The sequence below is a fragment of the Pseudoalteromonas sp. NFXS39 genome (genome assembly GCF_040148775.1).
In the GTDB taxonomy this organism is placed as follows: domain Bacteria; phylum Pseudomonadota; class Gammaproteobacteria; order Enterobacterales; family Alteromonadaceae; genus Pseudoalteromonas; species Pseudoalteromonas apostichopi.
Genome location: NZ_JAGDEC010000003.1, coordinates 344455 through 459797 on the forward strand (window position 1 = coordinate 344455; position 115343 = coordinate 459797).

Genomic DNA, 115343 nt, shown 5'->3' on the forward strand with positions numbered 1-115343 from the left:
AAAAAAGGAAACAGTAACGTCGCGAGCAGTGCACCAAAGTAGTCAATAGATAACACGTTGGCGAGGTTTGCTTTTAGCGCATAATGTTTTTCCATTAGGCGACTTAAAAGCGGAATTTCTAAGCCAATCAAAACCCCTATTAACGTGGTGAGTAAAATACTAATTGCTTGCAGTGGTAAGCCAAACGCATAACAGAAATACAGTAATGGCACACTCAAGCCGCCAAGTAGTGCAAGCAGTAGCTCAAAACCAATAAAATACACCAGCAATGGCTTATCAGGCACAAAACGCGAAAAATAAGAGCCAACTCCCATTGCCGCCATATATACGCCAATTGTCAGGGAAAATTGAGTGATGCTATCACCCAAAAAGTAGGCACCGGTAGTTGCAATCAGTAGCTCATAGATAATAGAGCAAAGGCCAGCAACAAAAATACTAAACAGTAAAATGTGGCTTTCGCGAATTGATTTATTTACCACCTGGGCCGCCTCGTGAACGGAAACCTGCACTACCAATACTTTGTTCACGTAATTGTTTATCAACGCTTATCGTGAGGTGGTGATAGGAGTAAACTTGCCAATCTTGCTCTTTGTCACCTTTGCCATATGCCAAGAAAGAAAAGAAGAGCACGGGTGCTAAAAACAGTAAGACAATAGGCCAAACTGAGATACGTGATTCCATTGCTTTTATAGCTTCAGGATTTAACTTATTGATTGGCTTATAAGTGATATCAGTTCCTTCACGCTTTGCCTCTAAACGATGCAGCATTACAAACAGCGCTACACCACCAATAAAACCAGAAATCCATAACAGCGGTAGCATGAAATTGCTGTTACCTTTGATTGGGATAATACGAAATGTATAACTGAAATGTTCGGCACGTTTATTTGGGCCGAAAGTACTGCTGACGTAGGCGCTATATTGTCCCTTTTTAGGGAAGTGAACATCGTGGTGAGTATAGTCACGGTACTCAGTCCATTTACCATCTGAATCGTGTCCGGTTTCAGCCCAAAGTTCATCAGAGTAACTAAATAAATAGTGACCATCAGGGTCAAAAATTTCGATATCAATGGCTTTCCATGAGTTTAAAGGCAGTCTGCCTTTTATTTCTAAGCGCATCATTTGGCCATCTTCTGGCACTGTAAATAGGTAGGCTTTGTCTTGTCCGTCGTAGTCTTTAAAGTTGCCATATTGGCCACTAATAAGTGGCGCTTGTAGATCTGCACGTATCACTAAGCAAACAACAAATGTGATAGCGGCAATTATAAAAAGCTTATAGATGTTCATCCATTACTCCATAAATAAGCTTAAATAGCGATAGTGATGATAACAGCTACACAGATTGCAATGCTGCTTTCAATAACCGCAACAGCGGTGTTTTTGTCGTGCATTGCTTGGTCGAGCGAAATTTTGCTAAAGATAATTTTATCAACGAGGTAACGCACAATTGGTAAAATTAAAAAGCCAAATAATGCGTCAATAAAGAATAAGCTTAAGCTCTGTTGCCAAGTATGAAAGCCACCAATGAGCGCATGACACAAGATAATAGCTAACGCCAACATGGTGCCAGAAAAGCTAAGTGCAACGGCTTTGTTGCCTTTTTCGAGCTGTTCATGAAGATTAAAAGCAGTGAGGTGATCATAGCCTTTGGCAAAAATGATCAGCATTAGTTGCCCTAAAAAGTAAAACACAATGGCCGATAACCAGGTGCCTTCTCCGGTTAATGCGCCACCAATAATCAGTGCCGCGGCCATATAGTTTGCCGCTTGTACTAGGCCTACAGCCTCGTTTTGTTGGTTAATTAATTGCTCTTGGTTACAGAACAAACGCAGCAGTAATTTGTCATTTAAAATACGTGAGCAAGTCAGCAGCACCATACCTAATACGCTGTACAGTGATACATTCATTAAATCACTTAGCAAACCTTGGCTAGGTCCAGCTAAAACAAAGCCATAAATAATGGTAATTGCCCCTAAGTAGCCGCCAATAGATAAACCTAAAGCACTGTTGGCATTATCGGTTAACTGGCTGGTGGTGTTATAAGGGGTCGCTAAATTATACGATAGCTTTGCAAGGGCGATGATTGCAATGAACAGACCTATGTAGGCGCTGTTATAGGCCATAGTTGATAGGTAGTGGGTTAAGTTAATATCCATATAATTTTGTTAGCTTGTTGTTATTTTCCGAAAATATTAACACAGAGTGTTTATTGCAAAGAATATCAAAGCGTCATTTTTGGTAGAATTAATCAATTTCTTAAAAGTTTCATAGCTTTTGCCTGTCTCATTGTTAGGTTATGGGTTAAAATAACAACATAACCAACTAACAAGATAGTGAATGTCAAAACAGGATCCCAATCTCAGTCGAGAACAAGAAAAGTACGAAAACCCCGTCCCTAGCCGTGAGTTTATACTTACTCACTTAGAATCTCGCGCCAAACCAGCAAACTTCACGCAACTTTGTGATGAATTACAAGTGAATGATACAGAGCGTCAAATTGCGTTTAAACGTCGTTTACGTGCTATGGAGCGCGATGGTCAACTGTATTTCAATAAGTTTAAATGCTACGCGTTGATAGATGAATCAGGCCTTGTTAAAGGCAAGGTCATTGGTCATCGTGACGGATTCGGCTTTTTAGAAGTTGAAGGTGAGAGTAAAGATTGGTTTATCGCAAAGCACCAAATGAATATGGTGTTGCACGGTGACATTGTGCTTGCTAAAGGCAATCGTAAAGGCTCAAGTGGTAAATGCGATGCACGTATCATTAAGGTACTGACTAATGAGCGTGCGCCGATTGTTGGTCGCTATTTTGTTGAGCATGGTATTGCAGTTGTTGTGGCTGAAGACCCACGTATAACGCAAGATATTATGATACTACCGGGTAGTGAAAATGGCGCGCGCCACAACCAAATGGTGCAGGTGCAAATTACCCAAAACCCAAGCCGACATATGAATGCAGTGGGCAAAGTCACTGAGGTACTGGGTGAGCACTTAGCACCGGGTATGGAAATTGAAGTTGCACTACGCAATCACGATATTCCCCACGTTTGGCCAGAAGCGGTTGAAAAGCAAGTTGCTCATTTAGGTGAGTTTGTTGATGAACAAGCAAAGCAAGGTCGCGTTGATTTACGTGACTTACCGCTAGTTACAATCGACGGTGAAGATGCCCGTGACTTTGATGATGCCGTTTACTGTGAGCGCAAACCATCAGGTGGTTGGCGTTTATGGGTAGCTATTGCCGATGTGTCGCACTACGTAGGTATGAATACGCCTCTGAATAAAGAAGCGATTGAACGTGGTAACTCAGTTTATTTCCCTGAGCAAGTTATTCCGATGCTGCCAAAAGTGCTATCGAATGGCTTGTGCTCATTGAACCCAGAAGTTGACCGTTTATGTATGGTTGCTGAGATGACGGTGTCAGAAGCGGGTAAGTTGTCTGGGTATAAATTTTACGAAGCGGTGATGAATTCACACGCTCGTTTTACCTACACTAAAGTGAATGCGATTTTACAAGGCGATGAAAAGCTGCGTGAAGAGTACGCCCAAATGGTGCCACATTTAACTGACTTACAGCAAATGTACATGGCACTTAAAGCTGCTCGCCAAGAGCGTGGTGCGATTGAGTTTGAAACCTTAGAAACGCGCTTTGTGTTTAATGCACATCGTAAGATCGAATCAATTGTGCCTGTGGTTCGTAATGATGCACACAAACTTATCGAAGAGTGCATGATTTTAGCGAACGTATCGGCAGCACGTTTATTAGAAAAGCACGAGGCGAGTGCGCTTTACCGTGTACATGATGAACCAGATGCTGAAAAGCTTGGCTTTTTCAGAAACTTTTTATCAGAGCTTGGCATCGAAAGTGCGATTTCTGATGAACCAACACCAAAAGAAATCACCCAAGTGTTGGCAAAACTAGGCGACCGCCCAGAAGCTGAGCTTATTCAAACCATGTTGCTACGCTCGATGAAGCAAGCGGTTTATCAGCCTGATAATATTGGCCACTTTGGTTTAGCTTTACCGGCCTATGCGCACTTTACATCACCTATTCGTCGTTACCCTGATTTGGTAGTACACCGTGCAATCAAAGCAGTGCTTAAAGCACAAGGTCAGCAAACATCCGGTGAATATGCATACACTGATGACGAAGTTGATATTTTAGGTGAGCAGTGTTCAACCACTGAACGCCGTGCAGATGATGCAACTCGCGAAGTAGCTGATTGGCTCAAATGTGAATATATGCAAGACCATGTTGGTGACGAATTTGGTGGGGTGATCTCATCGGTGACTAACTTTGGTTTATTTGTGCGCTTAGACGACTTACAAATTGACGGTATGATCCATGTAACCAATTTAGGTAATGAATACTTCCACTACGATGGTGCTAAGCATTGCTTAATTGGTGAACAAACACACAGCGTTTTTCGATTAGGCGATAAAGTAACGGTTCAGGTTTCATCTGTAAGTCTTGATGAGCGACGCATAAATTTAGTGTTAGCCGGTGAAGCGCAACAAGACCGTTATGCGCGTCGTCGTAGTGCATCGTCAAAACCAAGTGTTCGTGCACAGCTTAAAGCAGGTAAAATTCCTGGTAAAAAAGCACAATCTAGCCGCCCTGAGGCAAAATCAGGCGACAAAGAGAACGAAAAACGTGGCAAGTCTTCTCCTTCTTCTAAAGGGCGAAAAAAGCCCAATAGTAAACAAGCAGATGCTGTAAAAGCTGGCAAGAAGAAGAGTAAGAAAAAAGCCACCAAAAAGGCAAAAAGACCGGGTAAGAATGCCCGCAAACAAAGTAGCCGAGGAGCAAACAATACGTGAGTAATGAATTAATTTTTGGTTTTCACTCAGTTGAAGCAATATTAGCAAAAGAGCCTGAGCGCTTTTTAGAAATATACGCTTTAAAAGGGCGTGAAGATAAACGTTTAAACCCGGTTATTGACCAAGCACGTAAATTCGGTATTTCTGTACAATTTATGCAGCGTAAAGCGCTTGATAACAAAGCAAATGGTGAGCAGCACCAAGGCATTATCGCTAATGTAAAAGCGGCGCGTATGTATAACGAAAAAGATCTTGATGAGATCATAGCCCGTGAAGAAACGCCTTTCTTATTGGTGCTTGATGGCATTACTGATCCGCATAATTTAGGTGCATGTTTACGTAGTGCTGATGCTGCTGGCGTACACGCGATCATCGTTCCTAAAGATAAATCTGCAAAACTCAACGGCACAGCGCGTAAAGTAGCGTGCGGTGCAGCCGAAACAGTGCCATTGGTACAAGTCACTAATCTTGCGCGTACGTTACGTGAAATTAAAGACGCAGGTGTCTGGGTTGTTGGCACTGCTGGTGAAACTGATACTGAGTTATTCGATGCAAATCTAACTGGGCCAATGGCTGTTGTTATGGGGGCAGAAGGTGATGGTATGCGCCGCCTTACTCGTGAGCATTGTGATCTATTAGTTAAAATCCCAATGGCTGGTTCGGTATCTAGTTTAAATGTGTCAGTTGCGACCGGTATTTGTTTATTTGAAGTGTTACGTCAGCGTAATGCAACGCAAATCTAACTACCGCGAAAATTTTAGACACAAAAAAAGCCGATGATACATCGGCTTTTTTGTATCTAATAGTTTAGATTAGATTTTTGCGAAAGCGCCTTGTAGTGGTGGTACTACTTGCTTCTTACGGCTTAATACGCCATCTAACCAAACGCGACCATCTTCTGATTTAGCATCATAGGCAGCTTCGATTACTGATACGTCATCAGACGAAATTAGCATTTCTGAGCCTTCTTTCATGATATCAGTTAACAGTAGTAATACTGAGTGTCGACCGCCTTCTTCTTTAAGCTTTGCGATGTCAGCTTCAAGGTCTGTTTTGATTTCATCAAATACAGCAAGGTCGATAACTTCTAGCTGGCCAATACCTACTAGCTTACCGTTCATGTTGAAGTCTTTAAAGTCACGCATAACTAAATCACGTGCTGGAGTGCCTTCAACAGCTGATTTAACCTTGAACATTTCCATGCCAAGCTCTTTGAAATCTTCGATGCCAGCGATTTCAGCAAGTGCTTCAACACACTTGATGTCTGCCGTTGTACATGTTGGTGATTTAAAGATCACAGTGTCGCTTAAGATAGCGCATAACATGATGCCAGCGATATCTTTTGGAATTTCTACGTTGTAGAAGTCATACATCATTTTGATGATAGTGTTTGAACAACCAACTGGGCGGATCCAACACTCAAGTGGTGTTGACGATGTTAAGTCGCCTAGTTTGTGGTGATCAACAACACCCACAACACGTGCTTCATCGATGTCATCAGGTGCTTGTGTTTTTTCTGTGTGGTCAACAATATAAACGTCTTCGCCTGCATAGCTAAGTTTTAGCTCAGGTGCTTCGAAACCGAATTTATCTAGAATAAATTGTGTTTCAGGCGATACTTCACCTAAACGCGTCGGGATCGCAGGTTCATTGATCTGGTTTTTTAAGTAAGCAAGCGCAATTGCACCGCAAATTGAATCTGAATCAGGGATCTTATGACCCACTACATACATTGACATTGACGGAACTCCTTTAAATTTGGCGGATATTTTAGCAAAGTATCGACAGATTGATACATAACAGACATGAAATTTTGTTGATCAATTACAACTGCCAATTAATGCCCTTTTTGGTTACACTTTAAGATATTGAAAACTGAGGAAGATACTGATGCGCTTGAGCCGAAAAGCATGGAATAATGTGGTGATTATTTCGATGCTATTGATGATTTTTTTCTTCAATGGCCTCCATAAAAAGCTCAATACACAGCCCGTTGAAGAAGGAGTACAAGCATTACTCCCAGAGCAAAGCTTCATTTTGGCAATGGCCTTTCCTGAATTAAAAATTGAGCGTATCGGCACCTCTTGGCGTAGCCAGTCACTACAAGAAATCACTTGGCAAGGCGATGAACAGCAGCTCGAGCAACTTGTTGAGCTGTGGCAGCATCAGCAACTAACTATTGCCAGTCTTCCTGTTAGTAAAATTTCACAGACGTCGGCTGATTATGTTGCTTCAGTGTGGTTAGCCGGGGAGCAGTTGCCTGCAGTGTACCAATTGTACAATATAGATCAGCAATACTATTTATTAGATAAGCGATTACAACGGGTATTTGAGCTTGAACAAGCTGATGCAGCTAAGTTATTTCCGTTATATCCGTTTTAAGAGAGTCACAGATGCCTGAATTACCAGAAGTTGAAGTTAGCCGTTTGGGAATAACGCCGCATGTGCTTAACCAAACAGTGACCAAAGTAAATATTCATAACGCCAGTATGCGTTGGCCAGTGCCTGATGATGTATATCAATTACAAGGACTTAAAGTTACTTCAGTGGAGCGCAGAGCAAAATATTTATTACTTGGTTGTGAGCTAGGTAGTGTAATTTTGCACCTAGGTATGTCGGGTAATTTACGTGTTGTGGGTGCTGATGAACCATTAAAAAAACACGATCATATTGAATTTATTTTAGCCTCCGGTAAAGCATTAAGGCTGAACGACGCGCGTCGATTTGGCGCTTGCTTATGGCAAGCGCCAGGTGAATGCCATACTTTGCTGACCAAGCTCGGACCAGAGCCGCTAACAGATGAGTTTACTGCAAAGCGTGTTTACGAGCAGTCTAGAAATAAAAAAGTACCTATTAAACAGTTTGTTATGGATAACGCTGTGGTGGTTGGCGTGGGTAATATCTATGCCAATGAGTCGTTATTTAAGGCTGGAATTCATCCTAAACGAGAAGCTGGCAAGGTGTCTTTAAAGCGTTATCAGCAATTAGTGCCTATTATTAAAGAAACACTTGCTGCAGCTATAACGCAAGGCGGCACAACGTTAAAAGATTTTGCCCAAAGTGATGGTAAGCCTGGTTATTTTGCCCAGCAATTGCTGGTTTATGGTCGTAAGGGTGAGCCATGTGTAAATTGTAAAGAACCATTAAAAGAAATTAGATTAGGACAAAGAAGCACAGTGTATTGTTCTAATTGTCAAAAATAACAATGAACCCTTCATCTATGTAGTATTGCAACAGGTAGCAAGATAGAGACAGGCTTAAGGAATGAGAAGGTTGTATGCTATTAAACAAATACGTCATAGGATGTGTGTACTTGGCGGCACTGGTAGGTTGCTCTAAAGAACAACCTCAAGTTATCGTTGAAGAAGTGGTCACTGCTGAGGTTAAGCAGTTTGATGTGCCTCTGTATGGGAATTACGTGGCACGCACAGATGCTTCGCTTGATGTTGAAGTGCGAGCGAGGATTACTGGTTTTGTGCAAAGCGTTGAGTTTGTTGAAGGTAGCTGGGTAAACGAAGGAGACTTACTCTATACCATAGATGATAGGCCTTACCGGGCTAAGCTTAATCGCGTTAAAGCTGCACTACAAAAAGACCAAGCGGCACTTGCTAAAGCAAAGCGAGATGTTACCCGTCTAAAACCCCTTTACGAGCAAGACGCAGCAAGCCAACTCGACTATGACAATGCAATTTCTATTCAAGAGCAAGCGCAAGCGTCATTATCAGCAACCCAAGCTGAACTTGAAGAAACTAAGCTCGATTTAGAATATACCCGTATTACGGCACCAATTAGCGGCATGGTTGGCAGCTCTGAAGCCGATCTTGGTGCTTTGGTCGGTAGTAATGGTATTTCACTCCTTACCACCATTCAGCAAATAGACCCTATTTTCGTTAATTTTAATATGTCGGCACTTGATTACTTGAATGCCAAGCGGCGCATGACCAGCATGATGGAGCAGCTACAAGCCGAGCAAAAGGGCAAGGCGCTAGAAGGCTTTGTACGTATTTCTTTGCCTGATGGCAGCGAGTATCGATATTGGGGCGATGTGAGCTTTACTGATCCTAAAATCAGCCCTAAAACTGGTACTTTCAAAGTTCGGGCAAAACTGCCTAACCCAAACAGTGAATTGCTACCTGGGCAATATACAAAAGCACGCATTAAATTATCAGAGCTAACTGATGCTATTGTCGTTCCTGAGGAAGCTACACAAGTAGAACAGGGCGGTATTTATGTTATGGTCGTGCTTGATTCAGGTGAGATAGAGCGGCGCTTTATTGTCGTTGAACATTACGGTGAACAGGGAATTGTTGCCAGCGGTGGCTTGAGTGCGGGTGAGCAAGTAGTGGTTAAAGGTTTGCATCGCATTCGCCATGGCCAGCAAGTTAAAGCTATTTCTTTAGAAGAGTTTGAAAAACGCCAAATAACGCCTAACACTGACAATATTCCACTCGCTCCAGATAAATCGACCAAACAAAATGATGAAAATAATCAGCAGGGAGCTTAACTATGTTTTCGCATTTTTTTATCAAGCGACCAGTGTTTGCAATTGTCATCTCGTTAGTTATTTTACTGACAGGGTTGGTGTCGCTATTCACGCTTCCTATTGATCAATACCCTGATATTGCTCCGCCGTCGGTTAAAGTGTCTGCTTCATTTCCTGGAGCAACTGCAGAAACCTCGTCTGAGTCGGTCGCGATTCCACTTGAGCAAGAGCTTAATGGCACGCCGAATATGTTGTATATGGAGTCAAAAGCTACTAACTCTGGTAGTGTTGGAATTACACTCACCTTTGATGTTGGCACCGACCCAGATCTCGCCCTTGTTGATGTACAAAACACCGCAAGCCAAGCTGGCAGTAATTTACCGGTTGATGTGCAAACTGAAGGGGTGAATGTCTCTAATGAAAGTTCGGTTGAGCTATTGAAACTGGCACTGACCTCTGATGACCCTCGCTATGACGAAATCTATTTGAGTAACTACGCTAGCATCAATGTTGAGGCGGCTTTAAAGCGTGTTCCGGGGGTTGGTAAAGTGCGTAACACCGGCTCGCGTTCGTATGCTATGCGGGTCTGGTTAAAGCCTGATATTTTAGCGGGCTACGAGTTAACCGTGAATGATGTGACCGCAGCAATCAAAGCACAAAATAAAGAGGCCGCTGCAGGGGAGATTGGCGCTCAGCCAATGAGCGATGCAATTAAGCTTAACTTTCCGGTACGAGCGCAAGGAAGGCTTAATAAGGTTGATGAATTTAATAATATTATGCTGCGAGTTAACAGCGACGGCTCGATGATCCGCTTGCGTGATGTTGCACGGGTTGAGCTTGCTTCATCGGCTTACACTTTAAATTCAAAACTAAATGAACAGCCAGCAACTATTTTGCAGGTTTATATGTTGCCCGGCTCCAATGCATTAGCTGTAACAGAGCGTGTTAAAGCCGAAATGGATCGCTTGAGCGCGGCTTTTCCTAAGGGCGTGAAGTGGCAATTATTTTATGATGCCTCTGAGTTTATCAAACTGTCGATTAATGAGGTGATCAATACTCTTATTCAAGCTTTGATCTTAGTGATCTTGGTGGTTTATTTATTTTTGCAAAACTGGCGTACTACCTTGATACCAGCTTTAGCTGTGCCGGTGTCTATAATTGGTACTTTTATCGCCCTTGCTGCATTTGGTTTTACTATTAATAATGTCAGTTTATTGGCCATGGTCTTGGCGATAGGCATAGTCGTTGATGATGCTATTGTGGTGGTCGAAAGTGTTGAGCGGTTGATCAATGAGCAAAATATGGATGTTGTTGCTGCGACTAAGCAAGCGATGACAGAGCTTTCTGGGGCAATTGTTGCAACTTCCTTAGTACTTGCTGCGGTGTTTGTACCTGTATCGTTTTTAGCAGGTATTACAGGCATCATGTACCGAGAATTTGCGATTTCAATTACCGTTGCGGTACTCATTTCGACCCTAGTTGCGTTAACCTTGAGCCCTGCTTTATGTGCGATTTTCTTAAAACCTAGCCTCCCATCAAACAATAAGATTTTTGTTAAATTTAATAATTGGCTTGAAGGTGTTGGCAAAAAATACACCTGGCTTGTAAAGGCATGCTCTGAAAAAGCAAAACGTAGTTATATTGGCTTTTTTATAATGCTAGGTGGCTGTTACTTTGTGTTCAGCCAATTACCAAGTAGCTTTATGCCGCAAGAAGATCAAGGACGCTTTTTTGTTGATATTACCTTGCCAGATGCGGCAACGGTTTCACGTACCAATGAGGTGATAAGTAAAGCCAACCAATTTGTTATGAACCATGCTGGGGTAGCTTATTCATTCACGCTAGCGGGTGAAAACCGCCGTGCTGGGAGTGCGCAATCACATGGTCAAATGGAAGTTATTTTACAGCCATGGCAAGTGCGTGCAGAACAAGGTTTTAGTGTTACAAGTGTGATGAATGATATTCGCAAACAACTGTATGCTATCCCTGATGCGGAGTTTAATGTGTTTCAGCCATCGGCTGTGGCGGGGCTTGGTTCGGGCTCTGGTGTTGAGTTTGCGCTGCAAGAAAAAACAGGAGGCAACTTAACGAGTCTGGTTGAATCGCTCGAGGTACTGCTGGCAAATTTAAATAACCGCCCTGAAGTTGCTAAAGCAAGTAGCTCACTGCGTGGCTCAGTACCTCAGCTGTTTTTAGAGTTAGATAGAGAAAAAGCCATGGCGCTAGAGGTGCCGATTGCCGATGTTTACAGCACAATGAAAGTGCTTACTGGCTCATCAACAATTAATGACTTTAATTTATTTGGCCGCGTTTATCGGGTTAAAGTTCAGGCTGAAGATGAATTTAGGGCACGCCCTGAAAACCTCAACGAATTTTATGTGCGTTCAAAAAATGGCGCTATGGTGCCATCAAATGTGCTTGCTAAGTTAAATTTAACAACCGGTCCGTCTGCAATAAATCGCTTTAATATGTTTACCAGTGCCATGGTGAATGTATCGCCTGCTGAGGGTTATGCATCGGGTGATGTAATTAACGTGATCAAAGAAGAAATGGCAAAGCTACCACCTAATCTTGGTTATGAATGGACCGGTTTAACCTATCAAGAAATTCGCTCATCGGGTCAGCTTGGTATCGCGATAACTCTTGCTATCGTGTTTGTATTTTTATTTTTAGCAGCGCTCTATGAAAGTTGGAGCTTGCCGTTTGCTGTACTACTAATAAGCCCCATTGCCATGTTAGGGGCCTCTGTATTGACCTTAATGACGGGGCACGAAAATAACTTATTTTTTCAAGTTGCCTTTATTGCTTTGATAGGCCTTGCTGCTAAGAACTCTATATTGATTGTTGAAGTAGCAAACCAGCTTTATCAAGAAGGCATGAATGCCACTGATGCCGCGATAGAAGCGGCCCGTTCACGGTTTCGGCCTATTTTAATGACCGCAGCCTCTTTTGTACTTGGTGTTTTGCCTTTAGTACTAGCATCTGGCCCCGGAGCAGTTGGTCGGCAGTCGGTATCTATGCCTATTTTAGGAGGTATGTTATTAGCAAGCTCTATCGGCATCGTTTTAGTGCCATTGTTTTTTATTACCGCAGCACGCTTTGTAAAAAAACAGCAAACACCAGCGGCCTATAAAGCATTAGTAAAGGAGCAAGTTGATGCATAAACTGTTGCCATTGCTTTGTTTCGCTTGCATTCAAGGTTGTGCTGTAGGGCCTGATTTTGAAGTACCTGAACATAGTGAAGTTGTTAATTTTATGGGGATAACAGCTACGCCTCAGTCGGAGGCTTTAGCAGGCTGGAAGCAAATTTATAGCGACCCTCATTTGCAAAAGCTGATTAGCCAAGCGCTGATCAATAATCAAGATATGTTAATTGCACAATCGAAAATTATTGAAGCGCGTGCTCGGTATCGGATTGCTGATGCAGCCTTATGGCCTGATGTGAATGTAGGTCTCACCTCGGAGCGGGAAGAAGAGCTTAATAGCAGTCCAGAAAACACTTTTGATTTAAAAGGTTACTTAAGCTGGGAGCTAGATTTATTTGGCAGCAACCGACGCGCAAGCGAAGCCGCACTGGCAAATTATTATAGCCAAGAACAAGCTAGAACTGCATTGCAGTTAGCCTTGATTGCTGATGTAGCGCAGCAGTTTTTTGCCCTCAAAGAAGTTGAAGAGCAATTAAAGATCAGCCTGAGTACAATTAAACTTCGCGAGAAAGAGCTTGAAATTGCGCGTATTCGCAAAAAGGGCGGCATTATTTCTGGGCTAGAGCAGCGCCAAGCTGAAGTTGAACTTGAATCAGCGAAGGTTAAAATCCCACCTTTGCAGCATAATGAAAGGCGCATTACTAATCAGTTGAAGTTCCTAATTGGTGATGCCAATGCCGATGTGCAAGGTGGCAATGAGTTATCTGTGCAAACCCTTCCTAAGCAACTACCAACAGGGTTACCTAGCGAGCTTCTAAAACGCAGGCCAGATGTGCAGCAAGCAATGTATCAATGGCAAGCGGCAATGGCTGAGATTGGTGTCGCAAAAGCAGCGTTATTTCCAAAACTTAATTTGTATGCTGAACTTGGCAGTGAAAGTACTGATTTTAGTGATTTGCTCGCCAGTAATTCGCAGGTTTGGCTGTTAGGTTCAGAGTTGTTAATGCCAATATTCAATATGGGACGCAATCAGGCAAATTTAACGGTAGCGGAACAGCGGGCATACCAGGCCAGTATTAAATATCAAAAAACAGTGCTGGTGGCACTGCAAGAAGTGAGCAATCAGCTATCTAATTATCAGTCGGCAGAGCAAAGCTATGATGCGCAACGGAGTTTGGTGCTCAGTAGTCAAGATTACTATCGATTAGCACGTCTTAGGTATAGCAATGGTGTTGCCAGTTCCCTTGATTTAATGGATGCGCAGCGTCAGTTATTTTCGGCAGAAATCGCCTTATCACAAGCGAAAAATGATCGCTTACAAAGCTTAGCAACCCTCTATAAAGCTCTTGGTGGTGGATGGTATGAATTGAGCGATCAGGAATTAGAAAAAGAAAAGGTGGTTGATTAATTTAAAGAGCATGCTAAAGCATGCTCTTTAAAGTTTATAACTCAAATGGTGCTACACCCACCGCTTTCATCTTGTAGCCAACTTGAGCAATGTCACCAGACCAAGTTTCTGTGCTGATAACACCTGTCACTACAATCGCATCGTATAGGCTCTCGATTGGTACACCGCCTTTGATGGTGACATGCACAATTTGATTTGGCGGTGGCGGCGGTACATGAATACATGCGCCGAAATAAGGTACGAGTAAAAATTCAGTGATCACTTCGCTGTCACCTTCAAGTGGTACAACAAAGCCTGGTAAACTCACTGATTTACCATCAAGTTCTTTAACTACTGGCGCATCAAGGTCAGGTTGAACCCAGTTTTGCTCGCTACCTTCATGGTTTGCTTGTGCTTGAGTGTCGATTTGTACATGACCTTTTGGAATTAAATCTTCCCAGAAGATTTCTTTTGGAGCGCCAGCATTAGCAGCTACACACACGAATAATGCGACTAAAGCGACGAATTTTCGAAAAAACGGCATAACATTCCTTAAATTTTAATACTCATGCCATCAGCAAGAGAGTAGAAATACGCGCGGGTTGCAGGAATTAACCCAACAATAAAGCCTGCGACCATTATCGCAGCTAATAACATGAGTTCATAGGATGACAATAAAGCTATATTTAGGCTTATTCCGGCATGACTTTGCAAGTAATCTGCGCCGAGCAACATTAAGGCATAGAACAAAGCGGTGCCAACAACACAGCCGAGCCCTGTTATGAGTAAAGACTCGACACTGATCAAAGTGAAAATATGCCATGGTCTGGCCCCTACAGAGCGCAAAATAGCAAGCTCCCTGCGGCGTTGATTAAGGCTAGAAAGGAGACTCGTTAACATGCCAAGTAAACTGATCAGTACCACCACAATAGAAAATAACAGCAAGATTTTTTCCACGATAGAAAGCATTTCCCATAGTTCACGCAGGGTAACACCTGGCATGATGGCAAGCAGTGCTTCATCTTTGTATTGGTTGATATTACGACGCACTTGTAAGGTATAAAGCGGTGAATCAAAGCCAAGTAAAAAAGCGGTTATTTGTTTTGGTGTACCAACGAGATCAACATCATCATGATGGTCGTGGTCGTGGTCGTGGTCGTGGTCGTGGTCGTCTGTAGCAGTTAGGGCTGGTTCATGCTGATGCGAATGGCTGCCATGAATTACGTCAATTGCAGCTAGCGGAATATGCAATGTTTTATCAACAGGTGTACCTGTTGGCTTTAAAATACCGACCACTTTAAATGGATTATCGTCATGATTATGAAAGCTGGTATTGCCCATACCATGAGCAATCACCACTTCATCGCCTAGCTGATAACCTAAGGTATTGGCAACCTCTGCACCTAATACCACTTCAAACAAATGATTAAATGCATGACCTTGTGAAAAGCTTAGCTGCTGCTTTTTAGCAAAGCGATAGTGCTCAAAATAGTCTTTATTTGTTCCAAGTACAGCAAGACCTTTATGGCTGTCGCCTAGCGACATAGGAATAGCCCATTTAACACCACGTTGTTCAGTGATGTATTGGTAACTTTTCCAGCTCACGCCATTGTTAGCATGACCAATACGAAACACCGAAGATAGCAACAGTTGAATGTCACCGGTACGAGCACCGACAATTAAATCAGTGCCCGAAATTGTATTACTGAAGCTACTTTTAGCATCAACTCGAACGCGCTCAATCGACATTAGTAACATTACGCTAATGGCTATTGTAAATAATGTGAGTAGGGCGCTGGCCTTACGGTTTAATAAACTTTTTACGGCGAGTTTAACGAGTAGCATGTGTACCTCCTTGTAAATCGACAAGGCTGATACTACGGCTAAATAGTGTTTGTAGAGTTTCATCATGGCTAACAAACACCAGCGTGCTGTTAGCCGCACTTGCTTGCTCAAATAACAACTTTACAAAAGCTTGGCGATTTTGCATGTCGAGTGCTGAAGTTGGTTCATCTGCAATGATAATTTCAGGGCTGCCAATAAAGGCTCTTGCTGCGGCAACTCTTTGCTGCTGACCAATACTAAGCTGTGCAACTTCTTGATGTTGCAGGGTATCGTTTAGTCCTAGAGCGCTGAGTAAGCGGCTTGCCTCTGCTGTTATTGTTGTACTATTTTCTAATGCTTTTTTTTGCCTTTGCTTTGAAAACTGGCACCCCAAGGTCACATTTTCAATAGGCGATAAATAAGGGAGTAAATTAAAGTTTTGAAAAATGTAGCCTATATGATCGGCACGAAAACGGTCTCGTTTACTATTATTAAATTGGTTTATCGCTTTACCGAGGAGTTCAATACTCCCTTGTGTTGGCACTGTAACACCAGCGAGCAGTGATAATAAAGTTGATTTACCACAGCCACTCGGGCCGTGAAGAAAAACATGTTCGCCTTGATCAATATGTAATTCAGTAATATTGATCGTTGGCTCAGGTTGTTTTGTGTGCCACTTGAATAGCACGTTTGCAAGCGTGATCATAACGACCTATCAATTGTTACCATCGCCAGTAATTTAAATTTCTACGCATTTTAAAGTTACGAATAAAATTACGTGGTTTTGGCTTAAGTGCTGGATTGCTCAATAGTAATTCATTGCTTGCAGCAAGTACACGTTGACTCGATAAGCCGTCCTGATACGGGTGTAACTGTTGGCAAAAGTGTTCAATTTTAGCCATTAATTCAGGTGGTCGTGTGAAAGCATAATCAATTGCCTCAGTTAGCTTATCGGCATCAGTGATATCTATAAGGTGTTCTCCAGGTGCTTGGTTACAAAAAGTCACGACAGGTTTTCTTTGTAAGATAAACATAAGCAATATAGAGGAAGTATCACACAGCATGACATCCGCCGCTTGCAACAGCGGTAATACATTATCTGTCTCTACAAAGGTTAGATTTTCGTTTTGTAGAGCCTTGTATTTATCAACAAGCTCGCTTGGCATTTTTGGGTGGAATTGCATTAAAATTCGCCACTTACCTTGCTCACTGTATGCTTTAATTTGTTCGTATAATTTAGGTGCTAGAGAGAGATTTCGAGAAAAAGTTGAACAAATTAAAAGAGTTTGTCTTTTATCGCCTTCATCTACGTATGGATTGTTGTCTATTTTTGAAAATAATGGATCTAGAGTAGGCCAACCTGTTTCTTTAGTTAAAAAGAAACCATGCTTTTCAGCTAGTTCCTCAAACTTAGAAGTTGTATTAGGGCCTTGTGTACAATATAGGTCAAAGCAGCCTCTAATATTAAAATGATCTTCGTACCCTTTTCTATTTAGTTTTCCAGAGTTAAATCCATGAAAGACAGCTACTTTTTTTCCGGGTATAAAGTTAGGGATGACATTTCCTGGGATGTATGAAATATTCGGCTGCCACTGGATGACATCTTCTATAGTTTCTAAACTAGATTCATCTGGATGCAAGAAATGCTTATTTACTTCATCACCCTCTAAAAACCACTTAACCTCACCGCCACGCGCTAAAATCTCCCGTTGTAATGGGCGCAAAATCGCGTACGAATAGTTTTGCGAAATATACATTAAGTATTTTTTTTCTTTTGTAGCTGCTAAGTAATCCAAGAAAACCTCCTATTGCGAGGCAATATTATAACGAAATATTGTTTATGACAGCAAAATTGCAGAATAATTAAGTTTTTATTGTATTTGGTGCGGTCAATTGTAAGTAGATAATCGGGCAATGATTGAGCTTTCAAGGCGTCTAGATTATTATAGGCGGCCATAACCCCAATCCCATACATGTGCTCACAAGAGCATGCCAAATACTTTCGGAGATAGCATGACTAGCTATAAAGTTTTAGACGTAAACGATGATTTACCGATCCGTACTAAAGGTGCAGTACACAGCGGTAAAGTGCGTTCAGTTTATTGGTTAACTGATGAAGATAGCGCTCGTTTAATTAATGAAAAAGGTTATCAAGTTCCAAAAGGAACTGAGCTAGCTATTATGGTTATTTCTGACCGTATTTCTGCGTTTGATTGTATTTGGCAAGGTGAAAACGGTTTAAATGGTGTGCCAGGTAAAGGCATTGCATTAAACTCAGTGGCATCTCATTGGTTTAAGTTATTTGATAAAGCAGGTCTTGCTGGTAATCATATCGTTGATATTCCTCATCCTTATGTATGGATTGTACGTAAAGCAAGCACTGTAAAAGTAGAAGCTATTGCGCGCCAATATATTACTGGCAGCATGTGGCGTGATTATGCAAAAGGCACCCGTAATTTCTGCGGTATTGATTTACCAGAGGGCTTAGCTGCGAATCAAAAGCTAGATGAAGTGTTAATCACGCCATCAACGAAAGGCATTATCACAGGTGTTGCTGACATTCCTGAAGTAGATGATGTGAACATTACCCGTGAAAACATCACGAATAACTTAGCTGTTTTTAACTTTAAGTCTGAAGATGATGTTGCTAAATATGAGCAATTACTTGTTGAAGGCTTCAAGCTGATTAGTGATGAACTTGCACAGCTAGACCAAATCTTTGTCGATACTAAATTTGAATTTGGTTATGTTGAAGATATTGATGGTTCAGATAAGCTTATCTACATTGATGAAGTGGGCACGCCTGATTCATCACGTATTTGGGATGGCCCAGCTTACCGTGACGGTAAAATCATTGAAAACTCAAAAGAGGGTTTCCGCCAGTTATTAATTAATAACGTGCCAGACAGCGATGTGTTATTAAATAAAGACCGTATGGGCGAGCGTGAGCAGCTTGCTAAAGACTACACCTTGCCAGAATCAGTGATGCTTGAAGTGTCTGATACCTACGTTGGTATTGCGAGTAAAATTATTGGGCAAAAAATCACTATTCCAAGCGATCCACGAAGTGAAGTCATCGCTATATTAGATAACGATTACGGCTTAATTAAGCACGATTAATTGCTGTTTTTAACTTAGTTATGCTCTAAGTTAATATTATTAAAGCCAAGTTGGTTTTCTAGTAAAACTGCTTGGCTTTTTTCTTGCTTTTCATACCTTCTCTCATTAACTTAAGCTAAGATTAATCTATACTTATTAGCAAACTAAGCTAAGCAAGGTTCAATTATGACGTTTTTTGCGCACTGTGCTCGCACGGTATGTTCTTTTGTATTTATGTGCTGCGCTGCGAATGTATTTGCAGCGGATATTTCATTTACCGTTCGAGATCAATTTGGTGAGCCTTTAGCCGATGCTGTAATTGAATTACAAGGTAATAAAAATTTAGCGCACACGCAGTTGCCTGTCGCAGTTATGGATCAGGTTAATAAGCAGTTTTCACCTAATGTATTGGTAATACAGCAAGGTCAGTCTGTTGATTTTCCTAATAGTGATAATATTCGCCATCATGTTTATTCTTTTTCAAGCGCTAAACCTTTCAATATTAAGCTATATGCTGACCGTCCAGAAAAACCAGAGTTATTTGATAACGCCGGGGTGGTAGTCCTAGGCTGTAATATTCACGATTCTATGGTGGGTTATATCTATGTAGCAAATGGCGCTAATACACTAAAAACAGCACAAGATGGCAAAGTACAATTAAAAGATATTACAGTTCCAACGAATATAACGATTTGGCACCCAAACCAAGCAAGTGAAATTAATAAAAAATTATCAGTCACTGTAACTGAACAAGCAGCTGATATTACAATTGAAACAAATGCACCTGCACCGCGTAATACGTTTGGTGAGATGTTTAAGGCAGATAATGATACATAGTTTAAGAGGGCGGATCATAGCCTTATGCGTAAGCCTCGTTTTATTAACTAGTTTAGTCAGTTTAGCGAGCTCTTGGTGGTCGACTAATCGGTTTAATGACCAAAAGTTACGTGAAGATATTAATGTCGCTGAAAATGTTTTTAAGCAATATTTAAGTGCTAAAGAAAGCCTGCTATTAACGGCTGCAAAGGTACTCACAGCAGACTTTGGTTTTAAACAAGCTATTGCTACCCAAGATGCTGATACCATTAGCAGTGTATTGAATAACCACAGTCGTCGAATAAATGCTGATTTGATGTTGCTCATTGATTTATCTGGGCAATTGGTCTCTGCAAATACTGAATTTAACCATACACCTGATGAGTTTTCTGCACTGATGAATGAATTGCTCATTAATGCAGAGCAATCTAATTTTATTGTTCTTGATCAAACCCTATACCAAGTTATCTTATTGCCGGTACGTGCGCCTCGTACTGTTGCCTACAGTTTAGTGGGCTTTGAAATTAATGACCTTGTTGCTGCAGAGCTAAAAAACCTTACCACAATGGATGTGAGTTTTATTGGTGAAGATGATGGTGTTGTAGAGACCTCACTAACCAAGCAACCTCAAACTAATTCAGTATTAGCGCATTTTAATAACGAGACAACGCAACGTATTTTTGGTGAAAAGCCGGTTTATAGAAATCGACTGGTTGAACTGCCATCCTTGCCCGGGCACATAGTCTCAGTGCTGTTAAGTGCTGATTTAACCCAGAGTTATCGTGAGTTTGAACAGCTATTTTTCACCATTATTGTGCTTGCTGCGATTACGGTTGTGATAGGCGTATTGACCAGTGGTATCTTGGCTAAAAACCTCACGACACCGCTTTCAAAGCTAACCTTACTTGCTCAGCAATTTGCTCGTGGCAATTATAAAGCTGAATTTGTAGGTAAAAAGCAAAGCAGCGAAATCACCACGTTAGTCGATGCCTTTAACAACATGGGTAACGACATCAAAGAGCGTGAACAGCAAATAAGTTTTCAAGCTAGCCATGATTCATTAACTGGCTTTTATACCCGTTCTGCGATGTTAGAAAACATGGAGAACTTGTTTGCTGAAGGCGCTGAATACACACTCGTTGCCATAGATATAAGAGGTCTTCGTCATATCAATGATAAATTAGGCCCGCGTATTGGTGATGATTGTTTAAAAGCTGTTGCTGAGCGTATTGGTGAATACTCGGCACATCATAATGGTGTGAATGCTCGGATTGGCGGCGATGAATTTTTAACCTTACTTCCTGCAGATGAAACTAAGCAGTTTAAAGATGCAGTAATGAAGCTTGTTGCTCAGTTACAGGCTGGCTACTTAATTCAAGGCTTAAATATTACTTTACGCTTTAGTGTTGGGGTGGTGCATTGCCTTTCACAAAATGTCAGCCCTGAGGATTTAATGCGTCGCTCGTTAATTGCTGTTGATACCGCATCTTGCGAGCATAAAACTATTCATTATTATCAAGAAGGTGAAGACGAAGAGCACCTTGAGCGCCTTGCAATAATCGATGAACTTAAACAAGCCCTCGTTGATGATGATGGCCAGCTTTTCATGACCTATCAACCAAAACTAAATATTAAAACCAATTGCATTGATAAAGTTGAGTCGTTAATTCGTTGGCAGCGTAAAGATGGTCAGTGGGTTTCGCCTGAGCTGTTTATTGATTTAGCAGAACAATCAGGGGTGATTGTGGAGCTAACTTCTTGGGTTGTAAAAACAGTGGTGTCTCAAGTTGCTGCATGGCAACAGCAAGGTGTTACCATGCAGGCTGCAATTAATGTCTCTGCACAAGATATAGCATACCCTAGCTTTTACTCTCACCTTGCTAAACAACTTGAGAAACATGATGTTAATGGGCGTTTAATTACGATTGAGCTCACAGAGCGAGATATGATTGAGAACGAAGATCAAGGCATTAAGGCACTCGAAAATCTCAAAACCTTGGGTGTTAAAATCTCGTTGGATGACTATGGTGTAGGGCAAACATCTCTCGGGCGCTTAAAGTCATTACCGATTGATGAGCTAAAGCTTGATAAGTGTTTTATTTTGCAATTAGATCAGTCACGACAAGATCAATACATAGTGCAATCTACAGTTACTCTAGGTCACCAGCTGGGTTTTTCGGTTGTAGCGGAAGGCGTTGAGAACAAAGAGTCACTGGATATTTTAGTGCAAAATAAATGCGATTATGCACAAGGCTATTACTTAAGTAGACCACTAAAATCAGAGCAGTTTTTGCAGTGGTTAGAGGTGTACAATGAAGCGTCTTAATTGGTTGTTTTGGTTAATTTGCCTTGCTTTTGCAAGTTCAGGGCTCGCAGCATCGGGTAAATTATTAGCAACGCCTGGTGTCTCCCAGGTTGAAGGTAGTGCGGGTGGTGGTATTGTTCCTTGGGCGCAGCTTGCAGGCTATGCAAGTGATGATGAAATAGCTATAAATGGCTTTTGTAGTCGCGCTGATGTGAGTGATTACAGCTTAGATGTTTGTGGCGCGCAACTAAATATTTATGATCGCGTTGAATTTAGTTACGCAGAGCAACGCTTCGAAGTTCCCGCATTAAATACCGATATCGAACAATCAATTACAGGGGCAAAAGTACGCTTATACGGCGATATCGTTTACAGTAAATGGCCGCAGTTGAGCTTGGGTGTACAACATAAATCACTGGATGACGGCAGTATCGCTAACCTATTAGGCGCAGAAGACACCAGTGGTACTGATATTTATCTTGCTGCTAGTAAATTGCATTTAGGAGCGCTTGTTGGGTATAACTGGTTTTGGAATACCACTTTTCGTTATAGCGATGCTAATCAACTAGGTTTGTTAGGTTTTGGCGGCCCTGATAGCGATAAAGAGTTGTTATTTGAAGCGTCTACCGCGGTGTTTTTAACCCATCAAATAGCCGTTGGTGTTGAGTATCGGGAAAAGTCTAATAATCTTGGCTTAGGGGAGCAAGATTGGCAGGATGTGTTTGTTGCTTGGTTTCCCAATAAGTATGTTAGTGTCACCGCTGCTTGGTTAGACTTAGGAAGTATTGCTGGGGCTAAGGATCAAACAGGTTGGTATCTTTCTATTACAGGGTATTGGTAATGATGAAAACATTTTTTACGTTTGTATTTGCCGTGATGTTAGTCGGCTGTGCAAGTAGCAACAACGGCACCCTATACCAGCAACTAAATGGCGAACAAGGGATCGAAAAACTAGTTGATAGTTTTATCAATCAAATAGGCCGTGACGAACAAATTTTAGCTTATTTTAAACAAACCAATGTTGCGCATTTTCGCCAAGGCTTTATCACTCATTTGTGCAGTGTCACCGATGGCCCTTGTGAATACGAAGGCGATAATATGGTTGATATTCACACCGGAATGAATATTTCTAAAAAAGACTTTAACCGTGTGGTAGAGCTTTTAATCAATGCGATGGATGAACAACACGTTTCGCAAACGGTACAAAATAAAATCCTTAGCAGACTTGCGCCACTTCGCCCTGAGGTAATTAATATCTAGCTAGAACAAACTTTAATTGTGGGCTGAAACAGAAATGTAATTTATGTACAATAGCTATTGGTTGAAGTTATTAAGTTGTAAATAATGCAGTTATATTTTGATGTTCAACATCTATATTACATTCCACAGTATTTGCCTGTTTTAAAGGAGTTGAAGGAAAAAGGCCACAAAGTTTCGATGGTTTTCTATGAAGACCAAGATGAGCGTAGTCTTGGTGTATGTCGTGACTTTATCTATGAAAATGCAATAGTTGCAAAATGGTTAACAAGTGCAAGAGAAACCTTTGAATTTTATCAGAGTTCAGATGCAGATTGGATTGTGTTTGGAAATACATTTGCTGGCGCTGAGGATCTAAATAAAAAGACTGTACTGATGCAACATGGAATAGGTCCAAAACAATGCTATTACGATGTATCGAATAATAAGATGACAGTACGGTTTGTTGAGGGAGAGCACCGGCTTCAACGTTTAAAAACGCTTTATCCTGAAGGCAACTTTATTGATAGTGGCTACGCCAAGTTAGACCCTATTTTTAATCAGACTCTTGAAAGCATTAACCTCAAAAATCTCGGCTTAGATCCGTCAAAGAAAACTTTGCTCTATGCGCCTACTTTTTATCCAAGCTCTTTAGAGTGCTTTAGCGATGATTTCCCTGAGCACTTTAATGAATTTAATATTATCGTTAAGCCTCATTTCTTTAGCTTATTTAAGCAGAAGTACAAAAAGCAACGCCTAAAACTTGAGAAGTGGGCTAGTGCTAAGAATGTTTACCTTGCGAATGAATTCGATTTTGATCTTACTCCTTTTTTAGAACTTGCTGATATTATGGTTTCTGATGCATCGTCAGCCATTTTTGAATTTGCAGCATTAGAAAAACCTGTTATCTGGTGTGATTTTTACAAGCTGCGTTGGTCATACAGAGGTATTTTTTCTTATAGATTGAAAGCTCGATTGGATGAAGATATCAAATACTTCAATGAGTTATGTGCGCGTGCTGAAAGTTATAAAGAGTTAAAGCAGTTATTATGTTCAAGTTTTAATGAATCTGCCGAATTTAAAGAAAAAAGAAAAGAAATAGTTTATAAACTGGCAGGTCTTACGGATGGTCACTCTGCTAAGAGAATTGTTTCTTATTTAGAGGAACATCAATGAAACGGGTAATTACTTTTGGCACGTTTGATATTTTTCATGTGGGACATATCAATATTTTAGAGCGAGCTAAAGCACTGGGAGATTATTTGATAGTTGGTGTATCTTCTGATGAACTAAACTTCTCAAAGAAAGGTCGAAAGCCTGTATACAGTGAAGCTGATAGGCTGAAAATTATTAGTTCTTTAAAGTGTGTTGACGAAGTATTTGTAGAGCACTCTCTAGAATTGAAAGGTGAGTACATAAAAGACCATCAAGCCCATTTGCTCGTTATGGGGGATGATTGGGCTGGTCGGTTTGATCAATTTAAGCAAATTTGTGATGTGATTTATTTAGAGCGTACTCCCTCTATCTCTACAACAGAAATAATAGAAGTTGTAAGGCAGCCTTCAAACTGTCATTTATAATTAATAAAATAGCTGTATGCGCTTAAGTTCAATCTAAACTAAGATCAGTATATGGCTTTTTTATTTATCTCTCGCAATAATGTGCACGCCCGCTATTACAAAAAATTAATTAGGAAACTACCCTTAAATTGTAAAGTGCACTGTATGGGCTTCCCTAGGTTAACTGCTTTAAAATACTTTAGCAAAGCGATTCAAATTGATTTTAGTAAAATAATTTCGGAACAACTACTACGTAAGCAAGCCCGAAATGATCTTTGGTGTAACCCATTACTTATCAAAGCTTACTCTAAAGTGATGCAGTTTGTAGAGCAATGTCGGTACGCTAAGTATTATGATTTATTGAAGTCAGAATCCCCTCAAGCTTTAGTTATTTGGAATGGTAATAAACTACCGAATGTTACTGTTTGTATAGCTGCGAAATCACTAGGAGTGACTACCTATTTTTATGAAAATGGGTTATTGCCCGGAACAACAAGTTTAGACCCTCAAGGTATTAACTTTGCGGCTTCTGTACCGCGAGATAGTCAATTCTATTTAAATTTTGATCCACAAGGGAAGTTGCCATTTTCTGCGCCTGATTTAACCCCTAGAGCGAATCACAAAAAGCGCTGCAAATTTGACGCAGTTGAGTTACCAAAAAAATACTTATTTGTGCCATTTCAAGTTCCACACGATACACAAATAGCTTGTTACTCACCTTGGCTTAAGTCAATGGAAGAGTATTACGATGCTGTTGTTTCAGCCGTAAAAAAGTTAAATGATCCAGAACTTAAAGTTGTTTTTAAAGAACATCCTTCATGGCATAAGCACTATGAACACTTGTACTATAAAGATGATGTTGCCGTTTTTGCCAACGGAAATTGTACTCGAGAACTTATCAATAACGCTGAAGCCGTGATCACTATTAACTCGACCGTTGGCTTAGAATCTTTATTACTTGATAAAAAAGTGATTACCTTAGGGCTTGCTTGTTACAACATTGATGAGCTTGTACTACACGCAAGTGATCAAGCTACTTTGATTAAGTGCTTAGAAAAACTACAAAATGGCTGGCAGTCCAACAGTATTCTGAGAGATAAATTTTTTACCTACTTAAAGCATGTGTATTGCTTGCCCGGTGTTTGGAAAGAATGTACAACTGAGCATGTTGAAGCGGTTGAAAAGCGCTTAACTCAACAAGATACATTCGCTCAGCTATCGCAAAAGGAAAGCTAATGAAGAACACAGTCTCGCCAGAATGGCTTAACGAGCATTTAAGCCATGATAATTTGATCATTTTTGATGCTGGAATGGTACGCCCTGGTTTGCCGGGGGAATATGCGCCCAAAGCTATGCTGCCTAATGCACAGCGTTTTGATTTCAAAAAGACGCTGGCAGATAACAGCAATCCTTTACCAAGTATGATGTGCAGTAGCGAGCAGTTCACAGAACATATGCAGCGTGCTGGGGTTAATCAAGACTCAATGATTGTGATTTATGAAGACCAAGGTTTATTTAGTTCAGCGCGTGCGTGGTGGATGTTTAAAGCAATGGGCTTTGATAACGTAAAGGTTTTAAGTGGTGGTTTAGCTAAGTGGCAGGCACTTGGCTTTGCAACACAAGCCAGCTATTCCACTCCAACATGCCAAGGGAACTTTGTTGCGAGCCCTCGTGTTAATTACTTTATCAGTGCTGAGCAAGTACTTAACTCACTTGATGAGCAAAGCACACTAACACTCGATGCTCGCCCTTATGAGCGATTTACAGGTGAACAGGCCGAGCCGCGTGAAGGCATGCGTAGTGGTCATATTCCAAATAGTCGCAGTCTATCACTTGCAAGTGTACTAAATAACGGTGAGCTAAAACCGCTTAGCGAGTTGCAGATATTATTTGATCAACATATTGCAGCGCATCATACTCAGTTGCAATTTAGCTGTGGTTCAGGTGTAACAGCTTGTGCAATTGCATTGTGCGCCGATGAATGCGGTTACTCTAACTTACGTGTTTACGATGGCTCATGGAGTGAGTGGGGCGCTCGTCACGAGTTACCTATTGAAACAGGTCCGCATCAATAAATTCAGCGTAATTTTGCCAGCTGCCGATACTGTTTTTATTCAGTGGTTGGCGAATTTGCTTTTTGCTCGCCGTAGCTGAAGCCGCATTGTTTTTATAAAAAGTTAGGCAGTTTTCCTGCCAGCTTAAATCACAAAAAGTATAGAGCTTCTGTGTTTGCTTAACCGGCTCTGCCACTAATTGCTCATAGCTTTGTAAAAAAACGTTTTCAGGATACTTGTTGGCAAAGTGACTGACTAATGCCGAGTAATCTTGATGGAATGAGGCAATATCTTCAAGAGTAAAACTGTAGTGATGAAACACACTTTGCGGACTATACATCTGCCTAAAATTGGCGATACTGCAATCGTGCCAGTCTCGCTGCATACAAACAATTTTAGCATTAGGAAATGCCGCTAATATAAAATCAATATAGTAAAAGTTAAATGGCTGTTTATCACAGCTTCTAAGGCCATCACTGAGCAGCTGGGCTCTTTGTTGATAGTTAGCAAGTACTGTCTTTATCGCTTCAGATTCATATGCCTTATCAAGCATTTCGCTATCAATCACTCGAGCCGATTGCGTGGCGTGTTGTATCAATTGCGCTATATCGTTTAATTCTCCAATCCCTTGCAGCTGTGAACTTTGATTAAGGATTTTTTCAACTAAAGTTGTGCCAGAGCGGGGCATGCCAACAACAAAAACGGGTGAGAACTCAGAGTCACTACTTTCAAGCACTTGCTGTGTGCTTTGAGTGATGAGCTTTTGACAAAAATAGCGATGTTGCGTGGCTTGATAATTAAGCTTATAGGCTATGGCTTGCTTACTTAGTACAAAGTATTTAAATGCATTTTTGTAGTCATTAAGGTGCTCATAATTAAGAGCAAGACTATGAAAATACACTTGTTGATCAATAATGCTTTTTTCTTTATTCGCCAAGGTTTGTAGTTTCTGGATATGTAGCTTCGCCTCTACATCAGTATTTAGTTCAGCCTGTGAGTAATGAGCTTGATAAAAGCTAGGTTGCTGGGTAGTAAGTTGCTGTAGCAAACTTTTTGCTTCATCAAACAGTCCGTGAATTTTATATGATACCGCCAAATTATAGCTAATTTGTGGGTTATATTTATTGCGTTGGTAAGCCGACTTTTGAAAGCTAAAGGCGTCTTCATAATGCCCTAAACGGTTAGCAATATTGGCTAGTGTATCAAAGTCAGCGGCACTAAAGTCAGCTGTTTGCAAAGCGTCTTGATAATGCACAGCTGCATTACTTACTTTACCTAACAGTACATACAGCTTGGCAAGTGCTAAATGATATATCGGCAAAGGCGCTAAATTAAGCGCTTTTTCAAGCAGCTTAATGGCTTTGTTGATATCGCCCGCTGCAGTGTTGACTTCGCTCAGTAAAAAGTAACAAACGTGGTCTTCAGGATTTTGCTTTAGGCGCTGCACAAGTAGATGATGTGCATTATGTAGTTGCTTGTTGGCTAACAACTGTTGGATATTAGCGCGAAGCGCTTGTTGGGTATTTAGCATGAGATTATCTTAAAAGCCTTGCCTAAAAGCGGCAAGGCTTTTATTCGAGTATTTAATTACAGCTCAAAGTTGTAGCTAAACTTCATACCGATTGTACGAGGTGCGGTGGTGTAGTGACCATAAACACGCTGTAGCTCAGGTAGCTCTTTGTTAAGCTCAGCATATTGCGACATACCAGCCCAAGACTTATCACGACGTACAGAAGTGAACGCGTACTTATCGAATAAGTTGTCTACGTAAAGGGTTGCAGACCACATATCGCCAGTAATTTTGGCAGATAAGTTACTTAGTGCATAACCTGGTAATACTTCGCCATCTGCTTTTAAGCCTACTTTGGTGATCACATCGCTTTGTGCTGTGATACCGTAGTTTACGCTTAATAGTTTATCGCCTAAGACATCTTGCTCGTAACGAAGACCAAACGAGAATTGATGCTCAGGAGCACCTGGTAAGCGGTCGCCTTTAGCACCATCGTAGTAGCCTTGGTATTGCGCTAAGTCGTCACCTAATACGCCAAATAAGTAAGGTGCATCTTCGGTTAATTCGGCTTTTGCATATGCGTATGTTGCATAAGCTGCCCAGTTATCACCAATCATTGCGCGAGTAGAAAGTTCGACACCTTTAGAATTAGCAGAGCCTGCATTCGAAGTAATTAACTCTTGGCCATTTACTGTACTGCTACCAACTTGCGCATCTTTCCAATCAACATTAAATAGCGCTGCATTGAAATGTAGGCGGTTACGTAACCATGATGACTTAAAGCCTAGCTCGTAGTTGACCGTTGTATCTGGTTTGTAATCTTCTTCGTTTGGCAGGGCACAAACAATTTGTTGCTCAGGTAATACATCAGGGCAAGGAGCAATACCGTTACCACCACCAATACGGAAACCTTCACTCACAGTAAAGTAAGCAAGCACACCATTATCGAATGTGTAATTAGCATTAAACTTAAATAAGTTACCGCTATCGCTTGCGCTTACATTTTCCATAACAAGATTATCTAGTGAATCAAAGTCACCAGAATAAAGCGGGGTTGCAGAGCCTGATGTTGTTGATACATCGTATTCATAAAAACGAGCGCCAACAGTGACATCAAGTTGATCTGTGATGCTGTAGCCAATTTCACCAAAAAGTGCTTTTTCAGTGGTTTCGCTATCAGAAATTAGAATGTACTCAAGGTCTTGTTCAACATTTGGAATACCGCCACCCCAGTACTCAGTCAGACCCGGCGTGTACTCACGATCATCTGAGTGACTTTCTACTTTGTTATAGAAGCCGCCTACAATCCAGTTAAAAGCGCTACTGCTATTTGAAACTAAACGAAGCTCTTGCGTAAAGGTATCGCGATCTGAGGTGTCGTGCGTGTAGCCAACAAAAGAAGGGAAGTCGGCATACCCTGACCAAATATCGTAAAGAAGATCAGTTTGATCGCGCTGACCAGATTGCTCATAGCTAGACCAACCAGATGCAGATACCAGCTCAGCAAAACCAAGATCTGCTTTTACTTCTAAGCTTAATAAATCGTTTTCTTCTTCACCGGGTTCAAGCACACGAGCTACATTTTCGTATTTTCCAGGGATACCTTGTAGTGCACTGCTATCTGCAAGTGAGCCGTATTGAGATGTCGAATTACCGCCATTTTCTTGCTTTTGATAAAAGTAGTTCAGCGTTGCATCAACATCTTCGGTTGCAAGCCAGCGTAGTGATAAACGTGCTGTGGTGATTTGCTCATCGTTAACATCGCTTACGCTTTTTAAGTTGGCATTTACATCGCTGCTGTCTGAAAAATCAGGGTTCGGGTTTGATACGCCAGGTTCTAGAACCACGTGAGTGTAGTCAATGTAACCTGGGTTATCGTAATAATTTAAGCTAGCACGAAGGGCTAGTTTTTCTTCAATTAGCGGAGTATTGAATACCACGCCAAACTCACCACCTGTACCGTCACTTTCGTTGATGCTAAATACATCGCCTGTTACTTTACCTTCGGTGATATCAAGCTCAGGTTGTTTTAATAAATAACGGATTGCACCACCTAAAGTACCTGCTCCGTATAGTGTACCTTGTGGGCCAATTAACACTTCAACGCGGTCAACATCAGTCAAACGTAAATCAATGCTAAGTGGAATTTCACCAACATAAGTTGCCACTGTGCCACTGTCAGAAATACGGTCAGAGGTATTTGTGTTCAGGCCACGAACGATAATAGGAGAACCTTCACGACCACCTTGATCAGAAATTGTTAAACCGGGTACCCAACGAGCGACATCTTCAAGATCACCAATGTTTTGGTCGCTAATTACATCGCCATTTAGGGCTGTGATATTAAGCGGTGCATCTTGCACAGAACCTGCACGTCGTGTTGCAGTGATTTGGATAGTTTCAATAGATTTATCAACTTCGATAGCATCTTCAGCAGCAAACGCCATATTGCTATTAATTAAAACCGCAGAAATTGCACTTGCAAGTAGAGCAGGCTTAAAGGTGTTCATGATAGATTCCGAGTTAGTTACAGTAAATTTATGCTCAAAAAATAGACGTTACTAGTAATTTAAGCTTAAAAATTGATGATTTAGTGAATTTATATCCAATTATAATGTATTTTTATTCTTATCGTCCATGCGTTATTTGCAATTAAATGCAAAATAATTGAATAAATACTCTGTTTAGGTGTTAGCTATCGGAATAAGGGCAGTTCGTACAACCATTACTACAGCAATGGCCGCGTTTTAAAAAGAACCAGCGGCTAAATACCATGTAATTGTTTTGCATAGTGTAATCGAGGTTTTCTATTAAGTTACCCTGAGTAAAATAAGGCTTAGCAAAGGCAAGCTGCTGTTCGAGAGGCTGTTGGTAAAGTTCTGATAAAAATGAATTTATCTTTTTTATAGTACAGTCTCGGCATAAACATTCTGTTGCGGTCTCATCGAGTGGTAAAATGTTGGGTAGCTCATTACACCAACAGGCATTAATATTGTCGGCTTGGCAGTTAAGGGTTGCTTTGCATCGTGAGCATGTAAGGGTTGTCATTAATTAAAAGGTGCTTTGAGATTGAAAAGGTAAGCATAGCAAATGGATAAATTAGACGCATTAGGAGAGTTTGCTCGTTTTGGTGATAATCGATTTGAGGCAATTTCAGTTATTACAAGCACTCCTGACATCCAAGATGATGTGTATATTCTAACGCAAGAAGTGTTCTGTCAGGTTCTACAGCGTGTTATTAACGGCGAAATAGATATTGATGAATTAGAACTTTGGGCGAACGTACTAGAGTCACGACAAGACATAGATGAAAGTGCCGTAGAAGGGGCTATTTACGCTTTAGGCAATAACGAGCAAATGGGTGAATTGAGTAAAAGTACGCTAAAGAAGCTATTAGATGTGATGAAATAGCTTCTTTTAGCCCTAAGCTTATTTAGCTTAAGGCATTCGCTTGTTGCTATTTATGGTAGCTTAAACACGTTTCAACTTCGTTTTTCGAACCTAAGATCACCGCCACACGTTGGTGAATTGCATCAGGTTGAATATCCATGATGCGCTCAGTACCAGTAGAGGCTATACCGCCAGCTTGTTCGATTAACATTGCCATTGGGTTTGCTTCGTATAATAAACGTAATTTGTTAGGTTTATTTGGATCTTTCGTGTCGGTTGGGTAAGTAAAAATACCACCACGACATAATACACGGTGCACATCACCCACCATTGCAGCAATCCAGCGCATGTTGAAGTTACGACCACGCGGGCCTGTGTCACCAGCAATTAAGTCATTGATGTAATTTTGCATCGCTGGCTGCCAATGACGTTGGTTTGAAGCATTGATAGCAAATTCGCTAGTATCTTCAGGTACTTTTGCAAAGTCTTCTGTTAATAAGAAGGTACCGTGAGTTTTATCTAAGGTGAAAAAGCGTGTACCTTTGCCTGTTGTTAATGCTAGCACCGTTGATGGGCCATATAACACGTAACCTGCCGCTACTTGGTTTTTACCCGGTTGCATAAAGATACTTGGGTCGGCCGGATCTGCACCTTCAGGCGCCGCCATAATTGAGAAAATCGTACCAACGAGTGAGTTGATATCTGTATTTGATGAACCATCAAGTGGGTCGAATGCAACAATGTAGTTGGCATTAGGGTTACCCGCAACGGTGAAGTCTTCTTCTTCAGAGGCAATGGCTTTTACGTAGCCCGATTCTAATAAAATATCTTTTAAAAGTTGGTTAGTTAGAACGTCGAGTTTTTTCTGTGTTTCACCCTGAATGTTTTCGTCTAGGGTTGAGCCTAATACGCCAGATAGGGCGCCTTGACCAACACGAAATGAAATCTCTTTACATGCCGCAAGTACCGTTCTGATCAATGAGATCAGTTCACGAGGGCAACCATCTTCTAACAATACCGGTGGGAGTCTACGCATTCTATTTTCCTGATAACGTTGTAGCCAGACATTTTTAGTGTGAGAGAGAATGTCTTAGCAAGCGCTGAATTTCGTCTTAAATAGCTGATTTTTCTTGGCGGTACTTTATACTGCTTAATACCTATACAGTATTTAAAACGCGAATAACAAAGATAAGATTATGCAAAAAATACCATTACTACGATATCTGCTCTTAGCTGTGCTACTTACTATGATAACTCAAGCACACGCAGCAATTAAGTCTATAAATGATTTTACTGAAAAAATGACTCATTTTTCTGGCTATTTTTCATTTTACTACGATACAGAAAACGGCAAATTGTATCTTGAGGTGGATAAACTCGAGCAGCAATTTTTATTACAACAAAGCTTACCTTATGGTGTCGGTTCAAACGATATTGGCTTAGATCGCGGTCAGCTAGGTGATACTCACTTAGTTCAGTTTGAACGTTTTGGCGATAAGGTGATGTTAAGAGCCATAAATACTTATTACCGTGCTAACACTAATAACCTTGCGGAACAACAAAGTATTAAAGAGGCATTTGCATCAAGTATCTTAGCAGGGTTTAGTGTTGTTGCTCAGTCAGAAACCGCCGTATTAGTGGATTACACACCTTATTTATTAAGCGATGTTCATGGTGTGAGCCGTCGTTTATCGGCAACTGGCCAGGGAAGTTTTAACTTAGATAGCAACCGCAGTGCGGTTTATTTAGCACGCTCAAAAGCATTTGAAAAAAATACTGAATTAGAAGCAGTACTTACTTTTCAAGGTAATAAGCCTGGTAAGTATGTTCGCCAAGTGAGTGCAGACCCTTACGCGCTAACGGTGCATATGCATCATTCATTAATTGAACTGCCTGATGATAACTACACCCCGCGTAAGTTCCACCCTCAAGCAGGTTTCTGGAGCATTGAGCACAAAGATTATGCGGCAGCGCTGGGTGAGTCTATGTATGTGCGTTACATCCCTCGCCATCGTCTAGCGAAAAAAGATCCAAGCCTACCAATCAGCGAACCCGTTGAGCCGATAGTTTATTATTTAGATCCGGGCGTACCTGAGCCAGTTAAATCAGCATTACTTGATGGTGCTAAATGGTGGAATGATGCATTTAACGCAGCAGGCTACAAGAATGCTTTTATAGTTAAAGTGCTACCAGATGATGCCGACCCTATGGATGTACGCTACAACGTGATCCAATGGGTGCACCGTGCAACGCGTGGTTGGTCGTATGGTAGCTCTGTGATTGACCCGCGGACAGGCGAAATTATAAAAGGCCATGTGACTCTGGGTTCATTACGTGTTCGTCAAGACATCTTAATTGCAGAAGCATTAGCTGCACCTTATTTTGAAGGGAATGAAGTGGCTAAGCGCTTACAAGCAATGGCACTTGATCGTATTCGTCAGTTAAGTGCTCATGAAGTGGGGCATACTTTAGGTATTTCTCATAACTTTGCAGCCTCAGTGGCAGATAGAGCCTCTGTGATGGATTATCCACACCCGCTACTTAGCTTTAATGAACAAGGTAAGTTAGATGTTAGCCGAGGCTATGCTTCTGGTATGGGCGTTTGGGATACCCAAGTTGTTAAATACGGTTATAGCGATTTCACAAATCAAGATGAAGCACAGCAATTGGCCGCAATTTTAGCTGAGAATAAAAACAAAGGGCTGGAGTTTATCTCAGACAGTGATGCCCGCGCTCAAGGTGGTGCTCATCCAACAGGGCATTTATGGGATAATGGTCGTTCACCAAGTGATGAGCTAATGCGAGTACTTGATGTTCGTAAGCAAGCGCTGACTAACTTTGGTATAGAAAACATCAAAACAGGCACTGCTTTGTCGCAATTAGAAGAAATGCTGGTGCCGCTTTATCTATTCCATCGCTATCAAGTTGAAGCTGCTGTTAAGCTAATTGCTGGCGTGAATTACGAATACGAAGTGCGTGATGGCTCACAACCTAAAGGGGCACAGGTTGTTGCAAAGCAAACACAACAAGCTGCAGTGGATGCTATGCTTGCGACATTAAAAGCTGAGAACCTTGTTTTACCTGAGTCGGTATTAGCGCTTATTCCACCAAAAGCCTATGGTGAATCAAAATCACGGGAGAGCATTGTTGGTCGTACAGGACTAACGCTTGATGCGATGGCACTGCCAGAGGTTGCAGCTGCACATAGTTTGAGCCTACTTTTTAATAGCCAACGCATTAACCGTTTAGCGCAGCAACAAGCACGAAGTGATGCATTTTATGGTTTAGATGCACTATTAGCACAAACTTATCAGCAAATTTTCGAACAACAGGTTGCTTCAGGGATGGCTGGTAAAATTAGCCAACGTGTGCAGCTTTTAACAGCGAAACAATTTGCTGACTTAGTTGCAAGCAATGAAGTGGCACCCGAAGTACAAGCTCAATTGCGTTATTACTTAGCTAAACTCGCAAAGAGTTACCAGCAAGAATCAATGCTAGGCAGTGCATCCGTTGGGAACAGTGCATTTAAGCAATATTTAAGTGAGCAAATCAGTCTCTTTTTAGAAAGCGGTGAATGGCCTGCAAACTTTAAAGTGTTGCCAATGCCACCGGGCTCACCAATTTAATCCATTTTTACTTCAAAGCGCCTAGGGCGTGTTGACCTTTGTGGATTAAAATTTGTTCACTCTAGGGGCGATTTAATCGCGGCGCGAGATTTGTAACCTAGTGGGCTAAGTAAAAATCGAGCAACAAAGAGTTAATCGCCCCTAGGAAGAACCCGAAGGGCAGCGCGTGTTTGGCATTGATGCTGCGTTATCACCTATTTATGTGGAACAACCACACTACATAGGTTCTGCCTTGCCTAAATACCAAACACACTGCTGCAAAATTAATCACAAAAGGTCAACACGCCCTAGCATAGCTAGGCGTTTTACTTGCATAAAATTGGATATTTGCTAATCTAGCGGCCTTCCTTTTTTGTCTTTTTGAGGTGTATATGGCGTTCTTTTCTCGCTCGTTGTTAGCAGCGGCCATTACATTCTCTAGCTTTTCCAGCTACGCAACCTTAGAAAAAAAACAATGTGATGTAGAGCTAAGCCATGGCTTAATCATTACCGATGATGTCATTCGTATTGTTGATAAGGGTCAAACTCGCGTGCAAATTAACAACGATAACCAATTGTTTATACGAGGTTATTGGGTTGATTTAAGTCTCGAAGAAAGCAAAGTCGTTGAGCAGTTCAGCCGAGGGATCAGACAAACCGTCCCTGAACTTGTTGACCTGGCAACAGATGGTGTAAACCTTGGCTTAAGTGCCATCGAGCAAGTTGTTGAGGGCATGTCAGACAAAGAGCCTGAAGTGCTAAAAACTCAGCTGCAATATGTTGAACGTGCATTAATGGATAAATTTAAGCGTGGTGATGACTTTTTCTTTATTGCCCCGCAGTCGCTGTCGAAAATCGATGATTTTTTTACCAAAGAAATCAGCCAAAAAATTCACTCTGCAGTTCACGGTTCACTTGGCGCTATTTTAGTCTCGCTAGGGGATGCTTTTAAGTCGCGCGAAGGTAATATCGAAGACCGTATCAATGATATGGGGCAGCGTATGGATATCATCTCAAAAGAAATTGATAAATCACTGCAAAAGAAAGCAGAGCAGTTAGAGATGAAGGCATCTGAGTACTGTGAGTGTTTGAACTCGTTAGATGTCACTGAATCACGCTTACAACAAATGGTGCCTGGTATGGCCGATTTTGATTTGGTGCAAATAAAGTCTTAGTGCAAATTTTATAACGAGAAAGCCCAGCAGTTGCTGGGCTTTCTCGTTTTAAGTTAGCGAAGGTTAACTGAATTTAGCGGTTTCAGTTTCTAAATCGTTAGTAAGGCCTTTGATCAAATCGGTTGCTGTATGAGCCTGATTAGATACATCAGCCGTTTGTGAAGCCGTGTCTGAGATAGTTACGATGCGTTTGGCTGTGTCTTCACCGGCATCTAGTTGCTCTTTCGCAGCAATAGCTATCTGATGGCTCATTTGTGCTATGGCGCTGAGTGAGCTTGCTACCCGTTTTAGCTCGTCATTCGCTTTTTTCGACTTTTCAACGGTTTGTTCGCTGGTTGTCATACTTAGGGACACTGATGATTTGGCATCTTGGGTTGCTGCTTGCAGTTTGCCAATCATATTACGAATTTCTTCTGTGCTGGTTTGCGTGCGCTGGGCAAGTCCGCGCACTTCATCAGCAACTACAGCAAAGCCTCGCCCTTGCTCACCAGCACGGGCGGCTTCTATCGCAGCATTAAGCGCAAGCAAGTTGGTTTGCTCGGCAATACCTTGAATAACACTGAGTACATTTGCGATGTTATTTACCTCATCATCGAGTACTTGAATATTATTACCAGCGCTGTCAATTTGCTGCTCTAAAAGCGCGATGGTGTCAGCAGCCTCGCTGGTTAAGTGGCTTGCACTTTGACCTTGCTGCTCAGCTTCTTGCACTGAGTAGGCTGCTTGTTCGGCATGTTCAACAACCGTTTGCGCTGAGGCTGTTAACTCGGTAATTGCTGAAGCAACCATTTGAGTTTCTTCATTAAGGCTACGAGTCAGTTTATCGAGTTCAACAGAGCGAGATTCGTTATCAACACTTTGATTCTTTAAGCTATCTGTAACGCCTTTAATGCCGCCAACAACGCCACGTAAACCTTGCTGCATGTAATGCATGGCAGCAATAATGCTCTCTGGAGGAGCATCTTGGCGAATATGTGAGTTTAAGTTGCCGCGAGAGACGTTTTTAACAATACCAATTACTTCATCAATTTCGCCGCCTAAGGCATTAGTCAGCGATGAACCAAAGCGAGCAATAGCAAAAGTCAGCGCAATGGCAATAAGCATGGAAAGGCCCAGCAACCACTTAGCGGTATTCCAATAACGTTCATCAACTTCTTTAGCGCTAATGCCAGTACCAACATACCAGCCAAACAGCGGTGTTTTTTGAACTACAGACGTTAAATCTACCGTTTCACCATCACGCACTGAATCCCAATGATAGGTGATAATTTTATTGGTTGTGTTACCCACTAAATTTTCGACCATACGGCCGATGCTGTTGCCACTGGCGTCTTTAAAATCATTAAAGCTGGTGCCATGCAGCTCAGGGTCGTGTGGGGTAGCGACAAAATTTAAGTTGTTGTCGACGACGTACACGTATTCTGAGTCGTGGTATTTATTTTCGCGCAGCACCTGAATAGCAAGTTTCTTTGCTTGTGCTTCTTTGAGTTGGTTGTTTTTAACCATCAACTCAAATTGCTCAACAATATTGGTAGTGCTTTTCATGAGCTGGTTGATACGCGCGATGTTGTCGCTTTCGCTAGCATGGCGTAAAGACTGTAAGCCAAGTAAAGCTATCGCAGATAACGCAATAAACATAGCGATAGCAAATAAGGTGATTTTTGTTTTTAAAGCTAGTCCTGATAACACAGTCAGCCTCCTTTATTATTTCCCCTGTTAACTTTTACCACGTTTGTCTGGTTTTATTAAGGAAAAATGACAGCGTTATCATGACTTTTGCTCAAGTACCTATTTAGAGCTTGAGTTCGGCTTCTGTAAGAGCACGATATTCACCGCTTGCAAGGCTTTCATCGAGGGTGATATCCGCTATTTTTTCACGATGTAATTCAACAACTTTATTGCCTACAGCGGCAAGCATTCGTTTAACTTGATGGTATTTACCTTCGCAAATTGAAAGGCGTAAACTATAGCTTGCAAGTTTTTCAACAATAGCAGGGCGGGTTAGCTCTTTTTCGTTGTGCAATTGCACCCCTTGCTCTAACGCTGTAATTGCTTCTTCATCAATAGGCTCTTGAGTTTCAACTAAATAAGTTTTGAACTTGTTATGCTTTGGGGCTGTAATTTTGTGTGACCAGTCGCCGTCATTAGTAATGATCACTAAACCTGTAGTATCGATATCTAACCGACCTGCAACATGAAAGTCGCTCATGTTTGGTTCATCAAGTAAATCGAATACAGTCGGGTGAAGGTCATCTTTATTAGCACACACATAGCCCGCTGGCTTATTAAGCATGTAGTAGCGCTTGCCTAAAAAGACCAGCGGCTCGCCTTGCCAGCGAATATCATCATCTTGTGTTACAGACAAATCGAATGAGGTGATCACCTCACCATTAACAGTGGCGTATTTGCGTTTAATACCTGCTCTGGTCTTGCTGCGAGGTAACTCGGCAATATGGCTGATAAATTTATCTAAACGGCATGGAAATTTCATTGGGATCACATTTTTAGTCGGCTACAATGGCGGCGAGTATAGCGGATACTAGTTACCTATGACAGTACAGCAAGGACAAATATTACAGTATTACCAAGCGCAAATAGCCAAAGGTGATTTGCAAGAAGACCGTGCCCAGCGCACAGCGATTAATGCTCTTGATAATCTAGCCACAGAACTGGCTGCGCCAAGACATTGGTGGCAAAGCGCAAAGCCAATAAAAGGGGTCTATTTATATGGCCCAGTAGGACGTGGTAAATCCATGTTGATGGACGTGTTTTTCAAGTTGGTCAATATTGAAGCTAAGCAGCGTTTGCACTTTCATCATTTTATGAAGCAAGTGCATGAGCGCCTAACCCAGCTGCAAGGGCAAAAAAATCCTCTAAAGGTGATTGCTAAAGAGTGGGCAGAGCACATTCGCTTGATTTGTTTCGATGAGTTTTTTGTCTCTGATATTGGTGATGCTATGATCTTGGGTGGTTTATTCAAAGCCCTGTTTGAGCAGCAAGTCGTGTTAGTCGCGACCTCAAACTGCCAACCTGAGCAGTTATATCGCAACGGTTTACAGCGAGCACGATTTTTACCCACTATCGATTTATTAAATGAGCATTGCCATATTTTCAGTGTTGAAGGCGACACAGATCATCGCTTTCGCTTTGGTAAACAAACCGAACATTATTTTATTAATAACAAAGATGCCCTAACAGAGCGCTTTTTAAAACAAGAGCAAGTAATACAAAGGCAATCAATGATAGAGATTTGCCATCGCCATCTTAGCTGTGTAATGCAAGCTCAAGACGCCATTATGTTTGATTTTATGACGCTTTGCTCAGGACCCAGAAGCACGGCGGATTATATTTATTTGGCAGAGCAGTTTCAGCGAGTTTATTTAGTCAATGTGCCAGTAATGGGGCGCGGGGCAACGGGCAAACAAATTGTGCATGGCATTGAAGATAGCTATCAGCGAGAAAAGCAAGACTTACAAGAACACTTCTTAGATGATGAAGCACGGCGCTTTATTGCTTTAGTTGATGAGTTTTATGATCGTAGTCGATTACTGGTGATCTCAGCACAGGCGGGTATTAGCGATTTATATCAAGGGCAAAAACTGGCATTTGAATATGCGCGAACTGAATCTCGATTAGTTGAGATGCAAAGCTGGAAAAGATAAAAGGCGCAATAAAAATGCGCCTTTGATTTCAGCCTAGCTGGGGATCTTCATATGAAACGGTTAAAAGCTATATTGAGCACCCACATACACGTAGCGACCTGCACCACCGCCGTATGCGCTATAGTAGTTACCACGGCCATATGGATAAAAATCACCTTTATTATCGAACACGTTATTCACACCACCGAATACGCGCAGTTGGCTCTGTTTACCAAGTGATAGAGTGTAAGACGCTGAAAGGCTGTGTTTTAAGAACGAACCATAATCTTGGTAGGCAAGTTTTTCTGGGTTACTGATACAGGTATCTTCACCAGCCTCACAGCGGGCATCGTTTTCAGTAAGATACTCATTGTAATCTTCTTCAAGACTCTGGCTTGCTTTAAACGAGCCTAGGTAATTTGTACGCCAACGAATACGCAAGTTATCGTTACGCCATGTAAGTGACATTGATGCTTTATCTTTGCTGCTGCCGTAACCTGCGTAATGGCTAGTCACTAAGCTGCCATCAAGGCCTTCATAGGTTTGCGAGTTTTCAATTACATGGTTGTAATCTAGTTTAAACGACAACTGACCTAGGTTATCTAAGTCGAGTTTGTACTGTGCAACCACATCGTAACCACGTGCAGTTAGCTCATCGAGGTTATATTGACGCTGTAGAATTTTGATAATGTTACCTTCGCTATTACGGGTAATGTCATTACAAAATACGTTGTCTTCACCCCATGCAGCTTCTGAGTTGTAGCACTCACGCATGATGTTTTCATTACTGATCTGCGAAATCGCATCAACAATGGCAATATCGTAGTAATCAACGGCAAGATTAAAGTTTTCTATAAAGGCAGGAGCCACTGTCACACCAAATGTATAAGTATCAGCGGTTTCTTCTTTTAGATTTTCGTTACCTGCCCCTGGAGAATAGCTGTTGTTCTCATCGCTGAATTCAAAGTTTGGATCAGCAGCAAGTTGTGTTGCTAAAGTTGGCTCTTTACGGCAGTTATCGTGACCTGGTTTAGTTGATGTTGCTGTTAAACCGTCACAAATATCATCATAGCTGTCGTAATCGCCACGTGCTGGTGACATAAGTTCAGTGATCGTTGGTGCACGTTGAGCGCGAGCGAAGTTTGCTCTAAATGCATAGCCTTCGATTGGTTCCCAAAATACACCTAGCTTGTAGCTGGCAACGGTGTTGACGTTTTCCATGCTGTAGTTAGCTAAACGTAATGAAGTTTCTGCACTTAAATTTTTTGCTAAAGGAGCATCTTTTAACAGCGGGATCGCAAGTTCTGCAAAAGCTTCATAGACTTCAACTTCGCCATAAAAATTTGGTACATAGTTGAAGGTAATACCACCAGCTTTCATGTCGTCGCTGGTTGATAGGTCTTGGCTATCTTTACGATATTCGCCACCAAATACAGCGGATACAGAGCCTGCTGGTAATTCAAATAAATCACCCGCTACGTAGCCGACCACGCCATATTGTTTTATTTCGGTATCAATAATAGGGTTGGTGCGGATCCAAGCGGCCATCTCTTCGGTGATAGAGCCTTCACCAAATAAGTTAATTGGCACACAGCCTTCAGCGCGAGCTGCTTCATCAATACATTGAATGGTGCCATCTGCTAACTGTTCAGCTTGCAAGGCTTGATTAAGTTTTACGGTATTTAATTCATTGCTGCGGATTTGGTGCTGGGTAAAACGACCATAACTTGCTGATAGATCCCAGTCCCACTCGTCGTTAAATAACGTGCCTTGAAGACCTGCCCAACTACGAATAGTTTTACGGGTATTATCTGTGCTGATATTACCGACTTCGCTAAAGCGGCGATCCCAATAAATGCGATCTTTATATGGGTTGGCATCGAGAATTTCTTGCGGCACATATGGGTTGTCGATTGGAATATAACCCGGTGCCACATCTGCAAGTGGCTCGCCCGTGGTAGGGTCGTAACGCGGTACATAGGCACCTTCGTATTCATCTTCAGGCGACTTATTGTTAAATGAGCCACTTTCACTGTATTGAACTTGCGCGTAGAACATCACATCGTCAGTTAAGTCATAATCAATTTTAACTGCAGCAGATACGTTATCGCTCGGAACATCAAGCATCACGTATTGATTTGAGTTAATACCATAAATTTCTTCATTGCCTTTCCAATCATCACGTAAGGTTTGACCGTCATACCAAAACTGTGTGTCGTTGCGGCTGTGTTCTAAGAACACACCGCCCGGAATGCCGTCGCTCTTGCTTACCCAGTCAGCTTGCGTGATGTCGCGCATACATTGATCGCCATCTGCTGTTTGCATTACATTACACATGCGATCTGGATCGTAATCGTAACTATCTTCAATTTGTGCGCGTTTACGATCGTAAAAAGTCATACCGAAATCACGGTCCCAGTTGGCACTGAAATAGGCGTAACCGCGATCTTCAGCAAATGAGGTACCGTAGTTTAAATCAAGGGTAAATTCTTTACCGCCGCCATCGGTGGTTTCACCTGTGTTCGCTTTAAAATCAAAGCCTTCTTTTTTTGATTGGGTGATAATATTCACCACACCCGCTACAGCATCGGCACCATAGGTTGCAGATGCACCGCCACTGATTATTTCAACACGCTCAACCATGCCGCTCGGAATGGTATTTAAGCTTACATAGTTGCCGCTGTAGCTATTTGAAACAACACGGCGACCATCAATCAGTGTTAGTGTACGATTAGCACCTAAATCTCGTAGTTGTACTGTAGATAACCCTGTTGCTGAAACACTTGATTGGCTGGTGGTGTTACCTATGCTCTCACTCAGTGCAGGCATGTTATCAACAAGAATATCTGATAAGTTGGTTAAACCTGTATCGGCAATGGCTTCACGGTCCATTGTGACCAACGGTGTTGGAATTGAAAAACTATCGCGTTTAATACGTGAACCTGTTACAACAATTTTTTCAGGTTCTTCAGTTTGTGCATTAGCTGCTGGAGTGGTGTTGGCAGGGCGGGCAATCTCAGCCTCATTGGCAAATGCATGCTGGCTAAAACCACTGGCAACAGCAAGTGCAATAGCACAAGGTTTGGTTAGTAGATTTCTCACAGGCGTTCCTAGTTGTTTTATTTTTAGTTTTTAGAACCAGAGTGATGCTCTTTTTAAGGGCAGTTAAAATTTACAGTGAGCAACACTCTGGTTGGTCGGTATTGACGTAAAAATTTTTATAGGAATGTGAACTTAACTACAATCTTAGGTGGCTCGTTTATGTCTCTATTTTACATCTATTGAATATCTATTTATTTAAAATCAGTGGCTTAAGAAGTGGCCATTGTTAACTGTTTTGCAACGTTAAAGCTGGTGAAAGAACCACTTTTACGATAAATTGATAGGGCTTTATACTGCTGTACTTCTAAAATGGGGTTTTATTTAGAGTAAATGGAAACATCTAATCGCGTTTATCAGCTGGGCTCATGTATTGTTAACCCACTCGAAAATAAACTGATCTGCAATGGTAGTGAACAACTTTTGCAGCCTAAGTTTATTGAGTTGTTAGCCTGCTTAGTGGCGCGTTACCCCGAACCAATCACGCGTGAAGAGCTCATCAATCATGTATGGGAAGGCAATTTTTATGTCGGTGAAAAAGCCTTAACGAATGCTATTTGGCATTTACGAAAAGCATTTAAAGAGCTCGACCCAGAACAAACTTACATAGAGACATTACGAAAAACTGGCTATCGCGTTTTGTTAAAGCCTCAGCCAATAGATACAGCTGATAAAGATAAACCTGGTCCCTTAAGTATCACTGCTGCGCAGATTCGCCAGCTGTTCGTAGCTTTATGTGTAATTAGCCTAGCAGTGATGTATTGGCTGTTTTCTTCGCCTTCAGAACAAACAAATTCAAGCTTTGTGCTACCGCTCAATAGCATCGAAAGTGTTACGGCAAGCCCTGGTCGTGAGATTTACCCTTCAATTTCAGATGATCAGCATTATTTAGTGTATTCGTGGCGTCAGCTTGGTAAACCAAATAACCTATATTTACGCGATTTACATTTTCCTGAGCATCCTGCTAAGCAATTAACAGACTCACCCTATACTGAAGGCCGCTCTGTGTTTAGCCCAGATGCAAACACGTTGTACTATTACCGAATGGCGTCAGATGTCTGTGAAATTGTAAAGCTGTCTTTGGTTAATGCTACCAGTGTTGTATTAGGGGAGTGCAGTAATAAATATGCCCCAGATCTTGATATCAGTAGTGATGGTAAAACCTTGGCTTACATTGCTGATCACACCAGTAAGTCAGGTGATTATGTAACTCGTATTAAGCTGCTCGATTTACAGGCAAAACAAACAAGTGAAACGGTTATTCCTTGCAATAATGACTGCGAAACTGTGTATGAGTCGGTATCGTTTTCGCCAAGTGCTCAGCGAGTTGTGGTTACTCGTACTGTTAAAAACAACCAAAAAGCGCTGTTTTTAATTGATGTAAAGACAGGGCAAAGCCAACGCTTAACTCATGACTTTGTTGATATTCATGGTGTGGATTGGCATCCATCTAAAGAGCAATTGGCGTTTAGCGCAGTTGAAGGCGGCAAACGTTATGGCTATTTTTACGATATTAATGATCAAACCCTAATTAACACGCAAATCGCTGGTATGAGCTCGCCTAATTACAGTAGCGATGGCAGTGTTTATTATCATCAATGGGATTTAGATAAAGTGATCACGCGTTTGAAAATAGACGAGCAAGTAGCCAGCTCACCGTTTTCTATGCTGTCGACCAACTTTAGTTCGCTATTTCCTGAATATAATCAGCAGCAAGATAAACTGCTGTATGTGTCGAATGAATCGGGCAGTTCGCAGCTTTGGATTGTAAACCCCGATAGCAGCTCGCGAAAGCAGCTTACTGACTTTGCACATAATACTGGGGAAATTCGTGATCCAACTTGGTCAGCCGATGGACGCTATATTTTGTTTTCATTGTACGATAATGGCAGCACCCGCTTGTATTTTTATGATTTCAAAGTAGAGCAAAGCCAACAAATCAAGCTGCCATTTAGTCATGCTGTTAAACCCAAGTTTAGCGCTGATAGCCAGCATATTTTAGTCTCTGATGGCGACTACCTATACCGTTATGACTTAACAGGAAGAAGCCTAGGTAAAGCCGTTGATGTACCAGCGCAGTTCGGCGTTGAAACACAAGCGGGTGATATTTTATTTACTAATTCACGCCATGCTATTTGGATTAAACACCATGAGACGGGTGTTGAAGAAATGCTTGTGAATGATATTAAATTGGCGCGCAATTATGCATGGTTGCTGGTGGCAAAAAACGCTTACCATGATGGGCGTATTTATTATTATAAAGAGCGCTTAGGTGATTACCGCATAAGCTACTATGACTTAGCGAGTAAGCAGCACCATGATTTAATTGCTTTACCTGAGCGAGCTTATAGCCGCTCATCGGGTCTGACCTACATACCCAATGAGCGTTGGTTGGTTTACACCGCATACCTATCGCCAGAGACAGAAATCAAGCGCTTACCTGCAGCCTATTTACCTAAGTGAGTTAACACTTACGATAGATATCAGCATCCATATCGTAAATATTAACGCTTAAACTATACGAGCGGCGGCAGTATGTTTTTAAGCAACTTAGCAATTGCTCACTGAGCATTTGCTTTTGCTCTATGGTTCTGCCTGCCATGATTGATGCGCCGATGTGAATAAAGCCATCTTTGCCTTCACCTAATTCGTAATGCTGATAAGCAATTGCACGAGTCTTTATGGTCGAAAGCTCAAATAAGCCAGAGTCAAAAACGGCTTGGTGAACTTTTTCAACTAACACTTGTGGCAGAATTGGCAAGTCTTCTGAGTGTTCTATAACAATGTGCGGCATAGGGTTTTCCTTAAAAGCGGTAACTAAAACCGATGTTTGTCTGAAATTGGTTTAACACATCACCATCAAAGTGCCATAGACATTGATTGTCTTCTGATGTTGGCAATGTGCACGATACATTGCTTGCATTATTTACAATAGTTGCCAGCCAGCGAGTTTCAACATAAACCCGAGCTTGTTCAGTAAATAAATAATCAGCGCCAGCATAAAGGCCCGAGGTAAAAAATGTATCAGAATCGGCAAAGTCAGTGCTGACGTAGTTTGCGCCAATTTGGGCGCCAACAAAACCAACCACACGGTCAGCCAATGGCACTTCTACGGCACTTTGAAATAGCAGATATTGCATCTCGATTTGCTTGTTGGTTTGGTCTTTCATATCAAGTTCGGTTGCTGAATAAAAGAACCCGTAACGAGCATTATCAATGGTTCTATCAAGACTGACAGTAAAATGGCTGTCATCCTCAAGCTCAATTTTAAGGTTTTCTTCGGTTTGCACCGAGTTAGTAAAGTTTTTGCCAAAACCAGCGCTAATAGAGTAGCCAGCATGAGCTGTACTACTTAAGAACATGAAACACAGTAAACCAAACGATTTTTTCATTGTTTAGATGCTCGTTGTTGAAGATATTTTGAGATAGTATTGAAACATAGCAAGCAAATCGTTGTAAACGGACAACTATCGCTTTTTAATAAGGAACACTAGGATGAAGTTACTAAAATTAGCTGCTTTGACTGCGCCACTAGTTTTGTTGAGCGGTTGCTCGGATGATGCTGCTTCGGTAAGTTTAGGGTTATTCACTACCAAAGATATTAAAGTGGTATCACAACAAGATCCGCTGATCAGCGGTGTTACTTGCCACATAAGCCATATTGAAGCGAACCTTGATTTTGCTGATCCATCCGATATGTCTATTGCCTGTCGTCAAACAGGCCCCATTACAGCTGACCAATTGCAACAAATTGACCGCAGTAAATCGGGCGAAGTGGTATTTAAATCATCGAAAAGTATTTTGTTTAAATCGTTAAAAGTACGTCGTATTTATGATGCACCTACACGCACTCTTTTGTATTTGTCTTATTCAACCAAAGAGTCAAGTGGCAGCCATCATCACGCTTTATCTACCGTGCCCCTTTACAACACGGATGCATGGCAATGGGCACAAACACAAGAGTAATTTATGTTAGCGTTATTTAAATCAGCCCCGTTAATTGATGAGCAAGAGCAGCAATGGTTAATTGATACCTTTTTATGGGCGGTTGAGCATTTTGATAGTGATTATTTTTTAAAGCATACCCAAGTTATTTTACCCAACGGACAATTTTTTCCAGATAGGGTGTCGAGCGTCAGTGAAATGGCTGAAAAGGTATTTAGTCGAGTTGTTGATTATGCGGGTATGAAGGCGTGGCCAATTAACTTAGTTGCGCCATCAGGGCTGACTCCACAGGTGTTTCCGCACTTTGAATTCCAAGACAATTTACGCGGTAGCGAGGCAAGTTTAATCGTACCGGCAAATCACCCGGTGAATATCTCGTTTAACCCAAACCAAATAAATCAACCACAAGATTTAGTCGCAAGTTTTGCAGGAACCTTAGCCACTATTTTGATTCACCATGTGGGTGTATTACCTCCTGGCGGTAAAGAGTACTTACCACAAGCAAGTGATGCGTTAGCATGCTATTTAGGTTTTGGGGTAATGATGAGCAATACGGTATATCAATTTAAAGGTGGCTGTGGCTGCGGTTATAACCCCTATGCCAATCGCCAAGCGGCGCTGACTGAACCACAGACCCTGTTTATGCATGCGCTGGTTACGCACTTTAAAGGGGACAGTCAGTCGAAAAAGTTTTTAAAGCCCCATTTACGCAGCCAATATAAAAAAGCGCAAAAGCAAATTAACGCTTTGATTAGTAATAGTGCAAATCCTTTGCTGTTGGCTCTAGATGAGCAAGCCGTAGGATAATTTTTCGTGCAGTATTTAGATGAGTTTTTATTGATTGCTATTGCTCATTTTTTTGCAGTGGCAAGTCCAGGCCCTGACTTTGCGATCGTACTAAAACAAAGTATTCAACAAGGTCGTAAAAATGCGCTCTGGACAAGTGCCGGTGTGGGTGCGGCTATTCTGTTACATATTGCTTATTGTGTATTAGGTGTGGCGTTAATATTATCGCAGTCACCAAGCTTATTTATGGCTTTAAAATACGTTGCGGGGGCCTATCTGGCTTACTTAGGTGTACAAGCCTTACGCAGTGCAAAACCCAACGATAGTAAGCAGCAAACTCTTGCACCTGCTGAGCCTGAATCTGTGTATAAAGCATTTCGACGCGGCTTTTTTACTAATGCCCTTAATCCCAAAGCAACGCTGTTTTTTATGTCGCTGTTTACTCTTGTGATTAGTCCTGAAACACCAGTTTTAGTGCAAGCTGGATATGGTGTATATATGGCAATGGCAACTTGGTTGTGGTTTTCATTTTTATCATTGGTGTTATCAAAAACATCGGTGAGAGCATTTTTCTTAAAAAGCGGATATTGGTTTGATAGAGGCATTGGGGTGATCTTAATTGCCTTAGCTATTCGCGTTGTTGTGTGAGGTGAGTATGGCGCTGTATAACTTTTCATTTGGTTCAAATATGTCATCGAGTCGATTGCTGGCAAGGCTACCTGGAGCAAAACGGGTGGGCACAGCCATTTTAAAGGGTTATGAGCTGACTTTTGATATGGTGAGTACCGATGGTTCTGCAAAATGCAGCGTGCGTAAAACAGCGCAAGCAGATACCTTGGTATATGGCGTTGTTTATCAGCTTAACGAAGCGGAAAAGTCGATTCTTGATGATATCGAAGGGCCACGTTATGACTGTGTAGATATCACCGTTGAGCTAATTGATGGCGAGCAACTCGCTGCGCATTGTTATATTGCTAACACCCTTGATGAGTCTTTACTTCCATTCGACTGGTATCTTCAGCATGTTCATCGCGGAGCGCTTGAAGCAGGTGTACCAAATCATTACAGTGAAGCAATACTCGCAAGACAAAGTTGCGATGATCCAGATAAAACCCGAGCAGCGAAAGAGTTCGCTATTCACAACAATAAAAATCACCAAGGGATATTATGAAACTCCGTAAATTAGCCGTTGCAGCGGCATTGTTATCAAGCTGTTCGTTTTACAGCTATGCTGATATTGATACTAAGAAAATCGAAAAAGTGATCGAAACGTCGATGGCACGTTTTGATGTACCGGGTATGGCTGTGGCGATTGTTGAAAATGATAAAGTCGTGTTAGCAAAAGGTTTTGGTGTATCTCACCTTGATACCGGTAAAAAAGTAAATAAAGACACATTATTCGGTATAGCCTCAAACACCAAAGCATTTACCGCAGCAGCGTTAGCTAAATTGATTGATGAAGGCAAGCTAAGCTGGGATGACAAAGTCATTGATCATCTACCTGAGTTTCGCTTGTATGACCCTTATGTTACGCGCGAAATGACCATTCGCGATTTATTAAGCCACCGTAGCGGTTTGGGTTTAGGGCAAGGTGATTTAATGATTTGGCCAGATACCGACAAATCGATTGATGAGATCATCGCAGGCCTAAAATATTTGAAACCGGCAAGTAGTTTTCGCAGTAAATACGCGTATAACAACCTAATGTTTGTGACAGCAGGTGAGGTGGTTGCGCGTGTCTCTGGCATGAGCTGGAATGATTATATTGAGAAAAATATTCTTGAGCCTCTCGATATGAAAAACTCGCGAGCTGGTTTTTCACGTATCCCTAGTAGTAATAAAAACTGGGCTACGGGTCATATCCCAATGGATGGGCAACTACATCCATTTTTTGTTAACTACCTTGAAGACTTCCGTGGTGCAGGTGCGATTGCATCAAGCGTGAGTGATATGAGCCAATGGCTACGCACGCAGCTTGCACATGGCAAAATGCCAAATGGCGATCAGTTATTCACTGAAAAGCAGCAGCAACAAATGTGGCATCCACATATTACGTCAATGGCCTCAAAAAGAGCTTATGAAGCTTACCATCAGCAATTTAGAGGCTATGGTTTAGGCTGGAGTATTGAAGACTTCCACGGCATTAAAAAGTTAGGCCATGGTGGTGGTATCTTAGGTATGGTGTCTCAAGTGACATTATTACCAGAGAAAAACCTCGGTATTGTGATTCTTAGTAACCAGCAAGCATTTAGTGCGTTATCTGCAGTAACTTATGAAGTGTTAGAAGATGCATTAGATCTTGAAGATAAAGACTGGGTTGAAGATCTTGCGAAAAAGCATTTTGAAGGTAAAAAAGAAGCTTACGCAAATGCAAAACCAGATACACCGGCCGATTATCAACCGAAACTACCAAACATCAACTACACAGGTACACTGCATGATAACTGGTATGGTGATGTGGTCATCGAAGAGTTAAATGGTCAGCTACGTATTGATTTTACTCATACAAAGCGCTTAAAAGGTCAACTTGAGCATTACACTGGCAATACCTTTATTGTTAAGTGGGATGAAAAGTTACTTGAAGCGGATGCTTACATAGAGTTTCAAATGAGCCCAGAAAACAGAGTGAGTGGTGCGAAAATGCGCGCTGTATCAACGGCGGTCACTGACTTTAGTTTTGACTTTAGAAATTTAGATTTACGCGCTAAAAAGTAAACCAAAGTCGCAAAGCCACCATTCGGTGGCTTTGTTATACTGGGGGAAAATAATCCAAGGAGCGTATTATGAGAACGGCAGTTATCTCACATCCATTTTGTCGTAAACATAAAATGATTGAGGATCACCCAGAATGTCCCGCGCGTTTAGATGTGATCACCGACCGTTTGCTAGCAAGCGGTGTTGATATTGCAATTACTCATTTACAAGCTCCAAAAGCTACCCGCGACGATTTTTTACGTGCTCATGATGAGTCTTTGGTCAGCCATGTAGAACAAACAATTCCTAATGACGGGCTTGCTGAATTAGACGGCGATACCTGGCTGTGTCCAGACTCAATGAAAGCGATTGAGCGTGCCGTTGGCGCCGGGTTATTAGCCGTTGATGAGATCCTTGCTGATAAGCTAGATGCAGCTTTTTGCTCGGTTAGACCGCCGGGCCATCATGCAAACCGCAGCTCCTCTGCAGGGTTTTGCGTTTTTAATAATCTAGCCATTGCCGTGAAATATGCGCAAAGCAAAGGTGTAAAACGCATCGCTATTCTAGACTTCGATGTTCACCATGGAAACGGCACTCAAGATATCTTTATAGATGATGATAATGTGTTGTTTTGCTCTTTGTTTCAACACCCATTTTATCCTAATACTGCGGTTGAAAATAACGCGACTTTAGTGAACTCACCGCTGCCAATTGCCAGTGATGGTAATGACTTGAAAGCTGTGTACCTTGAGCAATGGCTGCCAAAACTCAATGAATTTAAGCCTGAACTATTGTTTATTAGTGCTGGGTTTGATGCTCACCTTGAAGATGACATGGCAAGCCTGAAGTTTGTTGAAGATGATTACGCATGGCTCACTACACAACTAGCTGAGTTTTGCCAACAGCAAGATTGTAAAGGGATTGTCTCTTACCTCGAAGGAGGTTATGCCTTATCAGCCCTTGGTCGAAGTGCTGTGGCGCATATTAAAGCGCTGGTGGATGCACCTTAATCTGCCAGCATAGCAAAGGCTTGCGATGGTGTAAGCCGAGAAACCTTACTTAAACAGCACACTCCTTCTTGTGCTAGATGCTCAGTCACTTTAGTCGCAAGCTCAGCGTCAGTGAAGGCTTTAACGCTCTCACCCTGCAAATTAACATACTGCCCTGTAGCTAAAAGCATAATAACTGCGAGTTGCTGCTCCTCACTCAAACCATAAACAAAGCTTTCAATATCGGCTTCATCTTCTACTAATGCTAATTCATTAGCTGAAAAAATAATCTTAGGAAATGATGAGTGCATTTATTGTCCTGTGTCAAAGTTGCCAATATTGAAATGATTATAATTGTCAATTCATGCAAGAACTAGGAAAGTCGACTTATGAATCAACCAAGACGACATCAAAAGGTCAGTGATGTCTTTTCGCATAAATTGGTATCATGTCCTGCGCATACGCCTTTGGTCGATGCGGTAAGGTTGATGCATGTTCACAATGTAACGGCTATTTTTATCCAACATGAACAGTCCGTGGTTGGGATTTGGACTGAAGCTGATTGTTTGAAAATTGATATCAGCAGCCCAGCTTACAAGAATCTTGCCATTCATGAGGTGATGTCAGCACCTGTTATTACGGTGCCTAACCAATGTTCAGTCAGTGATGCAACGCTGCGTTTTCAACAACATGGTATTCGCCATTTATTAGTAATGGATAGTGAGAACCAACCTGCTGGTATGCTGAACCTTTCTGATATCGTTCATAACCAAGGTCTGGACCACTACCTACAGTTTAGGCCTATTCATGAGCAATACCGCACCGACCTTGAGGTCGTTGATGCGCAGACACCGATTGAAGAGGTTGTGCAGCTGATGCGAACTGGCAGGCTTGATAGTGTGCTGGTTTATAACCGAGAGCTTGAAGTACACGGTATTATTACTCAGCGCGACATTGTTGAATTGATAATCCAAACTGAGTGGCTAAATCCCTGTTGGCAGTATGCCAGTTATCCGTTAATTGAAATTGATTGTGAAAGTAGTTTATTTGATGCTTATCGCACTATGACAGAGCATAATGTTCGCCATTTGGTGGTCAAAGATGATGAGATCTGTGGGGTGATTTCATTTGCTGATTTGATCACAGAGATTGAATCGGCTTATTGTTGCGAGCTTGAGCGTGCTATTGAGCAGCGTGATCTTGCTTTGCAAAAGTCACAACGTAACCTATTTCTTGCAAATAAAATTATTGATGCCTCACTTGATGGCATCATGTTAACTCGCAAAGACGGCACCATTATTCAAGTTAACCCAGCTTTTACTGAGCTGACAGGTTTTGCTGAACATGAAGTAATAGGTAAGCGGCCAAATATTCTAAGTTCAACAAAACATAGTCGTTCTTTTTATCAAAAAATGTGGCATGCCATTGAATATGAAGGGGTGTGGCAAGGGGAGATCTGTAATTGTAAGAAAGGCGGCGAAGAGTTTGTTGAGTGGCTAACCATCATTCAAATTAAAGACCCTAACTTTGATGAGGTGCTGTATGCAGCTATTTTTAGCGATATTACTGAGCGTAAACGTGCTGAAGAAAAAATTGCCCAGCTTGCCTATTACGATGAATTGACCGGCCTGCCAAATCGGCGCTTATTTCATGACAGGCTCTCCATTGCACTAAGCACCGCCAAGCGTAACCATGATCTTTTAGCTGTAATGTTTATCGACTTAGATCGCTTTAAAGAGGTCAACGACAGCTTAGGACATGACGCAGGTGATAATTTGCTTGAACAAGTTGCTGAACGAATTTTATCAATCTTACCTGAAGGGGATACCTTAGCACGCTTAGGTGGTGATGAATTTGTTTTACTATGCGAAGTAAATCGTGTTGAAACGTTATTAAACTTTGCAGAACAAGTATTACAGCAAGTGAGTATGCCGCTTGCTATTAACGAGCATGTAGTTGCAATTACAGCCTCTATTGGCGCAGCAGTTTATCCAGATGATGGCGTAGATAGCGCCACATTACTTAAGCATGCTGATATTGCTATGTACCGCGCCAAAGAAGTCGGTCGTAATTCATTTCAATTATTTAAACCAGCTATGAATGCGCGCTCTTTAGAACGTCTGGCAATGATGAGCCGTTTGCAAAATGCCATTGAATGTGACGAATTTGAGCTTTATTTCCAACCGAAGCAAGAGTTAAACTCGGGTAAAATTTTAGGTGTTGAAGCGCTTTTGCGTTGGCATGAGCCGAATCTTGGCGTGATCTCACCGGCTAAATTTATCCCCCTTGCTGAAGAGCTTGGTCTAATTGTAAAACTCGATTTATGGGTAATCGAGCAGGCTTGTAAAGAGTTAGAAAAGTGGCAGCAACAAGGGATTGAAGCAGGGCGCTTAGCAATTAATATATCGGCGAATCACTTACGTCAGGGGCAATTAGCATCGAATGTTGAGCGTTTACTTGAGCGTTATGATGTTGACCCACACAAGCTTGAAGTTGAGCTGACGGAAAGCTGTTTTATAAGCCACTTTAGTGAGGCCAAGCAAGAGTTGTTGGCGCTGAAAAAACTAGGTGTGCATATTACTTTGGATGACTTTGGTACGGGGTATTCGGCTTTAAGTTATTTAACAAAACTGCCTATTGATACGTTAAAAATAGATGCCAGCTTTATAGCAAAAGTACCTGATGAGTATGGTAATAGTGAAATAGTAACGGCGATTATTAGTCTTGCGAAAAGTTTAAGTATTCATGTTGTCGCCGAAGGGGTTGAGAAGGTAGAGCAGTTAAATTACTTACGTTCACTTAACTGCGATATCATTCAAGGCTATTATTTTTGCCGTCCCGTAGCGAAGCAGCAATGGTATGACTTTTACCTTAATACAGAAAAAAGCGATTAATTAAGGCTTATCTCATAAGAAGTAAACTTACGAATATTAATTACGCCAGTATCAAAAATTAGGTACTGGCCTTTAATGCCTTTTAAAATCCCCGATACTTCTGGTGCTTTATCAAAATTGAAAGAGCTGATTTTGCTTGGGTATTCACTCACAGGGTAGTCTAGCTCAACCACATCTTCATCGAGCTTTTCAATTGCCGTTGAGCCAAACAGTTCAGCAAGTTCACTCAGCTTAGCATCAATTTGTGGGATCAGCTCACTGGCAGCGGCTTTTAAATCAATTGCTTCAGATTGGCCTTTTAGCATGTTTCGCCAATTGGTTTTATCAGCAATAAACTTGGCTAAGGCAACCTCAACTAAACCAGATTGAAGGCGGGTTTGTACTTTGAAGATAGGTAAAGCTTGCGTCGCACCTTGGTCAATCCAGCGTGTAGGAATTTGAGTATGGCGTGTAATACCTACTTTTAGGCCTGAGGTGTTTGCTAAATACACGTAATGCGGGATCATGCAGTTTTCTTCACCCCACTGCGGCTCACGACAGGTACCTTTATCAAAGTGGCACGTTTCAGGCTTCATGATACACATGTCACAACTAGCCAGTTTGCGCATACACACGAAACAGTGGCCTTGAGAGTAGCTTTTCTTGGTTTTTTTACCGCAGTTACAGCAAAAAATATTGCCAGTAAAAGTGAGTGTTAGCGGTTTACCAATATAGTCATTTAACGAAACTAGCTCATCACCAATAGGTAATTGATATTCGACAGGAGAGGTGAGTGTCGACTTTAATTTTCTGATCGTACCTTGCATCTTTACATGGCCCCTAAAGATGTTAAAAAGAGCAGTGTAACACGCCCTATTTAAATTGTGAGGCAATAAAGCTTAGATACTCATTAATCGGCAGTGCTTTGCTGTAATAATAGCCTTGGCCTTGATCAGCACCCATTTTGATCAGCATTTTCTCTGTAGCTTGGTTTTCAACACCTTCGATGGTGATATTCATATCAAGGTTATGGGCCATATCAATGGCGGTTTTTACAACCACTTGATTAGTTGTGTTATCCACTAAATCCAGAATAAAGCACTTATCTACTTTTATAGTGCTAAATGAATAATTCACCAAGTAGTTCAACGAAGAGTAGCCAGTACCAAAGTCATCGAGTACTACCTTACTCCCGAGTTTATTGAGCTCGCTGATAAAGCTGACCATTTCATCATGGTTTTTAATAAGCGCAAACTCGGTTAATTCAAACTTTAACTGATCCGCGGTAATACCATGTTTTAAGATAGTGTTTTCGACTTTTTCGACGAGTTTAGGGATAGCGAGATTTTTCGCACTTAAATTAACGCTAATGGTATGCTCGCGGTAACCTTGTCGATTAAGCTGTGCAGCAGCAAGGCAAGCCTGATCAATTACCCATAAGCTTAGTTCATTGATTAAACCTGTTCGTTCAGCCAATAAAATCAGTTGCTCAATATCGAGATACTTACCAGCTGTAGGCCAGCGTAATAGCGCCTCAGCACCACAGATAGCGCCGCTGTGTAAATTGATAATTGGCTGTAAGTAAATGGCTAAGGTATTGCTTCGTATTGCTTGCTGTAATTCTGCAGCAAGGCTGACATCCATATCAATATGTGGTGCGTTAAAGTCAATATTTTGTTGTTTTTGTGATAAACCCAAGTAGCCACGCTGCAGCCAAATATCAAAGCCATCATCACTAACCGGCTCGGTAATGCTAAAGCGATAGTAAAGCTGTAGGTCTAAGCCTGCCACTTTATATTGTTTAGGGAGCTGTTTACAAAGGTTGTTAAGCTCTTGATAAAGCTCTACTTGAGATTGAATTTTGGTAGAAATAAAGGCGAGTATACCATTCCCTAAATCAGCTACTTTTGGGCTATTATCTAAAGCCGACTCTAAATTAATAAATTGTCTCTTTTTATTGATTTGATGCTCTAGGGATTGAGCAACTGTGATAATTATTTGGCTACTCTGACTTGGCTTAAGGATGCTCATTAGGGCATTAAATTGCTCTATTTTCACTAAACAAAGATTAGCGAGCCTGTGCTCTGAAGTGATCGCCATATAGGCTTGTTTGAGCATAGCTTGATTGAGTAACTCTGTTTGTTGAGTATGAGTTGCATGATACAGCGCTTTTTCACGTTGATACCGGACTCGATCAGCCAGCGCCATTGCCATGAGCACAATTTCACACAGAATAGCGACTAAAAAAATATGTCTAACTGCAAAGCTATACTGAATAAATCCAGTAAGCTCTAAAGGTTGAATTGCAGCGCCTACTATCAGTGGCACCCAAGACATTACATAAAACTTTGCCCATCTAAAGCCACTCACTAACTTTTTGTATATCATGCAAATACATAAAATATAAAGCGGTACCATGATGGCAAAAAAGATTTTTGAAGAATGATATTCCAGCATGAAAAAACTGATCAGGCTGAGACTGAAGAGCAGGGCTAAAAAGCTAATACTGAGTTTATAAAGGCGGCAATTGTCTTTATGGTAGCGTAAGAACATAGTGCAAAATGCTACAGTGAAAAAGGCTATTGCATAGTTACTGAAGACCACTTGCTCATTAAAAAACATTTGCCATGACAAAGGCCATAGATAAAAACCAAAACCAAGCACTGAGCCCATAAGTAGCAATGCTGAGATTATATAACCTATGTAAATAAGGTAGACACGGTCACGAATCCCTAAAAATAATACCAAGTTATAGAGGGCTGCCATTATCAGCACGCCAATAAAGATCCCCCAAATACCCGACTGTGAACGAAGTAAATCTTGGAACTCTTTTTCACCATAAATATTGATAGGTGTCTTACTAATACCAACAGTATCTATCTTAATAATGAGGGTTGTTTGCTCGTTGCCCTGCATTGTTAAAATGCTGTGCGGTGTGCTGTATTGGAACAAACTGAGCCCAGCTACTTTATCTCCTAGCTCGGTTGTATCTATAAGCAGCCCCTTATCATCAACATGATAGACAGTGAGGTAATCAACCATTGGGTTGTCAAAGTGAATAGACAGCTCTACTGGCTTTGTTTGACGGTTTTCTAAATCAAGCTTTAGCCAATAATCTTGCTCGGCTAAATCCCACTCAATATCTTTAAAAGGGCGTTGCTTTAGCTTTTCTGGTTCTGCTAAAAACTGCTCCAGAGTTAGTGATTTACTGTAGTCGATTCGATACGCCGTTTTACTGTAAATAGGCGCCGTTTTGTCAATGGTATAGCGGGTAGGGCTGGCTAAATGAGCCGCTAGGGTGGCAATGATAAAAAACAAAATTGTTAAAATAAGAAATGAAACAAAGTTATATTTCAGTGCTTTATTATTCAAAATTAGTTCTTTATCTAGGTAAATATTCTTATTAGTGTAGCATTAAAAAAGCGCAGATAAACTGCGCTTTATTAGAATTAGACTGGTTTGACCTTAATTCTGTTCGCGAGCAATTGCACGGTAAGCGATATCTGTACGATATTCCATGCCTTCCCAGCTGATTTCATCAACTAGTTTATAAGCACGTTGTTGCGCTTCAGTAACTGTGTTGCCAAGCGCTGTAGCACAAAGCACACGACCGCCAGCCGTAACAACATTTTCGCCGTCTTGCTTAGTGCCTGCGTGGAATACTTTTTCACCTTCAGGATAAGTAACTTGTAAGCCGTTGATAGTGTCACCTTTCGGGTAGCTATCTGGGTAGCCTTTTGCTGCTAGTACAATACCTACAGCTGCGCGCGGATCGAACTCGATATCGGTTTTATCAAGTTCTTCACGGTTAGCCGCTTCGATAAGCTCAACAAGGTCAGACTTAAGACGAAGCATCATAGGTTGTGTTTCTGGATCGCCAAAACGACAGTTGTATTCAATCACTTTTGGAGTGCCATCAGCGGTGATCATTAAACCAGCGTATAAGAAGCCAGTGTAAGGGTGGCCTTCTTTTGCCATGCCTTCAACTGTCGGGTTGATCACTTCATTCATAATGCGCTGGTGAATTTCATCTGTAACCACTGGTGCAGGTGAGTATGCACCCATGCCGCCAGTGTTTGGACCTTGGTCACCATTGTAAGCACGTTTGTGGTCTTGGCTAGTTGCAAATGGCAACACGTTTTTGCCATCAACCATCACGATGAAAGATGCTTCTTCGCCTTCTAAGAACTCTTCGATAACCACACGGCTACCAGCTTCACCAAAGCTGTTGCCTGCAAGCATATCGCGAATAGCTTCTTCAGCTTCAAGTTCAGTCATCGCAACGATAACGCCTTTACCCGCTGCTAAGCCATCAGCTTTAACAACAATTGGCGCACCTTTTTCTTTTAGGTATGCAAGCGCAGGTTCGATTTGTTCAAATGTTTGATAATCCGCTGTTGGAATGTCGTGACGTGCTAAGAAGTCTTTAGTGAACGACTTAGAGCCTTCTAATTGTGCAGCACCTGCTGTTGGGCCGAAGATAGCCAAACCGTTTTCACGGAATGTATCAACCACACCTAAAACAAGAGGTACTTCAGGGCCAACAATGGTTAACTCAACGTTGTTTTCTTTAGCAAAAGTAACTAAACCTGCTAAGTCTTCAACATTAATAGCAACGTTTTCAAGTTTTGGCTCAAGTGCAGTACCTGCGTTACCAGGAGCGACGAAAACGGTGTTTACTTTAGTATTTTGTGCAGCCTTAAACGCAAGAGCGTGTTCGCGGCCGCCACTGCCGATGACAAGTACATTCATGGCGTATAATCCTATTTATAGCGGTTTTTTAAACTTCAGCGTCATACGGTCACTTTCACCAATCGCTTTATATTTAGCAGCGTCTTTTTCGTCAAGTGCTAAACGTGGTGGTAGTGTCCATACCCCTTTAGGGTGATCAGCTGTATCAAGAGGGTTTGCATTAATGTCACTGCTTGCCACTAGTTCAAAGCCAGCTTGCTTTGCAATTTCAATTACATAGCTTTGCTTCATATAACCTGATGATTTCTGATCTTCATCGCTGCGAGACTCAGGTAGGCGGTGTTCAACCACACCTAAAGTGCCGCCTGGTTTAAGTGCTTTATAAAATGCTTTAAATGCACTTAACGCGCCTTCTTTATCTTTACCCATGTACCAGTTGTGGACATTTCTGAATGTTAAGACAAGATCAGCGCTATCCGCTGGTGCAATATCAAGATGTGTCACTGGCGCAAATTCAGTCAGTTTAACTTCACTGAAGCGCGCGTCATCGCTCATCTTTTTCTTGAAACCAGCTAATGAACGTTGGTAATAACCCACTTCAGAATCTGCTGGGAAATGTGCCGCGTAGTAAACACCATGACCTTTTACGGCTGGTGCAAGGATTTCGCTATACCATCCACCGCCTGGAGCAATTTCAACAACTGTCATGTTTGGCTTAAAGCCAAAGAACTCAAGTGTTTCAACTGGATGGCGATATTTATCACGTGCGCTATTTTTAGCATCACGTTCGCTTGATTGCACAGCATTTGTAAGCGCTGATTCATGGGCGTGGCTTAGTGCCTGTGCTGATGTTAGCGCAAGGCTGGCAACGAGTAACGATTTTACGGCAAATTTCATCATCTGTTCCTTCATTATATGGGTAATTATTATTATTAATCAGAATACGTGAATTTGTGGCAAACAAAAAGGGTTAAGCTATTTGCTTAACCCTTTATGTGATTAGTGGCGGAAATGGCGCATACCTGTAAATACCATTGCCATACCAGCTTCGTCAGCTGCAGCGATAACTTCTTCATCGCGCATTGAACCACCTGGTTGGATAACAGCAGTGATGCCAGCCTCTGCAGCTGCATCAATACCGTCACGGAATGGGAAGAATGCATCAGATGCCATAACAGAACCTTTTACTTCAAGGTTTTCGTCAGCTGCTTTGATACCTGCAATTTTCGCTGAGTAAACACGGCTCATTTGGCCTGCGCCTACACCGATAGTCATACCGTCACGAGCATATACAATCGCGTTAGACTTAACGAATTTAGCTACTTTCCAGCAGAATAATAGATCTTTTAATTCTTGCTCAGTTGGTTGACGCTTAGATACAACTTTAAGGTCGCCTTGCGTTACCATGCCTAGATCACGGTCTTGAACTAAAATACCGCCATTAACGCGCTTGATATCGTGACCCGTTGCATTACCAGACCATTCACCACATTCTAATAAGCGTACGTTTTGCTTAGCAGATACGATTTGTGCAGCTGCTTCAGATACTTTAGGTGCAATGATAACTTCAACGAATTGACGAGAAACAATCGCTTCAGCAGTGTCTGCATCAAGTTCTTTGTTGAATGCGATGATGCCACCAAATGCTGATGTAGGGTCAGTTTTGAATGCGCGATCATAGGCTTCAAGAATGTTGTCACCAATTGACACACCACAAGGGTTCGCATGTTTTACGATAACACACGCTGGTACGTCGAATTCTTTTACACACTCTAATGCTGCGTCAGTATCAGCAATATTGTTATAAGAAAGTGCTTTACCTTGCAGTTGAACCGCAGTTGCAACAGATGCTTCAGTTAAGTCGTTTTCAACATAAAAAGCAGCGTCTTGGTGTGAGTTCTCACCGTAGCGCATATCTTGCTTCTTAGTGAACTGCATGTTGATAGTACGTGGGAACTTAGTCTCTTCAGCAGCTTCCTCTGTATAGTCAGGAACCATTTTGCCGAAGTAGTTTGCAATCATGCCATCGTACTGAGCTGTGTGCTCATAAGCGGCAATAGCTAGATCAAAACGCGTTTTATAAGTTGTTGAACCATTGTTGTTTTGCATTTCGCTGATTACACGGTCGTAATCTTTTGCATTTACAACAATAGTCACGTCTTTATGGTTTTTCGCCGCAGCTCGAACCATAGTTGGACCACCGATATCAATGTTTTCAATTGCATCTTCTAGGCTGCAGTCTTCTTTCGCAACAGTGTTTGCGAAGGGGTATAAGTTAACTACAACGATATCGATAGCAGAGATGTTATTCTCGTTCATTACGTCTTCATCTTGACCGCGACGCGCTAGGATGCCGCCGTGAATTTTTGGATGAAGTGTTTTTACGCGACCATCCATGATCTCAGGGTGACCAGTATGGTCAGATACTTCAGTGACTTTGATGCCGTTATCAGCAAGTAATTTGCAAGTACCGCCAGTTGATAAAATATCCACGCCTTGTGCTTCAAGAGCGCGAGCAAATTCAACGATACCGGTTTTATCTGACACACTTAATAGTGCGCGACGAATTGGACGATGTGTATCCATTGTAGTTTTGATTACCTCAATGTTTGAGCTAGCTTAGAAAGGCGGTATTTTAACTGAATCTGCTTTAAAAAACGACGTTTAAAGCGTGAGGATTTTGCATAGTTTTTAACAGCTATAAAAAAAGCACCCTAAGGTGCTTTTTATTAAAAACTTTTATATCAGTTGTATCGGATTAGTAAGCGTTTATTAGCAAAATAAATATGCTGGCTTACTACGAGTCCATTAGAACTGGTATTAGTTCATGCCGTATTTTTTAAGCTTCTTACGTAAAGTACCACGGTTGATACCTAGTAAGATTGCAGCACGAGTTTGGTTACCACGCGTGTACGTCATTACTTCTTCAAGTAATGGTGCTTCTAGCTCAGAAAGAACAAGGTCGTATACGTCTTGTACGTCTTGACCATTAAGTTGCTTTAAGTAGTGATGAACAGCTTTTTTCACTGCATCACGCAACGGCTGTGGTTTCTCGTGTGACTGTACATGAGGGTTTGTGATAAATGGAGAAGTCACGTTTTGTTCGAACATCGTTATATGTCTCTTTCTTTCTTAGTTAGCTGCTAGTGTTTTAAAGTATTCTTCTAATGCGTCGACTTGTGCCTGTGGGTTATCTAACGCATTAAATACTCGCCTAAACTGACCGTCACTGTCATGGGTTTGCAAATACCAAGATACATGCTTTCGAGCGATACGCGCTCCCATTGGCTCCCCGTAAAACTGATGAAGATTGTCTAAATGCTCCATCAAAATGCTACGCACTTCTGAAATTTCAGGTGCTGGCAAATGTTCTCCAGTTCGCAAATAGTGGTCTATCTCCCTAAAAATCCAAGGGCGACCTTGGGCGGCTCGACCAATCATAATGGCATCTGCACCCGTATAATCCAAAACCTGCTTTGCTTTTTCTGGTGAAGTAATATCACCATTGGCAACGACAGGGATAGACACTGAACGTTTAATATCCCTAATTGTGGCGTACTCTGCTTCACCTTTATACATACATGCACGTGTTCGTCCATGTACTGCAAGTGAGGCAATGCCATAACGTTCAGCTATTCTCGCAATCTCGACACCATTACGGTTATCCTGATCCCATCCGGTACGGATTTTTAAAGTGACAGGGACATCGACAGCATTAACAACGGCATCGAGTATCTCTTGTACTAATTCAGGAAACTGTAATAAGGCAGAGCCTGCGAGTTTCTTATTCACTTTTTTAGCCGGGCACCCCATATTGATATCTATGATCTGTGCACCATTGCTGACATTGAATTGTGCTGCCTGCGCCATAAGCTCAGGATCGGCACCGGCGATTTGCACCGAGCGAATTCCCGACTCACCGCTGTGATCCATACGGTTCATCGATTTTTCGGTTTTCCATACTTTCGGGTTTGACGAGAGCATTTCAGAAACAGCAAGGCCAGCACCTAAGCGACGGCAAAGTTGTCTAAATGGTCTGTCTGTAATGCCTGCCATTGGCGCGACAATTACATTGTTCTCAAGTTGGTATGAACCGATACGCACTGTTATTCAATTGGCCTCTTTTCAAGGGGCGCTAAGTTTACGGCTTTTTTAGCAAAAATCAAAGGCTATAAATTGAACAAAAGTGACTTTTTTTTGCCCTTTTCGTATTGACTTTTGATAACAGTTTGACGGGTAGGTTGATTTGTTTGTTATTTGAACAGAAAAATTTTTACTCACTAAAAAGTGAGAAACTACTAACTGTAAAAATAAGGTAAAGCCTGTTAAATACTGGCTTTACCTATTATGTTTGAGTAAATGCTCTAGGGCTGTTTAGGCTTTCTTTATGCCGCTTACTCGGGTCCATTCCCCCTCAGCAGCCACTTCATCAAGGACTAAAAATGGGGCATAAACGTCGGCAACAGACTGAGCTTGCTCTTCTAAAATACCTGACATAGCAATTTTACCATTCGGTTTTAAAAGGCCTAAGATCACTTCATGTAGTTCGCGAAGTGGTTGAGCTAGAATGTTTGCAACCACAATATCGGCTGTGAACTCTGGCTGATCTTCAGGTAAATACACTTCAAGTTTATCTGCAACACCATTACGTTTTGCATTATCGCGGCTTGCCTCAAGGGCTTGTGGATCAATATCGATACCAATCATGCGCTCAGCACCTAATTTGATTGCCGCTATTCCTAAAATACCCGAGCCACAACCAAAATCGACAACGGTTTTACCTGTTAAATCTTGGCTTTCTAGCCATTTTAAACAAAGCGCCGTGGTTGCATGGGTACCCGTACCAAAAGCAAGGCCAGGATCGAGTAATACATTAACAGCATTAGGATCTGGAATATCACGCCAGCTTGGACAGATCCATAAGCGTTCACCAAATTGAATTGGGTGGAAGTTATCCATCCACTCTCGTTCCCAATCCTTATCTTCAAGCTGTTCAATCTTATAAACAAGTTTATCGGCGAGTGTTGCTTCAGCTTTTAGAGTCTCTACAACGCTGTCCATATCGTGGTTTGCGTCATAAAGGCCAATGACAGTGGTATCAGCCCATAGTTGAACTGTGCCAAGCTTTGGCTCATAAATAGGGGTATCTTTGGCGTCAACATAGGTCACTGAGGCACTGCCAGTGTCCATTAATAAGTCGCTGATTAATTCTGCGTTGTCAGCGTTTGCATTGATACGAATTTGGATCCAAGCCATGAATATCTCTCGAATAGAAAAAAGGCCGCAACAGCGGCCTTTTAGTTAAAAATGCGATACTAAATTACTTAGCATCTAAGAAGCTTTTCAGTAAGTCAGAGCGAGAAGGGTGACGTAATTTACGTAACGCTTTCGCTTCGATTTGACGAATACGCTCACGTGTTACGTCAAACTGCTTACCAACTTCCTCTAATGTATGATCAGTGTTCATGTCGATACCAAAGCGCATACGCAGTACTTTAGCTTCACGTGCTGTTAAGCCTGCTAATACGTCGTTTGTAGCGCCACGTAATGATTCCATTGTTGCAGAATCAATAGGTGAATCTATAGTGGTATCTTCAATGAAGTCACCTAAGTGCGAATCTTCATCATCACCGATTGGCGTTTCCATTGAAATTGGCTCTTTAGCGATTTTAAGTACCTTACGGATCTTGTCTTCAGGCATTAACATACGCTCAGCTAATTCTTCTGGGCTCGGCTCACGCCCCATCTCTTGTAGCATTTGACGAGAGATACGGTTTAACTTGTTGATCGTCTCAATCATGTGCACAGGAATACGGATGGTACGTGCTTGGTCAGCAATCGAACGCGTAATTGCTTGACGGATCCACCATGTTGCATAAGTTGAGAACTTATAACCACGGCGGTATTCGAACTTATCAACCGCTTTCATTAGACCAATGTTACCTTCTTGGATAAGGTCTAAGAACTGTAAACCACGGTTGGTGTATTTTTTCGCAATTGAAATTACAAGACGTAAGTTCGCTTCAACCATTTCTTTCTTCGCACGGCGAGCTTTCGCCTCACCAATACTCATACGACGGTTGATGTCTTTAATTCGTTCGATGCTAAGACCCGTGCTTTCTTCAATTGCACTTAGTTTGCTGATGCAACGAATGATTTCTGGTTTAACTTCTTCAAGAGCTACAGAGTATTTCTCATTTGCAGCAATCTCAAGGTCAATCCAGCTAGCATCTGTTTCGTTGTTTGCAAAGTGCTTGATGAAGTTCTTTTTCGGTAACTTAGCAATTTGTACAGCTTGCTTCATGATAATACGCTCTTGTACACGAACGCGGTCCATCATTTCACGCATGTTATTAACCATGCGGTCAAACTGTTTTGGCACTAATTTAAATGTTTTAAATAGTTCGCCGATTTCTGTAATAGCTTCCTGTGAATCAGGATGTGAGCGACCTTTTTCTTCGAACGTATCGCGTGCTTTGTTATAAAGCTCACGTAAATTTTCGAAGTGAATACGCGCTTCTTCAGGATCAGGGCCTGTATCGCCATCACTATCGTCATCGTCATCACTGTCTTCATCATCATCCTCTTCGTCGTCTTCGTCGTCGAGTTGCTCTTCGTTTAACTCAGAACCGATGTGTGTTGCAGAGATTTGTGATTCATCTTCATTGTTAGGGTCAAAGAAACCAGAAATAATGTCGCTTAAGCGCATTTCTTCTGCTTCAAACTTGTCCCATTGCTCTAGTAGATAGGTAATTGCTTCTGGGTATTCAGCAACTGAAATCTGTACTTGGTTAATACCTTCCTCAATACGCTTAGCGATTACGATTTCGCCCTCACGCGTAAGAAGTTCAACAGTACCCATTTCACGCATATACATACGTACAGGGTCAGTTGTTCGACCGATCTCTTTTTCTACAGTCGCAAGTGCAGCTGCCGCGGCTTCTGCTGCGTCTTCGTCTGTCGTTGTTTCTTGCATCATTAATTCATCGGCATCAGGCGCGTTTTCACTTACCTTGATACCCATATCATTAATCATGCTAATGATATCTTCTACCTGATCTGAGTCGATAATGTCTTGTGGAAGGTGATCATTAACTTCTGCAAAAGTTAAATAACCTTGCTCTTTACCTTTTTGAATCAGAAGCTTTAATTGTGACTGAGGAGTTGGATCCATAGAGATTTATTCTTCCACTCTGAAAGTTGATACAACAGGCGCCAGCTCGCTTACTAATTAAGCGACACGAAAACTAACTAGACGCAGTGAATAGCACAGTATAACAGCATTATTCAATTCTGACTAGCTGTTGCTGCCTTTTAACGCTTGCGTCAGTAAGTGGCATTCTAGCCTTTCTTCACTGCTTAAGCCTTGGGTCTTGTCTTTTATTAATAGGGTCTCTAGTCGATAATTTAAACACTGGTCTTCAATAAATTTAAAAGTATTTTTAAAAACAGTCTCTAAACGATCGTCATTTATTTGGTGCTGCCAAGTTGCTAATTTAACCAGCGCGTCATATTCGGCGGTATCGCGAAATGACTCTAAAATTTGTGCTGTCGTTATGCCTTCACGCTCTAGCGCTAAGTGCTGTATCCGCAAAAACAGCTCAATACCAGCTATTTTCATTTCTGCCAATTCCGGCATATAAGCTATGCTGGTCGCCAAGTTTGGGTGTTGCAATAAAATACCAATCGCTTGGCGCATCGGCGTTATTTTAAATTTACGTTCAATAGCGTGCTGTTGCTTTGGTGATTTAACGCGATTATTTAATTGCTCTCTTGTTCGACCTATTAAGCGGCCAAGATGTTCCAATATATTTTCTTGGTAAAAATCACTGGGAATTTTTTCAATCAACGGCAGGGCATCACTAAGTAGCTTTGCTTTACCTGCATCTTGTGTAAGGTCAATCTCTTGGCTGAGCTTATTAAACAGCACCTTGGTAAAATCATCGGCTTCCTTTAACCTTGCTTCAAAAGCGTCTTTACCTTCTTTTTGTACCAGTGAATCAGGGTCTTCACCGTCTGGTAAAAACACAAACTTTAATGATTTGCCATCTGCAAGATAAGGAAGCGCATTCTCCAGAGCACGCCAAGCAGCATCGCGGCCAGCACGGTCACCATCGTAGCAGCAAACCACTTTATCTGTAGTTCTAAATAAAGTGTGCATATGCTCTGCGGTAGTTGCAGTGCCAAGGGCTGCAACGGCATACTCGATGCCTTGCTCAGCTAAAGCAACAACATCCATATAACCTTCAACAATTAAAATATGTTCAAGTTTTTTATGTGCTTGCTTTGCTTCGTATAAACCATAAAGTTCAAAGCCTTTATGGAAAATACGCGTTTCTGGTGAGTTGAGGTATTTTGGACCTTGATCCGCTTGCATAACACGGCCACCAAACGCAATCACCCGACCGCGTTTATCGCGAATAGGGAACATGAGTCGGTCACGGAAGAAGTCAAATTGGCGACCAGGCGACTTTTCAGAGGCAAGCTTTAACTCAACAAGTTGTTCTTTTTGTTCTTTGTTGCGGCCAAGTTGTTGGCAGAGTGCTTCCCATTCACTAGGCGCATAACCAATCATAAACTTTTTCGCTGTTTCACCGCTTAAACCACGACCTTTAATATAGTCGATAACCATTTTTGAGTTGGCATGATGCTTTAATTGATGTTGATAAAAGCGAGCAGCATGCAACATTAAATCGTAATCAGAGCGCTTTTGTTCTGCGGTGCGTTGCGGGCCTGAGCTTGTGCCTTGTTCGCGAGGTACGTCTAAATTGAGCATACTCGCTAATTCTTCAATAGCATCAACAAACTCTAATTTGTCGTATTCCATAACAAACGAAATTGCATTGCCATTCGCACCACAACCAAAGCAGTGGTAAAACTGTTTATCTTGAGAAACGGTAAAAGAAGGTGACTTTTCGTTATGGAAAGGGCAACAGGCTTGGTAGTCTTTACCCGCTTTTTTGAGGCCAACTCTCGAATCAATTAACTCAACAATATCGGTGCGAGCGAGTAAATCATCAATAAACTGTCGAGGGATCTTTCCGGCCATAGCTGTTGTTTTTCCTGCACTATCTATGCGTTCTAAAATAAGATTTGAACACAATTACTGTGTTTATGAAAGACTAAAAGCAAGAAACCGAGCACTAGGCTCGGTTTGCTTGAATCATACATCTGTATGTGGGGGTTAGGCAGTTAATCGTTGCTTGATTAAGCCAGAAATCTTACCTAAATCGGCACGACCTTCAGCTTTGCTTTTGATAACTCCCATTACCTTACCCATGTCTTGCATACCCGCTGCGTTTGTATCAGCTATAGCCGAGTCAATAAGAGCAATGATTTCTTCTTCACTCAATTGTTGAGGTAAGAATTCTTCAAGTGCTTTAATCTCACTGGCTTCAATTTCAGCTAAATCTTCACGACCCGCATCAATGTACTGGGTGTAAGAATCGCGACGTTGCTTAACAAGCTTTACTAAAACAGCGGTAATACCGTCGTCGTCAAGCGTAATTTGCTCGTCAATTTCACGTTGCTTGATTGCAGCAAGTACCATGCGGATAGGCTTAAGACGTTCTTTGTCTTTTGCCTTCATCGCATCTTTTTGCGCATCTTTTAGCGTTAATAAAAGGCTCATTTATACAAGACCAAATACTGATTAGTATAATTTAACGCGACGTGCGTTATCGCGAGAAAGCTTCTTCATGTGACGCTTTACTGCTGCAGCTTTTTTACGCTTGCGCTCAGCTGTTGGTTTTTCATAGTGCTCGCGACGACGAACTTCTGAAAGGATACCTGCTTTTTCACATGAACGCTTGAAGCGACGAAGTGCTACGTCAAACGGTTCGTTCTCTCTTACTTTAATTACTGGCATTAAAAATTCACCTACCTAAATAATGAGCGTTGCTCAAGTTGATCGAATAACGATCAAGTGGTTCAAAAATGGTGCGGTATTGTAATCCGAAGCAACACCACATGTAAAGAATAATATTAACAGAAACTAGGTTTGCAAAATAGTGTTAATTTGTCTCGCGTTGATACAAACGACAAATCACTTGCCCAGCAGTTTTTTCTTTTAAAAGCATCCAGTTATCTGGAATGTCTAAGTCGCTTAGTTCGCTTTCGACCTCAACATAAATTAGTGCTTGGGCAGTTAACCAGTTATTTTTTTCGAGTAAAAAACAACTTTTTTCAGCCAAATTTTGTCGAAATGGTGGGTCAACAAAAATTAGATCAAATTGCTCGTTTTGCGTGTTTTGGTCCAATAATGAAAGGCTATTACCTTGTTTTATTGCGGCATTATCCAATTTAAGAGTGCTAATGTTTTCTTGTAATTGGTTAGCGGCACCTTTATCTAGCTCGAAAAAGACAGCACGTTCTGCAAAGCGAGATAAAGCTTCAAAACCTAAACCGCCAGAACCGGCAAAGCAATCGAGTACAGCTGCGCCACGTGTATCTTGCATTAGCCAGTTGAATACGGTTTCTTTTATACGATCTGTGGTTGGGCGCAAGCCTTGCACATCTTTTACTGGTAATTTTCTACCGCGAAATTGCCCACTAATGATACGAATAAAGCCATTTGATGATTTATTATTCGCTGCTTTTGTTTGGCGGTTAGCTGTTGATTTTTTTCTCATTTAATTCACTAATTATTGGTAACTGACCCCTAGCTCAGATAATATTGTATGCAATAGCTAGCGTGTCATTTTTCTACGGCGCTAAAAGTGATAGCATTGCGATCTTAGCGATAGATGGTACCTGTTTATGTTTGGCTAAAAAGCTGAACTGTCACCAAACTATTATTCATATAAGTTTATCAGATTTTTATAAGTGGTTATTAGCAAGTATGGCAAAAAAAAGTAAATTCCTGTCTTGGTTTGGTTTTGGCAAATCAGATAAGCAACAAGCAGAACAAGCAGCAAAAGAGGCTGATAACCAGAAGCAAATAGAAGAACAGCAGCGTATTGAAGCCGAAAAGGCGGAAGCGGAGCGTTTAGAGCAAGAGCGCATTGCAGCAGAAAAAGCCGAAGCGGATCGCTTAGCTCAAGAGCAACAAGCAGCAGAGCAGCAACGCCAAGAACAACAAGCCCGTCTTGCAGAGCAAGAAGCGGCTATGAAATTAGAGCAAGAACGTGTTGCCGCTGAACAAGCGCAACGCGAAGCTGAGCTTATTGCAGCCAAAAAGGCGGAAGCAGAACGTTTAGAGCAAGAGCGTATTGCAGCTGAAAGACGTGATGCTGAGCGCTTAGAGCAAGAACGTATCGCGGCAGAGAAAGCAGAAGCTGAGCGTTTAGAACAAGAACGTATCGCCGCAGAGAAAGCAGAAGCTGAGCGTTTAGAACAAGAACGTATCGCGGCAGAAAAAGCCGATGCTGAGCGCTTAGAACAAGAACGTATCGCGGCAGAGAAAGCAGAAGCTGAGCGTTTAGAACAAGAACGTATCGAGGCAGAAAAAGCCGATGCTGAACGTTTAGAACAAGAACGTATCGCGACAGAAAATGCAGAAGCTGAGCGTTTAGAACAAGAACGTATCGAGGCAGAAAAAGCCGATGCTGAACGTTTAGAACAAGAACGCATTGCTGCAGAAATACGCGATGCTGAGCGTTTAGAGCAAGAACGCATTGCTGCAGAAAGGCGCGATGCTGAGCGTTTAGAACAAGAACGCATTGCTGCAGAGAAAGCACAAGCTGAACGTTTAGAACAAGAACGCATTGCTGCAGAAAGACGCGATGCTGAGCGTTTAGAGCAAGAACGCATCGCGGCAGAAAATGCAGAAGCTGAACGTTTAGAACAAGAACGTATCGCGGCAGAAAATGCAGAAGCTGAGCGTTTAGAACAAGAACGTATCGCGGCAGAAAATGCAGAAGCTGAGCGCTTAGAACAAGAACGCATTGCTGCAGAAAGACGCGATGCTGAGCGTTTAGAGCAAGAACGCATTGCTGCAGAAAAAGCAGAAGCTGAACGTGTAGAACAAGAACGCATTGCTGCAGAGAAAGCACAAGCTGAGCGCTTAGAACAAGAACGCATCGTGGCAGAAAAAGCAGAAGCTGAACGTGTAGAACAAGAACGCATCGCGGCAGAGAAAGCACAAGCTGAACGTTTAGAGCAAGAAAAAGCAGCTCAAGCCGCTGAAAAACCGAAGAAAGAAGGCTTCTTCGCGCGCCTTAAAAAGGGCTTATTAAAAACTCGCGTTAATATCGGCTCAGGATTTGCCTCTATCTTTAGTGGTAAGAAAATAGACGATGAGTTATTCGAAGAGCTAGAGACACAGTTACTGACAGCGGACTTAGGTGTTGATACAACTATGAAGTTGATTGATAACCTAACAGATGCAGCGGATCGTAAGCAGTTAAAAGATGGTGATGCTTTATACGAGCTAATGAAGCAAGAAATGGCAAGCATGCTCAAAACTGCGGAGCAACCGCTGGTTGTAAGTGGTGATAAAAAACCATTTGTTATCTTAATGGTGGGTGTAAATGGTGTTGGTAAAACCACTACAATTGGTAAATTAGCTAAGCAATTCCAAAGTGAAGGTAAGTCGGTGATGCTTGCTGCAGGTGACACTTTCCGTGCTGCAGCGGTTGAGCAGCTTCAAGTTTGGGGAGAGCGTAATAGCATACCTGTTATTGCTCAACATACAGGTGCAGACAGTGCTTCAGTAGTTTTTGATGCTTTTCAGGCAGCAAAAGCGCGTAATGTTGATGTGTTAATCGCTGATACAGCAGGTCGCTTGCAAAATAAAGACAACTTAATGCAGGAGCTTGAGAAAATAGCTCGTGTAATGAAGAAAATTGACCCAGATGCACCGCATGAAGTGATGCTAACTATCGATGCTGGTACGGGTCAAAATGCAATTAGCCAAGTTAAACTATTTAATGAATGTGTTGGTTTAACAGGTATCACTTTATCTAAATTAGATGGTACCGCAAAAGGCGGTGTGATTTTCGCCGTTGCAGATAAATTTAACATCCCAATTCGTTACATTGGTGTTGGTGAAGGTATTGATGATTTACGTACCTTTAATAGTAGTGACTTTATTGATGCGCTATTTAGCCAAGACGAGGATGACGCATAATTAATTAGAGGGAGCTTGCTCCCTTTTTTCGCTGCAAGATGATTGATAACTAAAATGATAAATTTTCAGCAAGTCAGTAAAACATATCCAGGTGGCCATCGTGCCCTTGAAAAAGTCAGCTTTCATATTAAACCTGGCGAATTGGCCTTTTTAACAGGGCACAGTGGTGCAGGTAAAAGTACCTTATTGAAGCTCATTAGCTTGATGGAGCGTCCATCGGCGGGGCAGGTGCTTATTAATGGTGTTGATTTAAATGCAGTTAAATCCCGTCAGATCCCTTATGTTCGTCGCGATATAGGTATCATCTTCCAGAATCATCGTTTGCTAGAACGTTACTCAGTGTTTGATAATGTTGCTTTGCCTTTAATCATAGAAGGTACACACCATAAGCAAATAGCTAAGCGTGTTCATGGTGCGCTTGATAAAGTTGGGTTACTTGATAAAGCAAAGTGTAATCCTGCAACGTTATCGGGTGGTGAGCAGCAGCGGGTTGGTATTGCCCGAGCTATCGTAAATTCACCACCTATTTTACTAGCCGATGAGCCAACAGGTAACTTAGATCCTGAGCTTTCAATGGACATATTACGTTTATTTGAAGACTTTAATAATCATGGTACAACTGTGCTCATTGCAACTCACGATATCGGCTTAATTGCGCGTATGCGTTATCGCAGTCTAACGCTGAAAGATGGTCGCATGATTGAGGACCCTTTAGCTGAGGGGACGCTATGAGTTTATTATTTAAAAGTCGTAATAGCCAAAACGAACGTCAGAAAAAGTCATTTTTAGCTGCGCCTTACTTCTTCTTTATTAACCTTATTCGTCAAGGAGTGCACAGCCTAGGTGAAATGTGGCGAACGCCTCTTGCTTCATTGATGACAATTGCGGTATTAGGTTTAAGCTTAACGCTCCCTGCGACACTTTATTTAGTAGTTAAAAATGTCTCTCAAGTAAGCAGTGGCTTTGAAGATGCTGCAGAGATTTCGTTGTTCGTAAAAGAAACCATGACTGAACAACAAACGCAGACTTTAGTTAAGCGTTTAGCACTCTACCCTGAAGTAGATAAAGTGGAGTTTATATCAAAAGGCGATGCCCTCACTGAATTCAAACAAGTATCAGGATTTGGTCAAGCACTTGAGTATTTAGATGCTAACCCGTTACCTGATGTTGTTATTGTCACACCCACAGCACGATACCGTCAGCCTAATACGGCAAAGCAATTATTACAAAAGCTGGAAGCCGAAAGAGAAGTTGACTTTGGTAAGCTAGATATTGCTTGGCTTGAACGCTTAAACGCACTTTTAAGTTTATTAAAAGAAAGCGTGATTACCATCGCTCTACTATTATTAACCTCCGTTACCCTGATCATTGGTAATACGATCCGTTTATCGATCATGGATAAGAAAGATGAAATTCAAGTGATGAAGTTAGTAGGGGCGACAAATACCTTTATTCATGCGCCATTTTTATGGACGGGTATTTGGTACGGCATTATTGGTGGTTTGTTCTCTTTTATTTGCGTTGCTTTAATGATGTGGTGGCTTGGCGCTGCGGTGAGTGATGTTGCTGGCGTATATGAAACCAACTTTGACTTAATTGGCTTAACACTGAAAGAGTTTGGCATTTTGGTTGCCCTTGCAACAGGGTTAGGATTTGTTGGTTCTTACCTATCAGTTAACCGCTACATAAAAGAAATTGAACCCGATAAAGTGTAACAATTCGTTGTTACACTTCGTTTTTAGCGATAAATAGTATTCGCGTAAATTTTTAAAAATATCACTCCAAGCTAGAATTCATCGCTTATTCAGCGTGTTAGCGTAGACTAAAAATAGATACAAAAACCACTTGATTTGAACTTTAAAAAAGTTTTTAATTGAAGTTAGCACTCTCGCTTAAAGAGTGCTAAGATGGTTTCAAATGTTTATCACTGAGGTGAAAAATGAGTAAAGATTTATACGCAATGGCACTTACTGCAGGTCAACAGAGCGCAAGTATGGACGGCTACCTTCAAGCGGTTAGCACTATTCCTATGCTTGATGCAGAGAAAGAAAAGCAGTTGGCGACTCGTCTTCAGGAAGAAGGTGATCTTGAAGCTGCGAAGCAACTCATTATGTCGCACCTGCGCTTTGTTGCTCATATTGCGAAAAGCTATTCAGGTTATGGCTTACCGCAAGCTGATTTAATTCAGGAAGGTAACATAGGTCTGATGAAAGCGGTAAAACGTTTCGACCCAAGTGTAGGTGTCCGCTTAGTCTCATTCGCAGTACATTGGATCAAAGCCGAAATTCATGAGTACGTACTGAAAAACTGGCGTATCGTGAAAGTTGCTACAACAAAAGCGCAACGTAAATTATTCTTCAACCTACGTAAAAATAAAAAGCGTTTAGGTTGGTTTAACCAAGCTGAAGTTAGCACAGTTGCTAATGAGCTAGGTGTAAGTGAAAAAGAAGTACGTGAGATGGAATCACGTATGAGTGGCCAAGATATGGGCTTTGACTTAACGGGCGATGACAATGACGACGCACCGACAAGCACATACTCGCCAGTACAATATTTAACTGATGGCAGTGCAGATCTTGCTGATGATATCGAAGAGCAGCAATGGCAAGAACAGTCTCATGCACGCTTATTCAGTGCGTTAAAAACGCTTGATGAGCGTTCACAAGACATCGTAAGTGCGCGTTGGTTAGCTGACGATAAAGCAACACTGCAAGAACTTGCTGAGAAATACAATGTTTCAGCAGAGCGTGTTCGCCAGCTAGAAAAAACAGCGATGAAAAAACTGCAATCAGCTATGAGCTAATAGCAATCGCTATAGCAAACCATCTTTAGTAGACTACAAAGCCTCGCAAATGCGGGGCTTTTTGTTTTAAAGGACGCGGTATGTCACAGATTGATTATCAACACGTATTAGATGAAATAACAAAAGAAGTTCAGCCATTACTGAGCCAAGGTAAGGTTGCTGATTATATTCCTGCGCTAGCAGAGGTTGAACCAAACCAATTCGCAATTGCAATTCATACCGTGGATGGGCAAACCTATTGCGCTGGTGACTGCAGCACGCGTTTCACGATTCAATCTGTCTCAAAAGTAATGACCTTAACCTTAGCGCTTCAGCGTTATGGCGATGAATTATGGCAGCGAGTCGGAAAAGAACCTTCAGGCACTGCTTTTAACTCACTCACACAGCTTGAGTTTGAGCAGGGCATACCACGCAACCCATTTATTAACGCCGGTGCTATTGTCACCTGTGACGCTTTATACAGTCGTTTATCTGCACCGATGCACTCTATGCTTGAATCATTTCGCCAGTTATCAGGTAATGCTCAGGTTGTTATTGATAAGAAAGTGGCTAATTCTGAATATGAGTTTCGTCACCGCAATGCCGCGATGGCGCATCTAATGAAGTCATTTGGCAACTTTAATAATGAAGTTGATGATGTTTTATGGGCTTACTTTAACTTCTGTGCCATAGAGCTGAACTGCGTAGAATTAGCAAAAGCTTACAGCTACTTAGCGAACCAAGGTAAAGATGCCAATGGGCAAGAAGTACTTAGTGCTAGACAAAACAAGCAGTTAAACTCGTTACTGTTTACTAGTGGTTTATACGATGCTGCGGGGGATTTTGGCTACCGTGTGGGTATGCCGGGTAAATCTGGGGTTTCGGGCACTATTTTAGCTGTGTTACCGAATCAATTTACAGTGGCTGTTTGGGCGCCAAGACTTAACTCATATGGGAATTCAGTTGCTGGGATAGCGGCTCTTGAGCGTTTATCCCAGAAACTGGATATTTCTATTTTTTAGTTGCGGTTACTGATCCCAGTAAACTTGCTCTAAACAATCTTCACGTTCTGGTAAGCCACGAGATAAACGTGGTGAGTGCTGAACCAGTACTTCATAACTCGCACGGTTAGCGTATTTACTGATTTGTGCAAGTGATGAGTAAGTTATTGCAGGTTGTTGATGCTTCGCTGAGTTTGCCACATTTAGTTTGTGGTAAACATTGGCTGATAAGTCATGTAGGACCGCAGCAAGAGCGCAATCGCCTGCGCCATTAGTGTTTTTAATACTATCAGGGCCGCCCATAAACGGTGCTGTGTGGCTGTATGCACGGATAGGGTTTTGGCAGTCCTCTTTACGCATTGCGCGCGAAAATTCATAACGGTTAAAGTCAGCAATTGCACCTGGTAATAATGGGTATTCTGTTTCACGCTTGAATGAATCGTCTACGTAACCTGCCATAAATAAGCCTTTTTCGCCGGCAGTACAAATAACTAAATCAGTCCAGTCTAGCGCTTTGTCGGCAGCCAGAAGCGGATCCTCAAAACCTGTAATAGCAAGACCTTCTTCTTCGTTCATAGCAAGAATATCAACATGTTCTTTAACAAAATCAGCCCACCAAGCTGGATCTTGTTCAATTAAGAACTTAGTACCAAGGGTTAAAACCACAGGAACACCTGCATCATTGGCATATTTTACTGCCTGCATAGTGGCTTCTGTCATGGTTTCATCACCTTGAGTACGCATCAGATATGCGCTGATCACTAATGCTGATGAATTTTCAATAAGAGCTTGATCGATTGATTCAGGGCGAAGGTGATTCATAAGCCCTGCACTAATTGCGAAGGTGCGTTCACCTGTCTCGTCAATTAAGGTAAAACAGCGACCAATTGGGCCATCTACAGGCTGAAGATAGTCAAGGTCAACGCGGCTAGAGGTGTTACATAAAAAACGGTATGCATAGCTGCCGATTTTGATATTTTCACTCATTACTCCTAACAACACTGAGCGGTCGTCAGCAAGTGTTGAATAGTTGTGCATGGTGTTACCTACCGTACCACCGGCAAACTCATAATCGATCATGTTATCGAGTTTCAGTCTGTCGTATAACGCATTGGTAATATCGTTTTCGATCACTTGCGACATGCCACGGCGCAATTGAAATTCATCTAGGAAAGCTTGATCAACTTTCGCTTCAATATCCACCACAATTTGGTCGATACCCGTAATATAACTACGTTGTAGTCGGTCGGTTGAGTTAAGTTGATTCGTCAGTGGATCTTTGGCTTCCACCGGAAAATAATGTTTATGCCTGCGGCGTCCAGGAAATTTCATTTGCTACCCGTGTTGTAAGCTAAATAAAAAAAGCGCGAGATTATAGCGCAATATGGGTCTATTGAGCCATGAAAAAGCCACTAAATTTTGCGTTAATTTTTAATTGTAGCAGCATTTATTGCCGACATTTTTCACTAACTAGGTATAATTACTCACAGTTTTACAAGATTTGTGTGATATATGAGCGAACAATTTAGCGACGAGTATTGGATGGAGAAAGCATTGAGCTACGCCAATGAAGCGGCTGCGATTAATGAAATTCCAGTTGGTGCAGTACTCGTAAAAGACAATCAACAGATCTCTTATGGCTATAACCGCTCAATTATTGATAACGATCCATCAGCTCATGCAGAAATGATGGCAATCCGTGAAGCAGGAAAAGTACTTAACAACTATCGCCTAATAGATTGCACTCTGTATGTAACTTTAGAACCTTGTTCGATGTGCGCAGGCCTTTTGGTTCATAGCCGTATTAAGCGACTTGTATTTGGCGCTAAGGATGCAAAAACAGGATCGGCAGGCTCAATTATGAATCTTCTACAAGAACCTAGGCTTAATCATCAAGTTGAAGTAACTAGTGATGTTATGAGTGAGCAGTGTGGAGCGGTGATTTCTAAGTTTTTTAAGCGTCGTAGAGAAGAGAAAAAGGCGGCAAAGCTGGCTGCTCGCAACGCCTAGTTAGACAACCGGCGTTGCAGGAACTTGTGCTTCCATTAACTGCATCGCAAATAGGCGGCGACGCCAGATAACTTTTTTGTGTGTATTGCGTAGCATGATACGACGACGTGTAGCCGTTGAGTAAATAACATTTCGCTTGAACTTATGTGTCTTGCGTCTTCTTTTTAACATGTGTGCTCCTTAAGTGAGAGTAAAGCATTATATTGATCTCTACAGGAAGATAATGATCATTTGATGACAAGTAAACAGATTTCGGTGCTTGAAGTTAGTTGTTTTCTGACTTCTGCTGCTCTGAGTTAGTTTGTTGAGTGTTGTCGCTTGGTTTTATTTCGCTTGCCTCTGTTGCAGGTTTTGCTTCTTCAGCTGTTTGTTGCTCGCTCTCGGGATTAGCAATAGCATCATTTTCGTCAAGCCAAACTAACGCATCGTAATAACGACGAATATTATCAACATATTGCACAGCGACATCGCCCCGCGCATAACCATATTTGGTTTTACGATAGTAACGCTTTTTAATTAAAAGAGGTAAGCGCTTTTTAACATCAGCCCATTTGTCAGGGCTTGCACCTTCTTGCTCAGTGATGATACGAGCGTCGTTTACGTGTCCCCAGCCAACATTGTAAGAGGCTAAGGCAAACCAAGTTCTGTCAGGCTGTGGGATGCGTTCAGGGATCCAAGAGATCACTTTGGCAAGGTACTCTGCACCGCCTTTAATATTTTGCTCTGGTTCTAATCGATTAGTTACGCCGACCTGTTTTGCAGTTGCTTGAGTGAGCATCATAATACCACGCACACCCGTTGGTGACTTAGCTCTTGGGTTCCACATTGATTCTTGATAACTCAAGGCTGCCAGTAATCGCCAATCTATGTTGCCAGCGTATTGCTCAAACCAAGGTTGGTATTTAGGTAAGGTCTCTTTTATTGCTTCGATATAAGCTAGGGTGTTCACATAATTAAACTGGCGAACATGGCCGAAGTATTTTTCTTCTAGAACATAAAGCTGGTTGCTTTGTTTTACGTCACCAAAAAATGGCACCATCAAGGCATATAAAGAATCGTCACCATCTTTTCTTAGTAGCCAAGCGATAGGGTCATTACGCGTAACCGAGAAACCTATGCTTAAATTTGGGTGGTAGCGGCGAAACAACGACAAGGTGTGTGAATCAGCTAGGGTATAATCAATTTCACCGTCGATAACAGCTTGCAGAAGCTCTTCTTCATCCATGTCTTCTGTTTCGTTCCAGCTGAGCTCTGGATTCAGCTGTTTTAATTGTTGTAGCGCCAACGAATGGCTGCTTTTTGCTAGAACAGTTAGGTTACCGGTTAAATCTGAAAACTCACGAGGACGAGTACGGCCTTGTTTATAGACCAGCTTTTGGCTAATTGTGCGATAGGTCGGGCCGAAGCGATAATGTTCAGCTCGAATCGTATTATATGTAAGACCTGAAGCTATTATATCTAAATCGCCACTTTCTAAGCGTGCGAACATATCGGATAGATTAAAAAAGGGCACCATTTCAAGCTCAACACCAACATAGTCAGCAAACTCTTGAGCGAGTTCATATTCAAAGCCTTGCACACCTTGCGGTGCTTGATAGTAATTACTCGCACCAGCTAAAGTGCCGACTCTAATTTTGTTCTGTGCCTTGATATGAGCGAGTTGCGAGGGTTGCTGTTGCATATCGCACGCACATAACATGAGCACTAAACTAAAAATAGCGAGTAACTTTTGCATAGATTATAAATGCCCCTTAAACCATTACGTTACCGTTATAACAAAACTTCAAAGCCACGTCACTTGGCGAATAGTTTTATATATCTATTTAAAAATTAATAATCGTAACAGGGGGAAGGTAGATAAGTCATACAGAACAAGAACCTGCAGAAAAATAATGAGTACTAAGATAGTTAATTGATGTGACCATAATAGCGGTTATCGAGATTATTTAAATAAAAGCGTAATTTTGAGTTAAATCTAGACGTTATTTGCACTATAATATGCGCCTAAAATATCGTTCAATCCCTAACCCCGGATGAAAATACCTATGTTGATCCTTCGTGGTGCACCAGCACTTTCCGATTTTAGAGTTCAGAAAATTTTAGCGCGTTGCCAACAGGCACAACTTCCAGTCACTGACGTTTATGCTGAGTTCATGCATTTTGCAGATCTCACTGCTGAACTTTCAGCTGATGAGCAAACAAAGCTGGAAAAACTGCTTACTTATGGTCCAACGATTGCTGAGCACACGCCAGCAGGCACGTTAATTCTTGTAACGCCGCGTCCAGGTACTATCTCGCCTTGGGCATCAAAAGCAACTGACATCGCACATAACTGTGGCTTAAGCCAAGTTCACCGTGTTGAGCGTGGTATTGCATACTACGTTGAAGGTAATCTATCAGCTGATCAAACAGCTGAAGTTGCAGCGTTGTTACATGATCGTATGACTGAAGCAACTCACGCAGATATGGCTGATGCAGCTAAATTATTCCGCCACGATGACCCGCGTCCAATGTCATCAGTTGACATTTTAGGTGGTGGCCGTGAAGCACTTGCTAAAGCAAATGTTGAGCAAGGTTTTGCGCTTGCAGATGACGAAATCGATTACTTAGTAGAAAACTTCCAAAAGTTAGGGCGTAACCCGAACGACATCGAATTATTCATGTTTGCACAAGCAAACTCTGAGCATTGTCGTCACAAAATCTTTAACGCTGATTGGACAATTGATGGCATCGAGCAGCCAAAATCTTTGTTCAAAATGATCAAAAATACTTACGAGCAGAACCCTGAAAACGTGTTATCGGCATATAAAGATAACGCAGCGGTAATGAAAGGTTCGGTAGCGGGTCGTTTCTTCCCTAATCTTGAGGGTGAGTACGCGTACCATCAAGAAAACATCGAAATCTTGATGAAAGTTGAAACTCATAACCACCCAACTGCGATTGCGCCATTCTCAGGTGCATCGACTGGTTCTGGTGGTGAAATTCGTGATGAAGGTGCTACAGGCCGTGGTTCTAAGCCTAAAGCTGGTTTAGTTGGTTTCACGGTATCTAACCTACGTATTCCTGGCTACGAGCAACCTTGGGAAACTGACTTCGGTAAGCCTGGTCGTATCGTTAATGCACTTGATATTATGACAGAAGGTCCATTAGGTGGTGCGGCATTCAATAACGAATTTGGTCGTCCTAACTTACTTGGTTACTTCCGTACATACGAAGAGAAAGTATCAAGCCATAACGGTGAAGAAGTACGTGGTTACCACAAGCCAATCATGCTTGCAGGTGGTTTAGGTAACATTCGTTCTGAACATGTTCAAAAAGGTGAAATCCCTGTAGGTGCTAAGCTAATTGCACTAGGTGGTCCGGCAATGAACATCGGTCTTGGTGGTGGTGCTGCGTCTAGTATGACATCTGGTCAATCAAACGAAGATTTAGACTTTGCATCGGTACAGCGTGAAAACCCAGAAATGGAACGTCGTTGTCAGGAAGTTATCGACAAATGTTGGCAGCTAGGTGATGCAAACCCAATCGCTTTCATCCACGATGTGGGTGCAGGTGGTCTTTCAAACGCATTCCCTGAGCTTGTAGACGACGGTGGTCGTGGTGGTAAATTCCAACTTCGTGACATTCCAAACGATGAGCCGGGTATGGCACCACACGAAATTTGGTGTAACGAATCTCAAGAGCGTTACGTATTAGCAGTTGCGGCAGAAGACTTCGCGCGCTTTGAAGCAATCTGTAAACGTGAGCGTGCAGAATACGCTGTTATTGGTGAAGCAACAGAAGAGCGTCACTTAACGGTTGAAGATAGCCACTTCGGTAACAGTCCTGTAGATCTTCCGCTTGATGTATTACTTGGTAAAGCACCAAAAATGCACCGCGAAGTTGAATCGAAAAAAGCCCAATCGCAACCATTAGACATTGCTCACATCGATGCTGCTGATGCTGCACAGCGTTTATTACGCTTACCAACGATTGCTGAGAAAACATTCTTAATCACTATTGGTGACCGTACGGTAACGGGTTTAGTTGCTCGTGACCAAATGGTAGGTCCTTGGCAGGTGCCAGTCGCAAACTGTGCGGTAACCGCTGCTGCGTTTGATACTTACCACGGTGAAGCAATGTCATTAGGTGAACGTACACCAGCTGCACTTTTAAACTACGGTGCCTCTGCTCGCTTAGCTGTGGCTGAGTCTCTAACTAACATCGCTTGTGCTAACATCGGTGGCCTTGAAAATATCAAGCTATCTGCAAACTGGATGGCTGCAGCTGGTCACCCTGGCGAAGATGCGGGTCTTTATGAAGCAGTTAAAGCTGTAGGTGAAGAGCTTTGTCCTGCACTTGGTTTAACAATCCCTGTGGGTAAAGACTCAATGTCTATGAAAACTCAATGGGATGAAGACGGTGAACAAAAATCTGTTACTGCACCATTATCGCTGATCATCACTGCATTTGGTCGTGTTGAAGATGTTCGTAAAACAGTAACCCCACAACTACGCACTGATAAAGGTGACTCATCACTATTATTAGTTGATTTAGGTGCTGGTCAAAACCGTATGGGTGCATCAAGCCTTGCACAGGTTTATAAGCAACTAGGTGATGTGACACCTGATGTTGATAACCCAGCATTATTAAAAGGTTTCTATGACGCAATGCAAGCACTTGTAGCTGATAATAAGTTACTTGCTTACCATGACCGTTCAGACGGTGGCTTATTCACTACGGTTGCTGAAATGGCATTTGCTGGCCACACGGGTGTAACTGTTGACCTTGCAGGCTTAACAGGTTCAGACATCGAAGCGCTTTATAATGAAGAGTTAGGTGCAGTGATTCAAGTAGCTAATGACGATTTAGACGCAGTTAAAGCGGTTCTTGCCGACCACGGTCTAGCTGCTATCAGTCATGAAATTGGTACATTAAACGCTGATGACCGCGTGGTATTCACTCGTGGTGATGATGTAGTACTTAACCACACGCGTACTGAGCTTCGTACTATTTGGGCTGAAACAACTTACCAAATGCAAGCACGTCGTGACAACCCAGAATGTGCTAAGCAAGAGTTTGATGCTAAGTTTGATGCAAAAGACCCAGGTCTTAACGTAAAACTAAACTTTGACCTAAACGAAGATGTTGCAGCGCCTTACATTGCTACAGGTGCGAAGCCGAAAATGGCGATACTTCGTGAGCAAGGTGTTAACTCTCACTTAGAAATGGCTGCTGCATTTAATCGTGCAGGCTTTGCTGCGGTTGACGTTCACATGAGCGATATCCTTGAAGGTCGTTTAAAACTTGAGCAATTTAAAGGCTTAGTGGCATGTGGTGGCTTCTCTTACGGTGACGTACTAGGTGCAGGTGAAGGCTGGGCTAAGTCAATCTTATTTAATGAGATGGCTCGTGAGCAGTTCCAAAGCTTCTTCCACCGCGAAGATACATTCAGCTTAGGTGTGTGTAATGGCTGTCAAATGCTTTCAACATTGAAAGAATTGATCCCAGGTACTGAGCACTGGCCACGTTTCGTGACGAATAAGTCAGAGCGCTTTGAAGCTCGCTTTAGCCTTGTAGAAGTGCAAGAAAACCCATCAGTATTCTTTAATGGTATGGCAGGTTCACGTATGCCTATCGCTGTTTCTCACGGTGAAGGCCATGCTGAGTTCGCAAACGCTGATGCAGTTAAAGCAGCGCTTGAGTCAGGTACTGTGGCAGTGAAGTTTGTTGATAACTACGGTAATCCAACTACGCAATACCCAGCTAACCCGAACGGTTCACCAGAGGGTATCACAGGTATTACTTCTACAGATGGTCGTGCAACGGTTATGATGCCGCACCCAGAGCGTGTATTCCGTACGGTTGCTAACTCATGGCACCCAGATGAATGGCGTGAAGATAGCCCGTGGATGCGTATGTTCCGCAACGCACGCAAAAACGTTGGCTAGAAGCTATGTGCTTAGCTATACAAGCTAGGTTCATACAAACCGTTTAAACTAAAAAGGCTGCACTATCATGTGTGGCCTTTTTGTTTATAATGATCTGAGAAGCGAGAAGCGAGAAGCGAGAAGCGAGAAGCGAGAAGCAAGGAGAGTTTTTTGAGTTTTAAACGGATAACCGTAGGGTTGCTAGGTATCGTGCTAAGCATGGTGCTTTTGGCGTATCTGTTCAGATTACCACTGACATCGTGGTACTTAACACCTATGCTCAGTAAAAATGGCGTTGCGCTTCATTGTATTGATTGGTCATTAACCAGCAAGCTTGATTTAAATATCGAGAAATTATGTTTAACCTACCAAGGACAGCAAATTGAGTTGGCTGGTATTATTGCTAATAAGCAGCAGGTAACAGTTTCTCGCGCTAATCTCACTCTTAGCAATCAGGTAAGTAAACAACCTGACTCTTCACAAACAGAATTCAAAAAGCTCGCTTTAGTATTACCAGAGCAAAGACCGCTAATTAGCATTCAGCAGCTTGATGTAGTCTCACCGTTTACCGACAATCCTGTTAGGTTGGCGATACAGGAAAAACGCTTAAATCACTTTACGATTTCACGTGATATCAGTGCAGACGTTGAAATATCAAATTATGAAGTGAAAGCCAATCTCACCCTTGATGAGAAAGTGCTTGAACGATTCATCAAACTGCCCAAAAACAGCCATTTTACTACTCAGTCACAGGTTAAGTTTGATGGTATTACGGTTGCTATTGAAAGCATGGTAAATGTAAATTATCAGCACGCTTTAGAGCAATGTGACTTAAGTTTTGCTACTGAAGGGAGCCTGAGTGCAAAGTACCAACTAAATCAACAGCATCTAAACGCGGATTTATCAGCTTTACGGAATCAATTTAGTGCACACCAAGATTGTTTTATCTCTATAGCAAACCAACAGTACCAATCATTTATTAGAGCGCAGCTGCCGCTTGCTTGGCAATTGCAAATTGCAGAACCGTTAAGTGTTGATGGTGAGTTGCTATCAGTCCCTATAGTTAAGCTGCAAGCAAATGAGGGGCAAAGCGAGATAAAAGTAAGTAATACGTCACTTTCTTTACAGAACCCGCTCACATCACTTAAAAGCCAAGTTGGCATTCATTTTAATAGTGAAGATATAAGTGAATTTAAGCTTGATGCTCATTTAAATGATGGAACTGTTAAATCAGGTTTTCAGCTGTCATTGAATTCATTACCAGCATTTTTAGATTTACAGGCTGACGGGATTCAGGCTAAAGGAAAGCTAAACATTGATGAGTTATTTGCGAGTCCAATAGTTGCTCAATTGAATGCAAATGTAAGTGTTAAAAACGCGCTTATATCGGATGCAACGATAGCTGACTTTACTAGCACTATTGACGCTGAGCATAATGCCCAGCAGCACTTAATTGTTAAAGCTAACAGCAAGGTTAAATCATTAAATTATAATGATATTAACGCAGCAAAAATCAGTAATGAGCTAACTCTCAGAACAGACCTAAGTGTGGGGGAGTTATTTGCTGATATTGATGCCAAAACCTCTGCCGCCAAATTAACAACTCCGGAGCTTACCTTAAATAAGTTGTCCGTCGTTACAAAGGCACTACAAAGTCGCGCCTTACAGGCAACGCATCATGTGTTTGCAGATGGCTTTGAAGTGCTAATTAGCCACCATATGTCTGAGGTTGCGCACCCATTTGAACTCGTGATACCAGAGCAGACAATTGCTAAGCTTAACCCTATAATTTATCAGTTTGAGCCCCTTGCTACCGTCACTGATGGGGTTGTTTCGGGCATTATTAAAGGTGATGTAAATCTTCAACAAGCACAGGGTAGTTTGCACATAGATAAATTCAGTGCGCTTTACAACGATTACCTCGCGAACGATTTTGCTGTGGATCTAAACGGGAAGTTTAATTCAGGGCAGCTTAATATTGCAGCGACTAAATTTACACTTAATGAACTGCGTGCAGGTGCAGTGGTGAAAAATATACAGGGTCAGTTGCAGGTAACGGCTAACCAGCCTTGCGCAGCTAATCTAACTGGTCAGGTTATGGGGGGGGAATTTGTGGTGAATAGCTACTGTCCACTGAGTGATAACCAAACCGCGACTGTTAAGTTTGAAAATATTGATGCCAGCAAACTGATCACCCTTGATGCTGAGTCTGGAATTAGTTTAAGTGGCCGCTTAGCGGGCACCTTACCTGTTGTAATAAGCAAGCAGGGGGTAGAAGTAAAGCAAGGGCAGCTGGTTAATCAAGGTGACGGTAAATTACTGATCACCAATAATGCAGGTTTTGAAGCTGTAAAGGCACAGCAGCAGGAACTGAGCACAACGCTGAGTTTACTTGAAAATTTAGATATTAAAAAACTACGTAGTAGTGTTAATCTCAAACCAGATGGTTGGTTACATTTAGGTGTCAATTTAGAGGGTTATAATGAAGCGCAGCAACAAGCGGTGAACTTTAATTATAATCATGAAGAGAATGTATTTACTTTACTTAGGGCACTGCGTTTAAGTGATGAAATTACTCAAAGAGTTGAGAAAGAGTATGCAAAAAAAGGAAGCAATGATGGCTAAGTGGTTAGTAATGCTGACGGCTGTAGGCATGCTGAGTGCCTGTACTCACCGTGTAGAGGTGGCAGCAAAAGAGCCGATTACAATCAACTTAAATGTAAAAGTTGATCATGAGATCCGCGTAAAAGTGGATAAAGAACTTGATACCTTATTCAGTGATGATAGTGAATTATTCTAAGGAGCAAACATGCGTAAATTACAACTTAAAAAACTAAATGTGATCACCATGATCAGTGCTGTTTGTTTATCTTTCTCTGTATGGGCTATCAGCCTTGATGATGCAAAGAGCCAAGGGCTAGTGGGTGAAAACAGCTCAGGCTATTTAGGTTTAGTGGTTAATAACAGTGAAGCAAAAGCGGTGGTTGAAGAAATAAATGCAAAGCGCAAAGAGCAATATTTAAAACTGGCGAAAAAGAACAACCTCTCTTTAGCGCAAGTTGAAGCACTTGCAGCCGCTAAAACTATCGAGAAAACTAAGCCGGGTCACTACATTGAAGTGAACGGTCAGTGGGTAAAAAAATAACTCACTTTATTAAACGAATCAGTACAAAACAGAAAAAGCCAGCACTGCTGGCTTTTTTACATTTACACGATTGGTAAACATTAGCGTTTATCGATGCAGTTTTGTAACAATTGCTGCCAAAAGTCGATGCCTTTGCGCCTTGCAAGTTTAATATTGTGCTCCGGAATAGACTCTGGTTCATTGTAGTTATCTAACGCTTCGCTCATACTGGCTTCACGAATCAAATGCAGTGTCGGGTAAGGTGCACGGTTGGTATAATTTGCAGCATCGCTGTCATCACTGTCAGCAAAGACATAGTCAGGGTGAAAGTTGGCTATTTGATATTTACCTTCATAACCTTGCGCAGCTAAAAGCGCATTGGCTAAATCGATTAAATCTAAGAACTCTTCAAAGTCCTTAAAGCCTTGTTCAAACATCAAAAGGGTTGTTTCGCGCTGTGCTTGCTGATCTAACTCGCTACACTGCTCAAGCATATCCATTACTGCATCATCAAGTGTAATAGACTGACTGATTTGATAATGAATGCAATTGCTTTCAACTTCTTTACGGGCAAAGGGGCAGAAATTGTATTTTACGATTACGCTTGATACCCATTCGCGCATTTGTTTTTCTGGGCGATTCATCGCTTGTTTTGCAGTCACATTCTTTCTCTATTCTATTTCTCTAAATTACTTTTCTAAGTAAAGCTCAATTAAATTGACCGTTTTACTGATAGCACCTTGATTATTAGCAACGCATTTTGCAGCTTGTTGACCAAGCTTAATCGTCTCCTGTGGATTAGCACTCAAAGAGATAAGTGTGTCAGCTAGTTGGTTTTCATCGATGACAATTTTAGCTCCTTGAGCACTAATCAGCTCAGGATAAATATGGTCAAAGTTATAGGTATGAGGACCTGCTAATACCCCAACAGAAAACGCTGCTGACTCTAATGGATTATGGCCGCCTCGCTCTATTAAACTTCCGCCAACATAACTGATGTTTGCCACACCATATAAGCATTGTAACTCGCCTAAAGTATCAGCTAGCACAACTTGTTGGTTGTCATAGTTATCTTCACTACGACGACTAAAGTTCATCGTTGAGCTTTTTAATATCTCTGCGACTTTATCAAATTGCTCTGGGTGACGCGGAGCAATAATCAAAAGAGCGTTGGGTAAGGCTTTTAACAGCTTTTCATGAGCACTTAAAATAAGCTCATGTTCAACAGGGTGAGTGGAGCCTGCAACCCAGATAAATCGCTCGTTGTTATATTTGTTTTTAAGTGCTGCGACTTTATTTAATTGCTCATTTGTTGGCGTAATATCAAATTTAATTGAGCCAAATACGCGTGCCTTTTCAGGCTTTAAACCAAGCTCAATAAAACGTTTGGCATCATCTTGATTATGACTGGCAAGGTCGCTAATAGACTGCATGATCACTTTAGTTAAAGGTATTACCTTTTGGTAGCCTTGCTGTGATTTGGCTGAAAGTCTGGCATTTAACACAAGAACTTTTGTGCCGTAGCTGTTGCTTTGAGCCATAAGGTTAGGCCAAAGTTCAGTTTCTAAAATACACAGTACCTTTGGCTTGATACGTTTTAAAAATCGACGCGTAGCAAAGAAAAAATCAATCGGTAAATAACAGCTGCTAACAGAGTCTTTAAAGTTATTTTTTATTTGTTCGCGGCCTGTAGGGGTGTTACAGGTTACTAAAATAGTAAGCACTGGATTTTCTGATTGAACGGCCTTGATAAGCGGGGTTGCCGCTAGCACTTCACCTACAGAGGCACAATGAAAAACAACATCGTGATGCGATAAATTCGAAAAGCCAAAGCGCTCAGCAAAGTGCTCACGGTAACCCTTATTCTTTTTCCCACGTAAAACATACAGGTAGAAAATAACCAGTGGGCTTAGTAGGTATAAAAGTAAAGAGTATAAAATGCGCGCCATTGCCTAGCCTATATGGATAAAACGTTATGATAGCGTGGAACCTACGCGATCTAAATATAAAATGTTAAAAACGGTTATCAATGAGAGTTTTAAGTGTTTACTATTGGCTTATTTGGTAGTATTTCGGTTACTTAACAAATCAACGAAGCAATTATGAAATTTAAAATGATAAAAGCCTCGGTAATAGGTGCCTTACTAAGTTGCTCAATGCCTTTATTAGCAACGCCAACTGCTTATTTACCTATTGGTATGGATGCACAGCTTGATCATCAATTAGATACTTTGTTTGCACTAACAATTGGCACTCCTATGGCTAAGCCATATCGTTTAGCAGAAGTCGAAAAAGCACTTCTTTTACTAGCAAAGGACGAGCCGGGGTTAGCTGCTGTTATTCGTTCAAAAATAAAGCCGTATCAAAGTGATGATGCAATCACTCGTGTCGGTGTAAAATTACAAGTAGATACAGATAATACCAAGAAAATAGCTAATCAACGCGGACTTAGTTCTGATGAATGGGGGCAAGGCTTCTTCGAAGGTATTTGGCGTGCCAATGATTACACTTTAGTACAAGTTGGTGTTGATTATCGAGCCAAAGCAAATAAGTTTGTAAATTACAATTCCTTTATCAGCTTCGCAGGGAGAGATTTACAGTTAAACCTTGGCTATAAAGAGCACTGGTTTTCACCTTTTAAGTACTCTGCACAAATTATTTCTACCAATGCTAAAACTGCACCTTCGATTTCTTTGGGAATGGTAAAACCAGCTCATAACTGGTGGAATTTTGACTTTGAGCTTTATTATTCTGAACTTGAACATGTCGATAATGGCATTCTTTATCAAAATGAGCTTCATAGTGGCACACCAAAGCTTGCTGGAACGCATTTTAGTATTGAGCCGCTTGATGGTTGGAAGATTGGCCTTAATAGAATGATGCAGTTTGGTGGTGGGCCCCGTAAAGTAGATGCTGGTGATGTGGTTGATGCATTTTTTGATCCCGCAGGTAATGACAACTCAGGCCTCACTGGTAGTAAAGATAATGAGTTAGGTGACCAATACGTAACAATTACCAGCACTGTAAATTTTAATTGGGGAATGCCCGTTGAACTTTACTTTGAATATGGTGGTGAAGATACAAAAAATCATAAGAACTACCAATTTGGTAATACTGTTAGTAATTTTGGCTTCTTCTTACCAAAGCTGAGTAATAAAATGTCGCTTAGGTATGAATATACCAATATGCATAGTCTGTGGTACGTCAATGAGATATACCCAGTATATGGTAATACGGTTAGTGGTTTTGTAACGGGACATTATGCGGCTGATCAGCGATATACTGACTTGCATGCCAATGGCGTCGCGAGAGTTTACGCTGATGCACCTCCTACACAGGTGCACAGCATGGAGTTAACTTATAGTGAAAGCTACCGCTCATTCTGGCGCAGTAAGCTAACATTGATAGAAAATGAAAGTAACTATCTAAATGAGTGGGGTCAAACGACTGGCGATTATGAACGCGCCGTTGAGCTTCAACTAAGTAACACACGCCAATTAAATGAGCATACATTAGAGACAACTCTTACTTATGGTGAAGATGTATTTGGAGATAACTATACTTGGTTATCTGTTGCATATTTTTGGTAAGCAAAGCCGTTAATACTTTTTAAGGAATATCTATGTCAAATCTTGATTCAGTAGCGGCAAGCTACCTCGAAAGTTTAAATCGTCATCAAATGTTGTTTGAGACGATGGAAACCTACCACCCTGAAGTGATGCAATTACTTGAAGCATGCCACAGTGCTTTGCAAGCGGGTGGTAAGGTGATTTGGTTTGGTAATGGTGGTAGCGCGGCAGATGCTCAGCACTTAGCTGCTGAGTTTGTTGTGCGTTATAAATTGGAACGAGGTCCATTAGCTTCTATTGCATTGACAACGGACACCTCAATTTTAACCGCTCACAGTAATGACTATCATTTTGATACTGTATTTGAGCGTCAAGTGCAGGCGTTATGTAAGCCAGAAGATTTAGTGATTGGTTTAACTACCTCTGGTACTAGCCCTAACATCAACCTCGCCCTGGCAGCTGCAAATGAAATCGGCGCTTTTACAGTCGCATTAACAGGCCGAGATGGTGGTAAGGTAAAAGACATCGCTAAGTTACCAATTATCATTAAAAATGATGAAACAGCGCGTATTCAAGAAGCGCATATGTTCATCGGTCATTGGTTATGCGAAGCCATCGATATGGTTGTAGCGGAGCAAAAGTAATGGATTTAGCGTTACTAAAAAACCTTTCAAAGGCACGTATTTTAGTCGTTGGTGATGTCATGCTAGATAGATACTGGCATGGCGACTCAGGGCGTATTTCGCCTGAAGCTCCAGTACCTGTTGTAAAAGTCAGTAAGTTTGAAGACAAAGCAGGTGGCGCAGCCAACGTAGCAAAAAATATTGCACGTTTAGATGGTAAAGTGGGCTTGTTAGGCTTAGTTGGTGAAGACGAAAGCGGGCAAATTCTTGAAACAATTTTAAGTTCAGAAAAAATTGATTCGCAATTAGTCAGTGTTTGCGATTTACCAACTATTTCCAAAATGCGTGTTATTAGCCGTCATCAACAAGTTGTACGTCTTGATCTTGAAGAGACCTTCACTGAGCAACACAGCCAATTGTTACTAAATCGTTTAGAGCTGGTGTTAGATGACTACGATTTTGTGTTGTTTTCTGATTACAACAAAGGCTCTCTTAGCTTAATTCAACAAATGGTTCAGGTTGCAAAGAAAGCAGGTAAAACGGTACTTATCGACCCTAAATCATCCGACTTAAGCTTATATTGCGGTGCTGATTACATTACCCCTAACTTAAATGAGTTTAAGCTTGCTGGTGGTAAAACTGATTCTGAGCAAAGCTTAACTGATAGTGCTCGTAAGCTAATTAGTGAAGCGGGTATTGCCGCTATGCTATTAACTCGTTCAGAGCATGGTATGTCGTTAATCAGTCAGACAGATAAATTCGACTTTGCGGCCCAGCAGCTTGAAGTCAGTGATGTAACCGGCGCTGGTGATACCGTAATCGCGACGCTTGCAGTGATGCTTGGTGCGGGTATGGCAGCAAAAGATGCGGTTGAAATTGCCAATCTTGCTGCAGGTATTGCGGTAAGTAAGCTTGGCGCAGCAACAGTATCGCCAGAAGAGTTGAGTCGTAAGCTTGGTCAATATTTACAGCAAACCGGTGAGCATTATCAAACACCATTTGAAGATGTGCTTCAGCACATTGAGTTTGCAAAACAAAATGGTGAAAAAATAGTTTTCACTAATGGTTGCTTTGATATTCTTCACGCTGGTCATGTGCGTTACCTTGCTCAGGCTAAAGCGCGTGGTGATAGGCTTGTTGTTGGCTTAAATAATGACGAATCAATCTCTCGCTTAAAAGGCCCAGAAAGACCAATTAATCCACTGGATGAACGTGCCATGGTATTAAGTGCGCTAGCATCAGTTGATTGGGTTATTCCGTTTGGCAGCATTGAAGAAAATGACACACCAGCAAAGCTAATCGAGCAAATTAGCCCTGATGTGCTAGTCAAAGGCGGCGATTACACCGTAGATCAAATTGCAGGTGCTGATCATGTTCTACGCCATGGCGGAAAAGTCGAAGTACTTGAGTTTCTTAATGGGTGCTCAACATCTAACGTTATTAGCAAAATTAAGTCTTAAGCAAAGCTTGGTAGTCACACAGCAGTGATTGCCAATCACTTTGATGCCAATGCATCACTTCGTTACGGCCTTGCTCTTTTGCAAATGAACGGGCAAGGCGTTTAATGTTTTCTTTTTGCCAACTGGCGTGCGGCTGTTTTATTTCGCCCCGGTCAAAGTCGATGATAAACACCTTTCCTGTATCATCGAATAAGATGTTATTGATGTTTAAGTCTGCGTGATATACCCCGTGATTATGAAACTCGCTGAGAGTCACAGCAATCGCTTTGAGTTCAGGTTGGCTGAGAGAGCGACTGATTAAAATATCTAACACACTTTTTGCCCCTGTCACCGCCTCGGTGATGATATCGCCGCGATAGATAAAGCCACTGGTGGTAATTTTTGCCGCAATAGGGTTTGGCACATTTAGACCAAGCTCACGCAAACGCATCATCAGCGCGAATTCTTTATAGACACGGGTTTGCTCTAAACCAAAATATAAATACTGGTCGCTCAGCAACTTACCTACTAAACCACCACGCCAATAGTGGCGCAGAACACCTGTAAGCTGTTGATGCTTAAAAAACCACGCTGTTGCGCGGCCTTTTTTAGCTCCGACTATTTTCTCTTGTTGTTGCCAATAACTGGCATCAAACCACTGTTGCGTGAGCTCATCTTTATAGGCTGGGTGACACAAAAGTGTGGTGTTTTGTAGATGCTGAGTTTCGAACATAACAACTTCAAGATTAAATAAAATTAGCCCTATCTTACCGTATTTTTAGCTTTTCGCATAAGTGCTTGCATTAGCATCAAGTTAATTTAAGATCGCATATTATTTGCTGTAGCTAAGGGCGCACGTGACTCAATCAACCTCCTATTCAGATATTTGTATTTTAAGGCTTTCGGCTATTGGTGATGTATGTCATGCCGTATCAGCAGTGCAAGCAATTCAAAAGGCACACCCGAAGGCAAAAATTACCTGGGTGATAGGTAAAGTTGAGGCTATGTTATTGGCCGATTTACCTGGTGTTGAGTTTGTTGTATTCGATAAAAAGCAGGGTAAACAGGCTTATCAGCAACTAAAAGAGACTTTCAAAGGTCGTAAATTTGATGTGCTATTACATATGCAAGTAGCACTAAGAGCGAATTTAGCAGCCCGTTGTATTCCAGCAAAAGTCAAAGTGGGGTTTGATTGGGCTCGTTCAAAAGAGTTACATAGCTTGTTTATTAATAAACGTATTGCCCCGCAATCAGAGGCTCATGTATTAGAAGGCTTTAAAGGCTTTGCTCAAGCTATTGGTACGCCTGATTACAAACCTCAATGGCAAATGCCAATTACCGAGCAGCACCAACAAGCAGCCGATGCGCTATTAGGTGAAGAGCGTTTAACCGGGCGTATTTTTGTTATCTCACCTGCGGCAAGTAAAAAAGAGCGTAACTGGTTACCCGAACGTTATGCTGCACTTGCTGAACATGCTTATCAACAAGGCTTTTCGGTGGTTATCACCGGCGGTCCAACGCCTTTAGAGAACGAACTAGCAGATCAAATTATCGCACATAGTTCTGCTCCTGTGCTTAACTTAGTAGGGAAAACCCAACTAAAAGAACTGCTATGTGTTTTGAAACGTTCGGCGTTAGTGTTAGCTCCTGATACTGGGCCTGCGCATATGGCTGTAACGGTAGGAACACCTGTTATAGGTTTGTATGCCCATTCAAACCCAAAACGCACAGGACCTTATTTGTATCAAGATTATGTTGTTGAGGTTTATCACCAAAATTTACTTGAACAAACTGGCAAAACGGCGCAAGAGCTACCTTGGGGAGTACGCGTTAAAGGGGCTGATTTAATGGCGCAAATAAGTGTCGAAAAGGTAATTTCGATGTTTGACTACGTGATACACAAAGAGCAACTGTAATGAGCAACGTTTTATTTTTAGACCGAGATGGTGTGGTCAATATTGATCATGGTTATGTATACAAACCACAAGAATTTGAATTTGTACCCGGTGTATTTGAGGCGTGCAAAGCCTTTGCGGATGCGGGTTATAAAATTGTGATAGTTACTAACCAGTCGGGTATTGGTCGCGGTTATTATTCAGAACAAGATTTTTCTAAGCTCACTGAGTGGATGAAAGGTGAATTTTTACGTCATGGCGTTGCTATTCTTGATGTGTATTTTTGCCCGCATCACCCAACGAAAGCGGAACCTGCCTATTTGCAAGAATGTAACTGTCGAAAGCCTGCTCCGGGTATGCTTTTACAAGCTATCAAAGAACATCAAATCGACCCATCACAAAGTATAATGGTGGGTGATAAGCTTGGCGACCTTATTGCCGCTGAGAGAGCCAATATCGCTACGCGTGTTTTAGTTCGTTCAGGGCAAAGTTATGCAGAATCAACAGAGCAACATGCCGATATTGTCTGTGAGTCTTTAGCTGATTTACCTACTTTGATTTTACAATCTTAGCAGGTAAGACCAGTTTTATTTCGCACGCCTCAAGGTGTGCGACGAACTGCAAACAGTGCAATTGTTCGCCTAAGCTTTTACAATAGGCGCAAAATTTAAAGTCATGCTAATCATTCCTGGTTAGGTACAAGAATATGTGGAGATTACAGATGAGAGCATCTGCGTTTTTTAATCAGTTGCAGCAGCAAATTGATGAAGTGAAAGCTGAAGGCTTATACAAAAGCGAGCGTGTTATCACGTCACAGCAACAGGCTCAAATTGAGGTTGCTTCTGGTGATAAGGTCATTAACTTTTGTGCTAATAACTACCTTGGCTTAGCAAATAGCCCAGAGTTAATTAAAGCAGCTCAACAAGGCCTTGACGACCACGGTTTTGGTGTTGCTTCTGTACGCTTTATTTGTGGTACTCAAGATATTCATAAAACCTTAGAGCAAAAGATCTCTGAGTTCTTAGAAACAGAAGATACTATTCTTTACTCATCATGTTTTGATGCAAACGCGGGTTTATTCGAAACAATCTTAGGCCCAGATGATGCAATTATCTCTGACGCTCTAAACCATGCTTCGATTATTGATGGTGTGCGCCTTTGTAAAGCAAAACGTTTCCGCTACGCAAATAACGACATGAGCGACCTTGAAAAGCAACTTATTGCTGCTGATGAAGCGGGTGCTAAAACAAAACTAATCGCAACTGATGGCGTTTTCTCAATGGACGGTGTTATTTGTAATCTTGAAGCGGTTTGTGACCTTGCAGATAAATATGATGCATTAGTAATGGTTGATGACTCACACGCTGTTGGTTTTGTTGGTGAAAATGGTAAAGGTACGCCTGAGTACTGTGGTGTACTAGATCGCGTTGATATCATTACAGGTACGCTCGGTAAAGCACTTGGTGGCGCATCGGGCGGTTACACATCAGGTAAAAAAGAGATTGTAGAGTGGTTACGTCAACGTTCTCGTCCTTATCTTTTCTCAAACTCACTTGCACCATCAATTGTTACAGCATCAATTAAAGTACTTGAAATGCTTAGCAATGGTGGCGAGTTACGCGCAAAACTATGGGATAACGCAAAATATTTCCGCGAACAAATGGAAGCAGCTGGATTTACTTGTGCAGGTAAAGACCATGCCATTATCCCTGTTATGTTAGGCGATGCTAAAGTTGCCTCAGCCATGGCTGACAAATTACTTGCTGAAGGTATTTACGTAACAGGTTTCTCATTCCCTGTAGTACCTAAAGGCCAAGCACGTATCCGTACGCAAATTTCTGCGGCGCATACAAAAGAGCAATTAGATACCGCTATTGCTGCCTTTACCCGTATTGGTAAAGAAATGGGTGTTATCTAATTTTATTTCTTAAACCGAAGCTATTGCTTCGGTTTTGTTTAATTGAGTGTGAATCATGAAAGCATTATCTAAATTAAAAGCAGAACCAGGGATCTGGATGACTGATGCGCCAAAGCCTGAAGTTGGCCATAACGATCTGCTTATTAAAATCCGCAAAACAGCAATTTGTGGAACTGATGTCCATATTTATAAATGGGATGAGTGGGCACAAAATACAATTCCTACGCCAATGGTTGTTGGCCACGAATATGTAGGTGAAGTGGTTGATATGGGCCAGGAGGTACGTGGTTTCCAAGTAGGTGACCGTGTTTCTGGTGAAGGACATATCACATGTGGTCACTGTCGTAACTGTCGTGCCGGACGCGTACATTTATGTCGTAACACAACTGGTGTGGGTGTTAACCGCGAAGGCGCATTTGCTGAATACCTTGTGATCCCAGCTTTCAACGCATTTAAAATTCCAGATAACATTTCTGATGAGTTAGCATCTATCTTTGACCCATTCGGTAATGCTGTACACACTGCGCTGTCGTTTGATTTAGTGGGTGAAGACGTATTAATCACAGGTGCAGGCCCAATTGGCATCATGGCTGCAGCTGTTGCTAAACATGTTGGTGCGCGTCATGTGGTTATCACTGATGTAAATGAATACCGCCTAGATTTAGCGCGTAAAATGGGTGCTACCCGTGCTGTAAACGTGGCTACTGATAACCTTGAAGATGTTATGAAAGAGCTAGGAATGACAGAAGGTTTTGATATTGGCCTTGAAATGTCGGGTGTGCCAGTTGCATTTAACAGCATGTTAAACAACATGAATCACGGTGGTAAAATCGCTATGCTAGGTATTCCACCTTCAGATATGGCGGTTGATTGGAACCAAGTTATTTTCAAAGGTCTAATCATTAAAGGTATTTACGGCCGTGAAATGTTTGAAACTTGGTACAAGATGGCGAGCTTAATCCAATCAGGTCTTGATCTGAAGCCAATTATCACTCACCAGTTCTCTGTGGATGACTTCCAAGCTGGCTTTGATACAATGATTTCAGGCCAATCAGGTAAAGTGATCCTTAACTGGGATTAATACCAAGTTGTTTGATAAGGCGGCTTTGGCCGCCTTTTTAGTTTAGAGAGTACTATGTCGTATAAACATATTTCAGTGAGCGAAACTTTTGCCCTGTTAGATAAAGAAGATGTTGTGATTGCTGATATTCGCGATCCTAACTCATTTCAAACTGGGCATATTCCAGGCGCTGAGCATTTATCAAATGCCAACATCAGTGATTTTATGATGCATAAAGAGTTTGATCAGCCAATTATCATCGTTTGTTATCATGGTGTGAGCTCTCAAGGTGCTGCGAGCTACTTAGTAGAGCAGGGGTTTGAAGACGTTTACAGTATGGATGGTGGTTTTACTGCTTGGCAGACGCAACTTCCGGAGCATATTGAACGATGATTGAGTTGGGCAGCATAAATAATCCTCGCGCCGCACAAGGCTTTATAGATTACATCAAAAGTAAGGGGTTACATGGCGAGTTGCGCTCACAAGATGGACAAACCGTGATTATTTGTATTGCCCCAGAGCACTTTCATCAAGCTCAACCACTTTGGCAGGATTTTGCTGCTAATCCACATGACGAAAAATACCAGCAAGCTTCATGGCAGGTAGGAAGCACTCAATCGCCACTATTATATCAAGGTCAATCACTTAACTTAAAAGCTCGCTTTAAAGCATTAAGTTGGCTAAATCGTACTGTTACATTAGTGTCGATTGTTATATTTGTAGCCTTCTTATTAGGTGGTTTTGAAACTATTTATAGTATGTTGCAGTTTAATCCTGCACAGCCTCTAACTTGGTTTACACCTGCAATTGTGCATTTTAGCGCTATCCATCTTATTTTTAATTTGATCTGGTGGATGACACTGGGTAACGATATAGAAAAACGTAGCGGTAAGTTAACTTTAGTTGGTTTATTTTTAGTTACTGCATTCATTAGTAACTGGGCACAGTTTTTAGTTGTAGGGCCGAACTTTGGTGGTTTAAGTGGCGTTGTTTATGGCTTACTGGGTTTTTGTTGGATTTACAGCGTAATGAGGCCATCAGAGCCGTCATTAGTAAGTAATAGCATCGTCGGTTTTATGCTGGTTTGGCTTATTTTAGGCTTTGTTGAATTGTTGCCCGTGAGTATGGCTAATTGGGCACATTTGGCGGGGTTATTAGCTGGAATGGCTTACGCCGTGTCTGACAAGCTGCTATCGCGTAAATAATACCAACCCGCAATAATACTTAATCATTTTGAGGGATTAAACCTGTCGCTAACTGCGTTAAAAATTTCTCATTTAGAACAACTAAATAACGAAATTTTTGCCTTGTTATCAACGAAGTTTTATTGCCTCAAAATAGACTACTTAATTAAGCGGATTGGTATAAAAATGGCGGCTAATGCCGCCATTTTACAATTAATGATATAAATACTTAGTAAATAACACTTCTCGGACAATCTCTTGTCCTGTTTCTTGTTTTAGTAGTGATTTTAGCTTCTCGGTACAGCGCTTTCTGATTTCTTCGCGGCCGGTAAGCGATTTAATATTTTCTTCTGGCTCTTTAGAGAGTATTTCAACAATCGCATCACGCAATAGCGGAGTGTGGTGTTCTACCACAGCAATATCTGACATATCATTAAGCATCAGATCCACCGTAATACGTACATATCCAAGCTTTTTATTACCTTGGCCTATGTAGTTGGTGATGATGTCAGGCTCAAAACCAAAGTAGCCAACATTTGATTCAGCCCGCACAGAGCAACTTGTTATTGCACTAACAAGCAGCATGCTTATCAAGTAAATTGATAACAATGACTTTTTCATAGTTAAGAATATTCCACCCTTTCAATGACTTTTAGTCTATACCCAAATTCACCTAAGATACAGGCTGTTCTGTGTTTTTTAACCTTGCTTGAGATTAAATCATGACTTTTTCGAAACGTGCAGCGATGATATCATTTGCATGTTTTTTTTAAATAATGAGTCGTTGTGATCACATTCCCAGTTTCACTAGCTGCAAATTGGCAGCCTGCTTCAGCATTTCCAGATTTGACGCAACAACAGCAAGGTTGGCTGCTTGAAGCCGGGTCATTAACGGCTAAGCTTAAAAGTCATTGTCAGGCTTTTTCAGTTGAAGTTTTAAACGAAGCACCTTTTGACTTAACCTGCGAGCAACAAGCGTTATTAAATACTTCTTTAAGTCAGGCATTAAACCGTGAAGTTTTACTTCTGTGTGATGGTAAACCAATGGTTTATGCTCAAAGCTGGTTGCCAGCGGATGATACATTAAAAAAGCAACAGTTGCTAAGTATGGGAACAAGACCGCTTGGCGATGTTATTTTTCAAGACCCAAGCTTATCGCGAACTGAAATCGAAGTTGCTGAGTTTTCACAGCAGCACGCTATTCAAGCTTTAACAGCTGAAATCGGCTACTCTTCACAACCATTGTGGGGAAGACGCAGTGTATTTAGCTTATCTAATGCTCATTTTCTCGTGGCTGAAGTATTCTTACCTGGAGCGTATATTTACCTATGAAGCTAGCTGCACTTAAGGTCGCACATATACCTTACTATAAACAGTTAATGCGTACCGATAAGCCAATTGGCACTTTACTATTGTTGTGGCCAACTTATTGGGCGCTGTGGCTTGCTGAGCTTGGCACGCCGAGCTTATTAAATTTTGTGGTATTTAGTTTGGGTGTCTTTGTGATGCGCAGTGCCGGCTGTGTAATTAATGACTTTGCCGATCGTAAAATAGATGGCTCAGTTAAGCGCACAGCCCAGCGACCGCTGGCAGCAGGTTTGGTATCAAGTGGTGAAGCTTTGAGCTTGTTTGTATTGCTTATCGTGGTAGCGTTTGGTTTAGTGTTAACACTCGGATTGCCAACCATTTTACTGTCGTTTGGTGCTTTAGCTCTGGCGTTTTGTTATCCATTTATGAAGCGTTACACCCAATTACCGCAAGTTGTGCTTGGTGCTGCATTCAGCTGGGCTATTCCAATGGCCTATATGGCATCAATTGGCTCTGTACCATTAGAAGCTTGGTTATTATTTACAGCTAATCTTGTATGGACTGTGGCTTATGACACCATGTATGCCATGGTTGATAGAGATGATGATTTAAAAATTGGTGTTAAATCAACGGCAATATTGTTTGCCAGCTATGACAGACATATCATCTTTTTACTCAATGTTTTGTTTATTATGATTCTTGCTTACATTGGTAAGAGTAACAACCTTGCTTTGCCTTATTGGCTAGGGTTAATTGCAGCGATTGGTTTTTTACTCTATCAACAAACGCTTATTCATAATCGAGAGAGAGACCCTTGCTTTAAAGCATTTTTGAATAACCACTATGTGGGGTTGGTGGTTTTTATTGGTTTAGCAGCATCCTTGCCACTGCCATTTTAATTACCTTGGTGGGTCGATAATACCGCTGATTGAGGCATTTTTCCTGAACCAACCAGCAATGGAATAGCGAACATCGTGTGCCGGTAATACTTCATGCATAAAGCGCTCACTTTCAAACATAACCAGCAAACCAGCTTGAGGCTTTATGACAATTTCAATGTCTTTACTTTTTGGCTTGTAAATTACCAATTCACCACCTGATTCTGGCGTGTTCAAGTAACAAACCGTTGTGAAAATTCGATTCGAACGGCCTTTGAAGGCATCAAAATGCTTTTTATAAAAGTCACCTTGCTGATACTTTGCATAGTGGCATTCATAGTCGAATAACCCTAAATAAAAGCTACGGTTTAACTGTGTTTTTATCGCTTCCATGGTCGCCAGATAAGTAATTTGTGCTTGGCTTGAACTATCGAACCAAAAAGTTTTATCTTTTCGCACGGTTTTATCTATTTGTTGGTCGGTTAAACGGCCAATACCAGCAGTATGAAAATGTGGGTTAATTCGATAGCAATCAGCAATTAAATCAGCGATTAGGTTTTCATCAATGGCGTTTTCAACAACAGCATAGCCAGCCTGTTCGATGGCATCTAAATAAGAGTCGGAAATTAGTGGTGCGGTCATTCATATGCACAATCAAAAAAAGGTGAGTAAGTGTATATGAAAAAATGTGCGATGCACGCTTTTTATGCAATAAAAAAAAGGGGGGGGCTAGCCTGATTCATTACAGGCTAACAGCATATAAAATAGCTTTTAGCTTTGGCTTGCTAACGCCGTTTTTTCAATGAGGTCAAGTAAATGACTAACATGAGAATTTTCATTGATTTGTTGGTTAGTTTGGATCACAAGCTGCTCGTGTGCGATACCTTTATTGGTTTTCAATAACAGTAAATCTGGGTCTGAAGAGACAATACTTGTGTGTTCAATACTGGCTATTGCGATGTGGTTTGACTTTTTAAGGCCATCCATTACTTGCTCAATGCTACCTACTTTTATACTTGATGTTTTATCAAAAGATTCAATTGCATCATTCAGCATAGATTGAACCTGTTTTGATTGAGAAAAGCAGCTGTACATTGGGTAGTCAGCAAAGTCGCGTTTACTGATATCGCTTTTATTGGCAAGTGGGTGGTTCTTAGCCACAAAAATAATGAGTTGATCGGGTAAATGAATATCGCTGCCAATGCTGTTCATTGCTTGCGAGCATACGCTGATATCAATTTCACCTAACTGCAGTTTACGTACAAGCTCGCTTTGTTCTTGTAACTGCATCTCGATTTTTACATGTGGATACTGCGCTAAAAATTGGCCGCAAGAAACAGGAACAACCGTGCTAGCTTTATTGGTATAACCGATAACTAATTTTTCGTTAGTGCAACCGTTTAAAGATTCGAATAAACGTTTTTTGGTCTCTTCAAGGTTGTCGAGGGTTTGTTTAGCGTACTCAAGGAAAAGTTCACCTTCTTTGGTTAGCTTAACTGAGCGTGTAGAGCGGGTAACTAGCTCATAGCCAATTTCATCTTCAAGCGTCTGAATACTGCGAGTTAACGCTGAAGTGCTGATTTGGGTTTTTTCTGCAGCTTGGCGAAAATGCCTCAGCACGCCTAGTGCCACAAATTGTTCAAGTTGTTCAAATCTCACTTTAATAGTCCCTTGTTATAAGTAAGCCTTTTTACATATAGGCGGTATTATTATACTTCACGGAAGGCATAGTAAATTATTGTACCTTTTTTGGGAAGTGTTTTACAGAAAAGTTACATCTAATCAGGGTAACGATCTTTAATCTCTAAGAAAAGTGGTAAATTTTCAAGTAATAAGTCGACAAGAATTGGATCAAAATGTTTCCCGCGTTGATCTTTTATAAGCGTTAAAGCCTCATCCAATGGCCATGCTTTCTTATAACAACGGTCGCTGCAAAGCGCGTCAAATACATCTGCTAGGGCGGTGATACGGCCAACTATATTGATATCGTCTGCTATTAAACCTTGCGGATATCCTGAACCATCCCACTTTTCATGATGCTGGTAGGAAATTAAAGCACCACATGTCAATATCTCGTTACTTGAATTTTTTAATATTTCGTAGCCGATTTCTGCATGGGTTTTCATTACTTCCCACTCATCATCAGTGAGTTTACCAGGCTTGTTTAAAATGTTATCGGGAATGCTGATCTTACCTATGTCATGTAAAGGTGAGGCAAGTTTAATGATTTCGCATTGAAATGGGTTTAGTTCTGAAAGCTGAGCAAGCAGTTCACTATATAAAGCAACACGTTTAACGTGGGAACCAGTTTCTTTAGAGCGTTTTTCTACAGCCTCACCGAGAATGTACGACAATTCTTTTTGTGATTCTTTTACCATTTCTCTGAGTTTTAAATTATCGTAAGCAAGCGCGATATTATTGGCATAAAACTCTAACAGTTGATGCTCTGTTGCTTGCAACTTACTACCTTTATGTACATAAAGCATGGTTTCTAGGCCAGCTTTGGTAGGAAAGTAACCAATGTAATCATTGCTTGTTTTTAGTGATGACTTACGCTCATGTGCATCTATAAATAAGTTTTTTACCTCATCTGGAATGGTATTTTGCTGTGGTGTAGGACCTACGCCTGAGGCAGCAAGAAGCTGGAAATCTTTTGCTGGAGACGATTGTAAGTTAACAGCCGCAGCACAATAGATTTGCGCATCATTAATTCCCATCACGTTAGTGACATGGCTTAAAATTGTTGAGGCGAACTCATGAACACTGTCACATTTTAAAAAATTTGCTGAAGCATTAATTATTTGTTCAAGACCATGCTTATGGCGGTCAATAATTTGAATATCACGATGTGCCCTTAAGGCTGAGTAGAGCAGGGTTTTAATTTTAATCGCGGTAAGCTCTGTTTTATTTTTGTAATCGTTGATGTCGTAATCGCGGATAATGGCTTCTTCAGGGGCTTCACCGGGCTGGCCTGTGCGCAGTATTAAACGAATATCGTGGTTTTCTATTTCATCGCGAATGAATTGAATAAGCTCAAGACCAGCATGGTTGGTTTCCATTACCACATCAACTAGGGCAACAGAAAAGGGAATATCTTTTTTTAAAAACTCTTTTGCTTCGGCCGCAGAATAGGCGTCATAAAAGCGCAGACCTTTATTTTCAAAAGTGAACCCAGCTAATACTAGTTTCGTAACTTGGTGAATATCTTCTTCATCATCAACAACAAGAATATGCCAGTATTCAGGTTCTTCAGTTTCTATATTATTTTCTTCTAACTGTTCTTCAGAAAATAAGAAATCATCCACAAAAACACCACTTATTGTTGTATCTCATACAATAAGTATAGAGGCAGAAATTTACTCTGCCTTATCTGAAACTGGTTTTTTTTCGATATTCTTCAATTCGATTTCGATAGCGTGGCAGGAGATGTGGATCTCATACAAAGAGGTTAGAAGAGACAAGGCTAAGCAAGCGAGGCTGCTCCCAAATAAAATGATTCCAGTGGTATTAAACTCTATAAATAATGCAAACATCGATAAAGTACACATGAGAAAAGAGGCAACGCCATAGACCTGCATCACCCGAATGAGTTTGATACGTTTTCTTAAGTTGGTAATTTGTGCAACAACCAGTGGGCGGATACTTTCCCCTTCACGTGCATTGAGTTCTCGAATAAGCTGAGCAAGCACCAAAAAGCGGTTGGTATAAGCAAGTAACAGTAAAGAAATTGCAGGGAATAACAATCCCGGTGTTGTTAAAGTCATGTGGTTACCTTGAAATAAGCGTTGCAGCGAAGTCAATTGCTAGCGTAGTTTAGGATTTAAAGATAAAAAAGTAAAAGAGAAGTGATTTGCAAAACAAGAATTTAAATCAACCAAACAAGCCGGACCCATTTTCTTGGGTGAAAGTATTTCAAGCTGAAAATGGCTTAGAAGCAAATATTATTAAAGGGCTTTTACAAAGTAAGGGGATAGAATCTCAATTACAAGGTGAGCTTTTACAAGGAGCGCTTGGGGAGATCCCATTTGAACAAACGGGGGTTGATATACTTGTTTACGCATTAAAAGAGCGCCAGGCGCAAGAAATATTGCTAAACTACCGACAATTAAAACAATCGGCTCCTGACTGGGTATGCCCTAAGTGTCTTGAGCTTAACGGAGCAACATTTGAAATATGTTGGTCTTGTGGGACTGTAAAGAATGACGAAAGCGAATAATTTTCAACGTATTAGAGAATTAAACTATTTGCAAAAAGCAGTGTTAGGTGGAGCTTTACTTGAGCGTATGCTGCCTAATTACAGCTTATTTAGTGAAGCAACAGGGTTTGGTGATGCAGCGGTTTTTCGAAGCGCACTTAGTGTCTGCTGGGAAAAAATATTACTGCCAAAAAGTAAAATCAGCCTTGAAAAGCAAATTGAAAAAATAGAACCGAATGTGCCAGAGCTCACTGACTTTGATATGTTTGGGGCTTATCCGGCAATTGATACTGCTACAGCTCTGCTTGGTATGCTGCATGGTTTAATAGCTAAAGATGAACAAGAGTTTTTGAATATTAGTAAAATTTCACAGGCTTCAGTGGCTCGCTTTATTGAGTACCAACTAACAGTAGATGGTGAAGTGGCAGACAACAAAGCTGTCCGTGAACACCCTTTAATGCAATATGAAATTGATGTGCTTGCAGAGCTTATTGATTTTGTAGAGCAAATGGGCCGAATTACTTCAGAGAACGTGAAAGAGCTTAAACAACTAGCGGTTTCTGATGGCCAAACCAACATTGGTATTGCAATTTAATATTCAGTAATGCGTATTTTCACTGTAAAATGCGCATTTGTTTTTTCTTGGCGGAGTAATTGATGCGAATTTTAGGTATTGAATCATCATGTGATGAAACGGGTATTGCCATATATGATGATGAACAAGGCTTATTAGCACATCAACTGTATAGCCAAGTAAAAGTGCATGCCGATTACGGCGGTGTGGTCCCTGAACTAGCTTCACGCGATCACGTACGTAAAACCTTACCTTTAATTGATGCGGCATTTGCGCAAGCTAGCTGTGCTCCAGAAGACTTAGATGGTATTGCTTACACCGCAGGGCCCGGACTTGTTGGTGCACTCTTGGTGGGAACCTCAATTGGTCGCTCACTGGCCTATGGCTGGAATATTCCAGCAGTCGCTGTGCATCATATGGAAGGCCACCTACTTGCGCCAATGCTAGAAGAAGACAAACCAGAGTTTCCGTTTATCGCGCTCTTAGTGTCTGGTGGTCATACCATGATGGTTAAAGTATCTGGTATTGGTGAGTATGAAGTATTAGGTGAGTCAGTTGATGACGCTGCAGGTGAAGCATTCGATAAAACAGCGAAGTTGTTAGGCCTTGATTATCCAGGTGGTCCACGTTTAGCAAAGCTTGCTGAGCAAGGCACGCCAGAGCATTTTGTGTTCCCGCGTCCGATGACCGATAAACCTGGCTTAGATTTTAGTTTTAGTGGTTTAAAAACAGCAGCGTCGCTCGCTATTCGTGATAGCGATGACGATGAGCAAACTAAAGCAGATATTGCCCATGCATTTCAAACAGCTGTTATTGATACCCTAATTATTAAATGTAAACGAGCTTTAAAACAAACAGGTATCAAACGTTTAGTTATTGCTGGTGGCGTGAGTGCTAACGTGCAATTACGTGCTCAACTAGAGCGAGTTATGCAAGGTATGAAAGGGCGAGTGTATTACCCGCGCACAGAGTTTTGTACAGATAACGGTGCAATGATTGCTTATGCAGGTATGCAGCGTTTGAAAGCAGGTCAATTCGCGAGCCTCGATATGAAAACTAAGCCACGCTGGCCTATTGATTCACTCGAAGCGCTTTAATTTATAGCACTACTCTTGTTCAGGGGCTTTTTTCTTAGCCCCTATTTTAGGTTCTTCCCCAGCCATCAAGCGAGTAATATTTGCTCTGTGGCGGAAAATTATCAGTACGGTTAGAAAGGTAACAGGCAAAGTATACAAGGGCTTTATCCACCAGGTATAAAGAGGCGCTAATGAAACTGTTACCAGTGCCGCAAGTGATGAATAACGCGTGATAGCAACAATTAAGATCCAGGTTGCAATTAACATCCCACCTAGCGATAAACCAATAGGTAATAAAGTACCAAAGGCAGTTGCAACCGCTTTACCGCCTTTAAAACTAAAAAACAGTGGGTACATATGCCCTAGACAGGCTGCTACACCAATTAGACCTAACATTAGAGGATCTATTTTTAAAAAGTAGGCACCCCAAACTGGGATCGTCCCTTTTAAAATATCAAAGACAAGAACTAAAACAGCGGGGACTTTTCCGCCAAGGCGATAAACATTTGTTGCACCAGGGTTATTCGATCCATGACTGCGTGGGTCTGGTAGTTTAAACAGCCGTGATACAAGGATAGCGGAAGAGACCGATCCCAGTATGTAAGCTAAAACTAACATTAAAACTTCTAACACGCGCTTCCTTATTTTTTAATCTGCACTTTTGGGCTATCATTGGCGGCAAAACCATCTGCCGCTCTCATCGAGTAGAATGTACGCACCATATTGCAATGCATCTATCCGTTATTGTAGGGGTAATTTTTATATATTAAAACAGTATGACAGCTTATATAGCGCATTATTGAAATCAATAAGCGTTTAGGATGAGTATTGTTTTAAAATATTTATGTCACTTGGAGTATCAATGGACAAGGTATATATATCACAACTACATGTAGACACCATCATTGGCGTGTATGATTTTGAAAAAGAAAGTAAACAAAGCCTGTATTTTGATATCGAAATGTTATGTGATATTTCAGCCGCTGCGGCGACGGATGATATAAATTTAGCACTTGATTATGCCAAAGTGAGCGAGCGAGTTATTGAGCATACTACAGCAAAGCCTGTTGAGTTACTTGAGACCTTAGTTGAGCAATTGGCTGCAATGATCCTTAGTGAGTTTGCGACCAGTCAAGTGACTATTCGTGTGAGTAAGCCGGCTGCGGTACCACAAGCTAAAACGGTGGGAGTCGAAATCACCCGTCATAAGGCTAACTGATTATGGCGCAAATTTTTATAAGTCTTGGCTCTAATGTTAATAAAGAGCACTACCTGAGACAGGCGCTTATTGCCCTAAAGCCTTACTTTCCTGACTATAAACACTCGTCAGTTTATGAGAGTGAGGCAGTTGGCTTTGCAGGGAACAATTTTTATAACTCTGTGATTGCTGCTCAAACAGATATGCCATTAACCGAACTGTGTAAACTTCTGAAGAAGATTGAACTTGATAACGGTCGCACCCGCGAGGATAAAAAATTTAGCCCGCGCACTTTAGATCTAGATTTATTGTTTTATGATGACATTATCTGTGACTCGCCTGCGCAGTTACCTCGTGACGAAATTACCAAAAATGCGTTTGTACTACAGCCATTAGCTGAAGTAGCCCCTAACTTTTTTCATCCCGTAGCTAAGCTAACTTTAGCTGAACTATGGAAGAATTATAACAATCCGCAACAAAAACTATGGAAGGTGGAGTTTTCTAACCCATGAGTATTATTGAGATAATTGTTCTAGCCTTAATTCAAGGATTGACTGAGTTTTTACCTATTTCGAGCTCAGCACATTTAATTTTACCCTCACAAGTTTTAGGCTGGCACGACCAAGGCTTAGCATTTGATGTGGCGGTTCACGTTGGTACTTTAGGTGCCGTGGTACTGTATTTTCGTAAAGAAGTAGTGGATATTCTTGGCGCTTGGTTTAAATCGTTTGGATCACAAGGCGCGACTGATGACAGCCGTTTAGGTTGGTGGATTATTGTTGCGACTATTCCTGCATTATTAATCGGTTACCTATTTAAAGACTTTGTAGAAAGCTACTCACGTAATGCCTGGGTTATTGCAACCTCGACTATCGTATTTGGTTTACTGCTTTGGTATGCCGATGCTAAAGCAAAACAAGTTAAGAATATTTACCAAGTAAACTTTTTTAGTGCGTTATTACTGGGTTTTTCGCAAGTGCTTGCGATGGTATTTCCGGGGACATCGCGTTCTGGTATTACCATTACAGTGGGTTTAATGCTGGGTCTTAACAAGCAAAGTGCTGCGCGTTTCTCGTTTTTAATGTCGATTCCGGTTATTGCAGCTGCAGGTTCATATTATGTGTATCAATTGGCAACAGCGGGTGAAGCGATTGATTGGCATGCTATTTTATTAGGCGCAGCATTATCATTTGTATCAGCGTATGCATGTATTTTCTTTTTCTTAAAAGTAATTGAGCGCATGGGCATGATGCCATTTGTTATCTACCGCTTACTATTAGGTGTTGGTTTGTTTGCATTCTTAATGCTGTAAAATAGGCGCTCACTTCAATTAAAAAACACCTCAAATTGAGGTGTTTTTTATGTTGGCTATTTGGCAAAAGTCTATTGCCGTGTAGTAATGGTAAGTAAAGCTTATATTTGGCATTATAACGCTTTATTTTAACTCTCATTCATTTTGCTCAGGACAGTAGATGCATATTCATATTCTTGGAATTTGTGGCACCTTTATGGGTGGTATTGCCGCAATCGCTAAATCGTTAGGTCATACCGTGACAGGCTCTGATCAAAATGTGTACCCGCCGATGAGTACACAATTAGAAGAGCTAGGTATCACCCTAACCCAAGGTTATGACATTAGCCAACTAGATCCCGCGCCCGATATGGTAGTAATTGGTAATGCTATGAGCCGTGGCAACCCTTGTGTTGAATACGTGCTTGATAAAGGCTTGCCTTACACGTCAGGTCCTGAATGGTTAAAACATAATTTATTGCAAAACTCCTGGGTCTTAGCCGTAGCGGGTACCCATGGCAAAACAACCACAGCCAGTATGCTGGCATGGTTATTAGAATATGCGGGAATGAAGCCGGGATTTTTGATTGGTGGTATCGTTCAAAACTTTGGTGTGTCTGCTCGTGTTGGCGAAACGCCATTTTTTGTTATTGAAGCCGACGAATACGACACTGCTTTTTTCGATAAACGTAGTAAGTTTGTGCACTACTTACCGCGCACATTAATTCTAAATAATCTCGAATTTGATCATGCTGATATTTTTGAAGATTTAAACGCGATTAAAAAACAATTTCACCACTTGATGCGTACACTACCTAGTAGTGGCAAAGTTATTTGGCCTAGCCAAGACGAAGCTCTACAAGATGTGATTGAACGAGGCCTTTGGAGCGAGAGTGAAACACTCTTTGGCGATTGGGATTACCGTTTACTTAAAGCAGATGGTAGTGAATTTGAAGTGTTATTAAGTTCACAAGTTCAAGGCGTTGTCAGCTGGCAAGCCATGGGTGAGCACAATGTGAAAAATGCCATTATGGCGATAGCAGCTGCAAGGCATGTAGGCATTGCCGTATCTGTCAGCATTGCAGGCCTAGCTGAGTTCATTTCTCCTAAGCGCCGCATGGAGCTCAAAGCTGACATCAACTCGATTAAAGTGTACGACGATTTTGCCCATCACCCAACGGCAATTGAAACAACCTTAGCAGGACTTCGTGCAAAAGTGGGCACAGAGAAGATCATTGCTATTTTAGAGCCTCGCTCAAACACCATGAAAATGGGCGTGCATCAACAAACCTTGATTGATTCACTGAAAGCGGCCGATGAAGTGTATTTATTTGAGCCAGAAAATTTAAGCTGGTCGCTAAAAGAATACGCAGATAAAGCTGGGATGCATTGTAGCTCAAGCACTGAGGATATAATTGCTCAAGTCATCGCTAGTATCGCGCCTTCACAACATGTGTTAATTATGAGTAATGGTGGTTTTGAAGGTATTCATCAGCGTTTAATCACAGCACTTGAACAAAACTAATCAGTATCAGGAGCTTAACTGTATGCAATTTAAAGATAAAATAACATTAGCTTTTAGTGGTGCTTCAGGTGCTCCCTATGGCTTAAGGTTGTTAGAAGTATTACTTGAACAGCAGTTTCAGGTATATGTACTGATCTCAAGTGCAGCACGAGTAGTGCTTGATACAGAGTCAAATATCAAACTTTCGGGTAACGAAGAGAAAGCGACAGAACAACTCAGCACGCTTTTTAATGCAGCCCCTGAGCAACTTAAAGTATTTGGCAAAGATAATTGGTTTAGTCCTGTTGCGTCTGGCTCAGCAGCGCCGAAAAAAATGGTGGTTTGCCCTTGTAGCGCAGGGTCTGTCTCTGCAATTGCAGTGGGAGCATCAGATAACTTACTTGAACGTGCGGCAGATGTAGTTATTAAAGAGCGTGGTCAGCTAATTTTAGTCCCGCGCGAAACACCATTTAGCGAAATTCATCTTGAAAATATGTTGAAGCTAGCGCGACTAGGCGTAACGATTATGCCGGCGGCACCTGGTTTTTATCACCAACCTGAGCAGATTTCAGATTTGGTCGATTTTATGGTGGCGCGAATTTTAGATCATTTAAACATTAAACATACTTTGACGAAGCGTTGGGGTTATGGAGAGGGCAAACAGTGAGCGAAAAAACGATCGCATTAAATATTGAAGGCCTAAAAAAGGTTTATAAAAATGGTGTTGAAGCTGTAAAAGGTATTGATTTACAAGTTCAGCAAGGTGATTTCTTTGCCTTACTTGGCCCAAACGGTGCCGGTAAATCAACCACCATTGGTGTTATCTCATCTTTAGTGAACAAAAGTGCCGGTCGTGTACAGGTGTTTGGTCACGACATTGATACAGATTTGGAAGCCGCTAAGTCTGAACTTGGCTTAGTGCCGCAAGAGTTTAACTTTAGTCAATTTGAAACACTTAACCAAATTTTGGTTAACCAAGCAGGTTATTACGGTGTACCAAGAAAGCTGGCCCATGAGCGAGCTGAAAAGTACTTAAAGCAGCTAGGTTTATTTGAGAAAAAAGATAAGCAAGCGCGCACCCTTTCAGGTGGTATGAAACGCCGTTTAATGATTGCTCGTGCACTGATGCATGAACCTAAATTACTTATTTTAGATGAACCAACAGCAGGTGTTGATATTGAGCTACGCCGCTCTATGTGGGATTTTCTTCGCGAGATTAATAAGCAAGGTGTCACCATCATCTTGACTACCCACTATCTAGAAGAAGCTGAGCTGTTATGTAGAAACATCGCGATTATCGACAGCGGCGTGATTGTTGAAAACACCACCATTAAAGCCTTACTTGCCAAGCTTGACAAAGAAACCTTTGTACTTGACTTAAAGCAGCCTGTGCAGCCAATTAGCATTGCAGGTTACAAATATACACTGACTGATGACCACACTTTAGAAGTTGAAGTGGCGAAGTCTCAGGGCTTAAACCATGTATTTAGTGCACTGAGTGAGCAAGGTAATACAGTGCTTAGTATGCGAAATAAAGCAAACCGTTTAGAAGAGTTGTTTGTAGGACTATTAGAACAAGGGCGAGGCGAATAATGTTTAAATATGGAGTAGCGCTAAAAAGTATTTGGATCAAAGAGTGTATTCGCTTTTTACGTATTTGGGTGCAAACCTTAGTTCCGCCTGCAATCACGATGAGCCTGTATTTTGTCATTTTTGGTAATCTGATCGGTTCTCGTATTGGTGATATGGGTGGCTTTACTTATATGGAGTTTATTGTACCGGGTCTGATAATGATGTCGGTGATCACCAATTCGTACTCAAATGTTGCCTCGAGTTTTTATTCTACTAAATTCCAAAAAAGCATTGAAGAGCTCTTAGTTGCGCCAGTGCCGAATTACATTATCGTACTAGGCTACATGGGTGGTGGTATGACGCGTGGCATGCTGGTTGGTTTAATTGTTACCTGTGTCTCTTTACTATTTGTTGATATTCAAATTCATAATATTTTTGTGATTATGGCTACGGTTATTTTAACGTCGGCTGTGTTTGCGTTAGGCGGACTTATTAACGCAATTTATGCTAATAGCTTCGATGATATTAGTATTATCCCGACCTTCATTTTAACGCCGCTGACCTATCTAGGTGGAGTGTTTTACTCTATCAGCCTGTTGCCAGAATTTTGGCAAGGTGTATCGCAAGTAAACCCAATTATTTACATGGTAAATGCATTTAGATATGGCTTCTTAGGTGTGTCGGATGTCGACTTATCGGTAGCATTTGGTGTACTTGCTTTATTTATTGTGGGTTTATTTACTTTAGCATTAACCCTTATTAAACGTGGTGTGGGGCTTAGACACTAATGACGGATGCAAATTCGAGAAGTATTGTATCGAATCAACCTGGCTTACATGAAAAGCTAGACGAAATAGTTTTAAAGCACTTAAGTGCTGAATTTAAAAAGCCGATTGCAGAGCATACGCAAGCGGCTTTTGATCAGGTCAATGAAAAGGTGCAAGAGTTTAGCGGACCTATCATTCTTGACTCGTGTTGTGGTGTTGGTGAAAGTACCGCTAACTTAGCAAAACATCACCCTGATGCGTTAGTGATTGGAATTGATAAATCATCACATCGTTTAGATAAACATGATATCGAATATAAGCAAACTGATGCAGGGCAGTATATTTTAGTGCAAGCTGACTTAAACGACTTTTGGCGTTTAGCGGTCGCTGCAAACTGGCAACCAAGCCATCATTACCTGTTGTATCCAAATCCATGGCCGAAAGCAAAACACTTGCAAAGAAGATGGCACGGCGCTGCTATCTTCCCGTTTATCATTAAACTAGGTGGTCGTTTAGAGCTTAGGAGTAACTGGGATATTTACGTAAAGGAGTTTGCTCGCTCACTTGAACTTGCAGGGCATAAGTGCGATGTCCAGCAGTATGAAAGCGATACTGCAATTACTCCGTTTGAACGTAAATATTGGGCTAGTGGTCAACAAAGTCATCGTTTAGTGATTAATCTTTAATGAATGTAAGGAGTCGGCGGTGCAAAGTGGCTCCCTTGCATTAAAGTAACACCTGCTCGAGCAAGTGCCTGTGCTATTTGCTCGTTATCAACTTGCTCAGCAATCACATCTAACTTTAGTTGCTGAGCATATTTTACCAAGTTCTCAATAAACAGATAGTTATCTGTATTAGTATGAATTTGGCTCACTAACCCTTTATCAAGTTTTAAACCATCAATTTCGAGCTTTCTGATGTGTGGCAAGCTTGAAAAGCCCGTGCCGAATTCATTGATAATAACCTGAGCCCCTTTATTTTTTAGAATATTAATAAAGGTTTTTACTTCACTAAAGTAAGCAATGGCATCACGCTCATAAAACTGAAAAATAATATTGTGGGGCTGCGGGTAGCGCCTTAGCTGAAGTTCTAAAAACTCGCTTAAACTTGGATCAAGAATATCTTGTGCGGTAATATTGATACTCCAGCACACATTGGTTTTTCTAAACTGCTCAATGCATCGGGTAAACATAGTACGCCTTAAAAGACCATCCATACGTGAGCGTTTCAGCACCATCATAAAGTAATCAGGTGTATGGATACGACCTGTGGCACTGGCCATTCTGGCTAGGCACTGGTAATGATTAATATGTTTCCTTTGGCTGTCATAGACAGCTTGAAAATAAGGCACGATGCGATTGTTATCGAAGGCTTCTTTCACTTCTTTGGCAAGCGTAACGTTATTTCTAAATTGCTCTTCAACTTGTTTAAAGATATTTTCATAACGCACAATACGTTGATTATTTAGTTTTGCTTGCTGTAATGCAACGTGGGCGTTCTCTATAAGCATTGATTTATTACCTATGGCAATTCCCGCATACAAGCTCACGTAGATATAAGGCTCTTTTAACGCTGGAATAGCATAGTTAAAGGCATTAATTACATCATCTATATTGCGTTCATCACTATGAGTTTGCAATAACGCAATTTTATTGGTTGCTAAACGATAGACAACTCCTTCGCTAGGTATCCTTAATTGAAAATAGCCAAGCAAGTTAGCCATCACTTTGTCGCTAACTTCACTGCCATAAAAGCTGCTAATATCTTCTAGTTCGTTAATAACAATTACTGCCAGCTCCATGCGATGCTTGGTGGTTCTTTTTATGTAGTATTCAAGTGCTACATGATTTGCAAAACCTGTACGCGCATCAGTTGAGAGCGAGCGTTTTAACTGTAAAAAATAGAGCCCTGCAATTAGTGCTGCAATAAAGAAAAAAAAGCAGCCGGTAATCATCGCTCGTGAAACACTTTGCTGCAGTTGCTGGTTTAAATCGCTAATAGTTATATCGGCCCCGGTGATATAGGTGTGACCATTATTATCGACAAAAGTCACAAAGATACTTTTAAAATAGCCCCATTGATCTTTTGATACCTCAAAAACTGGCTCTGTCGAAAAAAAGGCTTCTTTGTTAAGTTCAGTCGCTTCAGGATAGGCATCTAAAAATTGTGTAACACGACCATTATTTTGATCTTTTTGTGTGTAACTAGATGCACTAAAGTACACTTTGTCATCACGAAGCACCATGGCGTAAACATAGGCAAGTTGCATTT

At 41.5% G+C, this 115343-nt stretch carries 104 protein-coding genes (2 of these 104 only partly in view); 60 read left to right on the forward strand and 44 right to left on the reverse strand.

Going from position 1 to position 115343, the window contains the following annotated elements; translation table 11 throughout:
- The 3 genes in view from J3455_RS07730 to J3455_RS07740 are tightly spaced (at most 20 nt apart) and all read right to left on the reverse strand, a layout consistent with a single transcriptional unit that may run on beyond the window.
- Positions 1–479, reverse strand: partial view of a polyamine aminopropyltransferase gene (locus J3455_RS07730; RefSeq protein WP_250661222.1) — the 5' portion only. It extends 1048 nt beyond the left edge of the window; only the first 479 of its 1527 coding nucleotides appear in the window; its start codon is at positions 477–479; its stop codon lies beyond the left edge, outside the window.
- Positions 469–1287: a hypothetical protein gene (locus J3455_RS07735; RefSeq protein WP_239976907.1), complete on the reverse strand. Its 819-nt coding sequence runs from the start codon at positions 1285–1287 to the stop codon at positions 469–471. Before J3455_RS07735 ends, J3455_RS07730 begins: the two co-directional genes overlap by 11 nt.
- Positions 1288–1307: 20 nt before the next feature.
- Complete coding sequence (locus J3455_RS07740) at positions 1308–2156, reverse strand: DUF350 domain-containing protein (RefSeq protein ID WP_130050569.1); 849 nt, start codon at positions 2154–2156, stop codon at positions 1308–1310.
- 181 nt (positions 2157–2337) lie between these two features.
- Between J3455_RS07740 and rnr the strand changes: the two genes are divergently transcribed.
- Positions 2338–4818 (forward strand): ribonuclease R, encoded by a 2481-nt coding sequence (gene rnr / locus J3455_RS07745; RefSeq protein ID WP_349561472.1) that lies wholly within the window; start codon positions 2338–2340, stop codon positions 4816–4818.
- Positions 4815–5561: a 23S rRNA (guanosine(2251)-2'-O)-methyltransferase RlmB gene (gene rlmB, locus J3455_RS07750; protein WP_054561023.1), complete on the forward strand. Its 747-nt coding sequence runs from the start codon at positions 4815–4817 to the stop codon at positions 5559–5561. Before rnr ends, rlmB begins: the two co-directional genes overlap by 4 nt.
- A 69-nt stretch (positions 5562–5630) precedes the next feature.
- Here rlmB and J3455_RS07755 read toward each other — a convergent pair whose 3' ends face one another.
- Positions 5631–6557: a manganese-dependent inorganic pyrophosphatase gene (locus tag J3455_RS07755; protein WP_295505231.1), complete on the reverse strand. Its 927-nt coding sequence runs from the start codon at positions 6555–6557 to the stop codon at positions 5631–5633.
- Between the two features lie 151 nt (positions 6558–6708).
- Here J3455_RS07755 and J3455_RS07760 point away from each other — a divergent pair, with 151 nt between their 5' ends.
- The 5 genes from J3455_RS07760 to J3455_RS07780 all read left to right on the forward strand — a co-directional run bounded on the left by J3455_RS07760 (position 6709) and on the right by J3455_RS07780 (position 13855).
- Positions 6709–7200, forward strand: a complete 492-nt coding sequence (locus J3455_RS07760; protein ID WP_349561475.1) for a hypothetical protein — start codon at positions 6709–6711, stop codon at positions 7198–7200.
- Between the two features lie 11 nt (positions 7201–7211).
- Positions 7212–8021: a bifunctional DNA-formamidopyrimidine glycosylase/DNA-(apurinic or apyrimidinic site) lyase gene (gene mutM, locus J3455_RS07765; protein ID WP_130050573.1), complete on the forward strand. Its 810-nt coding sequence runs from the start codon at positions 7212–7214 to the stop codon at positions 8019–8021.
- Between the two features lie 74 nt (positions 8022–8095).
- Positions 8096–9322 carry an efflux RND transporter periplasmic adaptor subunit gene (locus tag J3455_RS07770; protein ID WP_349561476.1) on the forward strand — a complete coding sequence of 409 codons (1227 nt, stop codon included), beginning with the start codon at positions 8096–8098 and terminating at the stop codon, positions 9320–9322.
- A 2-nt stretch (positions 9323–9324) separates the two neighbouring features.
- Positions 9325–12465 (forward strand): efflux RND transporter permease subunit, encoded by a 3141-nt coding sequence (locus J3455_RS07775; RefSeq protein WP_349561477.1) that lies wholly within the window; start codon positions 9325–9327, stop codon positions 12463–12465.
- Complete coding sequence (locus tag J3455_RS07780) at positions 12458–13855, forward strand: efflux transporter outer membrane subunit (RefSeq protein ID WP_130050576.1); 1398 nt, start codon at positions 12458–12460, stop codon at positions 13853–13855. The genes J3455_RS07775 and J3455_RS07780 overlap by 8 nt, the downstream gene beginning before the upstream one ends.
- Positions 13856–13889: 34 nt before the next feature.
- Here the strand turns inward: J3455_RS07780 and J3455_RS07785 are convergent, their stop codons facing one another.
- The 4 genes from J3455_RS07785 to J3455_RS07800 are packed head-to-tail and all read right to left on the reverse strand — an operon-like array spanning position 13890 to position 17454.
- Positions 13890–14378, reverse strand: a complete 489-nt coding sequence (locus tag J3455_RS07785) for a DUF3299 domain-containing protein (RefSeq protein ID WP_130050577.1) — start codon at positions 14376–14378, stop codon at positions 13890–13892.
- 8 nt (positions 14379–14386) lie between these two features.
- Positions 14387–15679 (reverse strand): ABC transporter permease, encoded by a 1293-nt coding sequence (locus tag J3455_RS07790; protein WP_349561478.1) that lies wholly within the window; start codon positions 15677–15679, stop codon positions 14387–14389.
- The gene (locus J3455_RS07795) at positions 15666–16364 is read right to left on the reverse strand and encodes an ABC transporter ATP-binding protein (RefSeq protein WP_349561479.1); all 699 of its coding nucleotides are present in this window, start codon (positions 16362–16364) and stop codon (positions 15666–15668) included. The genes J3455_RS07790 and J3455_RS07795 overlap by 14 nt, the downstream gene beginning before the upstream one ends.
- A 16-nt stretch (positions 16365–16380) precedes the next feature.
- Positions 16381–17454 (reverse strand): CDP-glycerol glycerophosphotransferase family protein, encoded by a 1074-nt coding sequence (locus J3455_RS07800; protein WP_349561481.1) that lies wholly within the window; start codon positions 17452–17454, stop codon positions 16381–16383.
- 217 nt (positions 17455–17671) lie between these two features.
- Between J3455_RS07800 and J3455_RS07805 the strand changes: the two genes are divergently transcribed.
- The 9 genes from J3455_RS07805 to J3455_RS07845 all read left to right on the forward strand — a co-directional run bounded on the left by J3455_RS07805 (position 17672) and on the right by J3455_RS07845 (position 26748).
- Positions 17672–18778, forward strand: coding sequence for a phosphoribosylaminoimidazolesuccinocarboxamide synthase (locus J3455_RS07805; protein WP_130050580.1), 1107 nt, complete (start codon positions 17672–17674; stop codon positions 18776–18778).
- Between the two features lie 165 nt (positions 18779–18943).
- Entirely contained in the window at positions 18944–19594 is a 651-nt protein-coding gene (locus J3455_RS07810) for a methylamine utilization protein (protein WP_256854244.1), read from the forward strand.
- On the forward strand, positions 19584–21899 hold the full coding sequence (locus tag J3455_RS07815; protein ID WP_178927408.1) for a bifunctional diguanylate cyclase/phosphodiesterase: 2316 nt from the start codon (positions 19584–19586) through the stop codon (positions 21897–21899). The genes J3455_RS07810 and J3455_RS07815 overlap by 11 nt, the downstream gene beginning before the upstream one ends.
- Positions 21886–22719, forward strand: coding sequence for a DUF3034 family protein (locus J3455_RS07820; protein ID WP_349561482.1), 834 nt, complete (start codon positions 21886–21888; stop codon positions 22717–22719). Before J3455_RS07815 ends, J3455_RS07820 begins: the two co-directional genes overlap by 14 nt.
- Positions 22719–23138 (forward strand): group I truncated hemoglobin, encoded by a 420-nt coding sequence (locus J3455_RS07825; protein ID WP_484581217.1) that lies wholly within the window; start codon positions 22719–22721, stop codon positions 23136–23138. The genes J3455_RS07820 and J3455_RS07825 overlap by 1 nt, the downstream gene beginning before the upstream one ends.
- An 84-nt stretch (positions 23139–23222) precedes the next feature.
- Positions 23223–24290: a CDP-glycerol glycerophosphotransferase family protein gene (locus J3455_RS07830; RefSeq protein ID WP_349561483.1), complete on the forward strand. Its 1068-nt coding sequence runs from the start codon at positions 23223–23225 to the stop codon at positions 24288–24290.
- A complete protein-coding gene (locus J3455_RS07835; RefSeq protein WP_130050584.1) occupies positions 24287–24694 on the forward strand; it encodes an FAD synthase family protein in 408 nt (135 codons plus the stop codon). The genes J3455_RS07830 and J3455_RS07835 overlap by 4 nt, the downstream gene beginning before the upstream one ends.
- A gap of 144 nt (positions 24695–24838) precedes the next feature.
- Positions 24839–25909 carry a capsular polysaccharide export protein, LipB/KpsS family gene (locus tag J3455_RS07840; RefSeq protein ID WP_349561484.1) on the forward strand — a complete coding sequence of 357 codons (1071 nt, stop codon included), beginning with the start codon at positions 24839–24841 and terminating at the stop codon, positions 25907–25909.
- The gene (locus J3455_RS07845; protein ID WP_349561485.1) at positions 25909–26748 is read left to right on the forward strand and encodes a sulfurtransferase; all 840 of its coding nucleotides are present in this window, start codon (positions 25909–25911) and stop codon (positions 26746–26748) included. The genes J3455_RS07840 and J3455_RS07845 overlap by 1 nt, the downstream gene beginning before the upstream one ends.
- On the opposite strand, the gene J3455_RS07850 is transcribed toward J3455_RS07845, so the two are convergent.
- The 3 genes from J3455_RS07850 to J3455_RS07860 all read right to left on the reverse strand — a co-directional run bounded on the left by J3455_RS07850 (position 26723) and on the right by J3455_RS07860 (position 31285).
- Positions 26723–28258, reverse strand: coding sequence for a tetratricopeptide repeat-containing sulfotransferase family protein (locus J3455_RS07850; RefSeq protein ID WP_349561486.1), 1536 nt, complete (start codon positions 28256–28258; stop codon positions 26723–26725). The two genes, J3455_RS07845 and J3455_RS07850, sit on opposite strands and share 26 nt — an antisense overlap.
- 56 nt (positions 28259–28314) lie before the next feature.
- The gene (locus J3455_RS07855; protein WP_349561488.1) at positions 28315–30747 is read right to left on the reverse strand and encodes a TonB-dependent receptor; all 2433 of its coding nucleotides are present in this window, start codon (positions 30745–30747) and stop codon (positions 28315–28317) included.
- 181 nt (positions 30748–30928) lie between these two features.
- Positions 30929–31285, reverse strand: a complete 357-nt coding sequence (locus J3455_RS07860) for a DUF5522 domain-containing protein (RefSeq protein WP_239976829.1) — start codon at positions 31283–31285, stop codon at positions 30929–30931.
- A gap of 42 nt (positions 31286–31327) precedes the next feature.
- Here J3455_RS07860 and J3455_RS07865 point away from each other — a divergent pair, with 42 nt between their 5' ends.
- The gene (locus J3455_RS07865; RefSeq protein WP_349561490.1) at positions 31328–31648 is read left to right on the forward strand and encodes a hypothetical protein; all 321 of its coding nucleotides are present in this window, start codon (positions 31328–31330) and stop codon (positions 31646–31648) included.
- A gap of 46 nt (positions 31649–31694) precedes the next feature.
- Here J3455_RS07865 and J3455_RS07870 read toward each other — a convergent pair whose 3' ends face one another.
- Positions 31695–32663: a class 1 fructose-bisphosphatase gene (locus J3455_RS07870; RefSeq protein ID WP_167658685.1), complete on the reverse strand. Its 969-nt coding sequence runs from the start codon at positions 32661–32663 to the stop codon at positions 31695–31697.
- Positions 32664–32823: 160 nt separating this feature from the next.
- On the opposite strand from J3455_RS07870, the gene J3455_RS07875 reads away from it, so the two are divergent.
- Together J3455_RS07875 and J3455_RS07880 are read left to right on the forward strand one after the other, a co-directional pair.
- Positions 32824–35253, forward strand: a complete 2430-nt coding sequence (locus J3455_RS07875; protein ID WP_130050593.1) for a zinc-dependent metalloprotease — start codon at positions 32824–32826, stop codon at positions 35251–35253.
- 371 nt (positions 35254–35624) lie between these two features.
- On the forward strand, positions 35625–36407 hold the full coding sequence (locus J3455_RS07880) for a YggN family protein (RefSeq protein ID WP_349561492.1): 783 nt from the start codon (positions 35625–35627) through the stop codon (positions 36405–36407).
- A gap of 63 nt (positions 36408–36470) precedes the next feature.
- On the opposite strand, the gene J3455_RS07885 is transcribed toward J3455_RS07880, so the two are convergent.
- Positions 36471–38045 carry a methyl-accepting chemotaxis protein gene (locus J3455_RS07885; RefSeq protein WP_130052246.1) on the reverse strand — a complete coding sequence of 525 codons (1575 nt, stop codon included), beginning with the start codon at positions 38043–38045 and terminating at the stop codon, positions 36471–36473.
- A gap of 154 nt (positions 38046–38199) precedes the next feature.
- Positions 38200–38898, reverse strand: a complete 699-nt coding sequence (rsuA, locus tag J3455_RS07890) for a 16S rRNA pseudouridine(516) synthase RsuA (protein WP_130050594.1) — start codon at positions 38896–38898, stop codon at positions 38200–38202.
- A 58-nt stretch (positions 38899–38956) separates the two neighbouring features.
- Between rsuA and zapE the strand changes: the two genes are divergently transcribed.
- Complete coding sequence (zapE, locus tag J3455_RS07895) at positions 38957–40069, forward strand: cell division protein ZapE (RefSeq protein WP_167659178.1); 1113 nt, start codon at positions 38957–38959, stop codon at positions 40067–40069.
- A gap of 60 nt (positions 40070–40129) precedes the next feature.
- Here the strand turns inward: zapE and J3455_RS07900 are convergent, their stop codons facing one another.
- Positions 40130–43150 (reverse strand): TonB-dependent receptor domain-containing protein, encoded by a 3021-nt coding sequence (locus J3455_RS07900; protein ID WP_349561493.1) that lies wholly within the window; start codon positions 43148–43150, stop codon positions 40130–40132.
- 330 nt (positions 43151–43480) lie between these two features.
- Here J3455_RS07900 and J3455_RS07905 point away from each other — a divergent pair, with 330 nt between their 5' ends.
- Complete coding sequence (locus J3455_RS07905; RefSeq protein ID WP_349561494.1) at positions 43481–45610, forward strand: winged helix-turn-helix domain-containing protein; 2130 nt, start codon at positions 43481–43483, stop codon at positions 45608–45610.
- Between the two features lies 1 nt (position 45611).
- Here the strand turns inward: J3455_RS07905 and J3455_RS07910 are convergent, their stop codons facing one another.
- Positions 45612–45941, reverse strand: coding sequence for a 5-carboxymethyl-2-hydroxymuconate Delta-isomerase (locus J3455_RS07910; RefSeq protein ID WP_130050598.1), 330 nt, complete (start codon positions 45939–45941; stop codon positions 45612–45614).
- Positions 45942–45951: 10 nt separating this feature from the next.
- Positions 45952–46539: an outer membrane beta-barrel protein gene (locus J3455_RS07915; protein WP_349561495.1), complete on the reverse strand. Its 588-nt coding sequence runs from the start codon at positions 46537–46539 to the stop codon at positions 45952–45954.
- Positions 46540–46642: 103 nt separating this feature from the next.
- On the opposite strand from J3455_RS07915, the gene J3455_RS07920 reads away from it, so the two are divergent.
- The 6 genes from J3455_RS07920 (at position 46643) to J3455_RS07945 (ending at position 51582) form a co-directional block, all read left to right on the forward strand.
- Complete coding sequence (locus J3455_RS07920) at positions 46643–47113, forward strand: CreA family protein (protein WP_349561496.1); 471 nt, start codon at positions 46643–46645, stop codon at positions 47111–47113.
- Between the two features lie 3 nt (positions 47114–47116).
- Positions 47117–47899 carry a hypothetical protein gene (locus tag J3455_RS07925; RefSeq protein ID WP_239976835.1) on the forward strand — a complete coding sequence of 261 codons (783 nt, stop codon included), beginning with the start codon at positions 47117–47119 and terminating at the stop codon, positions 47897–47899.
- A gap of 6 nt (positions 47900–47905) precedes the next feature.
- Positions 47906–48526 (forward strand): LysE family translocator, encoded by a 621-nt coding sequence (locus J3455_RS07930; RefSeq protein WP_130050602.1) that lies wholly within the window; start codon positions 47906–47908, stop codon positions 48524–48526.
- 7 nt (positions 48527–48533) lie between these two features.
- Entirely contained in the window at positions 48534–49049 is a 516-nt protein-coding gene (locus J3455_RS07935; RefSeq protein WP_167659184.1) for a gamma-glutamylcyclotransferase family protein, read from the forward strand.
- A complete protein-coding gene (locus tag J3455_RS07940; protein WP_130050604.1) occupies positions 49046–50593 on the forward strand; it encodes a serine hydrolase in 1548 nt (515 codons plus the stop codon). The genes J3455_RS07935 and J3455_RS07940 overlap by 4 nt, the downstream gene beginning before the upstream one ends.
- Before the next feature lie 68 nt (positions 50594–50661).
- A complete protein-coding gene (locus tag J3455_RS07945) occupies positions 50662–51582 on the forward strand; it encodes a histone deacetylase family protein (protein WP_130050605.1) in 921 nt (306 codons plus the stop codon).
- Here J3455_RS07945 and J3455_RS07950 read toward each other — a convergent pair.
- A complete protein-coding gene (locus J3455_RS07950) occupies positions 51579–51872 on the reverse strand; it encodes a DUF4144 family protein (protein ID WP_130050606.1) in 294 nt (97 codons plus the stop codon). The genes J3455_RS07945 and J3455_RS07950 overlap by 4 nt on opposite strands.
- A 78-nt stretch (positions 51873–51950) precedes the next feature.
- On the opposite strand from J3455_RS07950, the gene J3455_RS07955 reads away from it, so the two are divergent.
- Positions 51951–54455: an EAL domain-containing protein gene (locus tag J3455_RS07955; RefSeq protein ID WP_130050607.1), complete on the forward strand. Its 2505-nt coding sequence runs from the start codon at positions 51951–51953 to the stop codon at positions 54453–54455.
- On the opposite strand, the gene J3455_RS07960 is transcribed toward J3455_RS07955, so the two are convergent.
- The 13 genes from J3455_RS07960 to rsmD form a co-directional block, all read right to left on the reverse strand.
- A complete protein-coding gene (locus tag J3455_RS07960) occupies positions 54452–55261 on the reverse strand; it encodes a DUF2797 domain-containing protein (RefSeq protein WP_130050608.1) in 810 nt (269 codons plus the stop codon). The genes J3455_RS07955 and J3455_RS07960 overlap by 4 nt on opposite strands.
- A gap of 46 nt (positions 55262–55307) precedes the next feature.
- Positions 55308–57806 carry an EAL domain-containing protein gene (locus tag J3455_RS07965; RefSeq protein WP_130050609.1) on the reverse strand — a complete coding sequence of 833 codons (2499 nt, stop codon included), beginning with the start codon at positions 57804–57806 and terminating at the stop codon, positions 55308–55310.
- Between the two features lie 93 nt (positions 57807–57899).
- On the reverse strand, positions 57900–59186 hold the full coding sequence (purD, locus tag J3455_RS07970) for a phosphoribosylamine--glycine ligase (RefSeq protein WP_130050610.1): 1287 nt from the start codon (positions 59184–59186) through the stop codon (positions 57900–57902).
- 15 nt (positions 59187–59201) lie between these two features.
- Positions 59202–60023 (reverse strand): class I SAM-dependent methyltransferase, encoded by an 822-nt coding sequence (locus tag J3455_RS07975; protein ID WP_130052247.1) that lies wholly within the window; start codon positions 60021–60023, stop codon positions 59202–59204.
- 102 nt (positions 60024–60125) lie between these two features.
- Positions 60126–61712 carry a bifunctional phosphoribosylaminoimidazolecarboxamide formyltransferase/IMP cyclohydrolase gene (gene purH, locus J3455_RS07980; RefSeq protein ID WP_130050611.1) on the reverse strand — a complete coding sequence of 529 codons (1587 nt, stop codon included), beginning with the start codon at positions 61710–61712 and terminating at the stop codon, positions 60126–60128.
- Positions 61713–61946: 234 nt separating this feature from the next.
- On the reverse strand, positions 61947–62237 hold the full coding sequence (fis, locus tag J3455_RS07985; protein WP_002957804.1) for a DNA-binding transcriptional regulator Fis: 291 nt from the start codon (positions 62235–62237) through the stop codon (positions 61947–61949).
- 21 nt (positions 62238–62258) lie between these two features.
- Positions 62259–63230, reverse strand: a complete 972-nt coding sequence (dusB, locus tag J3455_RS07990) for a tRNA dihydrouridine synthase DusB (protein ID WP_054560983.1) — start codon at positions 63228–63230, stop codon at positions 62259–62261.
- 270 nt (positions 63231–63500) lie between these two features.
- On the reverse strand, positions 63501–64382 hold the full coding sequence (prmA, locus tag J3455_RS07995) for a 50S ribosomal protein L11 methyltransferase (RefSeq protein WP_130050612.1): 882 nt from the start codon (positions 64380–64382) through the stop codon (positions 63501–63503).
- Between the two features lie 64 nt (positions 64383–64446).
- Positions 64447–66300: an RNA polymerase sigma factor RpoD gene (rpoD, locus tag J3455_RS08000; RefSeq protein WP_130050613.1), complete on the reverse strand. Its 1854-nt coding sequence runs from the start codon at positions 66298–66300 to the stop codon at positions 64447–64449.
- Between the two features lie 123 nt (positions 66301–66423).
- Positions 66424–68175, reverse strand: coding sequence for a DNA primase (dnaG, locus tag J3455_RS08005; RefSeq protein ID WP_130050614.1), 1752 nt, complete (start codon positions 68173–68175; stop codon positions 66424–66426).
- A 135-nt stretch (positions 68176–68310) separates the two neighbouring features.
- A complete protein-coding gene (locus J3455_RS08010) occupies positions 68311–68757 on the reverse strand; it encodes a GatB/YqeY domain-containing protein (protein WP_054551044.1) in 447 nt (148 codons plus the stop codon).
- A gap of 21 nt (positions 68758–68778) precedes the next feature.
- A complete protein-coding gene (gene rpsU / locus J3455_RS08015; RefSeq protein ID WP_002957797.1) occupies positions 68779–68994 on the reverse strand; it encodes a 30S ribosomal protein S21 in 216 nt (71 codons plus the stop codon).
- Between the two features lie 145 nt (positions 68995–69139).
- Positions 69140–69757: a 16S rRNA (guanine(966)-N(2))-methyltransferase RsmD gene (gene rsmD / locus J3455_RS08020; protein ID WP_130050615.1), complete on the reverse strand. Its 618-nt coding sequence runs from the start codon at positions 69755–69757 to the stop codon at positions 69140–69142.
- 209 nt (positions 69758–69966) lie between these two features.
- On the opposite strand from rsmD, the gene ftsY reads away from it, so the two are divergent.
- The 5 genes from ftsY to glsB all read left to right on the forward strand — a co-directional run bounded on the left by ftsY (position 69967) and on the right by glsB (position 75999).
- Entirely contained in the window at positions 69967–72195 is a 2229-nt protein-coding gene (gene ftsY, locus J3455_RS08025; protein ID WP_349561541.1) for a signal recognition particle-docking protein FtsY, read from the forward strand.
- 54 nt (positions 72196–72249) lie between these two features.
- Positions 72250–72927, forward strand: a complete 678-nt coding sequence (ftsE, locus tag J3455_RS08030; protein WP_130050616.1) for a cell division ATP-binding protein FtsE — start codon at positions 72250–72252, stop codon at positions 72925–72927.
- The gene (gene ftsX, locus J3455_RS08035; RefSeq protein ID WP_130050617.1) at positions 72924–73910 is read left to right on the forward strand and encodes a permease-like cell division protein FtsX; all 987 of its coding nucleotides are present in this window, start codon (positions 72924–72926) and stop codon (positions 73908–73910) included. Before ftsE ends, ftsX begins: the two co-directional genes overlap by 4 nt.
- Positions 73911–74134: 224 nt before the next feature.
- A complete protein-coding gene (gene rpoH / locus J3455_RS08040) occupies positions 74135–74998 on the forward strand; it encodes an RNA polymerase sigma factor RpoH (protein ID WP_054551048.1) in 864 nt (287 codons plus the stop codon).
- Positions 74999–75078: 80 nt separating this feature from the next.
- Positions 75079–75999 (forward strand): glutaminase B, encoded by a 921-nt coding sequence (gene glsB, locus J3455_RS08045; RefSeq protein ID WP_130050618.1) that lies wholly within the window; start codon positions 75079–75081, stop codon positions 75997–75999.
- Positions 76000–76005: 6 nt separating this feature from the next.
- On the opposite strand, the gene J3455_RS08050 is transcribed toward glsB, so the two are convergent.
- Entirely contained in the window at positions 76006–77310 is a 1305-nt protein-coding gene (locus J3455_RS08050; protein WP_130050619.1) for an inosine/guanosine kinase, read from the reverse strand.
- Positions 77311–77490: 180 nt separating this feature from the next.
- Between J3455_RS08050 and tadA the strand changes: the two genes are divergently transcribed.
- A complete protein-coding gene (tadA, locus tag J3455_RS08055; protein WP_130050620.1) occupies positions 77491–77988 on the forward strand; it encodes a tRNA adenosine(34) deaminase TadA in 498 nt (165 codons plus the stop codon).
- On the opposite strand, the gene J3455_RS08060 is transcribed toward tadA, so the two are convergent.
- Together J3455_RS08060 and mltF are read right to left on the reverse strand one after the other, a co-directional pair.
- Positions 77989–78159 carry a hypothetical protein gene (locus tag J3455_RS08060; RefSeq protein ID WP_167658517.1) on the reverse strand — a complete coding sequence of 57 codons (171 nt, stop codon included), beginning with the start codon at positions 78157–78159 and terminating at the stop codon, positions 77989–77991.
- Between the two features lie 94 nt (positions 78160–78253).
- Entirely contained in the window at positions 78254–79723 is a 1470-nt protein-coding gene (mltF, locus tag J3455_RS08065; protein ID WP_130050621.1) for a membrane-bound lytic murein transglycosylase MltF, read from the reverse strand.
- A 310-nt stretch (positions 79724–80033) separates the two neighbouring features.
- On the opposite strand from mltF, the gene purL reads away from it, so the two are divergent.
- From purL to J3455_RS08085, 4 genes are all read left to right on the forward strand, one after another.
- Entirely contained in the window at positions 80034–83918 is a 3885-nt protein-coding gene (purL, locus tag J3455_RS08070) for a phosphoribosylformylglycinamidine synthase (protein WP_349561500.1), read from the forward strand.
- Between the two features lie 150 nt (positions 83919–84068).
- The gene (locus J3455_RS08075; protein ID WP_349561501.1) at positions 84069–86522 is read left to right on the forward strand and encodes an intermembrane phospholipid transport YdbH family protein; all 2454 of its coding nucleotides are present in this window, start codon (positions 84069–84071) and stop codon (positions 86520–86522) included.
- Positions 86515–86697 carry a YnbE family lipoprotein gene (locus tag J3455_RS08080; protein WP_054551055.1) on the forward strand — a complete coding sequence of 61 codons (183 nt, stop codon included), beginning with the start codon at positions 86515–86517 and terminating at the stop codon, positions 86695–86697. The genes J3455_RS08075 and J3455_RS08080 overlap by 8 nt, the downstream gene beginning before the upstream one ends.
- Positions 86698–86706: 9 nt before the next feature.
- Positions 86707–87042, forward strand: a complete 336-nt coding sequence (locus J3455_RS08085) for a YdbL family probable chaperone protein (RefSeq protein ID WP_130050624.1) — start codon at positions 86707–86709, stop codon at positions 87040–87042.
- 80 nt (positions 87043–87122) lie between these two features.
- On the opposite strand, the gene J3455_RS08090 is transcribed toward J3455_RS08085, so the two are convergent.
- The gene (locus J3455_RS08090; RefSeq protein WP_349561544.1) at positions 87123–87665 is read right to left on the reverse strand and encodes a DUF1415 domain-containing protein; all 543 of its coding nucleotides are present in this window, start codon (positions 87663–87665) and stop codon (positions 87123–87125) included.
- Positions 87666–87710: 45 nt separating this feature from the next.
- Positions 87711–88970: a lipid IV(A) 3-deoxy-D-manno-octulosonic acid transferase gene (waaA, locus tag J3455_RS08095; protein ID WP_130050625.1), complete on the reverse strand. Its 1260-nt coding sequence runs from the start codon at positions 88968–88970 to the stop codon at positions 87711–87713.
- A 153-nt stretch (positions 88971–89123) separates the two neighbouring features.
- On the opposite strand from waaA, the gene J3455_RS08100 reads away from it, so the two are divergent.
- Genes J3455_RS08100 through hldE form a run of 3 tightly spaced genes read left to right on the forward strand, consistent with a single transcriptional unit; the run spans position 89124 to position 92673 of the window.
- Positions 89124–90611, forward strand: a complete 1488-nt coding sequence (locus J3455_RS08100; protein ID WP_349561502.1) for a capsule assembly Wzi family protein — start codon at positions 89124–89126, stop codon at positions 90609–90611.
- A gap of 32 nt (positions 90612–90643) precedes the next feature.
- A complete protein-coding gene (locus J3455_RS08105) occupies positions 90644–91234 on the forward strand; it encodes a D-sedoheptulose-7-phosphate isomerase (RefSeq protein WP_054560969.1) in 591 nt (196 codons plus the stop codon).
- Positions 91234–92673, forward strand: a complete 1440-nt coding sequence (gene hldE, locus J3455_RS08110; protein ID WP_130050627.1) for a bifunctional D-glycero-beta-D-manno-heptose-7-phosphate kinase/D-glycero-beta-D-manno-heptose 1-phosphate adenylyltransferase HldE — start codon at positions 91234–91236, stop codon at positions 92671–92673. The genes J3455_RS08105 and hldE overlap by 1 nt, the downstream gene beginning before the upstream one ends.
- Here hldE and J3455_RS08115 read toward each other — a convergent pair.
- A complete protein-coding gene (locus tag J3455_RS08115; RefSeq protein WP_178927387.1) occupies positions 92663–93385 on the reverse strand; it encodes a 3-deoxy-D-manno-octulosonic acid kinase in 723 nt (240 codons plus the stop codon). The genes hldE and J3455_RS08115 overlap by 11 nt on opposite strands.
- A 124-nt stretch (positions 93386–93509) precedes the next feature.
- On the opposite strand from J3455_RS08115, the gene J3455_RS08120 reads away from it, so the two are divergent.
- The 6 genes from J3455_RS08120 to glpG all read left to right on the forward strand — a co-directional run bounded on the left by J3455_RS08120 (position 93510) and on the right by glpG (position 98730).
- The gene (locus J3455_RS08120; protein WP_250661195.1) at positions 93510–94568 is read left to right on the forward strand and encodes a glycosyltransferase family 9 protein; all 1059 of its coding nucleotides are present in this window, start codon (positions 93510–93512) and stop codon (positions 94566–94568) included.
- Positions 94568–95119: a D-glycero-beta-D-manno-heptose 1,7-bisphosphate 7-phosphatase gene (gene gmhB, locus J3455_RS08125; protein WP_130050630.1), complete on the forward strand. Its 552-nt coding sequence runs from the start codon at positions 94568–94570 to the stop codon at positions 95117–95119. The genes J3455_RS08120 and gmhB overlap by 1 nt, the downstream gene beginning before the upstream one ends.
- A gap of 149 nt (positions 95120–95268) precedes the next feature.
- A complete protein-coding gene (locus J3455_RS08130) occupies positions 95269–96465 on the forward strand; it encodes a glycine C-acetyltransferase (protein WP_054560964.1) in 1197 nt (398 codons plus the stop codon).
- 55 nt (positions 96466–96520) lie between these two features.
- The gene (gene tdh, locus J3455_RS08135; RefSeq protein ID WP_130050631.1) at positions 96521–97546 is read left to right on the forward strand and encodes an L-threonine 3-dehydrogenase; all 1026 of its coding nucleotides are present in this window, start codon (positions 96521–96523) and stop codon (positions 97544–97546) included.
- A 54-nt stretch (positions 97547–97600) separates the two neighbouring features.
- Complete coding sequence (gene glpE / locus J3455_RS08140; protein WP_130050632.1) at positions 97601–97918, forward strand: thiosulfate sulfurtransferase GlpE; 318 nt, start codon at positions 97601–97603, stop codon at positions 97916–97918.
- Positions 97915–98730: a rhomboid family intramembrane serine protease GlpG gene (gene glpG, locus J3455_RS08145; protein WP_349561503.1), complete on the forward strand. Its 816-nt coding sequence runs from the start codon at positions 97915–97917 to the stop codon at positions 98728–98730. Before glpE ends, glpG begins: the two co-directional genes overlap by 4 nt.
- Before the next feature lie 192 nt (positions 98731–98922).
- On the opposite strand, the gene J3455_RS08150 is transcribed toward glpG, so the two are convergent.
- The gene (locus J3455_RS08150; protein WP_372799653.1) at positions 98923–99294 is read right to left on the reverse strand and encodes a flagellar basal body-associated protein FliL; all 372 of its coding nucleotides are present in this window, start codon (positions 99292–99294) and stop codon (positions 98923–98925) included.
- A 201-nt stretch (positions 99295–99495) separates the two neighbouring features.
- Between J3455_RS08150 and J3455_RS08155 the strand changes: the two genes are divergently transcribed.
- On the forward strand, positions 99496–100041 hold the full coding sequence (locus J3455_RS08155) for a chorismate--pyruvate lyase family protein (RefSeq protein WP_130050635.1): 546 nt from the start codon (positions 99496–99498) through the stop codon (positions 100039–100041).
- Entirely contained in the window at positions 100038–100916 is an 879-nt protein-coding gene (gene ubiA, locus J3455_RS08160) for a 4-hydroxybenzoate octaprenyltransferase (RefSeq protein WP_130050636.1), read from the forward strand. The genes J3455_RS08155 and ubiA overlap by 4 nt, the downstream gene beginning before the upstream one ends.
- Here the strand turns inward: ubiA and J3455_RS08165 are convergent, their stop codons facing one another.
- The 4 genes from J3455_RS08165 to J3455_RS08180 form a co-directional block, all read right to left on the reverse strand.
- Positions 100917–101537 carry a 2OG-Fe(II) oxygenase gene (locus J3455_RS08165; RefSeq protein ID WP_130050637.1) on the reverse strand — a complete coding sequence of 207 codons (621 nt, stop codon included), beginning with the start codon at positions 101535–101537 and terminating at the stop codon, positions 100917–100919.
- 129 nt (positions 101538–101666) lie between these two features.
- The gene (locus tag J3455_RS08170) at positions 101667–102554 is read right to left on the reverse strand and encodes a LysR family transcriptional regulator (protein ID WP_130050638.1); all 888 of its coding nucleotides are present in this window, start codon (positions 102552–102554) and stop codon (positions 101667–101669) included.
- A 119-nt stretch (positions 102555–102673) separates the two neighbouring features.
- Complete coding sequence (locus tag J3455_RS08175; protein ID WP_239977584.1) at positions 102674–104200, reverse strand: response regulator; 1527 nt, start codon at positions 104198–104200, stop codon at positions 102674–102676.
- Between the two features lie 51 nt (positions 104201–104251).
- The gene (locus J3455_RS08180) at positions 104252–104659 is read right to left on the reverse strand and encodes a DUF2721 domain-containing protein (protein WP_130050640.1); all 408 of its coding nucleotides are present in this window, start codon (positions 104657–104659) and stop codon (positions 104252–104254) included.
- Positions 104660–104745: 86 nt separating this feature from the next.
- On the opposite strand from J3455_RS08180, the gene J3455_RS08185 reads away from it, so the two are divergent.
- The 3 genes from J3455_RS08185 to tsaD all read left to right on the forward strand — a co-directional run bounded on the left by J3455_RS08185 (position 104746) and on the right by tsaD (position 106761).
- Entirely contained in the window at positions 104746–105111 is a 366-nt protein-coding gene (locus J3455_RS08185) for a putative signal transducing protein (protein ID WP_130050641.1), read from the forward strand.
- A complete protein-coding gene (locus tag J3455_RS08190; RefSeq protein ID WP_130050642.1) occupies positions 105095–105685 on the forward strand; it encodes a YjaG family protein in 591 nt (196 codons plus the stop codon). The genes J3455_RS08185 and J3455_RS08190 overlap by 17 nt, the downstream gene beginning before the upstream one ends.
- A gap of 62 nt (positions 105686–105747) precedes the next feature.
- Positions 105748–106761 carry a tRNA (adenosine(37)-N6)-threonylcarbamoyltransferase complex transferase subunit TsaD gene (gene tsaD / locus J3455_RS08195; protein WP_349561505.1) on the forward strand — a complete coding sequence of 338 codons (1014 nt, stop codon included), beginning with the start codon at positions 105748–105750 and terminating at the stop codon, positions 106759–106761.
- Between the two features lie 9 nt (positions 106762–106770).
- On the opposite strand, the gene plsY is transcribed toward tsaD, so the two are convergent.
- Positions 106771–107373, reverse strand: a complete 603-nt coding sequence (plsY, locus tag J3455_RS08200) for a glycerol-3-phosphate 1-O-acyltransferase PlsY (protein ID WP_130050643.1) — start codon at positions 107371–107373, stop codon at positions 106771–106773.
- A 229-nt stretch (positions 107374–107602) separates the two neighbouring features.
- Between plsY and folB the strand changes: the two genes are divergently transcribed.
- The 8 genes from folB to trmB all read left to right on the forward strand — a co-directional run bounded on the left by folB (position 107603) and on the right by trmB (position 113758).
- Positions 107603–107959, forward strand: a complete 357-nt coding sequence (gene folB / locus J3455_RS08205) for a dihydroneopterin aldolase (RefSeq protein ID WP_349561507.1) — start codon at positions 107603–107605, stop codon at positions 107957–107959.
- Positions 107960–107961: 2 nt separating this feature from the next.
- Positions 107962–108450, forward strand: a complete 489-nt coding sequence (gene folK / locus J3455_RS08210) for a 2-amino-4-hydroxy-6-hydroxymethyldihydropteridine diphosphokinase (protein WP_130050645.1) — start codon at positions 107962–107964, stop codon at positions 108448–108450.
- Complete coding sequence (locus J3455_RS08215; RefSeq protein WP_130050646.1) at positions 108447–109250, forward strand: undecaprenyl-diphosphate phosphatase; 804 nt, start codon at positions 108447–108449, stop codon at positions 109248–109250. Before folK ends, J3455_RS08215 begins: the two co-directional genes overlap by 4 nt.
- A gap of 160 nt (positions 109251–109410) precedes the next feature.
- Positions 109411–110754, forward strand: a complete 1344-nt coding sequence (mpl, locus tag J3455_RS08220; protein WP_349561508.1) for a UDP-N-acetylmuramate:L-alanyl-gamma-D-glutamyl-meso-diaminopimelate ligase — start codon at positions 109411–109413, stop codon at positions 110752–110754.
- A 22-nt stretch (positions 110755–110776) separates the two neighbouring features.
- Entirely contained in the window at positions 110777–111400 is a 624-nt protein-coding gene (locus J3455_RS08225; protein ID WP_349561509.1) for a flavin prenyltransferase UbiX, read from the forward strand.
- Positions 111397–112326 (forward strand): ABC transporter ATP-binding protein, encoded by a 930-nt coding sequence (locus tag J3455_RS08230; protein ID WP_130050649.1) that lies wholly within the window; start codon positions 111397–111399, stop codon positions 112324–112326. The genes J3455_RS08225 and J3455_RS08230 overlap by 4 nt, the downstream gene beginning before the upstream one ends.
- Positions 112326–113093, forward strand: a complete 768-nt coding sequence (locus tag J3455_RS08235) for an ABC transporter permease (protein ID WP_349561510.1) — start codon at positions 112326–112328, stop codon at positions 113091–113093. The genes J3455_RS08230 and J3455_RS08235 overlap by 1 nt, the downstream gene beginning before the upstream one ends.
- Complete coding sequence (gene trmB / locus J3455_RS08240; RefSeq protein WP_349561512.1) at positions 113093–113758, forward strand: tRNA (guanine(46)-N(7))-methyltransferase TrmB; 666 nt, start codon at positions 113093–113095, stop codon at positions 113756–113758. The genes J3455_RS08235 and trmB overlap by 1 nt, the downstream gene beginning before the upstream one ends.
- Here the strand turns inward: trmB and J3455_RS08245 are convergent.
- A protein-coding gene (locus J3455_RS08245) for an EAL domain-containing protein (protein ID WP_349561514.1) crosses the window boundary here: on the reverse strand, positions 113755–115343 show its 3' portion. 262 nt of this gene lie beyond the right edge of the window; 1589 of the gene's 1851 nt are visible here — the last part of the coding sequence; its start codon lies off the right edge, out of view; its stop codon occupies positions 113755–113757. The two genes, trmB and J3455_RS08245, sit on opposite strands and share 4 nt — an antisense overlap.

Bases quoted from the DNA above. Each gene is read 5' to 3' on its own strand.
- J3455_RS07735 (WP_239976907.1), bottom strand. From the start codon at position 1,287: ATGAACATCTATAAGCTTTTTATAATTGCCGCTATCACATTTGTTGTT.
- J3455_RS07740 (WP_130050569.1), bottom strand. From the start codon at position 2,156: ATGGATATTAACTTAACCCACTACCTATCAACTATGGCCTATAACAGC.
- rnr (WP_349561472.1), top strand. From the start codon at position 2,338: ATGTCAAAACAGGATCCCAATCTCAGTCGAGAACAAGAAAAGTACGAA.
- J3455_RS07755 (WP_295505231.1), bottom strand. From the start codon at position 6,557: ATGTCAATGTATGTAGTGGGTCATAAGATCCCTGATTCAGATTCAATT.
- J3455_RS07760 (WP_349561475.1), top strand. From the start codon at position 6,709: ATGCGCTTGAGCCGAAAAGCATGGAATAATGTGGTGATTATTTCGATG.
- mutM (WP_130050573.1), top strand. From the start codon at position 7,212: ATGCCTGAATTACCAGAAGTTGAAGTTAGCCGTTTGGGAATAACGCCG.
- J3455_RS07770 (WP_349561476.1), top strand. From the start codon at position 8,096: ATGCTATTAAACAAATACGTCATAGGATGTGTGTACTTGGCGGCACTG.
- J3455_RS07775 (WP_349561477.1), top strand. From the start codon at position 9,325: ATGTTTTCGCATTTTTTTATCAAGCGACCAGTGTTTGCAATTGTCATC.
- J3455_RS07780 (WP_130050576.1), top strand. From the start codon at position 12,458: ATGCATAAACTGTTGCCATTGCTTTGTTTCGCTTGCATTCAAGGTTGT.
- J3455_RS07785 (WP_130050577.1), bottom strand. From the start codon at position 14,378: ATGCCGTTTTTTCGAAAATTCGTCGCTTTAGTCGCATTATTCGTGTGT.
- J3455_RS07790 (WP_349561478.1), bottom strand. From the start codon at position 15,679: ATGCTACTCGTTAAACTCGCCGTAAAAAGTTTATTAAACCGTAAGGCC.
- J3455_RS07795 (WP_349561479.1), bottom strand. From the start codon at position 16,364: ATGATCACGCTTGCAAACGTGCTATTCAAGTGGCACACAAAACAACCT.
- J3455_RS07805 (WP_130050580.1), top strand. From the start codon at position 17,672: ATGACTAGCTATAAAGTTTTAGACGTAAACGATGATTTACCGATCCGT.
- J3455_RS07810 (WP_256854244.1), top strand. From the start codon at position 18,944: ATGACGTTTTTTGCGCACTGTGCTCGCACGGTATGTTCTTTTGTATTT.
- J3455_RS07815 (WP_178927408.1), top strand. From the start codon at position 19,584: ATGATACATAGTTTAAGAGGGCGGATCATAGCCTTATGCGTAAGCCTC.
- J3455_RS07820 (WP_349561482.1), top strand. From the start codon at position 21,886: ATGAAGCGTCTTAATTGGTTGTTTTGGTTAATTTGCCTTGCTTTTGCA.
- J3455_RS07825 (WP_484581217.1), top strand. From the start codon at position 22,719: ATGATGAAAACATTTTTTACGTTTGTATTTGCCGTGATGTTAGTCGGC.
- J3455_RS07830 (WP_349561483.1), top strand. From the start codon at position 23,223: ATGCAGTTATATTTTGATGTTCAACATCTATATTACATTCCACAGTAT.
- J3455_RS07835 (WP_130050584.1), top strand. From the start codon at position 24,287: ATGAAACGGGTAATTACTTTTGGCACGTTTGATATTTTTCATGTGGGA.
- J3455_RS07840 (WP_349561484.1), top strand. From the start codon at position 24,839: ATGGGCTTCCCTAGGTTAACTGCTTTAAAATACTTTAGCAAAGCGATT.
- J3455_RS07845 (WP_349561485.1), top strand. From the start codon at position 25,909: ATGAAGAACACAGTCTCGCCAGAATGGCTTAACGAGCATTTAAGCCAT.
- J3455_RS07850 (WP_349561486.1), bottom strand. From the start codon at position 28,258: ATGCTAAATACCCAACAAGCGCTTCGCGCTAATATCCAACAGTTGTTA.
- J3455_RS07855 (WP_349561488.1), bottom strand. From the start codon at position 30,747: ATGAACACCTTTAAGCCTGCTCTACTTGCAAGTGCAATTTCTGCGGTT.
- J3455_RS07860 (WP_239976829.1), bottom strand. From the start codon at position 31,285: ATGACAACCCTTACATGCTCACGATGCAAAGCAACCCTTAACTGCCAA.
- J3455_RS07865 (WP_349561490.1), top strand. From the start codon at position 31,328: ATGGATAAATTAGACGCATTAGGAGAGTTTGCTCGTTTTGGTGATAAT.
- J3455_RS07870 (WP_167658685.1), bottom strand. From the start codon at position 32,663: ATGCGTAGACTCCCACCGGTATTGTTAGAAGATGGTTGCCCTCGTGAA.
- J3455_RS07875 (WP_130050593.1), top strand. From the start codon at position 32,824: ATGCAAAAAATACCATTACTACGATATCTGCTCTTAGCTGTGCTACTT.
- J3455_RS07880 (WP_349561492.1), top strand. From the start codon at position 35,625: ATGGCGTTCTTTTCTCGCTCGTTGTTAGCAGCGGCCATTACATTCTCT.
- J3455_RS07885 (WP_130052246.1), bottom strand. From the start codon at position 38,045: ATGTTTATTGCGTTATCTGCGATAGCTTTACTTGGCTTACAGTCTTTA.
- rsuA (WP_130050594.1), bottom strand. From the start codon at position 38,898: ATGAAATTTCCATGCCGTTTAGATAAATTTATCAGCCATATTGCCGAG.
- zapE (WP_167659178.1), top strand. From the start codon at position 38,957: ATGACAGTACAGCAAGGACAAATATTACAGTATTACCAAGCGCAAATA.
- J3455_RS07905 (WP_349561494.1), top strand. From the start codon at position 43,481: ATGGAAACATCTAATCGCGTTTATCAGCTGGGCTCATGTATTGTTAAC.
- J3455_RS07910 (WP_130050598.1), bottom strand. From the start codon at position 45,941: ATGCCGCACATTGTTATAGAACACTCAGAAGACTTGCCAATTCTGCCA.
- J3455_RS07915 (WP_349561495.1), bottom strand. From the start codon at position 46,539: ATGAAAAAATCGTTTGGTTTACTGTGTTTCATGTTCTTAAGTAGTACA.
- J3455_RS07920 (WP_349561496.1), top strand. From the start codon at position 46,643: ATGAAGTTACTAAAATTAGCTGCTTTGACTGCGCCACTAGTTTTGTTG.
- J3455_RS07925 (WP_239976835.1), top strand. From the start codon at position 47,117: ATGTTAGCGTTATTTAAATCAGCCCCGTTAATTGATGAGCAAGAGCAG.
- J3455_RS07935 (WP_167659184.1), top strand. From the start codon at position 48,534: ATGGCGCTGTATAACTTTTCATTTGGTTCAAATATGTCATCGAGTCGA.
- J3455_RS07940 (WP_130050604.1), top strand. From the start codon at position 49,046: ATGAAACTCCGTAAATTAGCCGTTGCAGCGGCATTGTTATCAAGCTGT.
- J3455_RS07945 (WP_130050605.1), top strand. From the start codon at position 50,662: ATGAGAACGGCAGTTATCTCACATCCATTTTGTCGTAAACATAAAATG.
- J3455_RS07950 (WP_130050606.1), bottom strand. From the start codon at position 51,872: ATGCACTCATCATTTCCTAAGATTATTTTTTCAGCTAATGAATTAGCA.
- J3455_RS07955 (WP_130050607.1), top strand. From the start codon at position 51,951: ATGAATCAACCAAGACGACATCAAAAGGTCAGTGATGTCTTTTCGCAT.
- J3455_RS07960 (WP_130050608.1), bottom strand. From the start codon at position 55,261: ATGCAAGGTACGATCAGAAAATTAAAGTCGACACTCACCTCTCCTGTC.
- purD (WP_130050610.1), bottom strand. From the start codon at position 59,186: ATGAATGTACTTGTCATCGGCAGTGGCGGCCGCGAACACGCTCTTGCG.
- J3455_RS07975 (WP_130052247.1), bottom strand. From the start codon at position 60,023: ATGAAATTTGCCGTAAAATCGTTACTCGTTGCCAGCCTTGCGCTAACA.
- purH (WP_130050611.1), bottom strand. From the start codon at position 61,712: ATGGATACACATCGTCCAATTCGTCGCGCACTATTAAGTGTGTCAGAT.
- fis (WP_002957804.1), bottom strand. From the start codon at position 62,237: ATGTTCGAACAAAACGTGACTTCTCCATTTATCACAAACCCTCATGTA.
- prmA (WP_130050612.1), bottom strand. From the start codon at position 64,382: ATGGCTTGGATCCAAATTCGTATCAATGCAAACGCTGACAACGCAGAA.
- rpoD (WP_130050613.1), bottom strand. From the start codon at position 66,300: ATGGATCCAACTCCTCAGTCACAATTAAAGCTTCTGATTCAAAAAGGT.
- dnaG (WP_130050614.1), bottom strand. From the start codon at position 68,175: ATGGCCGGAAAGATCCCTCGACAGTTTATTGATGATTTACTCGCTCGC.
- J3455_RS08010 (WP_054551044.1), bottom strand. From the start codon at position 68,757: ATGAGCCTTTTATTAACGCTAAAAGATGCGCAAAAAGATGCGATGAAG.
- rpsU (WP_002957797.1), bottom strand. From the start codon at position 68,994: ATGCCAGTAATTAAAGTAAGAGAGAACGAACCGTTTGACGTAGCACTT.
- rsmD (WP_130050615.1), bottom strand. From the start codon at position 69,757: ATGAGAAAAAAATCAACAGCTAACCGCCAAACAAAAGCAGCGAATAAT.
- ftsY (WP_349561541.1), top strand. From the start codon at position 69,967: ATGGCAAAAAAAAGTAAATTCCTGTCTTGGTTTGGTTTTGGCAAATCA.
- ftsE (WP_130050616.1), top strand. From the start codon at position 72,250: ATGATAAATTTTCAGCAAGTCAGTAAAACATATCCAGGTGGCCATCGT.
- ftsX (WP_130050617.1), top strand. From the start codon at position 72,924: ATGAGTTTATTATTTAAAAGTCGTAATAGCCAAAACGAACGTCAGAAA.
- rpoH (WP_054551048.1), top strand. From the start codon at position 74,135: ATGAGTAAAGATTTATACGCAATGGCACTTACTGCAGGTCAACAGAGC.
- glsB (WP_130050618.1), top strand. From the start codon at position 75,079: ATGTCACAGATTGATTATCAACACGTATTAGATGAAATAACAAAAGAA.
- J3455_RS08050 (WP_130050619.1), bottom strand. From the start codon at position 77,310: ATGAAATTTCCTGGACGCCGCAGGCATAAACATTATTTTCCGGTGGAA.
- tadA (WP_130050620.1), top strand. From the start codon at position 77,491: ATGAGCGAACAATTTAGCGACGAGTATTGGATGGAGAAAGCATTGAGC.
- J3455_RS08060 (WP_167658517.1), bottom strand. From the start codon at position 78,159: ATGTTAAAAAGAAGACGCAAGACACATAAGTTCAAGCGAAATGTTATT.
- mltF (WP_130050621.1), bottom strand. From the start codon at position 79,723: ATGCAAAAGTTACTCGCTATTTTTAGTTTAGTGCTCATGTTATGTGCG.
- purL (WP_349561500.1), top strand. From the start codon at position 80,034: ATGTTGATCCTTCGTGGTGCACCAGCACTTTCCGATTTTAGAGTTCAG.
- J3455_RS08080 (WP_054551055.1), top strand. From the start codon at position 86,515: ATGGCTAAGTGGTTAGTAATGCTGACGGCTGTAGGCATGCTGAGTGCC.
- J3455_RS08085 (WP_130050624.1), top strand. From the start codon at position 86,707: ATGCGTAAATTACAACTTAAAAAACTAAATGTGATCACCATGATCAGT.
- J3455_RS08090 (WP_349561544.1), bottom strand. From the start codon at position 87,665: ATGAATCGCCCAGAAAAACAAATGCGCGAATGGGTATCAAGCGTAATC.
- waaA (WP_130050625.1), bottom strand. From the start codon at position 88,970: ATGGCGCGCATTTTATACTCTTTACTTTTATACCTACTAAGCCCACTG.
- J3455_RS08100 (WP_349561502.1), top strand. From the start codon at position 89,124: ATGAAATTTAAAATGATAAAAGCCTCGGTAATAGGTGCCTTACTAAGT.
- J3455_RS08105 (WP_054560969.1), top strand. From the start codon at position 90,644: ATGTCAAATCTTGATTCAGTAGCGGCAAGCTACCTCGAAAGTTTAAAT.
- hldE (WP_130050627.1), top strand. From the start codon at position 91,234: ATGGATTTAGCGTTACTAAAAAACCTTTCAAAGGCACGTATTTTAGTC.
- J3455_RS08115 (WP_178927387.1), bottom strand. From the start codon at position 93,385: ATGTTCGAAACTCAGCATCTACAAAACACCACACTTTTGTGTCACCCA.
- gmhB (WP_130050630.1), top strand. From the start codon at position 94,568: ATGAGCAACGTTTTATTTTTAGACCGAGATGGTGTGGTCAATATTGAT.
- J3455_RS08130 (WP_054560964.1), top strand. From the start codon at position 95,269: ATGAGAGCATCTGCGTTTTTTAATCAGTTGCAGCAGCAAATTGATGAA.
- tdh (WP_130050631.1), top strand. From the start codon at position 96,521: ATGAAAGCATTATCTAAATTAAAAGCAGAACCAGGGATCTGGATGACT.
- glpE (WP_130050632.1), top strand. From the start codon at position 97,601: ATGTCGTATAAACATATTTCAGTGAGCGAAACTTTTGCCCTGTTAGAT.
- glpG (WP_349561503.1), top strand. From the start codon at position 97,915: ATGATTGAGTTGGGCAGCATAAATAATCCTCGCGCCGCACAAGGCTTT.
- J3455_RS08150 (WP_372799653.1), bottom strand. From the start codon at position 99,294: ATGCTGCTTGTTAGTGCAATAACAAGTTGCTCTGTGCGGGCTGAATCA.
- ubiA (WP_130050636.1), top strand. From the start codon at position 100,038: ATGAAGCTAGCTGCACTTAAGGTCGCACATATACCTTACTATAAACAG.
- J3455_RS08165 (WP_130050637.1), bottom strand. From the start codon at position 101,537: ATGACCGCACCACTAATTTCCGACTCTTATTTAGATGCCATCGAACAG.
- J3455_RS08180 (WP_130050640.1), bottom strand. From the start codon at position 104,659: ATGACTTTAACAACACCGGGATTGTTATTCCCTGCAATTTCTTTACTG.
- J3455_RS08190 (WP_130050642.1), top strand. From the start codon at position 105,095: ATGACGAAAGCGAATAATTTTCAACGTATTAGAGAATTAAACTATTTG.
- tsaD (WP_349561505.1), top strand. From the start codon at position 105,748: ATGCGAATTTTAGGTATTGAATCATCATGTGATGAAACGGGTATTGCC.
- folB (WP_349561507.1), top strand. From the start codon at position 107,603: ATGGACAAGGTATATATATCACAACTACATGTAGACACCATCATTGGC.
- folK (WP_130050645.1), top strand. From the start codon at position 107,962: ATGGCGCAAATTTTTATAAGTCTTGGCTCTAATGTTAATAAAGAGCAC.
- J3455_RS08215 (WP_130050646.1), top strand. From the start codon at position 108,447: ATGAGTATTATTGAGATAATTGTTCTAGCCTTAATTCAAGGATTGACT.
- mpl (WP_349561508.1), top strand. From the start codon at position 109,411: ATGCATATTCATATTCTTGGAATTTGTGGCACCTTTATGGGTGGTATT.
- J3455_RS08225 (WP_349561509.1), top strand. From the start codon at position 110,777: ATGCAATTTAAAGATAAAATAACATTAGCTTTTAGTGGTGCTTCAGGT.
- J3455_RS08235 (WP_349561510.1), top strand. From the start codon at position 112,326: ATGTTTAAATATGGAGTAGCGCTAAAAAGTATTTGGATCAAAGAGTGT.
- trmB (WP_349561512.1), top strand. From the start codon at position 113,093: ATGACGGATGCAAATTCGAGAAGTATTGTATCGAATCAACCTGGCTTA.